The 115,343-nt window shown below is 73.5% G+C and carries 92 protein-coding genes, 4 tRNA genes and 1 pseudogene (2 of these 97 cut by a window edge); 55 read left to right on the forward strand and 42 right to left on the reverse strand.

Features of this window, described 5'->3' with window-relative positions; translation table 11 throughout:
• The 4 genes from AC559T_RS20425 to AC559T_RS20440 form a co-directional block, all read right to left on the reverse strand.
• Nucleotides 1-126, reverse strand: partial view of a DUF1707 SHOCT-like domain-containing protein gene (locus tag AC559T_RS20425; RefSeq protein ID WP_498869758.1) — the 5' portion only. Its footprint begins 627 nt before the window's first position; only the first 126 of its 753 coding nucleotides appear in the window; the start codon lies at nt 124-126; its stop codon lies beyond the left edge, outside the window.
• Nucleotides 127-202: 76 nt separating this feature from the next.
• On the reverse strand, nt 203-1,015 hold the full coding sequence (locus AC559T_RS20430; RefSeq protein WP_071061612.1) for a polysaccharide deacetylase family protein: 813 nt from the start codon (nt 1,013-1,015) through the stop codon (nt 203-205).
• Between the two features lie 365 nt (nt 1,016-1,380).
• A complete protein-coding gene (locus tag AC559T_RS20435) occupies nt 1,381-2,997 on the reverse strand; it encodes an LCP family protein (RefSeq protein ID WP_498869759.1) in 1,617 nt (538 codons plus the stop codon).
• 310 nt (nt 2,998-3,307) lie between these two features.
• Entirely contained in the window at nt 3,308-4,213 is a 906-nt protein-coding gene (locus tag AC559T_RS20440; RefSeq protein WP_498869760.1) for a class I SAM-dependent methyltransferase, read from the reverse strand.
• Between the two features lie 377 nt (nt 4,214-4,590).
• Here AC559T_RS20440 and AC559T_RS20445 point away from each other — a divergent pair, with 377 nt between their 5' ends.
• Together AC559T_RS20445 and wecB are read left to right on the forward strand one after the other, a co-directional pair.
• Nucleotides 4,591-5,187, forward strand: coding sequence for an NAD-dependent epimerase/dehydratase family protein (locus tag AC559T_RS20445; RefSeq protein ID WP_498869761.1), 597 nt, complete (start codon nt 4,591-4,593; stop codon nt 5,185-5,187).
• A 13-nt stretch (nt 5,188-5,200) separates the two neighbouring features.
• Nucleotides 5,201-7,225 (forward strand): non-hydrolyzing UDP-N-acetylglucosamine 2-epimerase, encoded by a 2,025-nt coding sequence (wecB, locus tag AC559T_RS20450; protein ID WP_498869762.1) that lies wholly within the window; start codon nt 5,201-5,203, stop codon nt 7,223-7,225.
• A 92-nt stretch (nt 7,226-7,317) separates the two neighbouring features.
• Here the strand turns inward: wecB and AC559T_RS20455 are convergent, their stop codons facing one another.
• On the reverse strand, nt 7,318-8,232 hold the full coding sequence (locus tag AC559T_RS20455) for an inositol monophosphatase family protein (RefSeq protein WP_112108824.1): 915 nt from the start codon (nt 8,230-8,232) through the stop codon (nt 7,318-7,320).
• Nucleotides 8,233-8,328: 96 nt separating this feature from the next.
• Between AC559T_RS20455 and valS the strand changes: the two genes are divergently transcribed.
• The 4 genes from valS to AC559T_RS20475 all read left to right on the forward strand — a co-directional run bounded on the left by valS (nt 8,329) and on the right by AC559T_RS20475 (nt 12,642).
• Nucleotides 8,329-10,959: a valine--tRNA ligase gene (gene valS / locus AC559T_RS20460; RefSeq protein ID WP_498869763.1), complete on the forward strand. Its 2,631-nt coding sequence runs from the start codon at nt 8,329-8,331 to the stop codon at nt 10,957-10,959.
• 28 nt (nt 10,960-10,987) lie between these two features.
• Nucleotides 10,988-11,488 (forward strand): sigma factor, encoded by a 501-nt coding sequence (locus AC559T_RS20465; RefSeq protein WP_498869764.1) that lies wholly within the window; start codon nt 10,988-10,990, stop codon nt 11,486-11,488.
• Nucleotides 11,401-12,036 carry a sigma factor-like helix-turn-helix DNA-binding protein gene (locus tag AC559T_RS20470; RefSeq protein ID WP_498869765.1) on the forward strand — a complete coding sequence of 212 codons (636 nt, stop codon included), beginning with the start codon at nt 11,401-11,403 and terminating at the stop codon, nt 12,034-12,036. The genes AC559T_RS20465 and AC559T_RS20470 overlap by 88 nt, the downstream gene beginning before the upstream one ends.
• Nucleotides 12,037-12,123: 87 nt before the next feature.
• Nucleotides 12,124-12,642 carry a gamma carbonic anhydrase family protein gene (locus AC559T_RS20475; RefSeq protein ID WP_235014496.1) on the forward strand — a complete coding sequence of 173 codons (519 nt, stop codon included), beginning with the start codon at nt 12,124-12,126 and terminating at the stop codon, nt 12,640-12,642.
• A gap of 111 nt (nt 12,643-12,753) precedes the next feature.
• Here the strand turns inward: AC559T_RS20475 and AC559T_RS20480 are convergent, their stop codons facing one another.
• Nucleotides 12,754-13,062: a DUF4235 domain-containing protein gene (locus tag AC559T_RS20480; protein ID WP_112108141.1), complete on the reverse strand. Its 309-nt coding sequence runs from the start codon at nt 13,060-13,062 to the stop codon at nt 12,754-12,756.
• Nucleotides 13,063-13,266: 204 nt separating this feature from the next.
• Here AC559T_RS20480 and dut point away from each other — a divergent pair, with 204 nt between their 5' ends.
• The 4 genes from dut to AC559T_RS20500 all read left to right on the forward strand — a co-directional run bounded on the left by dut (nt 13,267) and on the right by AC559T_RS20500 (nt 16,221).
• Nucleotides 13,267-13,962 carry a dUTP diphosphatase gene (dut, locus tag AC559T_RS20485; protein ID WP_498869766.1) on the forward strand — a complete coding sequence of 232 codons (696 nt, stop codon included), beginning with the start codon at nt 13,267-13,269 and terminating at the stop codon, nt 13,960-13,962.
• Nucleotides 13,943-14,632 (forward strand): DUF3710 domain-containing protein, encoded by a 690-nt coding sequence (locus tag AC559T_RS20490; RefSeq protein ID WP_071061629.1) that lies wholly within the window; start codon nt 13,943-13,945, stop codon nt 14,630-14,632. The genes dut and AC559T_RS20490 overlap by 20 nt, the downstream gene beginning before the upstream one ends.
• Nucleotides 14,633-14,913: 281 nt before the next feature.
• Nucleotides 14,914-15,300: an OB-fold nucleic acid binding domain-containing protein gene (locus AC559T_RS20495; RefSeq protein WP_071061631.1), complete on the forward strand. Its 387-nt coding sequence runs from the start codon at nt 14,914-14,916 to the stop codon at nt 15,298-15,300.
• Between the two features lie 105 nt (nt 15,301-15,405).
• On the forward strand, nt 15,406-16,221 hold the full coding sequence (locus tag AC559T_RS20500) for a DUF3159 domain-containing protein (RefSeq protein ID WP_112108148.1): 816 nt from the start codon (nt 15,406-15,408) through the stop codon (nt 16,219-16,221).
• 39 nt (nt 16,222-16,260) lie between these two features.
• Here the strand turns inward: AC559T_RS20500 and AC559T_RS20505 are convergent, their stop codons facing one another.
• On the reverse strand, nt 16,261-17,040 hold the full coding sequence (locus tag AC559T_RS20505; RefSeq protein ID WP_235014493.1) for a potassium channel family protein: 780 nt from the start codon (nt 17,038-17,040) through the stop codon (nt 16,261-16,263).
• 58 nt (nt 17,041-17,098) lie between these two features.
• A complete protein-coding gene (locus AC559T_RS20510) occupies nt 17,099-17,761 on the reverse strand; it encodes a potassium channel family protein (RefSeq protein WP_498869767.1) in 663 nt (220 codons plus the stop codon).
• A 155-nt stretch (nt 17,762-17,916) separates the two neighbouring features.
• On the opposite strand from AC559T_RS20510, the gene AC559T_RS20515 reads away from it, so the two are divergent.
• From AC559T_RS20515 to AC559T_RS20550, 8 genes are all read left to right on the forward strand, one after another.
• Entirely contained in the window at nt 17,917-20,112 is a 2,196-nt protein-coding gene (locus AC559T_RS20515; protein ID WP_498869768.1) for an APC family permease, read from the forward strand.
• Entirely contained in the window at nt 20,109-21,788 is a 1,680-nt protein-coding gene (locus AC559T_RS20520) for a class I SAM-dependent RNA methyltransferase (protein ID WP_498869769.1), read from the forward strand. Before AC559T_RS20515 ends, AC559T_RS20520 begins: the two co-directional genes overlap by 4 nt.
• Before the next feature lie 41 nt (nt 21,789-21,829).
• Nucleotides 21,830-22,990: an ROK family transcriptional regulator gene (locus AC559T_RS20525; protein ID WP_112108145.1), complete on the forward strand. Its 1,161-nt coding sequence runs from the start codon at nt 21,830-21,832 to the stop codon at nt 22,988-22,990.
• 289 nt (nt 22,991-23,279) lie between these two features.
• Complete coding sequence (locus AC559T_RS20530; protein ID WP_083390861.1) at nt 23,280-24,437, forward strand: sugar ABC transporter substrate-binding protein; 1,158 nt, start codon at nt 23,280-23,282, stop codon at nt 24,435-24,437.
• A 95-nt stretch (nt 24,438-24,532) separates the two neighbouring features.
• Nucleotides 24,533-25,315, forward strand: coding sequence for an ATP-binding cassette domain-containing protein (locus tag AC559T_RS20535; RefSeq protein WP_071061785.1), 783 nt, complete (start codon nt 24,533-24,535; stop codon nt 25,313-25,315).
• Nucleotides 25,312-26,685, forward strand: a complete 1,374-nt coding sequence (locus tag AC559T_RS20540; RefSeq protein ID WP_498869770.1) for a sugar ABC transporter permease — start codon at nt 25,312-25,314, stop codon at nt 26,683-26,685. The genes AC559T_RS20535 and AC559T_RS20540 overlap by 4 nt, the downstream gene beginning before the upstream one ends.
• Nucleotides 26,686-27,114: 429 nt before the next feature.
• Complete coding sequence (dxs, locus tag AC559T_RS20545; RefSeq protein ID WP_112108136.1) at nt 27,115-29,067, forward strand: 1-deoxy-D-xylulose-5-phosphate synthase; 1,953 nt, start codon at nt 27,115-27,117, stop codon at nt 29,065-29,067.
• Between the two features lie 201 nt (nt 29,068-29,268).
• On the forward strand, nt 29,269-30,351 hold the full coding sequence (locus AC559T_RS20550) for a lysylphosphatidylglycerol synthase domain-containing protein (protein ID WP_112108144.1): 1,083 nt from the start codon (nt 29,269-29,271) through the stop codon (nt 30,349-30,351).
• Nucleotides 30,352-30,744: 393 nt separating this feature from the next.
• On the opposite strand, the gene AC559T_RS20555 is transcribed toward AC559T_RS20550, so the two are convergent.
• The 8 genes from AC559T_RS20555 to AC559T_RS20590 all read right to left on the reverse strand — a co-directional run bounded on the left by AC559T_RS20555 (nt 30,745) and on the right by AC559T_RS20590 (nt 40,187).
• Nucleotides 30,745-32,229, reverse strand: coding sequence for a DHA2 family efflux MFS transporter permease subunit (locus tag AC559T_RS20555; RefSeq protein WP_498869771.1), 1,485 nt, complete (start codon nt 32,227-32,229; stop codon nt 30,745-30,747).
• 150 nt (nt 32,230-32,379) lie between these two features.
• The gene (locus tag AC559T_RS20560) at nt 32,380-32,928 is read right to left on the reverse strand and encodes a TetR/AcrR family transcriptional regulator (protein ID WP_241831397.1); all 549 of its coding nucleotides are present in this window, start codon (nt 32,926-32,928) and stop codon (nt 32,380-32,382) included.
• 133 nt (nt 32,929-33,061) lie between these two features.
• A complete protein-coding gene (locus AC559T_RS20565) occupies nt 33,062-35,230 on the reverse strand; it encodes a 3-hydroxyacyl-CoA dehydrogenase NAD-binding domain-containing protein (protein WP_498869772.1) in 2,169 nt (722 codons plus the stop codon).
• Nucleotides 35,227-36,444, reverse strand: coding sequence for a thiolase family protein (locus AC559T_RS20570; RefSeq protein ID WP_112108133.1), 1,218 nt, complete (start codon nt 36,442-36,444; stop codon nt 35,227-35,229). The genes AC559T_RS20565 and AC559T_RS20570 overlap by 4 nt, the downstream gene beginning before the upstream one ends.
• A 165-nt stretch (nt 36,445-36,609) precedes the next feature.
• The gene (locus AC559T_RS20575; protein WP_498869773.1) at nt 36,610-38,070 is read right to left on the reverse strand and encodes an HRDC domain-containing protein; all 1,461 of its coding nucleotides are present in this window, start codon (nt 38,068-38,070) and stop codon (nt 36,610-36,612) included.
• Between the two features lie 165 nt (nt 38,071-38,235).
• Nucleotides 38,236-38,898, reverse strand: a complete 663-nt coding sequence (locus AC559T_RS20580; RefSeq protein WP_498869774.1) for a DUF3000 domain-containing protein — start codon at nt 38,896-38,898, stop codon at nt 38,236-38,238.
• Nucleotides 38,899-39,131: 233 nt separating this feature from the next.
• Nucleotides 39,132-39,401, reverse strand: a complete 270-nt coding sequence (locus tag AC559T_RS20585) for a hypothetical protein (RefSeq protein ID WP_071061661.1) — start codon at nt 39,399-39,401, stop codon at nt 39,132-39,134.
• 378 nt (nt 39,402-39,779) lie between these two features.
• Complete coding sequence (locus tag AC559T_RS20590; RefSeq protein WP_112108143.1) at nt 39,780-40,187, reverse strand: DUF3817 domain-containing protein; 408 nt, start codon at nt 40,185-40,187, stop codon at nt 39,780-39,782.
• Between the two features lie 150 nt (nt 40,188-40,337).
• On the opposite strand from AC559T_RS20590, the gene hemE reads away from it, so the two are divergent.
• The 4 genes from hemE to AC559T_RS20610 all read left to right on the forward strand — a co-directional run bounded on the left by hemE (nt 40,338) and on the right by AC559T_RS20610 (nt 46,850).
• On the forward strand, nt 40,338-41,420 hold the full coding sequence (gene hemE / locus AC559T_RS20595) for a uroporphyrinogen decarboxylase (protein WP_112108130.1): 1,083 nt from the start codon (nt 40,338-40,340) through the stop codon (nt 41,418-41,420).
• Between the two features lie 226 nt (nt 41,421-41,646).
• Nucleotides 41,647-43,059 carry a protoporphyrinogen oxidase gene (hemG, locus tag AC559T_RS20600; RefSeq protein WP_131625961.1) on the forward strand — a complete coding sequence of 471 codons (1,413 nt, stop codon included), beginning with the start codon at nt 41,647-41,649 and terminating at the stop codon, nt 43,057-43,059.
• 110 nt (nt 43,060-43,169) lie between these two features.
• Nucleotides 43,170-44,024 carry a hydrogen peroxide-dependent heme synthase gene (gene hemQ / locus AC559T_RS20605; RefSeq protein WP_498869775.1) on the forward strand — a complete coding sequence of 285 codons (855 nt, stop codon included), beginning with the start codon at nt 43,170-43,172 and terminating at the stop codon, nt 44,022-44,024.
• Between the two features lie 1,317 nt (nt 44,025-45,341).
• Nucleotides 45,342-46,850 carry a sugar transferase gene (locus AC559T_RS20610; protein WP_071061797.1) on the forward strand — a complete coding sequence of 503 codons (1,509 nt, stop codon included), beginning with the start codon at nt 45,342-45,344 and terminating at the stop codon, nt 46,848-46,850.
• 48 nt (nt 46,851-46,898) lie between these two features.
• Here AC559T_RS20610 and cysC read toward each other — a convergent pair whose 3' ends face one another.
• Entirely contained in the window at nt 46,899-48,719 is a 1,821-nt protein-coding gene (cysC, locus tag AC559T_RS20615) for an adenylyl-sulfate kinase (protein ID WP_498869776.1), read from the reverse strand.
• 35 nt (nt 48,720-48,754) lie between these two features.
• On the opposite strand from cysC, the gene AC559T_RS20620 reads away from it, so the two are divergent.
• Nucleotides 48,755-49,657: a 3'(2'),5'-bisphosphate nucleotidase CysQ gene (locus AC559T_RS20620; protein ID WP_498869777.1), complete on the forward strand. Its 903-nt coding sequence runs from the start codon at nt 48,755-48,757 to the stop codon at nt 49,655-49,657.
• A 50-nt stretch (nt 49,658-49,707) separates the two neighbouring features.
• On the forward strand, nt 49,708-50,916 hold the full coding sequence (locus AC559T_RS20625; RefSeq protein WP_498869778.1) for an ATP-dependent DNA ligase: 1,209 nt from the start codon (nt 49,708-49,710) through the stop codon (nt 50,914-50,916).
• 64 nt (nt 50,917-50,980) lie between these two features.
• Here AC559T_RS20625 and AC559T_RS20630 read toward each other — a convergent pair whose 3' ends face one another.
• The 6 genes from AC559T_RS20630 to glgX all read right to left on the reverse strand — a co-directional run bounded on the left by AC559T_RS20630 (nt 50,981) and on the right by glgX (nt 61,412).
• Nucleotides 50,981-53,092 (reverse strand): hypothetical protein, encoded by a 2,112-nt coding sequence (locus AC559T_RS20630; protein WP_498869779.1) that lies wholly within the window; start codon nt 53,090-53,092, stop codon nt 50,981-50,983.
• Nucleotides 53,093-53,104: 12 nt separating this feature from the next.
• On the reverse strand, nt 53,105-53,440 hold the full coding sequence (locus AC559T_RS20635) for a hypothetical protein (RefSeq protein ID WP_112107774.1): 336 nt from the start codon (nt 53,438-53,440) through the stop codon (nt 53,105-53,107).
• Between the two features lie 243 nt (nt 53,441-53,683).
• Complete coding sequence (locus AC559T_RS20640; RefSeq protein WP_498869780.1) at nt 53,684-54,490, reverse strand: pyrimidine reductase family protein; 807 nt, start codon at nt 54,488-54,490, stop codon at nt 53,684-53,686.
• A 213-nt stretch (nt 54,491-54,703) separates the two neighbouring features.
• Entirely contained in the window at nt 54,704-56,536 is a 1,833-nt protein-coding gene (gene treZ, locus AC559T_RS20645; RefSeq protein WP_112107776.1) for a malto-oligosyltrehalose trehalohydrolase, read from the reverse strand.
• A 102-nt stretch (nt 56,537-56,638) separates the two neighbouring features.
• Nucleotides 56,639-59,215 (reverse strand): malto-oligosyltrehalose synthase, encoded by a 2,577-nt coding sequence (gene treY, locus AC559T_RS20650; RefSeq protein ID WP_112107777.1) that lies wholly within the window; start codon nt 59,213-59,215, stop codon nt 56,639-56,641.
• Nucleotides 59,205-61,412 carry a glycogen debranching protein GlgX gene (gene glgX, locus AC559T_RS20655; protein ID WP_498869781.1) on the reverse strand — a complete coding sequence of 736 codons (2,208 nt, stop codon included), beginning with the start codon at nt 61,410-61,412 and terminating at the stop codon, nt 59,205-59,207. Before glgX ends, treY begins: the two co-directional genes overlap by 11 nt.
• A 127-nt stretch (nt 61,413-61,539) precedes the next feature.
• Here glgX and AC559T_RS20660 point away from each other — a divergent pair, with 127 nt between their 5' ends.
• From AC559T_RS20660 to AC559T_RS20675, 4 genes are all read left to right on the forward strand, one after another.
• Nucleotides 61,540-61,989 carry an NfeD family protein gene (locus AC559T_RS20660; protein ID WP_071061800.1) on the forward strand — a complete coding sequence of 150 codons (450 nt, stop codon included), beginning with the start codon at nt 61,540-61,542 and terminating at the stop codon, nt 61,987-61,989.
• A 40-nt stretch (nt 61,990-62,029) separates the two neighbouring features.
• Entirely contained in the window at nt 62,030-62,956 is a 927-nt protein-coding gene (locus AC559T_RS20665; protein ID WP_498869782.1) for an SPFH domain-containing protein, read from the forward strand.
• Nucleotides 62,957-63,217: 261 nt separating this feature from the next.
• Entirely contained in the window at nt 63,218-63,751 is a 534-nt protein-coding gene (locus AC559T_RS20670; protein ID WP_041254795.1) for a DUF3145 domain-containing protein, read from the forward strand.
• A gap of 192 nt (nt 63,752-63,943) precedes the next feature.
• Nucleotides 63,944-64,237, forward strand: coding sequence for a DUF4193 domain-containing protein (locus AC559T_RS20675; protein WP_018500123.1), 294 nt, complete (start codon nt 63,944-63,946; stop codon nt 64,235-64,237).
• A gap of 77 nt (nt 64,238-64,314) precedes the next feature.
• Here the strand turns inward: AC559T_RS20675 and AC559T_RS20680 are convergent, their stop codons facing one another.
• Nucleotides 64,315-64,926: an isochorismatase family protein gene (locus AC559T_RS20680; protein WP_498869783.1), complete on the reverse strand. Its 612-nt coding sequence runs from the start codon at nt 64,924-64,926 to the stop codon at nt 64,315-64,317.
• 171 nt (nt 64,927-65,097) lie between these two features.
• On the opposite strand from AC559T_RS20680, the gene AC559T_RS20685 reads away from it, so the two are divergent.
• Both AC559T_RS20685 and AC559T_RS20690 read left to right on the forward strand, forming a co-directional pair.
• Complete coding sequence (locus AC559T_RS20685; protein WP_020462633.1) at nt 65,098-65,913, forward strand: DUF3097 domain-containing protein; 816 nt, start codon at nt 65,098-65,100, stop codon at nt 65,911-65,913.
• 226 nt (nt 65,914-66,139) lie between these two features.
• Nucleotides 66,140-67,003 (forward strand): N-acetylmuramoyl-L-alanine amidase, encoded by an 864-nt coding sequence (locus AC559T_RS20690; RefSeq protein ID WP_498869784.1) that lies wholly within the window; start codon nt 66,140-66,142, stop codon nt 67,001-67,003.
• Between the two features lie 184 nt (nt 67,004-67,187).
• Here the strand turns inward: AC559T_RS20690 and AC559T_RS20695 are convergent.
• The 3 genes from AC559T_RS20695 to AC559T_RS20705 form a co-directional block, all read right to left on the reverse strand.
• Nucleotides 67,188-67,262, reverse strand: a tRNA-Val gene (locus AC559T_RS20695).
• 13 nt (nt 67,263-67,275) lie between these two features.
• Nucleotides 67,276-67,347 (reverse strand) — tRNA-Cys (locus AC559T_RS20700).
• A gap of 43 nt (nt 67,348-67,390) precedes the next feature.
• A tRNA-Gly gene (locus AC559T_RS20705) sits at nt 67,391-67,462 on the reverse strand.
• Nucleotides 67,463-68,111: 649 nt separating this feature from the next.
• On the opposite strand from AC559T_RS20705, the gene AC559T_RS20710 reads away from it, so the two are divergent.
• The gene (locus AC559T_RS20710; RefSeq protein ID WP_498869785.1) at nt 68,112-69,248 is read left to right on the forward strand and encodes a chorismate-binding protein; all 1,137 of its coding nucleotides are present in this window, start codon (nt 68,112-68,114) and stop codon (nt 69,246-69,248) included.
• Nucleotides 69,249-69,373: 125 nt separating this feature from the next.
• On the opposite strand, the gene AC559T_RS20715 is transcribed toward AC559T_RS20710, so the two are convergent.
• Nucleotides 69,374-69,805 carry an SsgA family sporulation/cell division regulator gene (locus tag AC559T_RS20715; RefSeq protein ID WP_018500117.1) on the reverse strand — a complete coding sequence of 144 codons (432 nt, stop codon included), beginning with the start codon at nt 69,803-69,805 and terminating at the stop codon, nt 69,374-69,376.
• A 540-nt stretch (nt 69,806-70,345) separates the two neighbouring features.
• On the opposite strand from AC559T_RS20715, the gene AC559T_RS20720 reads away from it, so the two are divergent.
• A tRNA-Val gene (locus AC559T_RS20720) sits at nt 70,346-70,417 on the forward strand.
• A gap of 196 nt (nt 70,418-70,613) precedes the next feature.
• Here AC559T_RS20720 and AC559T_RS20725 read toward each other — a convergent pair.
• The gene (locus tag AC559T_RS20725; protein WP_498869786.1) at nt 70,614-72,047 is read right to left on the reverse strand and encodes a cytochrome P450; all 1,434 of its coding nucleotides are present in this window, start codon (nt 72,045-72,047) and stop codon (nt 70,614-70,616) included.
• Nucleotides 72,048-72,348: 301 nt separating this feature from the next.
• Here AC559T_RS20725 and AC559T_RS20730 point away from each other — a divergent pair, with 301 nt between their 5' ends.
• On the forward strand, nt 72,349-72,918 hold the full coding sequence (locus tag AC559T_RS20730; RefSeq protein ID WP_112107092.1) for an HIT family protein: 570 nt from the start codon (nt 72,349-72,351) through the stop codon (nt 72,916-72,918).
• A gap of 128 nt (nt 72,919-73,046) precedes the next feature.
• Here the strand turns inward: AC559T_RS20730 and AC559T_RS20735 are convergent, their stop codons facing one another.
• Complete coding sequence (locus tag AC559T_RS20735) at nt 73,047-75,347, reverse strand: elongation factor G-like protein EF-G2 (protein WP_498869787.1); 2,301 nt, start codon at nt 75,345-75,347, stop codon at nt 73,047-73,049.
• 328 nt (nt 75,348-75,675) lie between these two features.
• Between AC559T_RS20735 and pgsA the strand changes: the two genes are divergently transcribed.
• The 4 genes from pgsA (at nt 75,676) to AC559T_RS20755 (ending at nt 79,268) form a co-directional block, all read left to right on the forward strand.
• Nucleotides 75,676-76,539: a phosphatidylinositol phosphate synthase gene (gene pgsA / locus AC559T_RS20740; protein WP_498869788.1), complete on the forward strand. Its 864-nt coding sequence runs from the start codon at nt 75,676-75,678 to the stop codon at nt 76,537-76,539.
• A 25-nt stretch (nt 76,540-76,564) separates the two neighbouring features.
• Entirely contained in the window at nt 76,565-77,425 is an 861-nt protein-coding gene (locus tag AC559T_RS20745; RefSeq protein ID WP_071061699.1) for a phosphatidylinositol mannoside acyltransferase, read from the forward strand.
• Nucleotides 77,426-77,438: 13 nt separating this feature from the next.
• The gene (locus AC559T_RS20750) at nt 77,439-78,572 is read left to right on the forward strand and encodes a glycosyltransferase family 4 protein (protein WP_071061701.1); all 1,134 of its coding nucleotides are present in this window, start codon (nt 77,439-77,441) and stop codon (nt 78,570-78,572) included.
• Nucleotides 78,573-78,704: 132 nt separating this feature from the next.
• The gene (locus tag AC559T_RS20755) at nt 78,705-79,268 is read left to right on the forward strand and encodes a hypothetical protein (protein WP_112107089.1); all 564 of its coding nucleotides are present in this window, start codon (nt 78,705-78,707) and stop codon (nt 79,266-79,268) included.
• Here the strand turns inward: AC559T_RS20755 and AC559T_RS20760 are convergent.
• Nucleotides 79,181-79,900, reverse strand: a complete 720-nt coding sequence (locus AC559T_RS20760) for an LppU/SCO3897 family protein (RefSeq protein WP_112107088.1) — start codon at nt 79,898-79,900, stop codon at nt 79,181-79,183. The two genes, AC559T_RS20755 and AC559T_RS20760, sit on opposite strands and share 88 nt — an antisense overlap.
• A gap of 923 nt (nt 79,901-80,823) precedes the next feature.
• Between AC559T_RS20760 and pdxS the strand changes: the two genes are divergently transcribed.
• From pdxS to cutA, 13 genes are all read left to right on the forward strand, one after another.
• Entirely contained in the window at nt 80,824-81,789 is a 966-nt protein-coding gene (gene pdxS / locus AC559T_RS20765; RefSeq protein WP_020462622.1) for a pyridoxal 5'-phosphate synthase lyase subunit PdxS, read from the forward strand.
• Nucleotides 81,786-82,397, forward strand: coding sequence for a pyridoxal 5'-phosphate synthase glutaminase subunit PdxT (gene pdxT / locus AC559T_RS20770; RefSeq protein WP_071061708.1), 612 nt, complete (start codon nt 81,786-81,788; stop codon nt 82,395-82,397). Before pdxS ends, pdxT begins: the two co-directional genes overlap by 4 nt.
• Nucleotides 82,394-83,149 (forward strand): YebC/PmpR family DNA-binding transcriptional regulator, encoded by a 756-nt coding sequence (locus AC559T_RS20775; protein ID WP_071061710.1) that lies wholly within the window; start codon nt 82,394-82,396, stop codon nt 83,147-83,149. Before pdxT ends, AC559T_RS20775 begins: the two co-directional genes overlap by 4 nt.
• A gap of 115 nt (nt 83,150-83,264) precedes the next feature.
• The gene (ruvC, locus tag AC559T_RS20780) at nt 83,265-83,801 is read left to right on the forward strand and encodes a crossover junction endodeoxyribonuclease RuvC (protein ID WP_498869789.1); all 537 of its coding nucleotides are present in this window, start codon (nt 83,265-83,267) and stop codon (nt 83,799-83,801) included.
• The gene (gene ruvA / locus AC559T_RS20785) at nt 83,798-84,502 is read left to right on the forward strand and encodes a Holliday junction branch migration protein RuvA (protein WP_112109209.1); all 705 of its coding nucleotides are present in this window, start codon (nt 83,798-83,800) and stop codon (nt 84,500-84,502) included. Before ruvC ends, ruvA begins: the two co-directional genes overlap by 4 nt.
• A gap of 31 nt (nt 84,503-84,533) precedes the next feature.
• Nucleotides 84,534-85,595 carry a Holliday junction branch migration DNA helicase RuvB gene (gene ruvB, locus AC559T_RS20790; protein ID WP_112109208.1) on the forward strand — a complete coding sequence of 354 codons (1,062 nt, stop codon included), beginning with the start codon at nt 84,534-84,536 and terminating at the stop codon, nt 85,593-85,595.
• A gap of 112 nt (nt 85,596-85,707) precedes the next feature.
• Nucleotides 85,708-86,238, forward strand: coding sequence for a preprotein translocase subunit YajC (gene yajC / locus AC559T_RS20795; RefSeq protein WP_498869790.1), 531 nt, complete (start codon nt 85,708-85,710; stop codon nt 86,236-86,238).
• A 236-nt stretch (nt 86,239-86,474) separates the two neighbouring features.
• Nucleotides 86,475-88,475 carry a protein translocase subunit SecD gene (secD, locus tag AC559T_RS20800; RefSeq protein WP_498869811.1) on the forward strand — a complete coding sequence of 667 codons (2,001 nt, stop codon included), beginning with the start codon at nt 86,475-86,477 and terminating at the stop codon, nt 88,473-88,475.
• Between the two features lies 1 nt (nt 88,476).
• Nucleotides 88,477-89,730, forward strand: coding sequence for a protein translocase subunit SecF (secF, locus tag AC559T_RS20805; protein WP_112109194.1), 1,254 nt, complete (start codon nt 88,477-88,479; stop codon nt 89,728-89,730).
• Between the two features lie 124 nt (nt 89,731-89,854).
• A complete protein-coding gene (locus AC559T_RS20810; RefSeq protein ID WP_071061720.1) occupies nt 89,855-90,409 on the forward strand; it encodes an adenine phosphoribosyltransferase in 555 nt (184 codons plus the stop codon).
• Between the two features lie 202 nt (nt 90,410-90,611).
• Nucleotides 90,612-93,203 carry a RelA/SpoT family protein gene (locus AC559T_RS20815; RefSeq protein ID WP_112109195.1) on the forward strand — a complete coding sequence of 864 codons (2,592 nt, stop codon included), beginning with the start codon at nt 90,612-90,614 and terminating at the stop codon, nt 93,201-93,203.
• 17 nt (nt 93,204-93,220) lie between these two features.
• Nucleotides 93,221-95,971, forward strand: a complete 2,751-nt coding sequence (locus AC559T_RS20820) for a RelA/SpoT family protein (protein ID WP_498869791.1) — start codon at nt 93,221-93,223, stop codon at nt 95,969-95,971.
• 194 nt (nt 95,972-96,165) lie between these two features.
• Nucleotides 96,166-96,495, forward strand: a complete 330-nt coding sequence (gene cutA, locus AC559T_RS20825) for a divalent-cation tolerance protein CutA (RefSeq protein WP_020462610.1) — start codon at nt 96,166-96,168, stop codon at nt 96,493-96,495.
• A gap of 104 nt (nt 96,496-96,599) precedes the next feature.
• Here the strand turns inward: cutA and AC559T_RS20830 are convergent, their stop codons facing one another.
• The gene (locus tag AC559T_RS20830; RefSeq protein ID WP_071061728.1) at nt 96,600-98,066 is read right to left on the reverse strand and encodes a helix-turn-helix domain-containing protein; all 1,467 of its coding nucleotides are present in this window, start codon (nt 98,064-98,066) and stop codon (nt 96,600-96,602) included.
• A gap of 200 nt (nt 98,067-98,266) precedes the next feature.
• Here AC559T_RS20830 and AC559T_RS20835 point away from each other — a divergent pair, with 200 nt between their 5' ends.
• The gene (locus tag AC559T_RS20835) at nt 98,267-100,075 is read left to right on the forward strand and encodes a DEAD/DEAH box helicase (protein ID WP_498869792.1); all 1,809 of its coding nucleotides are present in this window, start codon (nt 98,267-98,269) and stop codon (nt 100,073-100,075) included.
• A gap of 150 nt (nt 100,076-100,225) precedes the next feature.
• Here AC559T_RS20835 and AC559T_RS20840 read toward each other — a convergent pair whose 3' ends face one another.
• Entirely contained in the window at nt 100,226-101,086 is an 861-nt protein-coding gene (locus AC559T_RS20840; protein ID WP_071061730.1) for a peptidylprolyl isomerase, read from the reverse strand.
• 373 nt (nt 101,087-101,459) lie between these two features.
• Between AC559T_RS20840 and serS the strand changes: the two genes are divergently transcribed.
• Entirely contained in the window at nt 101,460-102,722 is a 1,263-nt protein-coding gene (serS, locus tag AC559T_RS20845) for a serine--tRNA ligase (protein ID WP_498869793.1), read from the forward strand.
• 49 nt (nt 102,723-102,771) lie between these two features.
• Here the strand turns inward: serS and AC559T_RS20850 are convergent, their stop codons facing one another.
• The 5 genes from AC559T_RS20850 to crtI all read right to left on the reverse strand — a co-directional run bounded on the left by AC559T_RS20850 (nt 102,772) and on the right by crtI (nt 108,768).
• Nucleotides 102,772-103,746 (reverse strand): phytoene/squalene synthase family protein, encoded by a 975-nt coding sequence (locus AC559T_RS20850; protein WP_498869794.1) that lies wholly within the window; start codon nt 103,744-103,746, stop codon nt 102,772-102,774.
• Nucleotides 103,747-103,819: 73 nt separating this feature from the next.
• Nucleotides 103,820-104,779, reverse strand: a complete 960-nt coding sequence (locus tag AC559T_RS20855; RefSeq protein ID WP_112109198.1) for a VWA domain-containing protein — start codon at nt 104,777-104,779, stop codon at nt 103,820-103,822.
• On the reverse strand, nt 104,776-105,876 hold the full coding sequence (locus AC559T_RS20860; RefSeq protein WP_498869795.1) for a DUF58 domain-containing protein: 1,101 nt from the start codon (nt 105,874-105,876) through the stop codon (nt 104,776-104,778). The genes AC559T_RS20855 and AC559T_RS20860 overlap by 4 nt, the downstream gene beginning before the upstream one ends.
• Nucleotides 105,873-107,075, reverse strand: a complete 1,203-nt coding sequence (locus AC559T_RS20865; RefSeq protein ID WP_368955026.1) for an AAA family ATPase — start codon at nt 107,073-107,075, stop codon at nt 105,873-105,875. The genes AC559T_RS20860 and AC559T_RS20865 overlap by 4 nt, the downstream gene beginning before the upstream one ends.
• 172 nt (nt 107,076-107,247) lie before the next feature.
• On the reverse strand, nt 107,248-108,768 hold the full coding sequence (gene crtI, locus AC559T_RS20870) for a phytoene desaturase family protein (RefSeq protein WP_112109200.1): 1,521 nt from the start codon (nt 108,766-108,768) through the stop codon (nt 107,248-107,250).
• Nucleotides 108,769-109,122: 354 nt separating this feature from the next.
• Here crtI and AC559T_RS20875 point away from each other — a divergent pair, with 354 nt between their 5' ends.
• Nucleotides 109,123-109,809, forward strand: coding sequence for a DUF4097 family beta strand repeat-containing protein (locus tag AC559T_RS20875; protein ID WP_083390869.1), 687 nt, complete (start codon nt 109,123-109,125; stop codon nt 109,807-109,809).
• Between the two features lie 101 nt (nt 109,810-109,910).
• A complete protein-coding gene (gene metF, locus AC559T_RS20880) occupies nt 109,911-110,813 on the forward strand; it encodes a methylenetetrahydrofolate reductase [NAD(P)H] (RefSeq protein WP_498869796.1) in 903 nt (300 codons plus the stop codon).
• Nucleotides 110,814-110,945: 132 nt separating this feature from the next.
• Here the strand turns inward: metF and AC559T_RS20885 are convergent, their stop codons facing one another.
• On the reverse strand, nt 110,946-111,197 hold the full coding sequence (locus tag AC559T_RS20885) for a hypothetical protein (RefSeq protein WP_041254788.1): 252 nt from the start codon (nt 111,195-111,197) through the stop codon (nt 110,946-110,948).
• Between AC559T_RS20885 and AC559T_RS20890 the strand changes: the two genes are divergently transcribed.
• Nucleotides 111,160-111,927 (forward strand): CDP-alcohol phosphatidyltransferase family protein, encoded by a 768-nt coding sequence (locus AC559T_RS20890; protein ID WP_498869797.1) that lies wholly within the window; start codon nt 111,160-111,162, stop codon nt 111,925-111,927. The genes AC559T_RS20885 and AC559T_RS20890 overlap by 38 nt on opposite strands.
• Here the strand turns inward: AC559T_RS20890 and AC559T_RS20895 are convergent.
• From AC559T_RS20895 to AC559T_RS20905, 3 genes and pseudogenes are all read right to left on the reverse strand, one after another.
• On the reverse strand, nt 111,911-113,446 hold the full coding sequence (locus AC559T_RS20895; protein ID WP_235015025.1) for a phytoene desaturase family protein: 1,536 nt from the start codon (nt 113,444-113,446) through the stop codon (nt 111,911-111,913). The genes AC559T_RS20890 and AC559T_RS20895 overlap by 17 nt on opposite strands.
• A gap of 455 nt (nt 113,447-113,901) precedes the next feature.
• Nucleotides 113,902-114,645 (reverse strand): annotated as a pseudogene (locus AC559T_RS20900) (glycosyltransferase family 2 protein); the annotation flags it as partial.
• On the reverse strand, nt 114,597-115,343 hold the 3' portion of the coding sequence (locus AC559T_RS20905) for a carotenoid biosynthesis protein (RefSeq protein ID WP_498869812.1). It continues 72 nt past the right edge of the window; only the last 747 of its 819 coding nucleotides appear in the window; the start codon falls outside the window, past its right edge; it ends in the stop codon at nt 114,597-114,599. The gene AC559T_RS20905 and the pseudogene AC559T_RS20900, both read right to left, overlap by 49 nt.

The raw sequence follows: 115,343 nt of genomic DNA on the forward strand, positions 1-115,343 counted from the left end.
CCCGGGAGCGGGGCCGGTGCTGCCGGCGGGGCCGGCCTCTGCCGGACTGCCGGCCTGGCTCGGACGGACCGGCGCGGCGTCGTCGCCGGTCGCGGGAGCCGGGCCGGGATCGGGTGAGTCGGGCATGTCCCGACCGTAGCGGCCCACCCACCCGGCGCGAAGCCCGCCTCGGACCCGGCGACGGACCGGCCGGGAACCGGTCTCACAGGGAGGTGAAGGTAAAGCTCCGGCCCCTGGCCCGCAGCGCCGGCAGGACCTGGCGAAGCGCCTCGACGGTCTGCGATCGATCGCCGCCGCCGTCGTGACACAGCAGGATGTCGCCCGCCCGGGCGCCGGTCAGCGTCCGCACGATCGAGGCCACCCCGGGCCGGGTCCAGTCGCGCGGGTCGACGCTCCAGCCGACCGGTGTCAGGTGCTGCGCGGCCGCGGCGGCGAGGACGGCCGGCGACCAGTCCCCGCCGGGCGACCGGAAGTACCGGGGAGCGACCCCACCGGCCGCGGTGATGATCGCCTGGGCCGCGGAGATCTCCCGGGCGACGGTCGCGGCGGAGCCGGCGCCGAACGGCGTCGGATGGTCGAGCGAGTGGTTGCCGACCGTGTGCCCCTCGGCGAGGACGCGCCGGACCAGCTCCGGGTGGGCTTTCGCCTGGACCCCGATGACGAAGAAGGTCGCGCGGACACCGTTGCCACGCAGCACCTCCAGGATCCGCGGCGTCCAGACCGGGTGCGGTCCGTCGTCGATGGTCAGCGCGATCGCGTTCGCCGGCGCCGCGGGCCGCGCGCCGCGGACCCGGCTCACCGCGCCCGACCGCCTGCCCGCCGCGGGGGCGGCCAGGGCCGGGTCGAGCGCGCCGAGTGCCGTGAGGCCGGCCGCTCCCGCGATCGACCACCCCAGCAGCCGTCGCCGGGACGGCCCGCCCGCCCGGCCGCCGCCGGCCTCACCGCCCGCTTCGCCCCCGGCCTCGAAACCGCCCCTGGCCCCGAAACCGTCCCCGGACGAGGGCCGCACGCTCATGGCGAGACCTCACCGTTGCGACTGGAGCGGACGCGGCACGTACGGCTGACCTTCATCCCGTTGTCCCTTCACTGTTCCGAACACCGGGTCTCACGGCGCCCGGCGCCGGTAGACCATACGTCGTATGTGCCGGTACAAAGCGGGCATAAATTGCGGCTGGAAATGTCAACGGCGGGGATGAAAAAAGAGGTTGCGGACGGTGGCCGGTCTGGCCCGGAGCCGAGTGGTACCAGTGCCGGAAAAGGGCCTGACGGGAGTAAAGCGTCCAGTTGTTGCCGGAAAGGTGCGGCCGGGTCGGATGGGAGTGCTCACCCGCTGGCGGCCACCGGCACCGAGCCTGCCCTACAACGACCCGGTAGGTCCCATTAGTAGATGCAGGCGGCGGCGGCGGTCACCGGCGGCTCGGTCGTCGCGGACGATCCCACCGACGGCCCCACCGGCAGTGTGGCGGACGGCCCCGGCGTGCCCGGGGTGGTGCCGGCCGTGGCATCCTGCCCGGTCCCGGCGATCGGCCGGGCCAGGATGTCGACGCCGGCGCCGACACTGACACCGGTCGGCGCCGTGGCCGTGGGCATCGCCGTGGGCGGGGGTGTGGGGGTGGCTGTTGGCTGTTCGGCCGGGGAGGCGGGCGTCGATGCCACGTCGGGTACCTGAGGCGTCACCGTGGGGGTGGCGCTCTCGGTGGGTGGGGGGGCGACTGCCGCGGTGGGGGCGGCCGGTGCGCCGATCGAGGGTTCCGGGGTGAAGGCGCCGCCGAGCGGGATGGGGTCTCCGGAGCCGGTGGGCTCGGGCAGGGACTCGCCGCCGGTGATGTTCCGGAAGAACCGCCGCATCTGGTCGGGGTCGTACAGGAAGTAGAAGGCCGGTTCGGCGATCTGGCCCGTGATCGGGACGGTGGAGAACGTGACGGCGCCGGTCGTCATCCCGCGCATCCGCTCGGCCAGCGCGCGCAGCTCGGTGAAGCCGGTCTCGTCGTCCAGCACCACCGACCGCGTCACCGCGCCCAGAAACGCGGCGAGCTTGGTCGGGCGCAGGAGGACGTCGCTGCTGCTGACCTTTCGGAACATCGCCGCGAGAAACGCCTGCTGGCGGCGGATCCGGGAGAGGTCACCGTCAGCGAAACCATGTCGTTGCCGAACAAAGGCAAGCGCATTGCCGCCGATCAGATGATTGTTTCCCGGCTGCCCGAGGAAACCGGAGCTGGGGTCGTTCAGGTTCATCGACCGCACCCGCCGGCCGTTCTCCAGTGTGTGCGGCTCGACGTAGCTCGATGCCTGCAGACACACGTCGATGCCACCGATCGCGGACGTCATCTGCTGGAAGCCGTTGAAGTCGAGTTCGGCGTAGTGGTTGATGCGCAGTCCCGCCACCTGCTCGAGGGTGGCGACGAGGAGCGCGGGGCCACCGCTGCCGAACGCTGCGTTGATCCTGTCTCGGCGGGCCCGGTGGTGGGTGCCGCCGTCGTCGGTCCAGGCCGGGATGGGCACCCTCAGGTCACGGGGGACCGACACGATGTTCGTCCGCCCGTCCGAGGCCAGGTGGGCGATCATCATAGTGTCGGATCGCGCGCCGCTGACCGCCGCGGCGTCCGAGCCGGTGCGCACGTCGGAGCCGACGAGGAGCCAGGTCTCGGTGCCGACCGGCGCGGGTGGTGGGCGGGTCACCGTGATGTCGGCAGGCGGCGCGATGGTCTCGCGATCGATCCTGCGGTCGTAGAAGGTGATGACGAACCAGCCGGTGGTGGTTACCACCACCACGGCGACCGACAGCAGGGCGGTCAGGACGAGCAGAACCCGGCGTACCGGGCCGCGCCGCGCGGCGCCGGCCGCCGCGTCGCTCCCGTCACCCGGCGGGTCGGCCTCGCTGCCGTCTTCGGCCTCGCCGTCGATGTCGCGTTCGCGGGTGTCGTGCTCACCGTCCACGGTCTCTGCCGGCGTCACTTCGGGGGCGTCGCACGACTGCCGTGCGCGCGTGTCCCGCATGCCGCCGCCCCCCGCCGCGCCTCATACCGGCGCGTGCCTGCCGGCAGAAACAAAGGTAAGTCAACGAAAGATAAGTCAGCCAATAGTGATGTTGCGGGCCCGCAAGTCGGATGTGACAACCGACGCGGGACGAATCGGGGCACACCGCATCATCTGTCAGATGAGGGTGCTGCTGCCGCGCGGACGCCGCCGGACGGCCCGAACGTGCCCCGCCCGGCCGGTCGGGCGCGGCCGGTCAGACAACGGCCGCTCAGACAACGGCAGGTCGGGCGCGGCCGGTCAGCCGCGGCCGGTCAGCCGAGGCCGGCCATTAGGCGCGGACGGCCACCAGGTGCAACGAGCCGGGGTCCTCCCGGTACACCGGCGAGCTCGGGGACGTCCCAGAGGCAGACGTCCCGGAGGCGATCTTGAAGCCGGCGCCGACGAGCCGGCGCTCGGCCGTGTGCGCGTCGTAGTGCCACCGGTTCACCGGACTGGTCGGGTGCCGCGCGTTCCCGCGCCGGGGCAGGCCGAGGCGCCCCGCGCCCCGCTCCTCCCCGGGCGAGCGCAGGCGCTGCCACGCCACCAGCTCGTCGGCGTCGATCTCGCCGCGGACGTACCGGTCGACCGCGTACCGCAGGTCAGGTAGCACGACGTGCAGCGTCCCGCCCGGGCGCAGGACGCGGGCGTACTCCTCCAGCGCCCGCCGCATCGCCGGCGGCGGCAGCTCCTGCAGGACGTGCGCGCAGAGGAGGTGATCGACCGAGTCGTCGTCCAGTGGCAGCGCGGCCCGCGGGTCGTGCCGCGCGACGACGGCCACCTCCCGGGCCTCCCACTGTTCGCGGATCGTCCAGCCCCGTCCGCCCCGCGGCCCCGCCGGTAGGTCGCGCGGGCGTGGACGCGGACGTGGGCTGGGACGGGGGCGGGGGGCGAGCCGGGCGACGACCGCGGCCAGCCGCGGCCGGCGCGCCGATCGCCAGCCGGCCGCGCACCCCCTGCGCAGCAGGCGCAGCGTGCGGGACGCCCGCAGCAGCCGGGTGAGGTCGGACGTCCGCCGCAGCGCGGGGTAGGCGGCGACGAGGCCGGGGGAGAACGCGGGGTCGAGGTTGACGTAGTCCGGCAGGACCAGGTGGGACGAGGTGACGTTCACCCACAGCTCGCCCCGGCTGTTGCGGTGGTACCGCAGGCGCCGTGCCCGGCCTGGTGGCGCCGGGAGCCGTGCCGTCCGGTGCGTCATCCCCGTCTCGTGCCCCATTCGTCCGTTGCCCGTGGGCGATCCGTCCCGGCGTCCGCGCCTCCGACCAGCCGTCGGTGACCCGCCCGAGGCCTGGGCGCGCCTTTTAGTCGTCGCTTAGGCACAGAGAGTAGATCGATCCGGGCTGATGTCCGGCATCTCTGCTCGGCGCGTCCCCGGGTGTTCCCGCTGTGGTGCGGTCTCCGTCCACGCCGTCGCCGCCCGGCGCGTCATCGCTTCAGGTAGCGATCATTTCAATACAGAGAGTCATACTTGCTTCGGTGTCAGCGGCCAGGCGCCGGACACCCGGGCATCACGAGGCCGGGCATCACGAGCGGACGGCCCACCCCGACCGGACCCCGGTCTCGAAGGAGCGCTAGATGCGTGTACTGGTCCTCGGTGGCGACGGCTTGCTCGGCGGTGAGCTGGTCCGCCGGCTCGTCCGCGACCATGACGTCACCGTCGCCGTCAGGGCCACCGCACCGTCCTGCCCGCCACCCGCCGACCGGGTGCTCACCGGCGTGGACGTCCGCCGCCGCGACACCATGGTCGACGCGTTCGCCGCGGTGCGGCCGGACGCCGTCGTGAACTCCGTCGGCCTGGTCGGGCGGCGCGCGGAGGGACGTGAGGAGGGCGTGCCCGACCCGGTGGACGTCCACGGGATGACCAAGCTGCTCGGCGAGGTGCGCAACCGGGCGCTGTCCGCGCGCCGGCTGCGGTCGGTAACCGGCTCCGGTCGCCCGGGTGGCCGGCGATGGTCGACGAGCTGGCGACCGCGATCGAACGGCGTGACATCGAAGGCTCCCCCCGGCGCCGCCCGGCGCCTCGTCCCGGCGCGATCGGAAGCCCCCGCGCCGCCCTCACCTCCCCGAACGGAGTGCACGCCTATGCCTGACAGGAACCTCGACGAACACGGCTCCGGTAACCGGCCGCCGCATCAGCCCTGGTCGGCCGAGCCGGTCGATCCGCTCCGGTAGAAGGGACAGCGGCGTGTCGAGAACGAGAGGCGACAGAGACGACCACACCGGCGCCCGGCAACACGGGGACGACGCCGAGCTCACGCGGACGGGCTTCTTCCGGAGCTGGTTCTCCGGCGGGGGATCCCACCGCCAGCGCGGTCCGGACGCCCAGCGCGGCGCGGACGCCCAGCGCGGCGCGGGGGACCGACGCGGCGCGGGGGACCGACGCGGCGGGGACGTCCGGCGTGATTCCGACGTACGGCGTGACCCGGATGCCCGACGTGACCCGGATGCCCGGCGTGATGCGGACGTCCGGCGTGATCCTGGTGTCGCCGGGGAGCCCGACATGGGGGTGTCCCACCGGATACCGGCGGCCAGGCCCAGGCCACAGACCGGCCACACCGCGACCTCTCCCAACACGACCGGGCTGGACGGCGGCGGTGCCGGCGGTCAGACCGTGCCCGGTCAGGGCGCCAGGGGCCAGAGCATTCCCGGCCAGGGCGCCGGCGGGCCGGGCGTCGGGGCCCAGGGCGTCGGTGGTCAGGGCGCCGAGGAACAGAGCGTCGCGGACCAGGGTGCCGCGGGAGAGAGCACCGTCGGGCGGGGGCCGGCGGAACGAGGAGGAATGACCGCAATGACCGGGACGGCGGGAACGACCGCACGAACAGGTCCCTCTGTGCCGACCGCGCCGTCCACGCCGATCGCCCCTACCGGGCCGACCGTTCCCACGGTCCCGAACCGGCGTCTCCCCCCGGACCGCCAGGGCGCGGCCGGCCGGATGACCATGCCCGACCGGGTGACGCGCACGGAGATCATGGGAGTCCCCGCGCCGGTGCCGCGCGGCCGACCCGGGCCGGCCGAGCACCGGGCCCGGGTCATGGTCCTGGTCGGCACCCGTCCGGAGATCGTGAAGCTGAGCCGAATCATCGCGGCGCTCGAGCGGGCCGTGGACGTCTGCCTGGTCCACTCGGGCCAGCACTATGACTACGAGCTGAACCAGGTGTTCTTCGACGAGCTCGGTATCCGCAAACCGGACCACTTCCTCGACGCCGTCGGCGCGAGCGCCGCCGAGACCATCGGCCGGGTGATCGCCCGCTCCGACGCGGTGTTCGTCGACGAGTCCCCGGACGCGCTGCTGCTCTACGGGGACACGAACACCACGCTCGCGGTCATCGCGGCCCGGCGGCGGCACATCCCGGTGTTCCACCTGGAGGCCGGGAACCGCTGTTTCGACGACCGGGTCCCGGAGGAGATCAACCGCCGGCTGGTCGACCACCTCAGCGACATCAACCTCCCGCTCACCGAGCACGCGCGGCGCCACCTGCTGGCCGAGGGTCTGCCGGCGCAGCGGATCTTCGTCACGGGCTCGCCGATGAAGGAGGTCCTCGACCACTACGCGCCGCTCGTCGACGCCTCACCGGTGCTCACGAACCTCGGTGTCACCGCGGGCCACTTCCTGGTGGTCAGCGCGCACCGGGAGGAGAACGTCGACGCGCCGGAGCTGCTCATCGGCCTGCTGGAGACACTCAACGCGCTGGCCGCCCGCTACCGGGTGCCGATCATCGTCTCCACCCACCCGCGTACCCGGGATCGTCTCGACGCCCTTGAGGCGTCCGGCCGCGCCCCGGCGACCGACGGCCTCGTCCGTTTCTGCCGGCCCTTCGGGTTCGCGGACTACATCGCGTTGCAGCGGGCGGCGCAGTGCGTGATCTCGGACAGCGGCTCGCTGACCGAGGAGGCCTCGCTGCTCGGGTTCCCCGCGGTGATGATCCGGGAGGCGCACGAGCGCCCCGAGGGCGTCGACCACGGAGTGGCGGTCTCCTGCCTGCCCCGGCCGGACCGGGTCCTCGCCGCGGTCGACCTGGTCGTCGACGCGGCGCAGGGGGACCGGGCACCGCGGATCGTCCCCGATTACGACGTGGACGACGTCTCCCGCCGCGTCGTACGGATCATCGTCAGCCACATCGACTACGTCCGCCGCACCGTCTGGTTCGAGCGCCCACCAGCCGGGACCAGCGAACCAACGCCCGGAGGCACCTCCCTGACCCTCCCATAGCCCAGCCCCAGCCCCAGCCCCTGGCCCGGCTGGGCCGGGGCCGCATCGCGGAGCCCGGAAGCGGGGCCGGACCGCCGGGCTGGTGGTGGCCGCTAGTCGGTGTCGGCGCGGGGGTGTTCGGCCAGCAGGGCGGTGAGGTTGGCGAACAGGGAGGGGGGAGCGGCTATGACGAGGTCCTCGCTGGCTTCCCGGCCGTCCAGGCCGCCGACCCGCAGGCCCGCCTCGGCGGCGATCAGTGCGCCCGCCGCGTGGTCCCAGGGGTGTAGTCCGCGTTCGTAGTAGGCGTCGACGATGCCCGCCGCGGCGGCGCAGAGGTCGAGGGAGGCCGCGCCCATCCGGCGGATGTCGCGGACCCTGGGCACGACCCGGGTCAGCACCGCGGCCTGGGTCGTCCGGCGGCGCTCGGTGTATCCGAAGCCGGTGGCGACGAGTGCGCCGCCCAGCTCGGTCACCGCCGAACCGGTCAGCTTCGTCGGCTCCCCGGCCGTCGGCCCGAGCGACGCGCCCGCGCCGGTGCCAGCGCCCAGGTCGCCCCCGCGATCCGTGCCCACCGGTGTCTCCCAGCGGAAGGCGCCGCCGCCGCGGACAGCGGTGTATGTGACTCCCATCGCGGGCGCGTGCACCACGCCCGCCACGATCTCGCCGTCCAGCTCGGCCGCGATCGACACCGCCCAGTTGGGCAGGCGGTAGAGGAAGTTGACCGTCCCGTCGAGGGGGTCGACGATCCAGCGGACGCCGCTGGTGCCCGCTGTGTCGGAGCCCTCCTCGCCGAGCAGGCCGTCGTCCGGGCGGGCTTCGCGCAGGCGGCGGGCGACGAGGGCCTCCGACGCCCGGTCCAGCGCGGTGACGACGTCGGTCGGCGAGGATTTCGTCGCCTCGGCGGCGACCGTGCCGGCGCGGCCGGTGACGAGCAGGGCCCCGGCCTCGCGGGCGACGTCCAGGCCGAGGTCGAGCAGGGCGGCCGGGGCCGGGCGGAGGGTGCTGGGGGGCGCGTCCACGGTGCTCATCCTGCCAAGGCTGGCCGGCGGCGGGAGCGGCGAGGGGCCCGCGGCCCGCACTCCCGCCGCGAGGGCGACGATCGCGTGCCCCGTAGGATTGTGCGCGTGGTGGCAACGGACAGTACGGAACGGCCGACCCGCGCGGTGCCCGCCAAGCCGAGCTTGGACGGGATCGAGACCCGCTGGTCCGAGCAGTGGCACGAGCGCGGGACCTATGAGTTCGACCGGTCGGCGCCGCGGGAGCGGGTCTACTCGGTCGACACCCCGCCACCGACCGTGAGTGGCTCGCTGCACGTAGGCCACGTGTTCTCGTACACCCACACAGACCTGATCGCCCGCTTCCAGCGGATGCGCGGGCGCGAGGTCTTCTACCCCATGGGGTTCGACGACAACGGGCTGCCGACCGAGCGGCGGGTGCAGAACTACTACGGCGTGCGGTGCGACCCGTCGCTGCCCTACGACCCGGATTTCACCCCGCCGGAGAAGCCGGGCAAGGACCAGCTCCCGATCTCCCGGCGCAACTTCGTCGAGCTCTGCGAGACGCTGACGATCGAGGACGAGAAGGGCTTCGAGGAGCTCTGGCGCCGTCTCGGGCTCTCCGTCGACTGGTCGCACACCTACGCGACCATCGACACCCGGTCCCGCGCGGTGGCGCAGCGGGCCTTCCTGCGTAACCTCGCCCGCGGCCAGGCCTACCTGGCCGAGGCCCCGACTCTGTGGGACGTCACGTTCCGCACCGCGGTCGCCCAGGCCGAGCTGGAGGACAGGGAGCGCCCCGGCGCGTACCACACGCTCGCGTTCGGGCGGCCCGGCGGCGACCCGGTGGTGATCGAGACGACCCGTCCGGAGCTGCTGCCGGCCTGCGTGGCACTCGTGGCGCATCCCGACGACGCGCGCTACCAGCCGCTGTTCGGGCAGACGGTGCGCACGCCGCTGTTCGACGTCGAGGTGCCGGTGGTGGCGCACCGGCTGGCTGATCCGGAGAAGGGCTCCGGCATCGCCATGATCTGCACCTTCGGTGACCTCACCGACGTCATCTGGTGGCGTGAGCTGCGGCTGCCCGCCCGCGCGGTGATCGGCCGGGACGGCCGCCTGATCGCCGAGGCCCCCGAGGCGATCTCGTCGCCGGCCGGCCGGGAGCACTACGCCCAGCTCGGCGGGAAGACGATCGCCGCCGCGCGGACGGCGATCGTGGCGGCCCTGCAGGAGTCCGGCGCGCTGCTCGGTGAGCCGCGGGCGATCAATCACCCGGTCAAGTTCTACGAGAAGGGCGACCGGCCGCTCGAGATCGTCACCACCCGCCAGTGGTACATCCGCAACGGCGGCCGGGACGAGCAGTTGCGTGAGCAGCTGCGCCAGCGTGGCAGCGAGCTGCGCTGGCACCCCGAGTACATGCGGGTGCGCTACGAGAACTGGGTGGACGGCCTCAACGGCGACTGGCTGATCAGCCGGCAGCGTTTCTTCGGTGTGCCCTTCCCGGTCTGGTACCCGCTCGACGCGGACGGCCAGCCCCGCCACGACGCCCCGATCGTCGCGGCCGAGGCCACCCTGCCCGTGGACCCGTCCAGTGACGTCCCCCCGGGCTACACGGCCGAGCAGCGGGGCGTGCCCGGCGGCTTCATGGCCGACCCCGACGTCATGGACACCTGGGCCACCTCCTCGCTGACGCCGCTGATCGCCAGTGGCTGGGAGAGCGACCCGGCGCTGTTCGCGCAGGTGTTCCCGATGAACCTGCGCCCCCAGGCGCACGAGATCATCCGGACCTGGCTGTTCTCGACCGTGCTGCGCAGCCACGACGAGTTCGGCACGCTGCCCTGGACGGACGCGGCGATCTCGGGTTGGATCCTCGACCCGGACCGCAAGAAGATGTCGAAGTCCAAGGGCAACGTGGTCACGCCCATGGGCCTGCTCGAGCAGCACGGCTCGGACGCCGTCCGCTACTGGGCGGCCTCGGGCCGTCCGGGCACCGACACGGCCTTCGACGTCGGCCAGATGAAGACCGGCCGCCGGCTCGCCATCAAGATCCTCAACGCGAGCCGGTTCGTGCTGGGCCTCGCCGAGGCGGGCGAGGGCGAGGTCTTCGAGAGCGGCGCGGCCCTCGCGGCCGACGCCGCACCCGGCCCGGCCGCGATCACCGAACCGCTGGACAGAGCACTGCTCGCCGAGCTCGCCCGGGTCGTCGACACGGCCACCGGCGCGTTCGAGGGCTACGACTACACCCGGGCGCTCGAGGTCACCGAGACCTTCTTCTGGCGGTTCTGCGACGACTACGTCGAGCTGGTCAAGGGCCGGGCGTACGGCGGGCACGGGGAGGCCGGCGCCGCCTCCGCCCGGGCGACGCTGTCGATCGCGCTGTCGACGCTGCTCACCCTGTTCGCGCCGTTCCTGCCGTTCGTCACCGAGGAGGTCTGGTCCTGGTGGCGGGCGGGCTCGGTGCACCGGGCCCGCTGGCCGGAGGCCGCCGAGGTCCGCGAGGCCGCCGGAGACGGCCGTCCCGAGCTGCTGGACGCGGTCGGCGCCGCGCTCTCCGCGGTGCGCCGGGCCAAGTCCGAGGCGAAGGTGTCGATGAAGGCCGAGGTCGCCACCGCCCGGGTCAGCGGTGACGCCGACGTCGTCGCGCTGGTCGGGCAGGCTGCCGTGGACCTGCGCAGCGCCGGCGGGATCTGGGAGCTGAGCCTGGTCGGCACCGGCGGCGAGCTGGCTGTCGACGTGGTGCTCGTCCCGCCGGCCGGCTGATCGTCACCGTCCGCGACGGGGGAGCGGTGTGACCGACAGGCCCGACGCGGGCGGCCCCGGTGCGCTGGCCGAGGCGTTCGAGGCGGAGCGCGGGTACCTGCGCGCCGTGGCCTACCGCATCCTCGGCTCGGTCACCGACACCGAGGACATCGTCCAGGACGCCTGGCTGCGTCTCGCCCGGACCGACCCGGCCGCCATCGAGGACCTGCGCGGATGGTTGACCGTGGTCGTCGGCCGGCTCTGCCTCGACCATCTCCGCTCGGCCCGGGTCCGGCGGGAGACCTACGTCGGGCCGTGGCTGCCCGAGCCGCTGGTCGCCCGTCCGGTCCGGGCGGGTCGGGTGGGTCGGCGGTGGCCGGCGTCGCGGCCCACCCCGGCAGGGGTCGGCCGGGCCCGGCCGGTGGGGGCGGCGCGACCGGCCCGGTCGGCGAGGTCACGGCCGTGGCCGCCGAGCGGGCCGACCCGGCGGACCGGGTCACCCTCGCCGAGTCGGTCAGCATGGCCATGCTGGTCGTCCTGGAGTCACTGAGCCCGGCCGAGCGGACCGCGCTGATCCTGCACGACGTCTTCGGCTTCGGCTTCGAGGAGGTCGCCGAGGTGACCGGCCGCAGCCCGGCCGCCAGCCGGCAGCTCGCCAGCCGCGCCCGGCGGCACGTGCGGGAGCGGGCCGTCCGCTTCGATCCCGACCCGGCCCAGCGGCGCGGTGTCGCCGATGCGTTCCTGGCGGCCGCCGCGGGCGGTGACCTGGCCGCGCTGCTGCGCGTCCTCGACCCGGACGTCGTGCTGCGCTCGGACGGCGGCGGTGTGGTGCGCGCCGCGCTGCGCCCGATCGACGGGGCGGACAAGGTGGCGCGGTTCCTGCACGGCCTGATTGAGAAGGGCCGTCGGCAGTACGGGACCGCGGTGCGCTTCGTCCCGGTAGAGGTCAACGGGGGAGCGGGTATCGCCACGTACGCCGGTCCGCGGCTGGTGAACGTCGTTGCGCTCACGGTGTGGCGCGGGCTGGTCACGGAGATCGACGTCGTGGTCAACCCGGCGAAGCTGCGCCATCTCACGCAACCGCCACACGGCGGCTGAGTACGTCGCCACCCGCCCGGACGGGCGCCGCGACCAGCGGAAACCATGAGTGCCACGGGTGGCGGCACGATACGGCAGGATGGAAACGTGGCCATCTACGCGTTGGGGGACCTCGAACCCTCGATCGATCCGTCCGCGTACGTTCATCCCGACGCGACGGTGATCGGGAACGTCACGATCGGCCCGGAGTCGACGGTCTGGCCCGGCGTCGTGCTCCGCGGCGACCATGGGCGCATCGTGATCGGCGCGCGGACGTCCATCCAGGACGGCACGGTGATCCACACGACCGCGCAGTTCCCCACGATCGTCGGGGACGACTGCGTGATCGGGCACATCGTGCACCTCGAGGGCTGCGTGGTCGAGGACGGCTCCCTGGTCGGCTCCGGGTCGATCGTCCTGCACCAGGCCCGGGTGGCACGCGGCGCCCTGGTCGCCGCCGGCGCCGTGGTCGGCAACCGGATGGTGGTTCCCGAGCGGGCGATGGCGTTGGGCATCCCGGCGAAGATCCGCGAGGGCGCCGCCTCGCAGGAGCTCATCACCATGGCGGCCGCCCACTACGTCGAGAATGGACGCCGCTTCCGCAAGGACCTGCGCCGCCTGGACTGACCGAGGCCCGCGGCCGAGGCCGCTGCCCGGCGTTCGGTGATCCGTGGCGGTTGAGCGAGTCGTGGATGTCACTCAACCGCCACAGTTGTACGCAGCGGTGCCGCCGTCGGCCTAGTTCTCCGAGGTCGAGATCTCCGGGCGCAGCATGCCGGGGGGCGGGGAGCCCGTCGCCCGGGCCCAGCCGCGCGCGGCGACCCGCTCGGCGGCCAGCCGGCCGAGACCGATGGCCAGGCCGGAGAGCGCGGCCCAGGCGATCGCCTCCGCCCAGGAGGTCTCCGGGTCCGCCGGGTTCACCGGCGGGTCGGACTTGCGTATCTTCCGGTAGGCCGCGGTGACGCCCCTGCTCGCCGCGGTGCCGGCGAGCGCGGTCGCCGCGCCGCCCACGATCTTCCATCCCATCTTCGAAGCCGGTCCGGCCACCCCACACCTCTCGTCCGTGCGCCCCGACTCGCCGGGGCGCAGCTGGTATCGCTCTTCTGCCCTACCCCGCGGCGCGCGGTTTCCTCCTCGCGACCGCCGGAGGTCGGGTCGTCCTCGTGTCGCCGGCATGTGCCGGCCGTCTCGTCACGGGGAGTCGTTAGTGTCGCGGACAGCCCGCCCGGGTGAGGACGACCCAGGAGAATCATGACCGCGACCACCCCCACGCCACCCGGCGCCCTGCTTCCTGCCGGCGCCCTGCGCGCCTACGTTCCACCAGCCGACGCCGTGCCCGGTGATGGCGTGGCCGGCGACATCGTCCCCGGCGCGCAGCGCCCCGAGCCGCCGACCCGCCAGCCGACCGGTGATTCGGTGCCGCCGACCGGCCAGCCGACCGTCGGCGCGGGCACGCTGGAGGTGCTGGTCCGCCGTCTGGACCCGGATCTCCCGCTGCCCGCCTACGCCCAGCCCTCGGACGCCGGCGCCGACCTGGTGACCGCGCAGGACGTCACGCTGGCGCCCGGTGAACGGGCCATCGTCGGAACCGGCCTCTCCGTCGCGCTGCCCGAGGGTTATGCGGCTTTCGTGCATCCCCGCAGCGGACTGGCCGCGCGACACGGCCTGTCCGTGGTCAACGCCCCCGGAACCGTCGATGCCGGTTACCGTGGAGAAGTCAAGGTGATACTTATAAACACCGATCGAAGTGAAGTCATCGCTCTCCGTCGTGGGGATCGGGTGGCTCAGCTCGTGGTCCAGCGGGTGGAGCACGCGGTCTTCCGCGAGGTCGACCTGCTCCCGGATTCCGTCCGGGGTGCGGGCGGCTTCGGGTCGACGGGCGGTTTCGGGCGGTCCTCCGACGGTGGACCGCGAAGGGAGGGCCACGGTGTTCGGTCGGGGTCGTAGGTCGTCGGCCGTCATGGCGGCCGACCCGAGGGCGGAGGAGCCGGACGACGTCGATCTGGTCGGCCCCTTCGACCTCGAGGAGGCGCCCGACGACGACGTGCACAGGCTCGACCTCGGGGCGCTGCGGGTGCCGGCGCTGCGCGGCGTCCAGGTGCAGTTCCAGGTGGAGGAGTCGACCGGCAAGCCGCTCACCGTCGTCGTGACGGACGGGCGCAGCGCCATGGAGCTCGCGGTGTTCGCCGCGCCGAAGACCAGCCCGCTGTGGGACGACGTCCGCACGGAGATCCTGGAGACCGTGCGGGACACCGGCGGCAGCGAGGTCGAGGGCCCGTACGGGCTGGAGCTGCGGCTGCGGTTGCCCACGAGCCAGCCGGGGGAGACCGTGCCCGGGCGGATGATCGGCGTCGACGGGCCCCGCTGGTTCCTGCGGGCCGTCGTGACCGGCGCGGCGGGGCAGGACCCGTCGGCCGGGCCGCTGCTCGACGAGACGCTCGGTGGGATCATCGTGGTCCGCGGCGACTCGGCGATGCCCGTGCGGGATCCGCTGCCGCTGCGGCTGCCGAAGGAGATCTCCGAGCATCCGGACGGTCCCGGCGCGGAAGCCGAGCAGCGCTCGGATTCCAGGCCCGCGATCCCGGTTCCCGGCGTTCGGATCAGCGAGACCCGCTGACCCTTTCCCGGCCCGTCGGGCCGCCGCGCCGAGGCCGGTGACCGGAGGCGGAACGGCGCCGAAACAGTACGGGAACGAGTCCGTGGCGCGCGGCGGGCCCTCGCCGGCTGTCCCATCATGGGCGCGATCGGTGGTGGCGGGTGGTCCGTCCACCTCATAATCCCGGTTCAGGGCGCCGATGCGTGGGCTCGTGGTGGGATTCCCACCCGCCGGTCCGGTGACGTCCCAGGTTTCGGATTCCGTCGCCCGGCTTCGGGAGCGGTTCGATGATCGGAGGAGCCGTGGGCGAGGGGCGCGGCTGGTTGGGACGACGGTTCCACCGGCTGACAGCGGACAACCAGGAACTTGAGGACGAGGAGCTGCGGCAGGCGTCGGTCGCCGTCGGCGCGGACCCGATGCACGCCTGTAGGGACCGCGAGGAGGCGTGCGTCGCCGGATCCATACGTTCGGTAACCGTCCGGGCGCGTTCGGGGGCACCGAGTCTGGAGGTCGACCTCTATGATGGAAGCGGCACCGTGACTCTCGTGTTCCTCGGCCGCAAGCACATCGCGGGCATAGAGGCCGGTCGATCGGTCAAGGCATCCGGTCGGGTCGTCGTGCGCGACGAGCGGACCACGATGTTCAATCCCCGCTACGAGCTGCTGCCAGCCTCCTCGACCAGCGCCTGAGTGGCGCCCGGCGACAGGACTACACCGCCCATGCCACCAGCGTCTCCGCAGGATCCGTCAGTGCCGAACCCGGCGACGGGTCCGGGCGACCCCGGCGGAGCGGCCGTGACCCCGGTCGACGGCGTCGCGGTACCGGGGGCGGGCCCTGGCCTCCCGGCCGGGCACGACGACGCCGGTGGCCGGGCCGGTGGGATCGCCAGCCGGGCCGGTGGGTTCGGTGGCCGGTCCGGTGGGTCCGGCGGCCGCGGCACCGGTGGTGAGCCACCGGTCACGCTGGCAGAGGCGGTGGGCGGCCCGCGCGGAATCATCGACAGCGCCATTCCGACGGTGGCGTTCGTCACCGTCAACGCCGAGGCCGGCCTGACGGCGGGGATCGTCGTCGCGATCGCGGCGGCGGCCGGGCTCGTGGTCCTGCGGGTGGTGCGACACGAGCCCGTCCAGCAGGCGTTCTCCGGGCTCTTCGCGGTCGGGTTCGCCGCCTTCATAGCCTCCCGGACGGGCAGCGCCGAGGGCTTCTTCCTGCCCTCGATAGCGAAGAACGCCGTCTGCGCCGTCGTCGGCCTCGGCTCGGTCCTCGTCGGGCGTCCCGTCGGCGGCTACGTGATGGCCGGCTTCGACCAGCGGTACTCCAACTGGCGGGAGACGCCGTCCGTCCGGCGGGCGGCGGTCTGGGCCACCTTCGTCTGGATCGCGGTGTTCGCGGCGCGGTTCGCGATCCAGGGCGTGCTCTACCTCGCGGGGGAGTCCGGCTGGCTCGCGGCGGCGAACATCGTGCTGGGTCTGCCGTTGTTCGGCGCGGCCGTGCTGGCCACCTTCGCGATCGTCCGGCGCCTCGCCCCGCTGGCGGAGGACGAGCCGTCCGGGGAGGACGGTCAGACCGGCGAACCCGGCCAGCTCGCCGCGGGCATCCCGAACGACTGACAGACCGCGCCGCGCCCCCGGCGCGACGACCGGGATCGGCTAGAGCACCCCGGAGACGCGCTGGTTCCGGCTGGCGTCGGCGGGGACGGCGCCGAGCAGCGCCGCGAGGCTCTCCTCGGCCTCGCTCGTGGTCGCGACGGCCAGCACCTCGTCGCCCGGCTCGAGTGTGCTGTCCGGTGACGGGACCACAGCGTTGCCGTCCCGCAGGATCACGACGACGGCGGAGTCCGGTGGGAGGTCGACGTCGCCCAGCCGCCGGCCCACGACGGGCGCGTCCGCGGTCAGGGTGAGCTCGACGAGGGAGGCGTCGCCCTGGCGGAACTTCATCAGGCGCACCAGGTCACCGACGCTCACCGCCTCCTCGACCAGCGCGGTCAGCATGCGCGGCGCGGACACCGCCACGTCGACGCCCCAGGACTCGGTGAACAGCCACTCGTTCTTGGGATGGTTGACCCGCGCGACCACCCTGGGCACGCCGAACTCGGTCTTCGCCAACAGCGAGACCACGAGGTTGACCTTGTCGTCGCCGGTGGCGGCGACCATCACCGCGCAGCAGTCCAGGCCGGCGCCGTCGAGGGAGGACAGCTCGCAGGCGTCGGCGAGCAGCCAGTCCGCCGCGGGCAGCGCGTCCCGGCGGATCTTGTTCGGGTCGCGCTCGATGATGAGCACCTCGGAGCCGTTCTCCAGCAGTTCCGCGGCGATCGAGCGGCCGACCTTGCCGGCGCCCGCGATCGCCACCCGCCGGTTCGCCGTCCCGCTCCGCTCGGCGGCCCCGTCCTGTTCGGTGCCCCCGGTACGCGCGTCCGGATCCGCGGTCATCGCAGGTCCTCGTCTCTCGTCGTCAGTCGTGCCGGCGTCGCCAGTGGTGCCCGCGTCGTCAGTCGTGGTCGGGGCCGGTGCGGATGATCGCGTCCGCCTCGGTGGCCCGCGCCTTGGCGACCGCGATGTGCAGGACGTCGCCGTCCTGCACCATGGTCCGCCCGTCGGGGAGCAGGCCGTCGCCGAACCGGGTCACGCACGCCACCCTGACCTCGGCCCGGGCCTCCAGCTCGGCGAGCCGCCGTCCCACCCAGCCGCGCGCCGGCGTGACCGCCGTGAGCAGCACCGAGCCGGACGTGTCCGTCCACTCGGGGGTGACGGCGTCCGGGACGAGACGACCGAGGATCTGGTCGCGCGTCCAGCGCACCGTGGCGACGGTGGGGATGCCGAGGCGTTCGTAGACCTCGGCCCGCCGGGGGTCGTAGATGCGGGCCACCACCCGCTCCACGCCGAACATCTCCCGGGCGACCCGGGCGGAGATGATGTTCGAGTTGTCCCCGCTGGAGACCGCGGCGAACGCGGCCGCCCCGGCGATGCCGGCCTCGACGAGGGTGTCCCGGTCGAAGCCCATGCCGGTCACCGCCCGTCCGCCGAAGCCGGCCGACAGGCGATTGAACGCGGCCGGGTTCTGGTCGATGACGGCCACCGAGTGGCCGAGCCGCTCGACGGCACCAGCCAGGGATGAGCCGACACGGCCGCAGCCGAGGATCACGACGTGCACGGGAGGTGAGCGTAGTCCGATCGGGGTTGCCCGGTCGATGTCTGTCGGCCACCCGTCCTGGCAGCTCATCGGGCACGTGTGTCGCTATGGCCGGGTTGGAGTGCGCCACGTCACACACACTGGGGAGGTGGGATCGGGGTCGGTAGCATCGCCGCGTGGCGCTCACAGACCGACTGAAGCGCGGATTCGTCGGTCGCCCCATCGGCTCGGACCGACTCGGTGAGACATTGCTGCCCAAGCGGGTCGCGCTCCCCGTGTTCGCCAGCGACGCGCTCTCATCGGTCTCCTACGCGTCGGAGGAGATCCTTCTCGTCCTCGCGCTCGGCGGACTCACGCTGCTGCACTACACGCCGTGGATCGCGGGCGCGGTCGTGATCCTCATGCTGACCGTGGTGGCGTCGTACCGGCAGAACGTGCACGCCTACCCCAGCGGCGGCGGCGACTATGAGGTGGCCTCGGTCAACCTCGGCCCCCGCGCCGGCCTGATGGTCGGCAGCGCCCTGCTGGTGGACTACGTGCTCACCGTCGCCGTGTCGGTGTCCGCGGGTGTCGCGAACCTGACATCGGCGGCGACGGGGCTCGCCGAGCACAAGGTGCTCATCGCCAGCCTCCTGGTCGTGCTGCTCACGCTGGTCAACCTGCGCGGTGTGCGTGAGTCCGGGTCGGCGTTCGCCGCGCCGTCCTACGCGTTCATCCTCGGCATCCTCGTGATGATCGTGACGGGGCTGGTGCAGACCGTCTTCGGGGACGCACCGCGGGCCGAGAGCGCCGGTTATGAGGTCCACGCGGAGCAGAACTTCGCCGGCCTGGCCCTGCTCTTCCTGGTTCTGCGCGCCTTCGCGTCGGGCTGCACGGCGCTGACGGGTGTCGAGGCGATCAGCAACGGCGTGCCCGCCTTCCGCCGGCCGAAGAGCCGCAACGCCGCCACCACGCTGCTGATGATGGGCGTCATCGCCGTCACCATGTTCGTCGGCGTGACGGCGCTGGCCCTCATCTCGGACGTCCACATCGCCGAGAACCCGGCGGACCTCATCGGGGCGCACGGCGAGCAGCGGACCGTCGTCGCCCAGATCGCGGCCGCGGTGTTCGGGGACGGCTCGGTGGGCTTCATCTACGTGGCCGCGGTGACCACGCTCATCCTCATTCTGGCGGCCAACACCGCCTTCAACGGCTTCCCGGTGCTCGGCTCGATCCTCGCGCGCGACGGCTACCTGCCCCGCCAGCTGCACACCCGCGGCGACCGGCTCGCCTACTCCAACGGGATCGTGCTGCTGGCCGGGTTCGCGATCCTGCTCATCGTCGTGTTCGACGCGCAGGTCACGGCGCTGATCCAGCTCTACATCCTCGGTGTGTTCATCTCGTTCACCCTCAGCCAGACCGGGATGGTCCGGCACTGGGCGCGCCTGCTGCGCGAATCCGACCTGGCCGCCCCCGACGGCTCCGCCCCGCTGGTGGCGGGCGGCGGGCGGAGGGCCGAGCACGGTGGCGAGCGGAATGGTGACCCGCTGGCCGGCGGCGTGCCGCTGGACGCGAGCATGCGCCGCAGGATCCGCCGCTACCAGGCCATCAGCTTCCTCGGGGCGTGCCTGACCGGGGCCGTGCTCATCCTCGTGCTGCTCACCAAGTTCACCCGCGGGGCCTGGATCGTCTGCATCGCGATCCCGGTGATCTACCTGGGCATGCAGGCCATCCACCGGCACTACGACCGGGTCGCCACCGAGCTGACGCCCGAGCCCGGGCCGCCGACCCTGCCGTCCCGGGTGCACGGGGTGGTCCTGGTCAGCAAGATGCACGCGCCGACCCTGCGCGCGCTGGCCTACGCGAAGGCCACGAAGCCGCACACGCTGGTCGCCGTCACCGTGGCCGTCGACCCGGCCGAGACGGAACGGCTGCGCCAGGCCTGGGAGGAACGCGGTATCAAGATCGATCTCGTTGTACTGGCGTCGCCGTACCGGGAGGTGACCCGCCCGGTCCTCGACTACGTCGCCCGCATCCGGCGGGAGAGCCCGCGCGACGTGACCGCGGTGTTCGTCCCGGAGTACGTCGTCGGGCGCTGGTGGGAGCACCTGCTACACAACCAGAGCGCGCTGCGGCTCAAGGCCCGGCTGCTCTTCCAGCCCGGGGTGATGATGATCAGTGTCCCGTGGCAGCTCGCGTCCAGCTCGCACGCGCAGACCAGGCAGGAGTCGGTCGGCGCGGGCGCGGTCAGACGGGGCAGCGCGGCCCCGCCCGGGCACTTCCGGCCCGGGCGCCGGGGGCCGGGGCCGGGGAGCGCTGGTGGCGGTGACGCCGCCGTGACCGCGAACCCGCCGGCCAGTTCAAACGCGGCGCCGCCCGGGGATGCCCCGTGAGCGGGCGCCCGGCGCGGCCGTCCAGCGGGACCAGGCGACACCCCGCGGCACCGGACGGCACGGCGGAGCGGACCGGACGGCCGGTCCGGCACCGCGCCGGCGACGCCGCCCGGGACCGCGCCGGCGATACCAGCCGGGACCGGCCGGAGCGGGCCGATCGGGACCGGACCGACAGGGTGGGCGGGGTGACGCGCCCCGTCCCCGTCCCGCCCGGCGAACTGGTGGAGCTTGACGTCGGCCCGGTCGCGCACCGTGGGCTCTGTGTGGCCCGCGCCGGCGGTCGGGTCGTGTTCGTGCGTCACGCGCTGCCCGGCGAGCGGGTACGGGTCCGGATCACCGACGTCTCCCACGACCGTTACTGGCGCGCCGACGCCGTCGAGATCCTCGTCGCCTCCCCGGACCGGGTGGCGCCCCCCTGCCCGCACGCGCGTCCCGGCGGGTGCGGAGGGTGCGACTGGCAGCACGCCACGCCCGCCGCGCAGCGCCGGCTCAAGGCACGGGTGGTCGAGGACGCGCTGCGGCGGCTGGCCGGCCTCGAGCGCGCCGTGCTGGTCGAGGCGTTGCCGTCGGAGGGGCCCGACGGGCTGGGCTGGCGCACCAGGATGCGCTTCTCGCGGACGCCCGACGGCGGCGTCGGGCTGCGCGCGCACCGCTCCCACGAGGTGGTGCCCACTCCCGACTGCAAGATCGCTCATCCGCTGCTCGCCCGGGTGATCGCCGACCCGGTCTTCCTGACCGGCGACGGCTCGCCCGAGGTGACCGGCCAGGCGGTGGAGCTTGTGGCGATGCCCGGCGACGCCGTGGCGTACTCGACGCGGTCCGGCGGGTGGCGCGTCACCGAGACCGGCCTCGCCGCCGACGCCGAGGGCCCCGGTCCTGACCGCGGCGAGCCGGCGCCGGTCGAGGTGGTCGAGACGGTCGAAGGCCGCGAGTTCCGGCTGGAGCCGGGGGTCTTCTGGCAGGTCCACCCGGCCGCCGCGGCGACGCTGGTCGCCGCGGTGCGCGAGGCGGCCGCGGCCGCGGCGGGGGACACGGCCCTCGACCTGTACTGCGGGGCGGGGCTGTTCGCCGCGTTTCTCGCCGAGGCGGTCGGACCGACCGGGCGGGTCATCGCGCTGGAATCCGACGAGGCCGCCGTCCGCTCCGCCGCGCGGAGCCTGGCGGATCTGCCCTGGGTGTCGCTGCGTTCCCTGCGGGTGACCCCGGCGACGGTCCGCGGCCTCGTCGGCGCGGCGGACCAGCCGGCCGCGCCCGCCGACGGCCTCCCGGCCGGCGGCGCCACGCCCGGCCCGGCCCGGCGGGCGGTGGACGTCGCGGTGCTCGACCCGCCGCGGACCGGCGCGGGTCGTGAGGTCATGACCGAGCTTCTCGCGCACCGGCCGCGCCGGGTCGTCTACGTGGCCTGCGACCCCGCCGCGCTCGCGCGGGACGTGGCGGTCGCGGCGGGCGAGGGGTATCGGCTCACCGAGCTCCGCGCGTTCGACCTGTTCCCGATGACCTCGCACGTGGAGTGCGTGGCGACCTTGGAGCCCGCGCCCGCGGGCGCGACCGGTGCCGCGGGCGCGACCGGTGCCGCGGGCGCGACCGGTGCCGCGGGCGCGACCGGCTCCGAGGACGCGACCGGCTCCGTGGAGCCGGCCCGGCCAGGCACGGGCAGCACGGCGCTACCGCGATGACCGTTGACGGCCACGTGGCCGCGCCGCAAGGCTTTGTGTTCATGCCCCGAACGCCGCCCGGCTCCCAGTCGTCGCTGCGCGCCGCCAACCGGGACCGGGTCCTGGGCGTGCTGCGGCGGGAGGGCAGCCTCGCCCAGGCGGAGATCGCGCGGCTGACCGGGCTGTCCCCGGCGACCGTCTCCAACATCGTCGGTGAGCTCCGCGAGAGTGGGGACGTCGACGCGCGCCCCGCGGTGAGCGGCGGGCGGCGGGCGGTCCGGGTGTCGCTGTCGCGGCGGTCCGGAGTCGTGATCGGGCTCGACTTCGGCCACCGCCACCTGCGGGTCGCCATCGGCGACCTCGCGCACGAGGTGCTGGCCGAGGACGTCGTCGACATCGACGTCGATCACCAGGCCCAGGAGGGCATCGCGACGGCCGGCCGGCTGGTCGACGACCTACTCGGGCGGCTCACCGTCGACCGGGCGGACGTGGTCGGCGTGGGCATGGGCCTGCCCGGCCCGATCGACGCGGTCACCGGCGCCGTCGGATCCTCGGCGATCCTGCCCGGATGGGTCGGCGTGCCCGCCGCCGCGCAGATGTCGGAGCGGCTCGGGCTGCCCGTCCGGGTCGACAACGACGCCAACCTCGGTGCCCTCGCCGAACTGCACTGGGGCGCCGGCCAGGGCGTCCGCGACCTCGCCTACCTCAAGGCCTCCACCGGCGTCGGCTCCGGCCTGGTCATCGACGGGCGCGTCCACCGCGGCGGAGCGGGAACCGCGGGCGAGATCGGGCATACCACGCTGGACGAGAACGGCTCGGTCTGCCGCTGCGGAAACCGCGGCTGCCTGGAGACGATCGTCGGAACGTCGGTGCTGCTCGAGTCGCTGCGCACGAGCCACGGGCCGGACCTCACCGTGCGCGGGATGATCGACCGCGCGGTCGCCGGTGACGCGGGATGCGCCCGCGTGGTCTCGGACGCCGGCCGGGCCATCGGGAACGCGGCCGCGAACCTGTGCAACCTGCTGAACCCCCAGATGATCGTCGTGGGCGGCGACCTCGCGGCGGCGGGGGAGACCCTGTTGGAACCGATGCGCCAGGTGGTGCACCGCTTCGCCGTTCCGGCGGCCGTCCCGACAATCGTGGCCGGCGTGCTCGGCGAGCGTGCGGAGGTCCTCGGCGCCCTCGCGCTGGTGCTGCGCGAGGGCGAGCCGATCCCGCGCTGACCGGGCGCCAATCCTGACCGGCGCCGCGCTGACCCCTCCGGCCTGACGGGCGCGTCCGCGCAGGCCCAGCTCCGGAGTACCAGCTCAGGGCGTGTTCCGGCCCCACCGCCGCGACCCTGAGTCGCCGATCTGTTCCTTCGGGTCGTGATGCCATCGGAACATGAATGAGAAACTTTGCGGACCTAATCCTTGTATTCAAGTCTTGACGGCAAAGTCATCCTCTCCGCAGACTGCCACCAGAGCGTGACCGGTTCGCTCCGGCACGCAGCAGCGAACTCGGGAGGGGCGCGTGGCAGACAACTCGCTCGACGACGGGGTACCTCGGCGCGGTCGGATGCGCGGCCATGCGGGGAGACGGCGAGGTCGCCTTTTCGCGGCCGCGTCGGTGGCGGTCATGGTCGTGCTGGCCGCCGTGGGATGCACGTCGGACTCGTCCGATGACGAGGCGCCCCAGGGAGGATCCGAGAGCGGAACCATCGCGCTCCTGTTACCCGAGACCCAGACGACCCGCTACGAATCGGCCGACCGCCCCTACTTCGAGGCGCGGATGGCGAAGATCTGCCCCGACTGCAAGGTGCTGTACTCGAACGCCGACCAGGACTCGGCCGCCCAGCAGAACCAGGCCGAGCAGGCCATGACCAACGGCGCCAAGGTCCTCGTCCTGGACCCGGTGGACGGCGAGGCCGCGGCGGTGATCGCCCGCAACGCGCGAGACCGTGGCGTGCGCGTGGTCTCCTACGACCGGCTCATCCAGAAGGCGCCCGTCGACGCCTACGTCTCCTTCGACAACGAGAAGGTCGGCCAGTTGCAGGGCCAGTCGCTCCTCGACGCGATCGGCGACCGGGCCGGCGCCGGCAAGGTCATCATGATCAACGGCTCGCAGGACGACCCGAACGCCCAGCAGTTCAAGGACGGCGCGCTGTCGGTCCTGGAGGGCAAGGTGACGATCGGCTTCGACACGTTCACCCCCGACTGGTCTCCCGACACCGCCGGTCGGGAGATGGACCAGGCGATCACCACCGTCGGCCGGGAGAACATCGTCGGGGTCTACGCCGCGAACGACGGCATGGCCGGCGCCGTGGTCGCCGCGCTGCGCCGGGCGAACGTGACGCCGCTGCCGCCCGTCACCGGCCAGGACGCCGAACTCGCCGGGGTACAGCGCGTACTCGCCGGAGATCAGCACATGACCGTCTACAAGGCCATCCGCCCCGAGGCGGAGCAGGCGGCCGACCTGGCGCTCGCGCTGCTGCGCGGTGAGCCCGTCGACACGATCGCGACCGGGCGCGTCGACAACGGCAACGGTCAGGTTCCCTCCGTCCTGCTGGAACCGGTCGCGGTCACCCGGGACACCGTCGCCGAGACGGTGGTGAAGGACGGCTTCCTCGCCAAGGCCGACCTGTGTGCCGGCACGTACGCGACGGCCTGCGCGTCCGCCGGCATCTCCTGACCTCGCGTCCCGTCCCCGGGATCCGCGGTGAGCTGCTTTGCCGGCGGCTCACCGCGGATCCCCTCGTGGCTGTTCCTGGAAGGCACGGGCCCGTCATGTCCGATCTGGTGTTGTCCCTACGTGGGATCTCCAAGCGTTTCGGCGCGGTGCAGGCGCTCACCGACGTCGACCTGGACCTGCGCGCCGGGGAGGCGCTCGCCCTCGTCGGCGACAACGGCGCCGGCAAGTCCACGCTGGTCAAGTGCATCTCCGGCGTCTCGCCGCCGACCGGCGGGGAGATCTGGTTCGCCGGCCGCCCGGCACGCCTCGAGCGCCCGCAGGACGCGGTGGCTCTCGGGATCGCGACCGTCTACCAGGATCTCGCGCTCTGCGACAACCTCGACGTCGTCAACAACCTCTTCCTCGGCCGCGAGCGGCGCCGCCGGCTGGGCCGGTTCGCCGGCGCGCTCGACGAGATCGGCATGGAGCGCAGCGCGCTGGACCTCCTGCGCACCCTGGCGGTGAGCATCCCGAGCGTGCGCATCCCGGTGGCGTCGCTGTCCGGCGGCCAGCGGCAGTCCGTCGCGATCGCGCGCTCGCTGCTCGGTGATCCGGCGGTGGTCCTGCTCGACGAGCCGACCGCCGCGCTGGGCGTGGCGCAGACCGAGCAGGTGCTCGACCTCATCGTCCGGCTGCGCGAGCGCGGCCTGGCCGTACTCGTGATCAGCCACAACCTCGCGGACGTCTTCGCCGTGTGCGACCGCGTCGCAGTGCTCCGGCTCGGCCGCAACGCCGGCACGTTCGACATCGGCTCCGCCTCCCGGGAGGACGTCGTGGCCGCGATCACCGGCGCCGACACGGCCCACGGGACGGGCCGGGCGGAGGTGCGTTCGCGATGAGTGAGCTCGCGCCCGGCGCCGCCGAGCCCGCAGCCGGCTCCGCCCAGTCGGACCCCGTCCAGTCGAACCCCGCCCACCCGAACCCCGCCCACCCGAACCCCGCCCAGCCGGTTCCCGCCGCGGGGGCGGTCGGTGTCGTCGCGCCCGGGCGGGGTGACGCGGCGGTCGACCCGCGCCTGCTCTTCGCCGGCCCGGGCCTGCGCGGCCTGGCGGACTCGGCGCTGCGCCACGTGCGCGCGGGCGAGCTCGGCTCGCTACCGGTCATCGTCGGGCTCGTCGTGATCTGGACGATCTTCCAGTTCCAGAACTCGAACTTCCTCACCTCCTACAACCTCACGAACCTCGCACTGCAGGTCGCCGCGACCGGGACGATCGCCACCGGCGTCTTCCTCGTCCTGCTGCTCGGCGAGATCGACCTGTCGGTCGGCTGGGTCAGTGGGCTGTGCGCGTCGGTCATGGCGGTGCTGTCGGTGCGCCACGGGTGGGCGCCGGTTCTGGCGATCGTGGCCGCGCTGGTCGTCGGCGCCGCCGTAGGTGCCCTGCAGGGCAGCCTGTTCGCCGTGTTCGGCGTCCCGTCCTTCGTCGTGACGCTGGCGGGCTTCATCGCCTGGCAGGGCGTGCAGCTCAAGGTGCTCGGCCGGGACGGATCGCTCAACCTGCCGGACAGCGAGATCACGAAGCTGACGTCCACCTTCTTCACCGACGCCACCGGATGGGTGATCGCCGGGATCGCCGTGGCCGGGTATGCCGGTGCCCAGCTCGCCGAGGTCCGCGGCCGCCGTCGGGCCGGGCTGCGGCCCCGCCCGATCGCGGAGGTCGCGGTGCGGGTGGTCGTCGTGGGCGGCGCGCTCATCGCGGCGGTGGCGATCCTCAACGACGACCGCGGGCTGCCGCTGGCGCTGCTGATCTTCGGCTGCCTGGTGCTGCTGGTGGACCTGGTTTCGCGGCGCACCAGCTACGGCCGCCACCTGTACGCCGTCGGCGGCAACGTCGAAGCGGCGCGCCGGGCCGGCATCAACGTGCGCGCGCTGCGCGTCTCGGCGTTCGCCGCCGCGTCCTGCCTGGCCGGCGTCGGCGGTGTCCTCGCCGCCGCGCGGCTGACGAGCGTCACGCAGGCCTCCGGCGGCAGCGACACGCTGCTCAACGCGATCGCCGCGGCGGTGATCGGCGGGACGAGCCTGTTCGGCGGGCGCGGTCGAGCCTGGTCGGCGCTGCTCGGCATCCTGGTGATCGGTTCGATCGCCAACGGGATGGACCTGCTCGGTCTCGACCAGTCGGTCAAGTTCATCATCACCGGGTCGGTCCTGCTCGCCGCGGTGCTTCTGGACGCGGCCGCGCGCCGGGGGAGGCAGGCGAGTGGCCGCGGGTGAGCCGCCCGAGTCCCCAACGGCGCTGACCGTGTGTAATCGCGAGCGAGCCGATCAGGGGTGCCCATAACGGCCGTTCACATGTGACGGCGACGTGACAACAAGATGACAGACCCAGCAGCGTTCGTGCGAAGGGCCCGCCGGCCCGGGAAAAAAGCCCCGCCGGCGGGCCCTTGTGGCGTCGGGAGCGGCCCGGCGTGGGGCCGCACGCCAGGCCCTCCGACGCGTCATGCCTGGTTCCCGGGCTCTCTTCACCGACTACTCGTCGCACATTACCGACAAGGGGGAGGTGGATTCTACCGCGACCCGGCGAAATATCTGACGCTCTTCGGGCAGCTCACATGTCGGGAGCCTGTCTGCGGAGCCCGGGGTGCCCTGCGTAGACTTTGCCGGACCCGGACCGATCCCCTTTCGGGGGAGGGAGAGCACGCCGTGTCGCTTCTGTCGACGATCGACAGCCCGCAGGACGTCAAGCGCCTCGACCATGAGGAGCTGGTGACGCTCGCGGCTGAGATCCGTGATTTCCTCATCCACGCGGTTGCCCGCACAGGCGGCCACCTAGGGCCGAATCTGGGCGCTGTAGAACTGACTCTCGCAATCCACCGAGTGTTCGATTCACCATTCGACCGTGTCCTCTGGGACACGGGCCACCAGTCCTATGTTCACAAGATTCTGACCGGCCGCCGGGAGCAGTTCGACCGCCTCCGTCAGCGCGGCGGGCTCTCCGGCTACCCGAGCCAGGCCGAGTCCGAGCACGACATCATCGAGAACTCGCACGCCTCCACGGCGCTGTCGTACGCCGACGGGCTGTCCCGCGCCTACGAGCTGCGCGGGGAGAACCGGGCCGTCGTCGCGGTCGTCGGCGACGGGGCGCTGACCGGCGGAATGTGCTGGGAGGCGCTGAACAACATCGCCGCCAGCGACCGGCAGGTCGTCATCGTCGTCAACGACAACGGCCGGTCCTACTCACCCACCATCGGCGGCCTCGCCGACCACCTCGCGTCGCTGCGCCTGGCGCCCGAGTACGAGCAGGTCCTGGACGTCGTCAAGCAGGTGCTGGGCCGCACCCCGCTCGTCGGCGCGCCGCTGTTCGACGCCCTGCACGGCATCAAGAAGGGCATCAAGGACGTCGTCACCCCGCAGGGCATGTTCGAGGACCTCGGGCTGAAGTACGTCGGCCCGGTCGACGGCCACGACGTGGTCGCCATGGAGTCGGCGCTGCGCCGGGCCAAGGACTTCGGTGGCCCGGTGATCGTCCACGCCATGACCCGCAAGGGCTTCGGGTACCCGGCGGCCGAGCAGGACGACGCCGACAACTTCCACGCCGTCGGCGTCATCGACCCGCTGACCGGTAAGCCGAAGTCGGCAGCCAAGGGCGCCACCTGGACCTCGATCTTCTCCGAGGAGATCGTCCGGATCGGTTCCGAGCGGCCCGACGTGGTCACCATGACCGCGGCGATGCTCCAGCCGGTCGGCCTGAAGTCGTTCGCCAAGGCCTTCCCGGACCGGGTCTTCGACGTCGGCATCGCCGAGCAGCACGCGGTCACCTCGGCCGCCGGCCTGGCCATGGGCGGTCTCAAGCCCGTCGTGTGTATCTACGCGACGTTCCTGAACCGCGCCTTCGACCAGGTCCTCATGGACGTCGCCATGCACCGCCAGCCGGTGACCTTCGTGCTCGACCGCGCCGGGATCACCGGCGAGGACGGCGCGTCCCACAACGGCATGTGGGACATGTCCTTCCTGCAGGTCGTGCCGGGTCTGGCGATCGCCGCCCCGCGTGACGCCGCGACCCTGCGCGCCGAGCTCGACGAGGCGGTCTCCAACACCGACGGCCCGACGGTCGTGCGTTACCCCAAGGGCAAGGTCGCCGCGGACTCCCCGGCGATCGACCAGGTCGGCGGGGTCGACGTCCTCTACCGGGCGCCGGCGGCCGCGCGGCACCGCGAGGTGCTGCTCGTCTCGATCGGCGCGATGGCCCCGACCTGTCTGGACGTCGCCGAGCGTGTCGCCAGCCAGGGCATCGGCATCACCGTGGTCGACCCGCGGTGGGTCAAGCCGCTCGACCCGGCGCTGGTCGACCTCGCCCGTGACCACGACCTCGTCGTCACCGTCGAGGACAACGGGCGGGTCGGTGGCGTCGGTGCCTGCGTCGCGCAGCTGCTGCGGGACGCCGACGTCGACGTCCCGGTGCGTGAGTTCGGGGTCGCCCAGCGCTTCCTCGACCACGGCAAGCGCGACGACGTGCTGGCCGAGGTCGGCCTCGCCCCGCAGGACCTGGCCCGCAAGGTGATCGAGGCGGTCGCCAAGCGCCAGCACGCCCTCATGGGCGACGAGGTCGGCGCGGACGAGTCCAACCAGACCCCCGCCGGCGGCGGTCAGGCCTGACCGGCCGGGCCTGACCGGCAGGGCCCGCTCGGCCGGTCACGACCGGCCGGGCCTGGACCGGCCAGGCCTGACCGGCGCGGGGCCGGGTCGCGCCCGTGTGCGCCCGGCGCGGGTGCCGTCCGGTGGACGCCTTAGGCTGACCCGGTGAGTCGGCGTCCCGCGCACCGCGAATCCCCGTCCGCCATGGCTGGCGGGGACGTCGTGCGTGGGCCCGCCGTCGCACCGGCGGCGGGCCCCGACGAGGCCCGCCCGGCGGAGGAACCGGCTGCCCCCGCCGCCCGTCGGGGCGTGCGGTGGTGGGTGGTCCGCGCAGCCCTGGTGCTCGCCGCCGCGCTTCTGGTCGTGGCGCTGGTCGGCCAGTGGAACGACGTCCGGGACTCGCTGGGCGACCTGACCGTTCTCGGTGTCGTCGGCTCCGGCGTGGCGACGACGCTCGCGGTCGGCGCCACCGTCCTGTCCTGGCGTGCCGTGCTCGCCGGGCTCGGTGCGCTGCTGCCGCTGCGCGCCGCCGTCCGGATCTTCTGCGTCGGCCAGATCGGTAAGTACATTCCGGGCAGTGTGTGGCCCGTCCTCGCCCAGATGGAGCTCTCCCGCGACTACGGGGTCTCCCGGCCGAAGTCGGCCCTGGCGAGTCTTGTGGTGCTCGCGCTGGCGGTGCCCTGCGGCGGTCTGGCTGCGGCCGTCACCCTGCCCTTCTCCTCCCGCGACGCGCTCGCCGACTACTGGTGGGCGCTGGCGGTGGTGCCCGTCTTCGCGGTGGTGCTCTACCCTCCGGTGCTCGCCAGACTGCTGGCGGTCGCGTTCCGGTTGCTACGCCGCCCGCCGCTGACCGAGCCGCTGACCGCCCGCCCCATCGCCGTCGGCGCCGGCTGGCTGCTGGGCAGCTTCGCCTGCTACGGCGTGGGGACCTGGCTGCTGGTCCGTGACCTGCAGCCGGAGGTCGGCGGCGCCCGGCTGGTGGCGCTGTGCGTCGGCGCCTACGCCCTGGCCTGGACCGCGGGCTTCCTGGTGCTCGTCCTGCCCGCGGGCGCGGGCGTGCGCGAGGCCGTACTGGTGCTTGCCCTGGCCCCGGCGCTGCCGAGTGGCCCGTCGACGCTGATCGCTCTTGTCGCGCGCCTGCTCGCCACGGTCGCCGACATCGTCTGGGCGCTGGTCGGGGTGGCGCTGCGCCCGCGTGGCGAGGCGGTCGCCAGTAGGCCGGAGGACCTCGCCGGGTCGGGCCAGGCCGGCCCACGGGCCGGGGGCGCCGCGGCCGTCGCCCAGCCGGCGCCGAGTAACCGCTGACCCGCGCACCGGCGTGGGAATGTCGCCGTTCCGCACCGTCAATGATCGGAAGCGTGACCGGTGAGGTGCCCAGAGCGATGTCCTCCGTATTCGGATCATCGATCGGGTGTCCTTACGGGCGGAGTTCAGGAAACTGTGGCGCCCCAGCTTTTTCGCCGGAGGTGACGCTCAGCGTTGAAGCGGCCGGTGATGCTTTTGTCCTGGGGGGCTTCGGCGGCCTGATGCGCCGGGTGGGTTTTTGTCGGTGGCCTGTTCCGACTGATGCCGCGAACCGGGGCGAATCGGTGGGATCCAGCTACTGATCGCGCCGCCGAGTATCGATTCTCCGCAGGCGGGCGCAAACGACGTCCGGGTACGGATCACCGTGGTCGGTGATCCGTACCCGGACCCGCTTCAGACGGACGACGGCCGGCCGACCACGGGCAGGGCCCGGGGTGCCGCGGGCGTGGCGGGTGCCGCAGGCGTCGCGGATGCTGCCGTCCTCGCGGGCGCTGCCGTCCTCGTGGGCGACGGCAGCAGCGTGGCCACTGCCGCGGCGGTGAGCAGGACGGCCGCCCCCACCCACAGCGCGGGCCGGGTGCCGTCCACGAACGCCCCCGGGCTCCCGTAGCCGCCGTTCGCGGCGAAGACCGAGGCCAGCACCGCGACCCCCAGGACGCCGCCGAGCTCGCGCATCGCGTTGTTCGTGCCGGAGGCGAGACCCTCCTGCTCCGCCGGGACCGAACCGAGGGCCACCGACGCGACCGGAACGAAGAACAGCGCCATGCCCACACCGGCCAGGACGAAGGGCGGGACGAGCCCGGCGTAGTCGGCCCCGGTGTCCAGGATCGTCGCGAGCCAGGCCAGGCTCACGGCCTCGATCGCCATACCGGCCACGATCAGCGGGCGCCCGCCGATCCGATCCGAGAGCGGTCCGGCGATCGGGGCGATCAGCAGGGGCATCGCGGTCCAGGGCAGCGTGCGGATGCCGGCCTCGAGGGGCGAGTAGTCGAAGACGTTCTGCAGGGCCTGCGCCAACAGGAAGATCGACCCGAACATGCCGACCGAGAACAGCAGCGACACGGCGTTCACCGCCGCGAACCCGCGGCGGCGGAACAGGGCCATCGGCAGCATGGGGCTCCCGCCGCGCCGGGCCACGCGCCGCTCCCAGGCGATGAAGGCGCCGACCCCGGCCGCGCCGGCCAGCAGTGACGTCAGGACGGCCGGGCTCGTCCACCCGTGGCTCTCACCGCGGACCAGCCCGAGTGTGACGCCGAGCAGCCCGGCGGAGATGATCGCGACCCCCGGCAGGTCCAGCCGTCCGGCCGGCCCGCGGGACTCCGTGAGCCTGCGCAGCGCGAGCGGGACCGTCACCAGGCCGATCGGCACGTTCAGCCAGAAGATCCACTGCCAGCTCGCCCCCTCGGTGATCGCGCCACCGACCAGGGGCCCGACGGCCACGGCAAGCCCGGACATCGCCCCCCACACGCCGAGCGCGGCGCCCCGGCGCTCGGGTGGGACCGCCGCCGACAGCAGCGTCAGGCTCAGTGGCAGGACCAGCGCCGCGCCGACGCCCTGCATGGCCCGGGCGGCGATGAGCGCCTCGATGGACGGGGCGAGCGCCGCGCCGAGGCTGCCCAGGGTGAACACCCCGAGCCCGGTGGCGAACACGGCCCGCCGCCCGAGCCGGTCGCCGAGCGCGGCGCCGGTCAGCAGCAACACCGCGAACGGCAGCGTGTAGGCGTTCACCACCCATTCCAGGCCCTCCAGGCCCGCCCCGAGGTCGTCGCGGATCTGGGGAAGTGCGGTGGTGACCACCAGGTTGTCCAGGGCCACCATGAACGCCGTTATGGACGTCACGACGAACGTCCAGACGGTGGCGGATCGCTTGTCGGTCACGAGTTCCCTCCAAGGTCTTGAGTGCTCACTACCTTCGTTGGATAGTGATTGGTCACTAGATTCGTGGTGTGGACGAGGGTGCGGACAGGTGGAACGGGTGCGAGGGAGGCGAACGCGGGTCTGGAACGGCGTGGGCCGACCCAGGCCGGTCTAGCTGCAGATCTCCCGGGCCCAGCGGTCGCCGATCTCCTGCAGGTTCATCGCGGCCACGACGTTGAGCAGCATGCCGTGCCCGAAGAACGTGCGCAGTTCCTCGTCGTCGCATCCGCTGACGCGTTCGACGGTCTGCCACAGGTCCCGGAAACCCTGCCGGGTGACCTCCTGGATGTCCGGGTCACCGCAGGAGGCGTAGCTCTGCATCTGCATGAGCAGGTAGGTGCGGTCGGTGAGCAGCTCGTCGTAGGCGGACCCGATCGCCGTCAGGGCGTCGGCGCCGACCAGGTCGCCCGCCGCGGTCTCGAAGCGTTCGCGAGTCAGGGTGAAGGTGGCCCGGACGGCCGCCAGGAACAGTTCCTTCTTGGTGGGGAAGAGTCGGAACAGATAGGGCTGGGAGATGCCGGCACGGCTGGCGATCGCCTCGGTGGACGTGCCGGTCAGGCCGCCCAGGGCGAACTCCTCGACGGCCGCCGCGAGCACCACCGCGCGTCGTTGCTCCGCGCTCATCCGGGTGCCGGTGCCGCCGGTTGTCCTTGGGGCCACAACCTCAAGGTAGTGGTCACTCAATAACCAAGTCAAGGAGAATGTCGACCCGGAGCGCGGCGGATCCGAACGGCGGCCTCGGGCGGGCACTCCGGGCGGGCAGTGCCGGTGTCCGCCCGGAGTGCCCGCCCGATCAGGCGACGGTGGCGACGCCCGGAGGGTTGAAACGGCGACCGGTCACGCGTTCGCTGATGCCGGTGCGGTCCAGGTACGGGGTGATGCCGCCGAGGTGGAAGGGCCAGCCGGCGCCGAGGATCATGCACAGGTCGACGTCCGTCGCCTCGGCCACGACGGCCTCGTCCAGCAGGAGCCTTATCTCCTGGGCCAGCGCCGAGAGCGCCGCCTCACGGACCTGCTCGGGCGTCATCGCCGCGCCCTCCCGAGCGGTCGGCGCGGTGCCGTCGTCCATGCTCCGGACGAGATCGGCGACCTCCGGGTCGACGATCTGCTCGCCGCCCGGTCCGGCCGTGTAGAAGCTGCTCTTCCCGGCGGCCACGACCCGCGCCAGGCCGTCCGGCGTGCGGAACCGGTCGGGCGTGGCCTGGTGCAGGGTCCGGGCCACGTGCAGTGCGACCGGCGGGCCGACCAGCGAGAGCAGGACCAGCGGCGACATCGGCAGTCCGAGCGGGTCGAGCGCGCCGTCGGCCTGTTCGATCGGGGTTCCGGTCTCGGTGGCCGCGAGCACCTCGCCCATGAACCGGGTGAGGAGGCGGTTCACCACGAAGGCCGGCGCGTCCGCGACCAGCACCGCGTTCTTCTTCAGCTGCTTCGCGACCTGCAGCGTGGTCGCGATCGCGGCGTCGTCGGTCCGCGGGGTGCGGACGACCTCGACCAGGGGCAGCACCGCCACCGGGTTGAAGAAGTGCAGCCCGGCGACCCGCTCCGGATGGGTCAGGTCGGCGGCCATCTCGGTCACCGAGAGGGCCGAGGTGTTGGTGAGCAGCAGCGTCTCCGGCTTCACCACGGACTCGAGCTCGGCGAGCACCGCCTTCTTGACCGACATGTCCTCGAAGACGGCCTCGATGATCAGGTCGGCGTCGGCGAACGCGTCCTTGGTCAGTGAGCCGGTCACGGAGGCCTTGAGCCGGTTCGCGCGGTCGTGGGAGATCCGCCCGCGCAGCAGCAGGTTGTCGATCTCGCTGTGGACGTGTGCGACTCCCGCGTCGAGACGCGCCTGGTCGAGGTCGGTGAGGACGACCGGCACCTCCAGCCGCTGGGCGAACAGCAGCCCGAGTTGGCTGGCCATCAGCCCCGCGCCGACCACGCCGACCTTGGTCACCGCCCGGGCCAGCGAGCGGTCGGGCCCGCCGACCGGCCGCTTGGCGCGCCGGTTCACCAGGTCGAAGGAGTAGAGCCCGGCGACGAGCTCCTCGCTGGACCCGAGATCGGCCAGCGCCGCCGTCTCGGCGGCGTACCCCGTGTCGGCGTCCGCGGTCTCCGCCAGGGCCATCAACTCGAGGGCGCGGTAGGCGGCCGGGGCCGCGCCGTGCAGCCGGGCGTCCGCGAGGACGCGGCCGCGCTCCAGCGCCGCGGCCCAGGCGGCACCCCGCTCGACGGGACGGCGGCCCTTGGCCGGGTCCACCTCGCCCCGCAGCACCTGGCCGACCCAGTGCAGCGCCTCCTCGAGGAAGTCCGCGGCATCCAGCAGGACGTCACCGAGGCCGAGCGCGAACGCCTTGGGGCCGCGCAGCGTCCGGTTCTGGCTGAGCGCGTTGTCGATCATGATGGTGACCGCGTTCTCCGGGCCGACCAGGCTCGGCAGCAGCTGGGTGCCGCCCCAGGCCGGCACCAGACCGAGGAAGACCTCGGGCAGCGCGATCGGCGCGGCACCGGCGGAGATCGCCCGGTAGTCGCAGTGCAGCGCCAGCTCCAGGCCGCCGCCCATCGCGGCGCCGTTGACCAGCGCGAAGGTGGGGACCCGCCGGTCGCCCAGCCGGCCCTCGCCGACCCGGCGCAGCGCGGTGTGCCCAAGCTCGCCGAGCGCGGTGAGCTTGGGCCGGACCTCGGCCGGGTCGGTCAGCGACGACCGGTAGGAGAGGTCCGCGCCGGCGCAGAAGATGAACGGCTTGCCGGTCACCGCCACCGCCGCCACCGGCGGGTCGTGGGCCTCGATCTCCTCGACGGCGGTGAGTAGCGACCGCAGCCCGCCCGGGCCGAAGGTGCTCGGGCGGGTGTGGTCCTGCCCGTTGTCCAGGGTGATGAGCGCGACCGGGCCGCTCACGCCGGGCAGTTGTGCGTACCGGACATGGGCCTGCGTGACGACCTCGTCCGGGTGTTCCAGGGTCATCGCGGCGCTGCTCATGCTCCTTCTCCCGTTCGGCCGAAGTGCGGGTTCTCCCAGATCGTCGTCGCTCCCATGCCGAAGCCCACGCACATCGCGGTCATCCCGTAGCGGACCTCGGGATGCTCCTCGAACTGGCGGGCCAGCTGGGTCATCAGCCGCACTCCGCTGGAGGCGAGCGGGTGCCCGTACGCGATGGCGCCGCCGTAGGGGTTGACCCGCGGGTCGTCGTCGGCGAGGCCGAAGTGTTCCAGGAAGGCGATCACCTGCACGGCGAAGGCCTCGTTCAGCTCGAACAGGCCGATGTCGTCGATGCTCAGGCCGGTGCGGGCCAGCGCCTTCTCCGTGGACGGGATCGGCCCGACCCCCATGACCTCGGGCGCCACACCGGCGAACCCGAACCCGACCAGCGACATCTTCCGGGTCAGGCCGAGCTCGGCGGCGACGTCCGCGGCGGCGAGCACGCAGCCGGTGGCGCCGTCGTTGATGCCCGCGGCGTTGCCCGCGGTGACCCGCCCGTGCGGCCGGAACGGTGTCCGCAGCCCGGCGAGGCCCTCGACGGTGGTGCCGGGCCGGGGCGGCTCGTCCGCGGTGACCAGCTCCCAGCCGCTGTCGACGTGCCGCGCGGCGACGGGGACGAGGTCGGGCTGAATCCTGCCGTCCGCGTACGCCTTGGCGGCCTTCGCCTGCGACGCGGCGGCGTACGCGTCCGCCCGGGCCCGGGTGATCCCCGGGAACCGGTCGTGCACGTTCTCCGCGGTCATGCCCATGACCAGCGCGGAGGAATCGACGAGACGCTCGGAGACGAACCGCGGGTTCGGGTCCACGCCCTCGCCCATCGGATGGCGCCCCATGTGCTCGACGCCGCCGGCGATGGCGATGTCGTAGGCGCCGACGGCGATCGCGGACGCGGTGGTGGTCACCGCCGTCACCGCGCCCGCGCACATCCGGTCGATGGCGTAGCCGGGCACCGACTCGGGCAGCCCGGCCAGGATGCCGGCGACCCGGCCGATGGTCAGGCCCTGATCGCCTATCTGGGTCGTCGCCGCGATCGCGACCTCGTCGACCCGCTCGGGCGGCAGCGCGGGATTGCGCCGCATCAGCTCGCGGATGACCCGGACCACCAGGTCGTCGGCCCGGGTCTCGGCGTAGACGCCCTTGGCCTTGCCGAAGGGAGTGCGTACACCGTCGACGAACACCACGTCACGGATCGAACCCTGCGCGCTGACGAACACCACCGGCCTCCTCGACGCCTCACCCGTGGGCGGCACGTGCGCGGCCCGCGGCAGACGGTGTCGGGCCGGCTGCCCGCAGTGGCGCCGGACCGCGACGGGAACAGCCTACGGCAGGAGTTACCCATGGGTAGGTAAGGGTCGGTACGTACCGCGCGTGCGGCCGGATCAGGACGCGGCGGGTTCCCCACCGGACGGCGGACGGCCGCCGGTCCGCCGCGTTCTCGCCCGCGCGGACCCGCCGCCCGCCGCGGCACCGGTGCCGGCCGTCCCGGAACCGGTGCCGCCCGCTCCGCCGCCGGCGGTCTCGCCGCCGGTGGCTCCGGGCGCGGCGGCGGTGCCCGCGGGCGGGTCCACCAGGGCCGCGGCCACCGCGGCCGCCGTCAGCTCGACCTGCCAGGGGCGGGCGCCACCCGTGGTCAGCGCGGCGGTCACCGTCTCGGTGTCCCGCGTGGCCGGGGGAGCCCAGGTGACCCGGCGGGCGAGTGCCGGCTCCAGCAGGTTCTCCACCGGCATGCCCTGATCCTCGGCGATCGCGTTCAGCGCCGCGCGCACACGGGCCAGCCGCGCCGCCGCCACGGGGTCACGTTCCGCCCAGCGGTTCTGCGGGGGGAGGCCGTCGCCGCCCGGGCCCGCGGTGCTCGGCAGCTGGTTCTCGGGCATCTCGGCGGCGGCGCGCAGGGCATCCATCCAGGTGGTCGCCGAGCGCCGCATCCGCTGCCCGGAGAAGATCGGCAGCCGGGTCAGCGCGGCGGCGTCCTCGGGGACCTTCAGTACCGCGTCCATGATCGCGCTGTCGGGCAGCACCCGGCCCGGCGCGATGTCGCGGGCGCGGGCGACCCGGTCTCGGGCCTGCCACATCGACCGGACGGCGGCGAGCTGGCGGCGGCTGCGCGCGCGGTGGATCCCGCTCGTGCGCCGCCACGGCTCGGCCCGCGGCTCCCGCGGCGGAGCGGCGGCGATCGCGCCGAACTCCTGCCGGGCGAACGCCATCTTGTTCTGCGCGACCAGCTCGCTCTCGAGCTGGTCGCGCAGCTCCACCAGCAGCTCCACGTCGAGAGCGGCGTAGCGCAGCCACGGTTCGGGCAGCGGGCGGGTCGACCAGTCGGCGGCGGAGTGCCCCTTCTCCAGCCCGAAGCCGAGCACCCGCTCGACCATGGCGCCCAGCCCCACCCGTTCGTAGCCCAGCAGACGGCCGGCGAGCTCGGTGTCGAACAGCGTCTTCGGGCGCAGGCCCAGCTCGGCCAGGCAGGGCAGGTCCTGGCTGGCGGCGTGCAGCACCCATTCCGTGTCGCCGACGGCGTCCTGCACGCCGCTCAGGTCGGGCAGTGCGATCGGGTCGATGAGCAGGGTGCCCGCGCCGGCCCGCCTGATCTGGACGAGGTAGGCGCGCTGGCTGTACCGGTAACCGGAGGCGCGCTCGGCGTCGAAGGCGACCGGGCCGGTGCCGGCGGCCAGCCGCTCGGTGGCGCGGGTGAGGTCCTGCGGGTCGTCGAGGACGGGCGGGACGCCACCGGCCGGCTCCAGCAGCGGGATGGGTACGGTTGCCGACTCTTCGACAGCGGCGGCAGCATCGATCGCCGCACCCTCACTGACCTGGTGCGTTGAGTCAGGAACCGTCGACGTCACGATCGGCGATGGTACGTGTGAATGACCGGCCTGGCAGCCCAGTCGGCCGAGCAATCGCACTAATTATACGCTTCGTGTTCGATGGTGGCTCCAAGGTAGTCGTCGCGGATGCGCTCCGTTGACATTCCCGGCGCGCAGTGTTCGGACGGGGAGGTTCGGATCTGCTCAGGCGCGGCGGGCAGGTAGCGGTACGACCCCGGAGAGACGCGGCGGCAGCCCCGCCATCGCGGCCAACAGGTCGGCGAAGGAGTGCAGGTGCGCGGCAGCGTCCGCCGGGTCCCACGGCGCCGCCCCGTCGGCCCCGCTGTGCGGCGGCTCCGGCACCGTCGGGTCCTCGGCTTCCTCCACCGATCCTGCCCAGCGTGGTGACCAGGAACACCGGAGCTCGACGTCGAAGTTGTCGCCGTCGGTGGCGAGCACCCCGAAGCGCCGGGACGAGGTGGTGGTGACCGTCCCGCCGAGGGCGCCGAGCTCGGCGCCGTGCGACTGCAACGACTCCCGCAGCCACGACCAGGCGACCCCGGGCAGCAGCGGGTCGTCGGCGACCTCCGGGTCCACCGAGGCGCGCGCATAGCAGACGATCCGGGTGGTGCCCTCCCAGGCGTCCTGCCCATCGGGGTCGAACAGCAGCACGAACCGGCCGGAGGCCGCCTCGTCGTCACCGGTGAGGCCCCCGGCGAGCGCGAACGCGTAGGGAGCGATCCGGGCGGGCGCGGGGATCTCGCGGACGGCGACGTCCGGCCGCAGCTCCTCCAACGCCGCCCGCAGCGCCTCGGTGGCGGCCGCGAAGAGCGCCGGAGCGTCGCTCGGTGCCCGCGTGCCCCCCATGGCGGCAACGTTAGGGCGTGCACCTTGGTCGCGCTGGCCGGACGTCGGAGAGTGCCGCTTAGCGCCCTCCGGGTGGGAACGGGCGCTTCGGGTCAGCGGGGCGAGCCGTGCCGGCACGGCCTGCTCGGGCGGCTGCGCCGACGCCGGGCGCGTCCCGCCGAGCGCCGCCGGCCGGCCGGCCGGGACGAACGGGTCGCCCGGGAGGCCTGGATGTGGTGCGGGACTGTGCAGGCTCACGCCACGGCCCTGGAATCGGATCGGCCGGCGCCGCGGCGCGCGGTAACGGTCACGACGGTCACGGGCCGGTCGGCCCCGGCACCCGCCGGTGGCACCGCGGCGGGCGCGGCGCCGACGAGAATCGCGTGGCCGCACACGACACAGGCACGTTCCGGGCAGTCGGCGCTGTGGCCGTCCTCGCACGGCGGTTGCTCGAACTGTTGCTGTCGCGCGCATCCCGCGCAGTAGCGGATGTGATCGTCGGCGCTCACCAGGACCTGGTCCACTCGCGTATCACTCCCCGGGCACGGCTGCGTCGTTCGCGTGGTAGCTGCGTCGTTCGCGTGGTGTCAGCCTGCGGGCGGGTGTGGCGTGAACCTGACCGCGGCGCAGCCCCCCGCGGGCCGCGTCAGCGCGCCGTCCAGCCGCCGTCGGCCGGTCGGTCAGGAGGCTGAACGCGGGACATCGCGGATTGTTGCCGCCTATTCCGACCGGTCTGACGGTGCCACGGGTAGGGCGGTTCTCCGCGCATTCTCACCGGCGTGTCGCGTGCGGCCGGCTGTGCGCGGTGCGGGGCCGACGTTCCCTCGGGGGTGGAAGGAGGTGGTTCGTCGCCGCCGGGCGGGTGACCTCGGCGTACGGGTGACCGCAGAGCGCCGGCGAGCTCAGCTCGCGGGCGCGGAGCTGGCGCGCCCCGGGGAGCCGCCGTGCCCGGACGTGCCGTGCCCGGCCGCGCCGTCGGATGCCGGGGCCGGCTCCCGTAGCCAGTGCCGCTCCACGAAGAACGGCGCTACCGGCAGGACGGACGCCCCGAGCGCGAGCAGAGTCCGCTTCACCGGCCACCGCCGCAGCGACCCCACGTACAGGACGAGCAGGCAGTACGCGATGAACAGCCCACCGTGGACCGGCCCGAGGATCTTCACGCCGATCTCGTGGTCGGCCCCGTGCTTGACCGCGGTCGCTATCAGGAGCAGGAGGAAGGAGGTCGCCTCGGCCAGGGACACCGCGCGGGCGGCGCCCATCGGCCACGCGCCGTCCCGGGTGGAGCCGTCCTGAATGGAAGGGTCGGTCATCGGACACTCCTCGACGTCGCTTGCGGCCTCGCCGTGCTCTGACATCGCCGGACGCGTTCTCCAGCCTGACTTCTACTGCGAGTAGAAGATATCGCACACAGTCGTGTGCCCTGCGCGGCATCTGTCCGCCGGGCGTGCAACGATCGGGCCATGTCCCTCGGAAGTACCGCCGTTGCGCCGCCTCGCCCCGGGGTCTCGCCCCGACGTCCAGGTCTCGCCGCGACTTCGCCGTTCCTGCGCGCCGCCGCCGGGGACCGCCCCGACAGCGTGCCCGTGTGGTTCATGCGGCAGGCCGGCCGGGTGCTTCCCGAGTACCGCGCCCTGCGCGCCACCACCGCCATGCTCGATTCCTGCCGCAACGCCGACATGGTCACCGAGATCACCCTGCAGCCGGTGCGCCGTTTCCGGCCCGACGCCGCGATCTTCTTCTCGGACATCGTCCTGCCGCTCGCGGCCGTCGGGGTGGACGTCGACATCGTCGCCGGGGTCGGGCCCGTGGTGGCCCATCCCGTCCGGGCGCCGTCCGACCTGGACGTGCTGCGCCCGCTGGAGCCCGGTGACGTGCCCTACGTGAGTGAGGCGGTGGCCTCCCTGGTCCGCGAGCTCGGGCAGACGCCGCTGATCGGTTTCGCCGGTGCGCCGTTCACCCTGGCCAGCTACCTGATCGAAGGCGGGCCGAGCCGCAGCCACACCCGCACGAAGGCGCTCATGTACGCCGAGCCGGTGCTGTGGCACGACCTGCTCGGCCGGCTCGCCGACATCACGGCCGCCTTCCTGCGGGTGCAGGTCGACGCCGGCGCCGACGCCATCCAGCTGTTCGACTCGTGGGCGGGCGCGCTCAGCGAGGACGACTACCTGCGCTACGTGGCTCCGCACAGCACCCGGGTCCTCGCGGCGTTCGCCGACGACGGCATCCCGCGCATCCACTTCGGGGTGAACACCGGGGAGCTGCTCGGCGCGATGGGCGCGGCCGGCGCGGACGTCGTCGGGGTCGACTGGCGCGTCCCGCTGGACGAGGCCGCCCGCCGGGTCGGCCCCGGCCGTGCCGTGCAGGGCAACCTCGACCCGGCCGCGGTCTTCGCCCCGTCCGACGTCCTCGCGGCGAAGGTCCGCGACGTCTGCCGCCGGGGTGCGGCCGCTCCCGGGCACATCTTCAACTTCGGGCACGGCGTGCTTCCGGAGAGTGATCCGGGCGTGCTGGCGCACATCGTGGACCTCGTCCACCAGTTCTGACAGCGGGGCGGCAGCCACCGACTCGCCAGGCCCGCGCACGGGGCCGTAGGCCGGTCCGGGGCCGCTCGGCGGTGCCCGCCACCGGCGTGGCACGGCCGCGGGCGAGACTGGAGCCGGCCGCGGGACTCGGGCCGGCCCGGCCAGGTGAGGTCGGTGGAGCCGTGGGCCCAGGGCCCCGATCCGGGGGCGGCCACACGGGGACGGCGTGAAGGGGCTGGGAGAAGACGTGCGGGTTGTGATCATTGGAGCGGGTATCGCGGGGCTGTCCGCCGCGAGCGCGCTGGCGGGCAGGGCCGAGGTCACCGTGGTCGAGGCCGGTGACCGCATCGGCGGCAAGCTGCGCACCACCCCGATCGAGGGGCTGGCGGTGGAGGAGGGCGCGGAGGCCTTCCTCGTCCGCGTGCCGGAGGCGCTCCGGCTGGCCCGGCACATCGGGCTCGGGCACGACATCGTGCATCCGACGACGACCAAGGCCTCGCTGTGGGTGGGCGGGCGGCGCCGTCCCATCCCGCCCAACACGATGCTGGGGGTCCCCACCGACGTGCTCGGCCTGGTGCGCTCCCGGGTGCTCTCGCCCTTCGGGCTGCTGCGCGCCGCGGCCGACCTGGTGCTCCCGCGCACGACCCTGCCGACGGACCCGACGGTCGGCGGGTACGTCGGCGCCCGCGTCGGGCGGGAGATCGTGGACCGGCTGGTGGACCCGCTGCTCGGCGGCGTCTACGCCGGGCGGGCTGACGCGCTCTCGCTGCAGGCGACCGTCCCCCAGCTCACCCCGATCGCGACCGAGGACCGCTCGCTGCTGCTCGGCGCGCACCGCGTCCGGGCCCGGACCGGACCGGCCCCGGCGCAGACGCCCGTGTTCGCCTCGCTGCGCGGCGGCCTGGGCTCGTTCGCGGAGAAGGTGGCCAGCACCAGCGGTGCCACGGTGCGGACCGGGCTGATGGCCCGGGAGCTGCGCCGGGTCGAGGGCGGCTGGCAGGTGCGCTGTGACCCGGTGGGCGGCGGTGAGGTGCCCCCGCCCCTGGTCGCCGACGCGGTGATCCTCGCGGTTCCCGCCGGCGCCGCGCGTGATCTCCTCTCCCCGATCGCCCCGCACGCGGCCGCGCCCCTCGCGGGGGTGCCGTACGCGTCGGTGGGCCTGGTCACACTGCTCTACCGGGGAGCTGTACCGCCGCCCGGCAGCGGCCTGCTCATCCCCGCGCGGGCCGGCCTGTCGATCAAGGCGGTGACCTACCTGTCGGTGAAATGGCCGCACATCGCCCGCGGCGGCGACCTGACGGTCGTGCGGGCCAGCGTGGGCCGCGCCGGCGCCGACGACGACCTGCGGCGCGGCGATGTCGAGCTCGCCGGCGTCGCCGCCGCCGAGGTCGCCCAGGTCACCGGGATCAGCGCCCGTCCGATCGCCAACCGGGTCAGCCGCTGGGGCGGGGCGCTCCCGCAGTACCTGCCGGGGCACCTGGGCCGGATCGCGGCCGTCCGGCGCGCGCTGCCGGCGGGCATCGCGCTCGCCGGCGCCGGCTACGACGGTGTGGGCATCCCGGCGTGCATTCGTTCCGGCGAGGCGGCCGCGGCGTCGGTGGTGGGCCAGCTGCGGCCGGACGGGACGCAGGCGGCGGAGTCCGAGCCGGCGGGTGCCTGACCCGCGGGAGCCTGGGGCGGAGGGCGCACCGCGGTGGTGGGCGCCCCCGCACCCCGCGACGGTGGGCCTGGCTCGCTCGCCGACCCGCGGCCAGGGTGGACAATGGTGGCATGTCAACTGGCGATGACGTCCAGCGCAGCGGCACCACCTCGGCGTCCGCGTCCTCCGTTCCGGGTGGGCGGCCTCCGGCCACCGTGCCCACCAACAGCGCCCCCCCCACCACCACCGTCCCCACCGGTGCCCCCGCCTCCGGCGCTCCCGGACCTGCCGACGGGGAGTCCACGAAGTCGGCCCGTGAGCTGAACGACGAGCTGCTCTACACGGGCTGGTTCGTGTTCGCCGCCCGGCAGCCGCTGCCCGCCGATCGCGCGGGCATCACGGCGGAGGCCGGCGAGCTGCTTGACGGCGCACTGGCGAAGGACGTCTACACCCGTGGTATCTACGAGGTCTCCGGCTACCGGGCCGACGCCGACGTGATGATCTGGTGGACCTCACCCAACCCGGACCTGCTGCAGCAGACCTACCAGCGTTTCCGGCAGACCGGCCTGGGGCGGTGCCTGGAGCCGGTGTGGTCCGCGGTGGGTCTGCACCGTCCGGCGGAGTTCAACCGGAACCACATCCCGGCCTACGTGCGCCGGGAGGACCCGCGGGACTACATCTGCGTGTATCCGTTCAACCGGTCGTTCGAGTGGTACCTGCTGCCCGACTATGAGCGCCGCGGCCTGCTCGCCGAGCACGGGATGATGGGCCGGGAGTACGAGGACGTGCGGGCCAACACCGTGGCCGCGTTCGGCCTGGGTGACTACGAGTGGCTCCTGGCGTTCGAGGCCGACGAGCTCCACCGGATCGTCGACTGCATCCGCCACCTGCGGGCGAGCGCGACGCGCCGCCACACCCGGCTGGAGACGCCGTTCTACAGCGGCGCCCGCAAGCCGCTGCCGGACGTCGTCGCCGCCCTGCCGTAACCCCGGGTCCCGGCCTTCCGGTTCCGGTCTCGCCTCCGCGAGCTGAGCCCCGGTCTCGCCTCCGCGAGAAGAGGTCGGCGCCTGCCCGGGCGCCCCCACCCGTCCGGCAGGCGCCGACCGCCCCATTGCTGCCCTCACGGCCGGGCGGCGGATGTCGACCCGGGCGGGCAGAAACCACCGGCATCCATCGGTCCGCAGGACCCGGGCGCTCGGTGGTCGGCGGCCGGACGCTCCCCGGCCCGGCCATGACTGACAGTAGCATCGCCGCTCGGTTCTGTCTGCTACTCGACAATGGAATGCACTGAACGTAACCGCAAATCGCCTCAATTCGGTTGATTCGGTTTCTGTGTGACGGTGAGCAACTGAAGGGTCTCGGTTGTTTTAACTACTCCTAGTCATCGGCGGGGCGGCCATACCCGACGCGGAGCTGTCGGAAACACGGCTTCGGCCCCGGGCGGGGCGCTGGTCGGCGGCGGTGGTCGTGCCGGTAACGTTGCCGCCTGACCATCGAGCGCCGCATGTCGGGGCCTGGGCGGACCGCGGCGGTCCGCGTCGGCGTCCCGGGTCGCGTCGGTTGCCCACACCGCGCGGAGGTGTTCCCCGGGCCGATTCGGGGCTGCCCGGGTCCGTACACGATCGCTGGAGGTCGGAGTCGGTGAAGCCGCGAGCGATGAAGCCACGGGGGAGTGAACCTGCGATGAACGCCTCGGTGCGAGGCGTCAACGTGCCTGGGCCCCGGGTCCGACCTTGTGTCCGCGTCGGCGATCTGCCCCACGAGCCGGTTGGTTCTGATCGACAATGGCTGCGGCGGGGAGATGCGCGGGGGGCGGTCTCCACCCGTCCAGCTCGCCGATCGGAACTGATGTACCGAGGTCCTGGGGGGGTCCTGCTGTGACGGAGACTGTGTCCGGAGGAACGAGACCATTCGGGGGGGCGAGATCGTCCGGGGGGGCGGTGCCCCCCGGCGGCCCGCGTTCGTCCGGCGGAGCCATGCCGCCCGGTGGGGCGAGGCCGGCGGGAGGGGCGAGGTCCGTGGGTGGAACGAGGCCGGCTGGTGGATCCTGGCCGCCCGCCGGCGGCCCGGGTGTCGTGCCGCAGTCCCGCGGCTACTTCGAACCGGGCCAGCCGACCCCTCCGGGGCCGCCCGTGCGGCCAGGCTGGCCGGGGCCGCCCGAGGAGTCCGACTGGCTGGAGCCGGAGCCGCCGGCAGAGGCTGACTGGTCGGAGCCGCCGGCGGGAACCGGCTGGCCCGAGCCGCCGGCCGCGCCCGGCTGGCCGGGGCCGCCCGCGCAACCGGCCGCCGGCCGGCACCATCGTGTGCCCGCTGGCACGCAGTTCGACTTCGCCCACGTCGAGACCTCGCCCGACGCGACCAGCTACCGGGCCCAGGTCGGCTGGGAGCGGCGCTACGTCCGGCTGCTGGTGCTCTTCGACGCGATCGCCTGTGTGATCTCCGCGGGCCTGGCCTACTTCGTCCGTTTCGGGGACGTCGTCGACTTCGACACCAAGCCGCCCTCCTCGAAGCCGTACATCATCATGACGGTCCTGCTGCCGCTGGCCTGGGTGCTGGCGATGTCGCTCAACCGCGCCTACGAGAGCCGCTTCCTCGGCGGCGGCTCGGAGGAGTTCCGGCGGGTCGTCAACGCCGCCGCCCGGCTCACCGCGCTGGTCGCCGTCGCCTCTTACGCGACAAAGGCCGAGATCGCCCGTAGCTACGTGCTCATCGCCTTCCCGGCCGCCACGCTGCTGTCGGTGGCCGGCCGCTCCGCCGGGCGCGGCATCCTGCACCGCATGCGGCGGCAGGGGCGTTGCCTGCACCGTGTCCTCGTCGTGGGGGCCGGCGAGTCCGCGGCCACCCTCGTCCGGCTCGCCCAGCGCGACCCGACCACCGGCTGGTCCGTCGTCGGTGTCTGCCTGGACCGCCTGCCCGGCCGGCACAGCCACGACCGCCCCGAGCGCAGCGGGTTCGACCTGCTCGGTGTGCCGATCGTCGGCACCTCGGAGAACCTGCACACCGCCATCCAGGCGACCCACGCGACAACCGTCGCGATCGGCCCGCAGATGGACGGCGAGACACTGCGCCGGGTCCTGTGGGCCCTCGAGGGCAGCGACGTGGACGTCCTGGTCAGCTCGGCGCTGACGGACGTGACCGGGCCGCGGATCTCGATCCGGCCGGTGGCCGGCCTGCCGCTGCTCCACATCGAGGAGCCCGAGCTCAGCGGCACGCGCCGGCTGATGAAGATGGCCTTCGACCGGATCGTCGCCGGCACCGCGATCCTGCTGTTCGCTCCGCTGCTGATCGGGCTCGGCCTGGCGGTGCGGTTCACCAGCCGCGGTCCGGCGATCTTCAAACAGATCCGGGTCGGGCGCGGCGGCAGCGAGTTCCGGATGTACAAGTTCCGTTCGATGTATGTAGACGCCGAGCAGCGCAAGGCCGAGCTCGAGTCGAGCAACGAGCGCGCCGAGGGCCTGTTGTTCAAGATGCGGGACGACCCTCGGATCACCAAGGTGGGCAAGTTCCTCCGGAAGTGGTCGCTCGACGAGCTGCCCCAGCTGTTCAACGTGGTCAACGGCAGCATGTCGCTGGTCGGCCCGCGCCCGCCGCTGCCCTCGGAGGTCGCGCGCTACGAGGACGACGTCTACCGCAGGCTGATGGTCAAGCCCGGCCTCACCGGGCTGTGGCAGATCAGCGGGCGCAGCGACCTGGAGTGGAACGAGTCCGTCCGGCTCGACCTGCGCTATGTCGAGAACTGGTCGCTGGCCATGGACTTCGTCATCCTGTGGCGCACGCTGTTCGCCGTGCTGCGCCGCGAGGGCGCCTACTGACAGCGGGTCCCTCCTGCTGCCAGCGGGCTGGCGGGTGCCCACTGGGGCCTACTGGCCGCGGGCGCCCTCGACCCAGCCGGCCTCGACCAGGTGCGCGAGCACCCGGTCGACGGCCTGCTCGGTCGGCAGGCCCGCCGTGTCGACCACCACGTCGGCGTCGGCCGGCTCCTCGTACGGGTCGGAGACGCCGGTGAAGGCGGGGATCACCCCCGCCCGGGCCTTGGCGTAGAGGCCCTTGCGGTCCCGTGCCTCGCACACCTCCAGCGGGGTCGACACGTACACGAGCACGAAGCCGCCGCCGCGGGCGGTGGTCATCGCCCGCACCTGGGCGCGGACGTCAGCGTAGGGCGCGATCGGCGCGCACACGGCGATCCCGCCGGCGCCCGCGACCTCCGCGGCGACGAAGCCGATGCGGCGCACGTTCGTGTCCCGGTCGGCGCGGGAGAAGCCCAGGCCCTGGGAGAGATGCGTCCGCACGATGTCGCCGTCGAGCAGGGTGACCCGCCGGCCCCGTTCGAGCAGCCGGCACACCAACAGGCCCGCCAGGGTCGACTTGCCCGAGCCGGACAGCCCGGTGAACAGGATCGTCAGGCCGCGCTGGCGGCGCGGGGGAACCGCGCGGGTCAGCTCGGCCGCCACCGCGGGCGGGGTGAGCTCGGCGGGCAGCGGCACACCCGCGTCGAGCAGGGTCGTGAGATCGTCGGCGCCCGGCGCGCCGATCGCCGGCCCGGTCAGGCTGCCGGCACAGCCGTAGACCTCGGCGAGATGGGCCCGCAGGGCGGTGAGCTCGGCGATCTCGTCCAACGCCGGCTCGCTCGCCGCCTCGTCGGCCAGGCCGCCCGGGGCGGTCGCGCTCATCGCCGGCTCACGGGGCGCGGCGAGCCGCTCCGACGGGACGACCGGGACCAGTACGAGCATGCTGCGGTGTTGGCGGGACTCCGGCGCGAGCGCCGCGGTGTGGGCCGGCTCCGGCGGGCTGGCCGGATGCGTCCGGCCGTCGTCCCGCGACACCGCGTCGGAGGCGACCGGCTCGTGGGCCAGCGTCGCCTCGGCCGGGCGGGGCGGTGCGTCGATCGCGTCCAGCGCGGCGAGCAGGCAGCGCACCCGCAGGTGGTGCGCGGCGTCGGCCGGGTCCGCCCCGCCGACCGGGGCCAGGATCACGCAGTGCTTGCCCTGCCGGGTCAGCGCGCGGATGCGCCCGACGTCGGCGGTGTACAGCAGGCCGTCGGCCCACACCGCCCACGGGGCCGCGCCCGCCCCGGTCGCCCAGCCCCGGGCGGCGAACTCGGCGCGCAGCCCTTCCGGGGTCAGCCGTAGCCGCGGGTAGTCCGGATGGCTGGGCAGCTCCAGGCCCTCCACCGTGCCGACCAGGCGCACCGGGCCCGCTCCGGTGGCAGTCGCCGGCGTTCCGGAGGCCTCCGCCGGTATCGCGGTGGCGGGCGTCGGTGAGTCGTCCGCGGTGGGCTCCAGACCGAGCAGGTGCAGGGCCGCGATCATCACGCCCTCGCGGTCGCGCAGCGCGACGTCCATGCCCGGGCCCAGCGCGGCCGCTGTCTCACCGGGGACGGTCAGGCTCGGCACCGGCGGCCCGGCGGGCTGGCGGGCCCGGCCCGGGTAGCTCGGCGCCGGGCCGAACGCGCCGAGCAGCATCAGCTCCAGGTCGGTGAGCTGGCGCGTGTCGAGCACGACCGACGGCCAGGCCACCGAGGCGGCCCGCAGCTCGCGGGCGCGGTCGGCAGCGACGACGGCAAGCGGACAGACGCCGTTCGCGCCGCGCTGCTCACCAGCGCCCGGTATGTCGGGCGGACCAGCCGTGGCATGCGGATCCGGGGCGGACGAGCCGACGGCGGTGTCGGAGGTGGCGCTCACACCCGCGACGGTAGCGGGTGGAAGACTCCCACCCGATGAGCACCGACGACATCCGCCGGCCGGACGGGTTCGCCACGGTTCCGGTCGACATCGCCACGGATGAGCTCAGCGATGCCACGCTGGCCGTCCGGCTGGCCACTGACGCGGGCAAGCTGCTCCTGCGGATCAGGGCCGAACTGGGATTCGCCGAACCGGCGACCCTGCGCGAGACCGGCGACGCCCGGTCGCACCGGCTGCTGGCCCGCGCCCTCGGCCGTCACCGGCCGGGCGACGCGGTGCTCTCGGAGGAGGCGGCGGACGATCCGGTGCGGCTGGGCGCGGACCGGGTGTGGATCGTCGACCCGCTCGACGGCACCCGTGAGTTCGCCGAGCCGGGGCGGACCGACTGGGCCGTGCACGTCGCGCTGTGGGAACGGGGCGAACTGACCGTCGGGGTCGTGGCGCTGCCCGCGCTGGGCGTGACGCTCTCGAGCGAGGGCCCGCTCCCCGCCCGGGCGCTCCCGGCGGCACGCGGGGCCGGCGCGGTGGCCGCAGGCCCCGCGGGCCCCGCGGGGAACCGGGGGATCCCGGCCGGCCCGGTGGCCCCGGCGGGCGCCGACGCCGCGGTGCCGCGCATCGTCGCGAGCCGGACGCGGGCGCCGCGGGTCGTCACCGACGTGGCCGAGAAGCTGGGCGCGACCGTGCTGCCGATGGGGTCCGCCGGGGCTAAGGTGGCCGCGGTCATCCGCGGCGACGCCGACATCTACGTCCACGACGGCGGGCAGTACGAGTGGGACTCCGCGGCGCCGGTGGCCGTCGCGCGGGCGGCCGGCCTGCACACCAGCCGGCTCGACGGGTCGGAGTTGCGTTACAACCAGCCCGACCCGCTGTTGCCCGACCTGGTCGTGTGCGATCCCGCCCACGCCGAGCAGGTGTTGGCCGTGACCCGCGCGCGCTGACCCGCCTGCCGTGCTCGCGATGCGCCGGCCCGATGCGCGAGGATCGGCGGGTGGACCTGCCTGTGACACCGCCGGTGAAGCCGATGCTCGCCCGCGCGGCGCCGCAGATCCCCCCGGACATGCTGTATGAGCCGAAGTGGGACGGCTTCCGCGCCCTGGTCTTCCGTGACGGGGCCGAGCTGGAGATCACCTCGCGCAGCACCCGGCCGATGACCCGCTACTTCCCCGAGCTGGTCGAGGTGCTGCTCGCGGCACTGCCCGACCGCTGCGTGCTTGACGGCGAGATCGTCGTCGTCGGCCCGGACGGACTGGACTTCGAGGAGCTGTCGCAACGGGTGCATCCGGCGACCAGCCGGGTGGCGAAGCTCGCGCTGGAGACCCCGGTCTCGTTCGTCGCGTTCGACCTGCTGGCACTCGGTGACGAGGCGTTCACGGACCAGCCGTTCGCCCGGCGGCGCGCCGTGCTCGAGGAGGTTCTCGCCGGCCACGCCGGCCCGGCTGCGCCCGGATCGGCACCGGTCCGGCGAGTCCCGAGCGGGGTCTACCTCACGCCCTCGACCGGCGAGCTCGACATGGCCCGGCAGTGGTTCGAGCGCTACGAAGGCGCGGGGCTCGACGGGCTGGTCGCCAAGCCGCCGGACGGGGCGTACCAGCCGGACAAGCGCGTAATGTTCAAGATCAAACATGACCGCACCGCCGACTGCGTCGTGGCCGGCTACCGGCCGCACAAGAACGATCCGGAGGCGGTCGGGTCGCTGCTGCTCGGGCTCTACGCCGACCCCGCGGACGAGGCCGACTCCGAGGACGCGACGGACCCGGCCCGGGAAAGCCCGCTGCTGTCCGTCGGGGTCACCTCGGCCTTCCCGATGGCGCGCCGGCGGGAGCTCGTCCGCGAGCTGGCCCATCTCGTGGTGCCGATCGACTCCCACCCCTGGGCCCGCCAGGGCCCGGAGAACGCCGCGCAGCCGGGCGGCGACGCGGGCGAGGAACCGACAGCGGCCGCGGGGCAGCCGGCGCGCACGCCCTGGGACGCCGAGGAGAGCCGGTGGGCCCGTGGCCGTGACCTCTCGTTCGTCCCGCTGCGGCCCGAGCTGGTCGTCGAGGTGCGCTACGACCACATGGAGGGACCGCGCTTCCGGCACACCACGCAGTTCGTCCGTTTCCGGCCTGACCGTGACCCCGGCGGGTGTACCTACGCCCAGCTCGAGCGCCCGGTGCGGTTCGACATCGCCGACGTCCTGCGCATCCCGCCGGACTGACCGGCCAACCTCAGGTTCGGGCGCGCGGCCGCGGCGGTGCCCGGGCGGCGGGTGCGGTGGGGGATCATCCCGGCGGCACCTTGCCCGCGGGCGCAGACCGGGCCCAGCCCGGGGCCCACCCGGGCACCACGTCCGCGGGTGGCGCCGTGAGCACCGCCGGCAGCCGGTCGTTGTTCGCCACGATCGCGGGGCTGGCCAGCCAGGCGGCGTACGCCGTCCGCTGCTCCCGGTTCATCCGGGCGACGTCCATCGGCTCGCCGCCCGGACCGGTGAAGTCGTTCGCCGGCCCGGTGACGAACCCGTCGGCGCGCGGGTCGCCGGTGTAGTGGCGGGTACCGCCACCGGGGAGCTGGACGACGACCGGCCGCAGGGGGTCGCCGTCCCGGTGCCGCCACATGTCCGCCACCGAGGCGCGGTAGCGGGACTGCCACCCCGGAATGGCCCGTAACCCGGCGCGCAGGTCGGCCAGGACGGCCTGGGAGCCCGCGGTGGGCAGGTGGGCGGTGGCCCGGCGGACCCGGTCCTCGACGATCTCGACCGTCAGACCCCGGGCGGCGTTGGTGAGGGTCCGGACCACGCTGGTGAAGTCGATGGACTTCGCCACCTCGGCCAGGATGTCGATCATGACTGCGGTGCGCAGCCGGTGCTCCTCCTGCCTCGTGGCGTGCTCGCGCAGCACCCGCTCGGCCGTCTCGCTCAACGCCGTCCCGAAGAACGTGGTCACCTCGTTCGCCTGGTGGTAGGCCAGGGCCCGCGGGCTCGCCGGGTAGTGCGCCGCGCCGGGACCGTTGTAGCCCCGGGTCTGCTCCCAGGCCCGCTGATCGATGCCCGCCCCGACGGCCACCGCGTCCGCCGCGAGCAGCGGGGCGCTGGCGCCGCCGCGCAGGCTCTCACGCAGCAGCGCGGCCCACTGCCGGGGCTCCCGCCCGAGCCCGGGCGCGTCGAGCGCGGCGGGGTCGGGCGGCAGCGGCGAGACGACCGCGGCGTAGAGGTCGTCGCGCCAGGCGTGCAGGACCTCGCCGTAGGCCGCTCGCATCCGCGGGGAGACCTCGCTCGGGCCGGCCCCTGCCACCACGTCCACCAGTTGTGCGACGAACTGCCGGGCGGCGCCCGGGCGCGCCAGCCGAGCCTCCGCGCCGCCGGCCGCCGCGACGAGCTCCGTGCGCGCCGTCTCGAGTTCCGGGGCGCGCCAGCCTCCGGCTGGGCGCAGGCCGGCCGGCACGTCGGCGCTCTGCGCCCTGGAGGCGTGCAGGAGCTGGGGGAGGTGCCTGGTGCTGAAGGTGGGCGCGAGCTCGGGGTCGGCGGCTATCGCGCGCAGCAGCGCGGAGCCGAACGCCTCCCGGCTTAGCCGGTCACCGCCCGCATCCCCGGCGCCGCCCGCGCCTCTGATGCCGGCCGCGCCCCTGGCGGCGGGCCCGCCCGGCCCCGCCTGGAGGCCGACGTCGCGCAGCGAGCCGTCGCCCGTCCCGAAGAGCAGTTCGCCGAGGCGCGCCAGCAGCGCGGAGGCGAAGCGGCCGTGCCGCAGCAGCGGCCCGAGCAGCGAGGTCTCGACCTGGTCGTCCCGGCGCCGGCTGTTGAACCGGCCGAGCCAGGAGGCGTCGAGGCGGCGCAGCCGGCTGTAGCTCGCCAGGGTGCGACCGATGATCTCCTCGCCGTGCCGGGCGGCGCCCGGCTCCCGGGCCCCGAGGACCTGGTGCAGAAGACCGGCCAGAGCGGAGGGGCCGAGGCGGTCGTAGAAGCCGGTCACGAAGTCGGGGTCCGCGGCCCGCCCGGACAGCGTCGCCGCCAGGTCGGCCAGCCTGCTCCGGTCGCGGCGGTCGGGATCCGGGCGGAGCAGGCGGTCGGCGAGCGAGCGCCCCGCGGCCCGGGCCTGTTCGGCGGTGTCGTACAGGTCGGGAACGCCGCGCAGGGCGGCCGGGGGCAGCGGGCCCGTGGTCCCGGGATCGGCGGCCTCGGCGAGTGCCAGCCGCCGGCGCAGCATCGTGATGTCCTGATCGGCCCAGGCGTGGGCCGCCCGCAGCCTGGCCGGCGTGTCACCGGCGATCCGGGTGGCGTCGACGTGGGCCGACAGCAGCCGGGCCTGGGCCTGCGCCGTCTCCCGCAGGTCGGCCATCGCGGTGATCAGTCTCCGCAGCGAGTGGGGATCGACAACGACTCGGTTGGCGGGTGCGGGCATGGCTCGGCGCGGTCACCGGCCGCCGGCCGGCAGGGCCGGCCCGGGGTGCCGGGCACGGGGATCGTCGGCGGGCACCCACTCGGGCTGTCCGGCCAGTGACCGGCGGCAGGCGTCGGCGAACGCGTCGACGGTGCCGAGGGTCGCCGTGCGCGCCTGCTCGGCCTGGCGCCGCCAGTCGCTCGCCGCGCGGCCCTGCCAGCCGCCCTCGTCCGCGACGGCGAACAGCCGGTGGAAGGCGTCGGCGAGCCTGACCCGCCCGTCGGCAGCCGCCGCGAGCGCGGCCTCGACCGCCTCGCGGTGGCGGTTCGGGCGTGCAGCCTCGCCGGTGGGCGCGCCCGGCCCGGTCATCGGCCGTCCGCACGCCCGGGTGCGGACGGCGAGGCCGCAACCACCCGTCGATGCGCCGGAGCAGGTCGTTCGGAACTCATGAAGGCCACCGTTCGCCGAAGCCGCCGGGGAGACCGCCGGCCGGGCCCACCGTCTCCCGTCGGAGGCCGGCACCGGAGGTCGCTGTCGACGCTATTCACGCGGATCGCCGCCGCACCCGGCGTCAGCCAGGCTGTGGACGAAACGAAACCGTGCACAGGGCGGTCAGCGGAGGTAGCGCAGGAACAGCGCCCCGTCCTCCTCCAGGACCTGGCCGAGCCGCAGCCCGACGGGCGCCGGCCACGTCGGGCCCTGCATCAGTCCGAGGCGCCCCGGCCCGGCGAGGAGCGGGGCGAGGGTCAGGCACAGCTCGTCGAGCAGGCCGGCCTGGGCGAACTGGGCGTGCAGGCGCGGGCCGCCCTCGGTCAGCACGCGCAGCAGCCCGCGCTCGGCGAGTGCGTCGAGCGCGGCGCGCGGCTCGACGGTCTTATCCCCGCAGACCACGATCTCCGCCACAGGCTCGAGCGCACGGCGCCGCTGCGGTGGGGCGGCGTCGCAGGTCAGCAGCAGCGGCCGGACGGCCGCGGTGAACAGGCGGGCGCCCGGGTCGAGCTCGAGCCGCCCGCTGACGACCGCGACGGGGGGGACGGGAGCGAGCCCGGCGGCGGCCCGCCGCTCCCGCCGCTCGGCCGGCACGAGGACCGGGCCGTAGTCCTCAGTCCGCGCGGTGCCGGCGCCGACCAGGACCACGTCGCTGAGCCAGCGCAGCGTCCGGAACACCCGCAGGTCGGCGGGGCCGCCCAGGTCCGCGGAGCGTCCGTCGAGCTCGATGGCGCCGTCCGCGGACGCCACGAAGTTGGAGCGGACGTGCGGGACCCCCGGAGTCGGCTCCGGCAGCGCGTAGGCGAGGTCGAGGTCGACGTCGTGGTCGGCATCGTCCGGTTCGTCCGCGGCACGCGCAGCCTCCGGGCCGTCCTGGGGAGCCGCGCCGTCGAGAGGAACTGGGGCGCCACCGGACAGAAGAATGCGCATCGGCCCGACTGTAACCGGCGCCGCCGCGAGCGGTGGTGCCGCTGCTGCCAGGATGGAAACGTGAACACGTACGTGGTCCTGTTGATCGGTGTACTGATCGTGAGCCTGGTCGGGCTCGGCCTGCTCTACTACGCGCTCTCCCGCTCGGCGGCCCGCCGGCGGTGAGCGGGCCGGGGCCGCCGACCCGCGAGCCGGCGGTCAGCGAGCCGGCGGTCAGCGAGCCGGCAGCAGCCGCACGATGACGACCGACTCGCCGGCGAGCTCGACGCGGCCCGGCATGTAGGTGAACCCGGGGCGGGACGCGGCCGGCGCGTCGAACGGCACCCCCTCGACCGGGACGGCCTGCCGCTCGGGCGAGAGGTTGCACACGACCGCCACGTCACCCGCCCGGGAGAGCCGGCGCAGCACGAACCAGTTCGCCGCGGCGTCGTAGGAGCAGCGCACCGACGCCAGCGACGGGTCACTGAGCTGCGGCAGCCGGCGGCGCAGCGAGATCAGCCGGCGGTGCCAGTCGAGCAGGGCGGCGTGCTCCGGGCGTTCGGGCTCGCGCCAGTCCAGCCGGGAGCGCTCGAACGTCGCCGGGTCCTGCGGGTCCGGGACCTCCTCGGGCCCCCAGCCGTGCGCGGTGAACTCACCGCGGCGGCCCTCGCGGACGGCGTCCGCCAGCCGCGGGTCGGTGTGGTCGGTGAAGTACTGCCAGGGCGTGGTGGCGCCCCATTCCTCGCCCATGAACAGCATCGGCGTGAACGGGGCGGTCAGCAGCAGCGCGGCCCCGATCCGCAGCCGGCCGTCGCTGAGCGTGGCCGACGCCCGGTCGCCGGTCGCCCGGTTGCCGATCTGGTCATGGTTCTGCAGGAACGTGACGAAACGGTAGGCCGGCGTCCGCGGCGGCACCGGCCGCCCGTGGGAGCGGCCGCGGAACGCCGAGTAGCCGCCGTCGTGCACGAAGGCGGAGCCCAGCGCCTTCTCCAGCGTCTCGAACGAGCCGAAGTCGCCGTAGTAGCCCTGCCGCTCGCCGGACAGCGCGGCCCAGAGCGCGTGGTGGACGTCGTCGCACCACTGGCCGTCCAGTCCGTGCCCGCCCGCCTCGGGGGCAACGACCATCCGCGGGTCGTTCAGGTCGGATTCGGCGACCGCGAACAGTGGGCGGCGCTGCTGGGTGCCGAGCCGGTGCACCTCGTCGGCGATCTCCTCCAGCAGGTGGCGTGCCCGGTTGTCGGCGAACGCGTGGACGGCGTCCAGGCGCAGACCATCGCAGTGGTAGTCCCGCAGCCAGGCCAGCGCGCTGTCGATGACGAACGCGCGGACCTCGTCCGAGCCGGGGGTGTCCAGGTTCACCGCCGGGCCCCACGGGGTGCTGTAGCGGTCGGTGAAGTAGGGCCCGAACCGGCTCAGGTAGTTCCCGTCCGGGCCCAGGTGGTTGTAGACCACGTCCATGATCACGCCGAGCCCGCGGTGGTGCGCGGCGTCGACGAAGCGCTTGAGGCCCTCCGGCCCCCCGTACGGCTCGTGCACGGCGAACAGCCCGACGCCGTCGTACCCCCAGCCGTGCCGGCCGGGGAACGCGTTCACGGGCAGCAGCTCGACGAGGTCGACGCCGAGGTCCACCAGGTGGTCGAGGCGCTCGATCGCCGCGTCGAAGGTGCCGCCCGGCGTGAACGTGCCGACATGCAGCTCGTAGACCACGCTGCCGGACAGCGGCACCCCGTGCCAGTGGCCGTCCGTCCACGGGAAGCGGGCGTGGTCGACGAGCCTGGAGCGGCCGTGCACGCCGTGCGGCTGCCAGCCCGACCGCGGGTCGGGCAGTTCCTGCTCACCGCCGTCGAGGAGGTAGGCGTAGTCCGCTCCGTGGTGGGCGGAGGGAACGTCGACGGTCCACCAGCCGCCGGCGGCGGCGGACATCTCGTGCACGGTGTCCCGCCGGCCGCCGGCGCCGCCGCCCGTGCCGCCCGCCTCAGCCGCGGCGTCGCCGTCCGCGCCGCCGCCGTCCGCGATGACCACACTGACCGTCTTCGCGTCTGGTGCCCACACCCGGAAGGAACTCATGACTCCTGTCTACCGGTCCGACGTCCCCTCGGTGGCGGTTCCGGGGGGCGGGATCCGCCGAGCCGTGGATCCGGCACGACCCGGGCCGGGCGGGGCCACACTTCAGGGCGTGCGGATCAGCAGGCTGACCGGGAAGTCGCGCAGCAGGCGCAGCACGTAGGCCGTGCCACCGTCGTGCCGCCGGCCGGTGAGGACGTCCGCCCAGCGGCCCTCGGGCAGGGTCACGGTGGTGTCGCGCCACCCGCCCCCGCGGCGCAGCCCGAGCACGAGGCGGGGGACCACGGTCACCACCGACTCGGAGCGGCTGAACGCGACCACGTGCTCCGCCGCGGACCCCGACGCCCACAGCGGCCGGTACGTCCCCTCCTCCCCGAACCACTCGGGGTGCTCCCGGCGGATGCGCAGCGAGCGCGCCACCACCAGCAGCTTCGCCGCCCCGGAGTCGTCGATCACGGGCGGGCGCCGCGGCGCCGCGAGCTCGGAGCCCGGTTCGACGCCCAGCTCGGTGAGCATCTTCGTCCGCTCGCCGAAGTTGACCGGACGGCGGTTGTCCGGGTCCACCAACGAGTGGTCCCACAGCTCCTGGCCCTGGTAGACGTCCGGGACGCCGGGCATCGTGAGCTGGAGCAGCTTCTGCGCCAGGCTGTTCTGCCGGCCGAGCTCGACCAGGGTGGAGACGTAGGTGTCCAGCGCGGCGACGAACTCCTCGTCCTCGAGGGCGGCCTCGACGTAGTTCGTCAGCGCGGCCTCGTACGACGGGTCGGTGTCCGTCCACGTCGTGAACAGCTTGGCCTCCCGCACCGCCTTGACCATGTACTGGGTGACCCGGTCGGCCGAGATCGGCCAGGCGCCGACGAGCGTCTGTACCAGCAGGTACATCGTCACCGGATCGGGCCAGCCGGCCTCCGGGTCGGCGTGCCGCTCGCCGAGGCGGGCCAGCCGCCGCACGATGTCGGCCCAGCCCCGGGGGTCCTCCGAGAGCACGGCGAGCCGGGCGCGGACGTCCTCGGACCGCTTGGTGTCGTGCGTGGAGAGCGTGGTCATCGTCAGCGGCCACGTCCGCTGCGTGGTGATGTTCGCCTCGTGGAACTCGTTGACGGCGCTGCGCGGATGCCCCGTCGGGTAGGCCGGGAGATCCCCGGGCGCCCCACCCACCTCGTTGAGCGCGACCATCGGGACGTACCGGTAGAAGGCGGTGTCCTCGATCCCCTTGGCCATCACCGGGCCGCAGGTCTGCTGGAAGCGCACCACGAACTCGCTCGGCCCGCCGAGCGCGAGGTCCTCGATGAGGTCGATCTCGCTGGCCCGGCCGGGCAGCGCCACCCGCGCCTGCTCGCAGGCCCGCACGATGTGGCCGCGCGCCTCCAGGCTGGGCGTGCCGTCGGGGCGGATGTAGGCGCGGTAGACCTCGAAGGCGGCGAGCACCTCACGCAACGCCTCGCGCAGGCCGGCCCGGGTGAGATCGGCGCGGTCGCGGCGGGCCTCGGCGAGGGCGAGCCCGGTGAGCCGGTCGACCTCCGGCCGCAGGACGCTCGTGAGCACGTCCATCTTGGCCTCGCGCGCCACCGGCGCGAAGTCCGGTGAGCGCCCCGTGATCTCCGTGTACAGCGTGGACATCGCGCGCGCGGACACCGGATCGAGGAAGAGCCTGGTGAGCCGGTTGAGCGTCTCGTACCCGGTGGTCCCGTCGCAGGCCCAGCCCTCGGGCAGCGCCTCGTCCCGCTCGACGATCTTCTCGACGACCGTCCAGACCCCGCCGGTGGCCTCGGCGAGCTGGCGCAGGTAGTCCTCGGGGTCGGCCAGGCCGTCGGGGTGGTCGATCCGCAGGCCCTCCAGGTTGCCCGAGCGCACCTGCTCGATCAGCAGCCGGTGGGTGGCGGCGAAGACGTCCGGCTCCTCCTGGCGCAGGCCGGCCAGCGAGGGGATGTCGAAGAAGCGCCGGTAGTTCAGCTCCGTCCCGCCGACCCGCCACCAGCACAGGCGGTAGTACTGGGCGTCCAGGGTGGCGGCGACGTCGGAGGGGTCGGCGGTGCCGGCGGCGACCGGCAGCACGTGGTCGTAGTAGACGACGATCCACTCGCCGTCCTCGTCCTGCTCGACGGCGATCTCGTCGGCGGCGAGGCTGTCCGCCAGCGACTGGCCGAGCAGCGGCAGCAGGACCCGGCCGGGGTTGTCGGGGGAGTCCCAGTCGATGTCGAACCACGAGGCGTAGGGGGAGTCCGGGCCCTCGCGCAGCACCGACCACCACGCCGTGTTCGTGGTGCCGGGCGTGAGCACCGCCATGTGGTTGGGCACGACGTCCGCGATGATGCCGAGCCCCGCGCGGCGCGCGGCGGCGACCAGCCGGCGCAGCCCGCCGAGCCCGCCCAGCTCGGGGCTGATCTGGCTGTGGTCGACCACGTCGTAGCCGTGGGTCGACCCCGGCGCGGCCTCCAGGACCGGTGACAGGTACAGGTGCGAGACTCCGAGCCCGGCGAGATAAGGAATGATCACCGCGGCGTCGGTGAACGAGAACTCCATGTGCAGTTGCAGCCGGTAGGTACCGGTCGGGACGACGCGGCCCTCGCCCTCCCCGCGCTGGTTCTCCCGCGCTCCGGCGCCCTCGCGGCGGCGGTCGGACGCGGAGTGCCGATCGGCGGGCCCGTGCCGGTCGGGTCCGCCGGGCCGGTCAGTTGACACGGCAGAGCACAAGCGTGGCGCGGGCGTCCACCTCGAGCGGGTCCTCGGCCTTGACCACCCGGTCGACGTCGACCGGATCGAGATCGGTGCCACCGAGCACCGCCGAGATCTCGGCGGTGGACGAGCGCGTGTCCACGATGATCTCCCAGGTGGTGCCGAAGTCGACCGGTGGAACCCGGAACTGGATCGGCTCGTGGTGGGCGTTGAAGAACAGCAGGAAGGAGTCGTCGATGATCGCCTCGCCGAGCGCGTTGGGATCCGGGATGCCGTGCCCGTTCAGGAAACAGCCGAGCGAGCGCGCCGTTCCGGACTCCCAGTCGGTGTCGGACATCTCGCTACCGTCGGGTCGAAGCCAGACTATGTCCTTGGCGGCCAGGTCGACGGCGGCCGCGCCGTCGGGTCGCCCGCCGGCGCCGTCCTCACCACCCGCCGAGCCGCGGATCGACTCGCCCTGGAAGAACCGCCGCCGCCGGAAGACCGGATGGGTCCGCCGGAGATGCGAGAGCTGGGCGGTGAAATCGATGAGACCGGCGTTGCGCTCGGCGTCGGACCAGTCCAGCCAGGAGATCGGGCTGTCCTGACAGTAGGCGTTGTTGTTCCCCTGTTGGCTTCGGCCCATCTCGTCGCCGGCTACCAGCATGGGCACCCCCTGCGAGAGCAGCAGGGTGGTGAGCAGGTTGCGGGTCTGCGCGTCACGCAGCCGGTTGACCGAGACGTCGTCGGTCGGGCCCTCCACACCGCAGTTCCAGGACCGGTTGTCGTCGGAGCCGTCCCGGTTCTCCTCGCCGTTGGCCTCGTTGTGCTTGTCGTTGTAGGAGACCAGGTCGTGCAGGGTGAAGCCGTCGTGGGCGGTGACGAAGTTGATCGAGGCCCAGGGGCGCCGGCCGCTGTCCTCGTAGAGGTCGGACGAGCCGGTGAGCCGGGAGGCGAACTCGGCGATGCCGTGGTCCTGCCCGCGCCAGAAGTCGCGGACGGTGTCGCGGTACTTCCCGTTCCACTCCGTCCACAGCGGGGGGAAGTTGCCCACCTGGTAGCCGCCCTCACCCAGGTCCCACGGCTCGGCTATCAGCTTGACCTGGGAGACGACCGGGTCCTGCTGGACGAGGTCGAAGAACGACGACAGCCGGTCGACGTCGTAGAACTCCCGGGCCAGGGTCGCCGCCAGGTCGAAGCGGAAGCCGTCCACGTGCATCTCGGTGACCCAGTAGCGCAGCGAGTCCATGATCAGCTGAAGCACGTGTGGATGGCGGACCCGCATGCTGTTGCCGGTGCCGGTGTAGTCCATGTAGTACTGCGGGTCGTCGTCGACCAGCCGGTAGTAGGCCGCGTTGTCGATGCCTCGGAAGCACAGCATGGGGCCCATGTGGTTGCCCTCGGCGGTGTGGTTGTAGACCACGTCGAGGATCACCTCGATGCCCGCCTCGTGCAGGTTGCGGACCATCCCCTTGAACTCCTGCACCTGCCGGCCGTCGCCGCCCGCGGAGGAGTAGCCGTTGTGCGGCGCCAGGAAGGCGATGGAGTTGTAGCCCCAGTAGTTGCGCAGCCCACGACTGACCAGGTGCTCGTCGTGGACGAACTGGTGCACTGGTAGAAGCTCGATCGCCGTCACGCCGAGACGGCGGTAGTGCTCGATCATCACCGGGTGGGCCACGCCCGCGTAGGTGCCGCGGTACTCCTCGGGCAGGCCCTCGTGCCGCATGGTCAGGCCGCGCACGTGCGCCTCGTAGATCACGGTCTCGTTGTAGGGGCGGCGCGGCGGCCGGTCACCGTTCCAGTCGAAGAACGGGCTGATCACCACGGACTTCATCATGTGCGGCGCGGAGTCGGTCGTGTTCACGCTGTCGGGATCGCCGAAGTTGTAGCCGAAGACGGCCTGGTTCCAGTCGACCTCGCCGTCCACCGCCTTGGCGTACGGGTCGAGCAGCAGTTTGTTGGGGTTGCACCGGTGGCCACGCGCGGGATCATGGGGACCGTGGACCCGGTATCCGTACCGCTGGCCCGGCAGGACCGTCGGCAGGTAGGCGTGCCACACGAACGCGTCGCGCTCCCGCAGCTCGATCCTCCGCTCGGCGCCCACGGCGTCGAACAGACAGAGCTCGACACGCTCGGCGACCTCCGAGAAGATCGCGAAGTTCGTCCCCGATCCGTCAAAGGTGGCACCGAGGGGATAAGGGCTGCCAGGCCAGACCTGCGACATACGCACGAAGCCTACGGCTCACTCCCCGTCGGTGACTTGGGGGCGCGCGAACCCCGACCGGTTCGCCCACTGCCGCCATTGAGGTTTCGTTGATCGCAAGATAATTGATCTTATTAAGGTGATGGTCATGGCGGACGAGGTCGTGTGGATCGTCGTCGCCGGCGCGCTCCTCGTCGGCGAGCTGCTCACGCTCGACCTGGTCCTGGTCATGTTCGCGCTCGCGGCGCTGGTGGGGGCGGGACTCGCCGTCCTGGGGGCCGATCTGATCGTGCAGCTCGTGGGGTTCGCGGTCGCCGCGGCCGGGCTCACGTTCGGCCTGCGGCCCGTCGCCCGCCGCCACCTCACCAGCGGCCCCGTGCTGCGCACCGGGACCGACGCCCTGGTCGGAGTGCCGGCCGTCGTCCTGGAGCGGGTCGACGGTTCGACCGGCCGGGTCCGGCTCGCCGGTGAGGTCTGGTCCGCGCGGTCGTACCCGGCGACGGACGAGTTCGAGGTCGGGGCCACCGTGCGGGTGCTGCGCGTCGACGGTGCCCACGTGATCGTGCACGCGGACGCCGTGCGCCGGGAGCTGGATTAGAGCGCGGCGACACTGCGCGCCGGGAGCTTGAGGAGTGAACATGGGCGGAGTCATCGCCGCCGCGGTCGCGGCACTGGTGGTCCTGATCTTCCTGGCGCGGACCGTGCGGATCGTGCCGCAGGCCCGGGCGATGGTGGTCGAGCGCCTCGGGCGCTACCACCGCACGCTGACGCCGGGCCTGGCGATCGTGCTGCCGATCGTCGACCGGATCCGGGAGCGCATCGACCTGCGGGAACAGGTGGTCAGCTTCCCGCCCCAGCCGGTCATCACCGAGGACAACCTCGTCGTCGGGATCGACACCGTCATCTACTTCCAGGTCACCGACCCGCGCGCGGCCACCTACGAGATCGCCGACTTCATCCGCGCCATCGAGCAGCTCACCGTGACCACGCTGCGCAACGTGATCGGCGGGATGAACCTCGAGGGCACGCTCACCTCGCGCGACCAGATCAACGGGCAGCTGCGCGGGGTGCTCGACGACGCGACCGGCCGGTGGGGCATCCGGGTCAACAGGGTGGAGCTCAAGGCCATCGACCCGCCCCGCTCCATCCAGGACTCGATGGAGAAGCAGATGCGGGCCGAGCGCGACCGGCGGGCCGCGATCCTGACCGCCGAGGGTGTCAAGGCGAGCGAGATCCTGCGGGCCGAGGGCGAGAAGCAGGCCGCGATCCTGCGGGCGGAAGGCCACCGGGAGGCCCAGATCCTCACCGCCGAGGGCGAGGCGAAGGCCATCGGCACCGTCTTCGGCGCCATCCACGAGGGCGACGCGGACCAGAAGCTCCTCGCCTACCAGTACCTGCAGATGCTCCCGCGACTGGCAGAGGGCCAGGCCAGCAAGCTGTGGATCGTCCCCAGCGAGCTCACCGCCGCCCTAGGCGGCCTGGCCGGGCCGGGCGGCCTGTTCGACGTCGGTGGCCGGGCAGCCGGCCCGGCCAGCCCGTCCGGTCCGGGGCCGGACCGCGACTGACGGGCCGGGTCGAACGGGGCGGGCCGGACGGGCCGGAGTCGGACCTGTCCATCGCCTGTCCGCGGCCGGGCCGGTGGGCCCGCGCGGCCTGCGGACCAGCCCATCTGTCGGGGTGGGGGTCACCACATGTGGCACCAGGGGAGGGGGTGGGTCTAGTCCTCGAACGCCGGTCATGGCACGATCGACTGGTATTCGAGGGGTCCGGCGTGACGAGACGCAGGGGAAGGCGTTCCTCGTCGACGGAGGTCCCGCGTGGTGGCAATGTCCTCGACAGCTCGTGAGCTGTCTTCCGGCTCGTCGTCCTTCGCCGTGCCGGGCAAGTTGGCGGTGCTCGCATGTCCGCCGGCACTGTGCCCGCACCTGGAGTTCGCCGTGTCCGGTGCCCTGTCCGCCCCGGTCTCCCTGACCTGGACGGCGCAGCCGGGCCGGCCCGGTTTCCTGTACGCCGGTCTGGAATGGCGGGCGAGCCCGGGAACCGCCGGGCGGCTCGCCGCCGTCCTGCGCCGGCTGGGTCATGTCACGTTCGAGGCCGTCGAGGGGCCCTCGCCCGGCTGCGACGCGGAGCGCTACTCCTTCACTCCCGATCTCGGCCTGCACCGGGCCGCGATCGCCGCCAACGGGGACGTCGTCGTCGGCGAGGGGGCGCTGCTGGCGCTGATGGAGCGCGGCGAGGCGCGGGAGACCCTCTCGCGGGGCCTGCACCGGCTGCTGGGAACCGCCTGGGACGACGTCCTCGAGCCGCTGCGCCGTGGGGCGCACGGAGCTCCGGTCACCTGGCTGCGTCGTACCGGGTGACGTCCGCCGACGACATTCCGTGCCCGGGGAGATTGCCCCGTTAGAAGCCTGTGTGTGTCCTTGTGAGCCCGCGCTCACCTCCCTGTGGCCAAGCCCACATCGTGTTCGCGTGGGCCTGACGGGCACATACCCCCGGGGTCGTGCGTTGTGGGTTGCGCACGACGAGCGCACAACCTTTCTGGGAGTACTTCAGTGGCCACCGATTACGACACCCCCCGCACAGCCGATATCGAGGAAACCTCGGAGCAGAGCCTCGAGGCGCTCAAGGCCCGGCGGGCGGACGCGGCGGCCGACCTCGGTGACGATGTCGATCCGTTCGAGACCGAGCTCGGCCTGCCCGGCGCCGACCTGTCCGGAGAGGAGCTGACCGTCCGCGTCCTGCCTCGGCAGGCAGATGAGTTCACCTGCACCAGTTGCTACCTTGTCCACCACCGCAGCCAGCTCTACGACGCCCGGCGGATGGTGTGCCGGGACTGCGCCGCCTGACAGCGGCTTCACACCGACAGCGGCACCGCCGCGGGAGCCCGCGGCAGCGCCGCGGCGGGTGACCCGGCGGGGCGGCGTCAGCCCCCTCCCCGGGCGGTCAGGCCCTCCACCCGCACGCCCGCCCCGACCATCCGGGCGATCGCGCGTTCGCGATCACCCTCCGCCAGCTCGACGAACCGGGTCAGCTCCAGCGGGAGCGTCACCTCCAGACCCAGCGCACGGGCGTCGAGCGCCGTCTCCAGCACGCAGTAGTCACCAGCCAGGCCCACCACCACGACCGTGCGGACGGAGCCGGCGGCAAGCCGCTCGCCGAGCACGGTCGCCGACCGCTCGCCCGAACGTGGGTCACGGACGGAGAAGCCCGAGTACCCGTCGTGGCCGTCCACGCCCTTGCGGATCACCTCACCGGCCACCGTCAGGTCGGGGCACAGGCGCGCCCCGGGCGTGCCTCGCACGCAGTGCGGCGGCCAGATCCCGCCCTCGGTGACGAAGTGCGGCGTGGACGGCGGATGCCAGTCCTGGGTGTAGAAGACCGGGGAGCCCGCGCTCGTCGCCGCCGCGATCTCCCGGTTCACCCCGGCGACGATGTCCTCGCCACCGGCGACGTAGAGGCTGCCCCCGGGCACGGCGAAGTCGTTCTGCAGGTCGAGGACGACCAGCGCCACGCCGGGCCCGTACCGCGTTGCCATCGCGTCACCTCGATCCCGATCCGGCGGCGCCTCGCCCGGGCCCCGGACGCCCCTCGCCCGCGCCGCTCGGCAGACCGCCCCGCGCCCCGCCCGCGGGTTCCGCCCCGCCTGTGGGTGGAGGGCGGCGTGTCGCCGGGAATGCCCGCGCCTGTCCCACTGTAAGTTGCGGGCGTGCGCAGTCGCGACTACGGACACGACGTCCTGGCCCAGCCCGAACGCCGGGCGCCCAGGAAGCCCCGGACGGTCGAGATCGAGCCGGACCTGGTGGTCGAGGACGCCGACTCGGGCTACTGCGGGGCGGTCGTCGGCGTGGAGGCCGGCGGCGTGATGCTCGAGGACCGCCGCGGGCGCCGTCGGGTCTTCCCCCTCGGCGAGGGCGCCTTCCTCCTCGACGGCGAGCGGGTGACCCTGGCCCGCCCCCGTCCGGCCGCGCCCGCCCGGCCCAGCCGTACCGCCTCGGGATCGATCGCCGTCCCCGGCCTGCCGGCGCGGGTGGCCCGCGCCAGCCGCATCTACGTCGAGGGCCTGCATGACGCCGCGCTGGTCGAGCGGGTGTGGGGCGACGACCTGCGGATCGAGGGCGTCGTCGTCGAGCCGCTGGACGGCGTGGACGACCTGCCGTCGATCGTCGCGAGCTTCCAGCCGGCGGCCGGGCGCCGGCTGGGTGTCCTCGTCGACCATCTCGTGGCGGGGTCGAAGGAGAGCCGCATCGCCGCGTCGGTCGCGGGCGCGCACGTGCTCGTCACCGGGCACCCCTACATCGACATCTGGCAGGCGGTGAAGCCCTCCTCGGTCGGGATCGAAGCCTGGCCGCGGGTGCCGCGCGGGCAGCAGTGGAAGGAAGGCGTCTGCCGGGCGCTGGGGGTCGCCGAGCCGGCCGACATGTGGCGCCGGGTGCTGGGCGCCGTCGACTCGTACGCCGACCTCGAACCGGGCCTGCTCGGGGCCGTCGAGCGGCTGATCGACTTCGTCACCGAGCAACCCTGACGAGATCGTGCCCGGCCGCCGCTGGCCGAGACCGCTGGATGCCTCGGCCAGGACCACGCCGCGCCCCGGTCGAGGCCGGTCCCGATGAGTCGGCGAGGCGGTCGGTCGCGTACGGTCGGTTCGGACTTTCCGGTCTTCCGGCCCAGCCCTGTCGATCTCGCTCCAGTCAACGCCGGACGCTGGACGGGCCGTGTCCAGGAGGGGGCGGACAGAATCGGGGGCTGACATGCCCGGGTACACGCCAAGGAGAGTTTCGCCCTACGTGCTGCTCGGCGTGGCATCCCTGGTCGCCATCGCTGTCGCGCTGGCCGGGATGGCCTTCTGGCCCGGGTCGTCGGATCCACCCCGGTCGCCCCAGGCGGCATCCACGGCGGTGCCCCTGCGTGATCCCCATGCGCTGACCGGGCGGACGATCGTGCTCGACCCGGGCCACAACGGCGGGAACGGTGCCGCGGGATCGGCCATCAACCGCCTCGTCGACGCCGGCGGGTTCCAGAAGGAATGCGACACCGCCGGCGCGGAGACCGACGCCGGATATCCGGAGCACGCATTCACCTTCGACGTGGCGACCCGGGCCGCGGGCCTGCTGCGCTCGCGCGGGGCGACGGTGATACTCACCCGCAATGACGACACGGGCGTCGGTCCCTGCGTCGACGAACGGGCCCGGATCGGAAATGCGGCCGGCGCGGAGGCTGTGGTCTCCATTCACGCCGACGGCGGGCCGCCCGAAGGCAGCGGATTTCACGTCATCGCGCCTGCGGCCAGTCCGGACGGTGGAAACGGGGGCATTCTCACCGCCTCGGCGCGGCTGGCGGATCTGCTGCGCGGCTCCTTCGGCGCGGCGACCGGCCAGCGTCGGGCGGACTATCTGGGAGACGACGGGATCACGGTCCGCTCGGATCTGGGCGGGCTCAATCTCTCCCGTGTTCCCAAGGTTTTCCTCGAGTGCGGAAACATGCACAACCCGGGCGACGCCGGGCGGATCAGCGACGCCGCCTGGCGGCAGCGGGCGGCCGAGGGCATCGTCGACGGCCTCGCGGCCTTCCTGGTCAGCGCCCCGACCGGCGTGGCCGGGCCGGCCACGGGCTAGCCGGCCCCGAGGGTCGGCGGGCTGGCCGGCTTCGGGCTGTCGCGGTGGGCGCGCCGATGGTCCGGGCTGTGCGCCTCGGCCGCGTGTCGCAAGTGAATCATGATGTTCGCCTGGTGCACGCAGGGGCCCGGGAAACCAGAAAGGCCATCCCCTGAGGGATGGCCGTTTGCGCTGATAGCGCGGGTGGTGGGCGATACTGGGATTGAACCAGTGACCTCTACCGTGTCAAGGTAGCGCTCTCCCACTGAGCTAATCGCCCGGAACCTGATCAGAGGCGGAGGCGGGAATCGAACCCGCGTACAGGGCTTTGCAGGCCCTTGCCTAAACCACTCGGCCACTCCGCCGTGAAAGGCCGTGATGGCTTTACTTCTGACCACACCGCTTCCGAGCGGACGACGGGATTCGAACCCGCGACCCTCACCTTGGCAAGGTGATGCTCTACCACTGAGCCACGTCCGCATGCTCCGCTGCTGCTTCTGCTACGAGGAGGAATTTACCACGAGCAGGTGGGGCGCCGATCTGGCTGGCGTCCCGCTTGGCGGTGCAGGTAGCACTCTAGCGGACGATCGGGGCGGTCGTCGAATGTGGGTGCCACCGTGCCGGGATGTCGCCCGGATGTCGCCCTGGTATCGATGAGATGTTGCGTTGGAGCACGATCTTGGTGTCACCGGTGTGTCGCCCGGCCGCGCGGGCCCGGCGTGCGGTGGGCGGGGGCCGGGCCCGCCGTGGGTAAGGGTCAGGACCAGGGCGGGCGGCAGCCCCGGAACTCGGGCGGGCGAAGGTCTGGGACCTGGGAGGGAGAGCGGGGCCGGGGCGGGAGAGCGGGGCGGGAGCCGTCCGGCCGGGGACTGGCCGGACGGACCGTGGGGCCGGGCGTGGGGGGGCGGACTTGGTGAGGGACGGCGCACAACGGGGGTAGGCAGAACAGGGGTGGTGGGGCGGAGGCGCGTACACAGGGGCACAGGGCAAAACCTCCGCCGTCTCCGGGCGCCACGCGCACGGTGACCTGGGCGTGGGGTACGGCGACCACGGCGATACGGTGATCAGGATGACTGGGGCGAATGGGGGCACAACGCGCGGGGGCTCGACGGACAGGAGTGGCACAAAGGTGCGTCTACGAGCGACCGGCGGGCCCGTCGCGGCGCGGGTTCGCGGCCGGGAGTCCTATCTGCTGGCGGGCGGCAGGCTCGCCACCGGGGTCGTGGAAGTGCACGACGACCTCCGGGTGCTCGACCGCGGTGGCTTCTGGGGAGTCGTCGTCGACTTCGAGGGTCGTACCCGCTGCGTCCGGTTCAGGCACGTGCGCCCGGCGCCTGACGTCACGGCGCTCGCGGCCGGGCCGTGGCGCGGCCCCGCCCGGACGGACTGGGCGACGAGCATGGACGCCGCGGCCTACATCGCCGGCGTCCACGCGATCCGGTCCGAGATCGCCGCCGGCGAGGTCTACCAGGTGAACCTGTGCCGGCTGCTGTCCGCGCCCACCGTCCCCGGCCCCGCCGGCACGGACCTCGCCGCGCTGGCGACCGTCCTGGCCGCGGGCAACCCGGCCCCCTACTCGGTGGTGCTCGACGCCCCCGAGGCCGGCGTACGCATCGTCGGGGCCTCACCGGAGCTGTTCCTGTCGCGGGAGGGTGACCTCGTACGGTCCGGCCCGATCAAGGGCACCGGGCGCACGGTCGCCGACCTGCGGGACAAGGACGTCGCGGAGAACGTCATGATCGTCGACCTCGTTCGCAACGACCTGGGACGGGTCGCCCGGCCCGGCAGCGTCACGGTGCCCGCGCTGTGCGCGGTGGAACGGCATCCCGGCCTGGTTCACCTCGTGTCGACCGTGCAGGCCACGCTGGCGCCGGGTGTGGGGTGGGCCGAGCTGCTGGCCGCGACCTGCCCACCCGGCTCGGTGTCGGGAGCGCCCAAGTCGAGCGCGCTGCGGATCATCCGGGAGCTGGAGCCGGTGGCGCGCGGCCACTACTGCGGCGGCATCGGCTGGGTGGACGCCGACAGCGGACACGGCTGGCTGTCGGTGGGAATCCGCACGTTCTGGCTCGCCGACGAGCGGATCTGGTTCGGGACAGGCGCCGGCATCACCTGGGGCAGCGACCCGGAGGCCGAATGGCGCGAGACCGAGCTGAAGGCGCACCGGCTGCTCGCCCTGGCCTCGTCACCAGGGCGGGACGGCCGGACCGGTCCCTCCATGCCGCCACGCGAGGCGGCCCGGACCCGGCGGATCGCGGCGGCCCGCTGACCGCGGACAGCAAAACGCCTGGTGGGGAAGTTCTCCCCACCAGGCGAATGATCGTGCGCCTGATCTGTGCCGGAAGTGCCCGCACCGGTTTGCCGGGGTCGGACACGGTGCCGACCCCGGTGAGATCACCGCTCGGGGCCGCCCCAGATCAGTAGGGCGAGTTCGGCATCCAGGTCGATGACGTCGCTCTCCCCGCCGAGCGGTACAGCGGAGTACGTGCGGCGGAGGAAGGCCAGCACCTCCGCGCGCGGCATCTCGAACAGAGCGTGACCGGATGGACTGGACAACGACAGGCAGACGATCCGCCCGCCCGACTGCGCGGCGGGCCAGACCTGGACATCGCCGTCGCCGGCTGGCCGGCGCACGCCGTCGCTCAGCAGCTGCCGGGCGAATGTCCATTCGACGACCTCGTCGGCGCCGGTACGGAAGCCGATGCTGACCGCATAAGGGTCAGCAGGCTCGTATCGGACGGTGGCGGCGACCGGAACCGGGGCGCCGCCGGGAACGACGAGCCGAAGGGCGAGTTCTGCGGTGATCGAATCGTGACGAATAGTCATCGGGCGGCCTCTCATGGTGCGTGGTGCGGGCGAGCACCCGTGTAACGAGATAGTTCCCTCTCTGAGTCCCGTTGGAAACAAGGTTATGCCAAGACAACATCCGTTACGGCGATTCGGGCGAGTTGCCCTACCCAGGAAGCCCGACCGAAGTCCTCCGAGAAGACCCGGCCGGCGCGGTATGCGCGGCCGTCGGCCTTACGTGGCCGGACGATCGCTGTCCGCGTTCGACTGAGGGTTCCCCCGAGCACAATGGCCGTTCTGCCGAGGCCGTGCCACTCACAGCCTTCCCTGTCCGGACCCGTCTCAACCACGGCGAGTCCCGGTCAACCCGGCGCTGTCCGGCCATCGGCCGGAGGGTTGACATGCCCGCATCCGTCCGGCGGCCACCCCCCGTCCGACGCTCGGTCCCGTCCGTGTAAGCTGAGTCCAACCTCGGCGAGGACGCAACACATCCCAGCCGAGGGGCGGTTCCGGAAGGCCGTCCAGGCCTCGGAGCACCCACACGGGTGCACCCGACCAGGCGTCCAACCAGGCCAAATCGGGCGTATAGCTCAGTGGTAGAGCGCTGCCTTCACACGGCAGAGGTCCGTGGTTCGAAACCACGTACGCCCACGCGATCGGGCGCGGTCTGGTCGATCCCCCTTGGGGGATCTTCCTGGGCTCCCGCGCGATGTCTTTCGGGGGGCCCAGCCCCCCGAACCCCCCAGGTGATGTGTCTGGGGGGTTCTTTGTTGTTTGGGGTGGCACTTTGGTGGGGGTTGCTCTCTGTGCGGCTGGTGGGTGGCGGGGGTCTGGTGGGTGGAGGGGGTTAAGTGCCGCTGCGAGGCTGGTGGGTGGAGGGCGTGGGGTGAGGTGTGCGGGGGTGGGCGGTCATCTGTAGGGGCTGGGGGCGCAGGGTTACGCGGGGGATGGGGGTTACCGGGCGGCCTGGGGTGGGGGTCAGGGTTCGGATGGAGCTGATCGCGGCCAGGGCCAGTGCTCCTTCCATCTCGGCGAAGGTGTTGCCGATGCACTGGCGGGTTCCGCCGCCGAAGGGGAAGTAGGCGTACTTCGGGCGGGTGGGGTCGGGGGTCAGCCAGCGCTGGGGGCGGAACTCCTCGGGGACGGGCCACCAGGTGGGGTCCCGGTGGATCACCCACTGGCTCAGCAGGACGTTCGTGTCCGCGGGCAGGTGGTACCCGGCGAGGGTGACGTCCCTCGTCGTGCGGCGCAGGAGGATCCACGCGGGTGGGTACAGGCGCAGGGTCTCGCTGAACACGGCCCGGGTGAAGGGCAGCTCGGCCAGGTCCGCGGTGGTCGGTTTCCGGCCGTTGAGGACGTCGTCGAGTTCGGTGTGCATCCGGTCGCGGGCCTGCGGGTTGGTGGCGAGCAGGTGGTAGGCCCAGGTCATCGCATTCGCGGTGGTCTCGTGACCGGCCAGCAGGATGGTCAGCGCCTCGTCGCGGATCGAGGTGTCGTCCAGGGGGGCGCCGGTGTCGGCGTCGCGGGTGGCCAGCAGGGTGGACAGCAGGTCGGAGCCGGCGGCGTCGAGTGATCTGCGCTGCTCGATCATCTCCATGACCACGGCGGTGAGATCGTCCCGCGCGTCGCGCGCCGCTCGCAGCGGGCCGATCGGCAGGTGCTGCTGCAGGCGCATGGCTCCCGGGAGAACGGCCAGCTGGGACAGTCGCATGTTCGCGGCGACGGCGCGGCGCACCCGCCGGACCACCTCGCTGTCGACGTCGACGCCGAACACGGTGCGGGCGACGACCGCGAGGGTCAGCTCGCTCATGTCGGTGTGGACCTCGCGGCGGGAGCCGTCCGCCCAGCCCAGCGCGGTGGCGCGGGACAGCTCGGAGATCGCGGTGCCGTAGCCGGCGATCCGCTCGCGGTGGAACATCGGCTGGATCAGCCGGCGGCGGGTCCGGTGGAGGTCTCCGCCGCTGGTGAGCAGGCCCGAACCGAGCAGCAGGGACAGCGGCTGGATTCCCTCGCCCGGCGGCATGGTGCGCCGGCGCAGGCCCTTCGCGTAGGCACGCTGCTCGCCCACCAGGACCTGCTCGACCGCGTCGGGGCCGCACACGAGGTGGAAGCCGCCGCGCCCGACCGGCACCCGGACGATCGGGCCGTAACTGGTGCGCAGCCGGGTGAACAGGCGGAGCGGGTCGGCGAGCAGCTCGCGCAGGAACGCCGGGGTGGCCCGGCCCGGCCCCGGTGCCTGCGCCCCGGTGTGCCCCGCGGTGGGGAGGCGGTCGATCGACATGCGCGGCTCCAGGAGGCGCTCCGGGGACAGCGGCCCCGTACCGCGCCCTCGGGATTCATCCTGGACCCCGGGTCGGGTGGCCGACCGTCTCGCCGGCCGCGGGCGGGCCTGTACTGGCCGCCCGTGCGCGGTCCGCGGGTGGGTACCGTGGTGTCTCGGACGGGTACCGGCGGGCCGGCTGGTGATCGGCGGCGGCGGGACGGGGCTCGCGGGGCGCGGGAGGCGGCAGCGTGGTGAGGGTGGCGCAGGTCGGAGGGCGGTGCTGGCGGGAGCCGATCCCGTCGGCGGCGGGGCCGGGCAGGTGAGCGCGACCGCGGCGCCGGACGGCACGCCCGTCGACGAGCAGGCTGGTGTCGGCCACCCGGACGCCTTCCAACGTCTCTACACGCCGCATCGCATGGCGTACATCAAGGGGGCGGGGCGGTCCCCCGACGACGAGTGCCCCTTCTGCGCCATCGTGGCGATGACGGACGAGGACGGCCTTGTGGTCGCCCGGGGAAAGTCCGTATACGCCGTACTTAATTTGTATCCATACAACGCGGGTCATTTGATGGTGGTGCCGTACCGCCATGTCGCCGACTACGCCGAGATGGACTACGACGAGACGGTGGAGATGTCGTTGTTCGTCCAGCACGCGTTGCGCGCGTTGCGGATGGCCAGTGGCGCGCATGGCTTCAACACCGGTATGAACCTCGGTTCGGTGGCCGGCGCCGGAATCGCCGCCCATGTGCACCAGCATGTTGTTCCGCGCTGGGGCGGTGACACGAACTTCATGCCCGTCGTCGGCGCGACCCGGGTGTTGCCGGCGCTGCTCGGCCAGACGCGGGAGCTGCTTGCGCAGGCGTGGCGGCGCACCGGGCAGACGGCCTGACCCACCCGCGCGGGGTGGGCCGGCGGCCGTCCGCGGTGACCCGCTGTCACCCGGGAGGGTCGGGCCCGGCGCCGTCCGGCACAGCCGCGCCCGCGCGGGTCATGCCGGCGCGGGGCGGCCGTGCGGGGTCACGACTTCTCGGTGAACCTGGCCGTCAGATGGTCGGGAACCGGCTCGTAACCGAGGGGGCGGCGGCTGAAGACGCCCGTCCCGTGGCTCACGGAGCGTAGGTCGACGGCGTAGCGGGTCATCTCGGCCGCGGGGATCTCCGCGTGGATGGCGGTGCGCGCCGGGACCTCCGGGCCGCCGTTGCCGACCGGCGCCATCCCCACGACCCGGCCGCGCCGCGCGGAGACGTCGCTCATCACCGCGCCGACGTGCTCGTCAGGCACGGTGACGTGCACCTCCAGGACGGGTTCGAGCAGCACCACGCCGGCCGCGCGCGCGGCCTCCCGCAGTGCCAGGCCGCCGGCCGCCTGGAAGGCCATGTCGGACGAGTCGACGCTGTGCGCCTTCCCGTCGACCAGGCGCACCCGCAGGTCGACGGCGGGGAACCCGGCCTCCAACCCCCGCTCCAGCTGGGCCCGCACTCCCTTCTCCACCGAGGGAATGAACTGGCGGGGGACCGCGCCGCCGACGACCTCGTCCACGAACTCGAAGCCGCTGCCGGCGGGCAGCGGCTCGACCTTGAGGCGGCAGATCGCGTACTGCCCGTGGCCGCCCGACTGCTTCACCAGCCGCCCGACGCCCTCGGCCGGCCCGCGCAGCGTCTCCCGCATGGGAACCCGCAGCGGGATCTTCTCGAGGGTGACGCCGAACCGCTCCCGCAGGCGGTCCAGGACGACGTCGCAGTGGGCCTCGCCCATGGACCACAGGACGAGCTGGCCGGTCTCGGCGTCCTGCGTGACGGTCAGGGTGGGGTCCTCGGCGCAGACGCGGCCCAGCGCCGCGGACAGCTTGCTCTCGTCGGAGCGGGCCGGGGCGCGCACGGCTACGGGCAGCAGCGGCTCCGGCATCGTCCAGGCGGGCAGGTGGCGCGGGTCCGCCGGGTCGGAGAGGGTGTCCCCGGTCTCGGCGGTGGACAGCCGGGTGATGACGCAGATCCCGCCGGCGGCGCACTCGTCGACCGAGTGCAGCGCGATGCCGACGGCCTGCGAGAGCGCCCCGACCCGTTCGTCGTCGTCGTGGTCGGGATGTCCGGCGGCCGCTCGTCCGTGGCCTGAGACGTGTACGGCCGCGTCGGGGCGCAGGACGCCGGAGAAGACCCGGACGAGGGACATCCGGCCGATGTACGGGTCGGTGGTGGTGCGGACGATCTCGGCGACCAGGGGCCCGGCCGGGTCGCCGACCGCCGGTGGGCACGGTGAACCGTCCGGGCGGGTGAGGCTGGGCAGCGGGTGCTCGCGCGGGGACGGGAAGGCGTGTGCGAACAGGTCGAGCAGCTCCACGGTGCCCAGGCCGGGCGGCACGCCACGAGCTCCGGCCGCGGCGCGTGACGGTACCGCGAGCGGCAGGACTGGGTAGAATGACCCGCGCGCCACCGCGGTCTCCAGGTCGTCGAGCAGCATCTTGGGGTCGAGCTCCTCGCCGCCGAGGTACCGCTCGAGCAGGCTCTCGTCCTCGCTCTCGGCGATGATCCCCTCGACCAGGGCACCGCGCGCCGCCCCCGCGGCGCCGGTCAGCTCGGCCGGGGGCTCCTGCTCGCGGCGGGTCCCGGCCGAGTACTCGATCACCCGTCCGGTGAGCAGGGCGACGAGCCGGGACGGCTCCGCGCCGCCGGGTTCGGGCAGGTAGACGGGCAGGACTCCGGCGCCGAAAGTCTCCTGGCAGGCGAGCAGGGTCGCGTCGAAGTCGGCCCGGGGATGGTCCAGCCGGGTGATGGCGATCGCGCGGGGCATGCCGACCGCCGCGCACTCCTCCCAGAGCATCCTGGTCGACCCGTCGATGTCCTCGAGGGCGCTGATGACGAACAGGGCGGCGTCCGCCGCGCGCAGGCCCGCTCGCAGCTCCCCGACGAAGTCCGGGTATCCGGGGGTGTCCAGCAGGTTCACGGCCAGGCCACGGTGGCACAGCGAGGCCAGGACGAGCGAGATGCTCCGCTGGGCCGGTTCTCCGCCGGGGGATGCGCCCGCGCCGCCCCCGGCGGCACCCACCCCGGGCGCGCCCCCGTCGGCCCCGGCGCGGGCCTGGCCGCCGGCGCCTCTGCCGTTGGCGTTGGCGCGGCCGTTGCCACCCTTCCTGCCGCTGCCGCTGCCGCTGCCGCTGCCGCTGCCGTTGCCGTTGCCGTTGCCGGCGGCTGGCATGGTGGCGGCGGGCTGCCCGTCGAGGAACTCGGCCACCTGGAGGAGATGCCGCAGCAGGGTCGTCTTGCCGGCACCGGTGTGCCCGACGAGGACCACGTTGCGCACATCACGCGGAGTTGCTGACATTCCGGCCTCCCAACAGGGTGCGGCGGAGCCGGTGCGCCGGCGCGACTCCGCCGGCGCGGATCCGCCTGGCTCGCGGTGCCCGCGGCCGGCCGAGGGGCCGTACCCCGCGGGCGTGCTGTGTTCTGCGTGGCAGGTCTTGCGTGGCAGGTCCTGCGCGCCGTGTCTGTCGTGTGTCCGCCGCGGGCACTGGTACGTACCCCGAAGAGTCCTCCGATGTGACGTGGGGAACAACCCCAGCCCCGATCGTGATCGGATATGAGCGGATCGTGACGGCGGTACTGTGAGACCGCCCCAACCCGGGCGGTACGCCAGAGACGACGGGACGGACATGCTCGCAAGCAAGGCGCGACCCCAGATCCAGAAGGTGCTCGATCCGTTGAGCCAGTGGGCCGCGCGCTCGTCGGTGTCACCCGACATGGTGACGGTGATCGGCACGATCGGGGTGGCCGGCGGGGCCCTCGGCTTCTTCACCCGCGGAGTGTTCTTCGTCGGAACGCTCGTCATCACCCTGTTCGTCTTCTCGGACCTGATGGACGGGGTGATCGCCCGGGCCCGCGGCATCTCCTCCAAGTGGGGCGCGTTCCTGGACTCGACCTCCGACCGGGTCGGCGACGGCGCGATCTTCGGGTCACTGGTGATCTGGTACGCGGGCGACGGCGACTCGCTGCCGCTGGCGGGCGCCGCCCTGCTCTGCCTGGTCGCCGGCTCCGTGACCTCGTATGTCAAGGCCCGCGCCGAGGGCCTGGGGTTCAGCTGTGACGTCGGGTTCGCCGAGCGCGGCGAGCGTCTGCTGATCCTGCTCGTGGCCGCCGGCCTGTACGGCCTGGGCGTGCCCTATTTGCTGCCCGCGGCGCTGTGGTTCCTGGTCGGGGCTACCCTGCTCACCGTGAGCCAGCGGGTGGTGCACGTGCACCGCCAGTTCGTCCGGTCCGGGCGGCCCACGCTCGCCCCGCCGGCCGGCTCGCCGGCACCCGACCCGGCTGTCGAGCAGCCCGGCTCGCCGGGCGGCGACCCGTCCGGTGCCGCGTCGGTCATGAGCGCGGGCGGCGGCATGGACGGCGCGCCCACCCCGGCCGGGGTGGGCGGCGCGCAGCAGCCGGCGGTGCCGGCACAGCAGCCGCAGCAGGCCGTGCTGGCACAGCAGCCGCAGCCGCCGGTGCCCGCGGTGCCGCGGATCGCTCCGGGCCACTGACCGCGCGAATCGGAACCGACCGTCGATGACGTCCGCGGGGCGGGTGACGCTGCTCGGCTACGTGCTGGGGTGGCGTCTCGTCCGGCTGCTGCCCGAGCGCGTCGCCGCCTGGTGTTTCGCCCGCGCCGCGGATCTCGCCCACCGCCGTGGCGGGCGCGGGACGGCGCGGCTGCGCGCCAACCTGGCCCGGGTCGTGCCGCCGGGCACCGACCTCGACGCGCTGACCCGGTCCGCGCTGCGCTCCTACGCGCGGTACTGGATGGAGGTCTTCCGTCTCCAGGACATGCCGACCCGCCGGCTGATCGGCGCCATGCGGGTGCTCGACGAGGACCGGCTGCGCCGCGCGCACGCGACCGGCCGGGGCGTCATCCTGGCCCTGCCGCACATGGGGAACTGGGAACAGGCCGGGGCGTGGCTGGTGGCCACCGGCATCCCGTTCACGACGGTGGCCGAGCGGCTGCGCCCCGAGGAGCTCTTCGAGCGGTTCGTCCGGTTCCGCACCGCGCTCGGCATGGAGGTCATCCCGCTGACCGGCGGCACGCAACCGCCGTCGGACCTGCTGGCCGAGCGGCTGCGCGCCGGCGGCGCCCTGTGCCTGCTGGCGGACCGCGACCTCAGCTCCGCCGGGGTTGCCGTCACCTTCTTCGGGGCGACGGCGACCATGCCGCCGGGGCCGGCCGCGCTCGCGCTGCGCACCGGGGCGGTCCTGCTGCCGGTCACGCTGTGGTTCGACGACGACGGCTGGAGCGCGCGGATCCATCCCGAGGTCGAGCACACCGACATCCCGGCCATGACCCAGCGGCTCGCGGACGAGTTCGCCTCCGGCATCGCCGCCCATCCGTCCGACTGGCACATGCTCCAGCGGATCTGGCCCGACCGGTCATGAGGAGCAGCCGGCGGTGAGAATCGGACTCGCCTGCCCCTACACCTGGGACGTGCCCGGGGGCGTCCAGGCGCACGTGCGTGACCTCGCCGAGACGCTGCTCGACGCCGGGCACGAGGTCTCGGTGATCACCCCGGTGGACGACGAGTCCACGCTGCCGGCGTACGCCGTGGACGCCGGCCGCGCGGTGCCGGTGCCCTACAACGGCTCGGTGGCCCGGCTGCTCATGGGGCCGGTCTCGGCCGCCCGGGTGCGTCGGTGGCTGCGCGAGCACGACTTCGACGTGCTGCACGCGCACGAGCCGACCGCGCCCAGTGTCAGCCTGCTGGCCTGCATGCTCGCGGACGGTCCGCTGGTGGCGACCTTCCACACCGCCAACCCCAGGTCAAGGATCCTCACCGCGGGGCACCGCGCGCTGCGGCCGTCGCTGGAGAAGCTGCGGGCACGGATCGCCGTGTCCGAGGCGGCACGGCGCACGCTCGTGGAGCACCTCGGCACCGGCGCGATCCTCATCCCGAACGGAGTGGCCGTGCGGGCCTTCGAGGGCGCCCGCCCACTGCCCGGCTACGGCACCGCGCCGACGGTGGCGTTCCTCGGCCGGATCGACGAGCCGCGCAAGGGCCTGGACGTGCTGATGGCCGCGTTCCCGAGGCTCGTCGAGAAGGTGCCGGACGTCCGCCTGCTGGTCGCGGGCCCCGGCGACACCGAGGCGGTGCGCTCCCGCATCGACCCCGCGCTGCTCGGACGGGTCGACCTGGTAGGGCTCGTCCCGGAGGCCGACAAGGCCGCGGTGTTCGCCTCCGGCAGCGTGTACTGTGCCCCGAACACGGGGCAGGAGAGCTTCGGGATCGTGCTGCTCGAGGCGATGGCGGCCGGGACGCCGGTCGTCGCGAGCGACATCGACGCGTTCCGGCGGGTGCTCGACAACGGGCGGGCCGGGCGGTTGTTCGGGGTGGGGGAGCCGGCGGAGCTGGCGGCGAACCTGGCCGAGCTGATCGAGGACCCGGCCGAGCGAGCCCGGCTGGCCGAGCGCGGCCGCGCCGTCGTCGCCCGGTACGACTGGCGGGTGATCGCCCAGAGCATCGTCGGCGTGTACGAGATGGTCTCCGGTGACCGCCCGGTGTCGGTCGCCGCCCCCGAGGAGAGCTGAGCCGGCCGGCCGGTATCCCGCGGCGGCCGGATCGCGGCGCCGGCCGGTGTCCTGTGCCCGGCGATATCCCGCGCCGGCCGATATCACCGACCGGCCGTGACCTGTTCACCGGGGTTGACTACGCTGCGCGAGATGACAGTCGTGGTGGTCGTGGTGGTGGCCGTAGTGGTGATCGCCACCTACCTGACCTGGCTGGCGAGTCGGCTCGACCGGCTGGCCGGCCGGGTCGACGCGGCGCGCGCCGGCCTCGTGGTCCAGCTCATGGCCCGGGCCGACGCGGCGCACGAGCTCGCCCGCCGCCGTGACCTCGCCGAACTCGCCGACATGGCCGAGCGTGCCCGGGCCGGCCATGTCGCCCTGCTCGCCGGCGCCGGTCTGGGCACCACCGCGGAGGACGCGGAGAACGCGCTGAGCCGGGCGCTGCGCGCCCCGGCCGTCGTCGCCGTGGGGCAGCGCGCCCCGGAGGAGGTGCGCGCCGTCGACTCGGCGGCGGCCCGGGTGGCCCTGGCCCGCCAGTTCCACAACGACGCGGTCGGCGACGTCCGCTCGCTCGCCGGCCGGCGCCTGGTGCGGGTCCTGCACCTGTCGGGGCGCCGGCCGCTGCCCGCCTACTTCGAGATCGACGACGCGCTGCCCGCCCGGGAGGAGGACCCCCCGCCCCGTTCGGACGACCCGGCCGGGATCCCCGGAGCCTGAGCGCTCGCGTTGCGCGTCGTCCCCTGCTGGTCCGGCACGGCGCTCTGGTCGGGCTGCCCCGCGCCCGCGCCGGGCACCGGCCCGAGACACAGGACGAAGTCAGGCCCCGGCCCGGTCTGCGTGTAGCTCGCGGTCGTCTCCGTCCAGAGGTCGCACCGGGCGTCGGAGTCGCCGTCCAGCCTGGTCAGGACGACGTACTGGGCCTGCGGTGACGCGCAGTCGACGATCGAGATCCGCTGGCCGTCCCGGCGGACGCAGTCGCCGGAGCGGGCCCCCGCCTCACTCGGGTCGCTCGTCGCGATCGCCGCCACGACCAGCGCGAGCGCGAGGAGCGGGACCAACAGGCCGAGGGCCTCGGGCCGGCGGAACAGCGGGCGTCCCGGCCGCAGCGGCGGGGCGAGGGCGGGCCCCGGCGGGGGCAGCTTGCCGATCTTCGAGTGCTCGGTGAAGTTCAGCAGCAGGATCACCGGGGTGATGAACAGCGACGCGATGCCCCACCAGCCCTGCCAGAGCGTTCGCGCGTTCATGGCGCGCAGCGTCGCGGTGCCGCAGGTGCGGCAGAACGGTCCGTGCTCGGCGCGGAACCGCATGAAGATGATGAAGCCCTGGTGCCCGCGGATCGTCGCGGGCACGGCCGGGGCCGCACCGCAGATCCGGCACCGCGTCCCCCCGGGCCATCCGGCGGGCCCCGGCCGCGCCCACGGCTGGGGCCCCGCGGGCCCCGGCGCCGTGTACGGCCCGCCTGGCGCCGTGTACGGCCCGCCTGGCGCCGCGTACGGCCCGCCTGGCGGAGGCCCGGTCGGCGGCGGGGGGCCGGGGAAGGGCGGCGGGCCACCACCCGGCCGGCCCGGATACGGCCCGCTGGGTGCCGGCCCGGGGTAGGGCCCGGCGCCGGGCGGGGGCCCGTAGCCGCCGGGCGCGCCGCCACCCCACGGCGGCTGTCCAGGAGCAGGTTGCCCAGGTCCAGGCTGCGGGCCAGGCGGTCCACCGCCGTAGGGACTTGTCATGACTCTCCTGGAAGGTTCCGCGTCGTGGCACGGCAGGATACTGCGCTGGTCACCGGGCGGATATCGGTACGGACACCCGGTGTGCCCTCCGGTGCGCCGCCTGGTGCGGGGCCCCGGTGTGGAGATCGCCACCGTCGGTGGTGATCTCCACGATGCCGAAGATGGGGTAGGGCATGCGCGTCTCGGCCGTACCATGGAGCCGAATCCATGTCCGTCCGGGTCCGTCCGGCCCGGAACGACCACCGAACAGCCTGGTCCCCGCGTGGCCCGTGCCGGTCGGCCGGTCACCGGTCTCCCGGCCTCCGGCCGGGGCTCCCCGCACCGGGCCGCCGCCGTCGGTGCGCCGGCGCGGTGCCGCCGGCGCACCGGCGGCACCCGAACCGGCGGCGGACGCCACCGTCGGGCCGCCACCACCGGACGGGTCGGCACCACCGGACGGCTCAGCACCACTGGACGACGGGGTACCGCCGGCGGGTCCGCACCACCGCGGATCCCGTCCGGAGATCCCGTCCGAAGTACTTGTCCGAACTACCCGAAAGAGACGACACATGATGTCCGACGGCCTGACCGCCCCCGCCCCCGCCCCGGGCGCTTCGCCATCCGGCCCCGTCGCGCCGGCGGACGGCGCGGAGCGGCACGCCGGCACCGCCCGGGTCAAGCGCGGCATGGCGGAGATGCTCAAGGGCGGCGTCATCATGGACGTCGTCACCCCCGAGCAGGCCCGCATCGCCGAGGAGGCGGGCGCCGTCGCGGTCATGGCGCTGGAGCGGGTGCCCGCGGACATCCGGGCGCAGGGCGGCGTGGCGCGGATGAGCGACCCCGACATGATCTCCGGGATCATCGAGGCGGTCTCGATCCCGGTCATGGCCAAGGCCCGCATCGGGCACTTCGTCGAGGCGCAGATCATCCAGGCGCTGGGTGTGGACTACGTCGACGAGTCCGAGGTCCTCACCCCGGCGGACCCGAACCACCACATCGACAAGTGGGGCTTCACGGTTCCCTTCGTCTGCGGAGCGACGAACCTGGGCGAGGCGCTGCGGCGGATCTCCGAGGGTGCCGCGATGATCCGCTCGAAGGGCGAGGCGGGCACCGGCGAGGTCTCCAACGCCGTGGTGCACATGCGCACGATCCGGTCGGAGATCGCGCGGCTGTCGGGGCTGCCGTCCGAGGAGCTCTACGCCGCGGCCAAGGAGCTGCGTGCGCCGGTGGAGCTGGTCACCGAGGTCGCGCGGCTGGGCCGGCTGCCGGTCGTGCTGTTCACCGCGGGCGGCATCGCCACCCCGGCCGACGCGGCGCTGATGATGCAGCTCGGCGCGGACGGCGTGTTCGTCGGCTCCGGCATCTTCAAGTCCGGCGACCCGGCGCGGCGCGCCCGGGCGATCGTCGAGGCCACGACCATGTACAACGACCCCGGCGTGCTGGCGAAGGTGTCGCGCGGCCTCGGTGAGGCCATGGTCGGCATCAACGTCGGCGAGCTCCCGCCCGAGGCGCGCTTCGCCGCCCGCGGCTGGTGAGCGTCCCGCGGATCGGCGTCCTGGCGCTGCAGGGCGATGTGCGCGAGCACGTCCGCGCCCTGCGCGAGGCCGGAGCCGACGCCGGTGAGGTGCGCCGGGCCGGTGAGCTCGCCGAGCTGGACGGCCTGGTCCTGCCCGGTGGCGAGTCCACTACGATCGGGCGGTTGCTGCGCGTGTTCGACCTGCTCGAACCGCTGCGGGCCGCCGTGGCCGGTGGTCTGCCGGTGTTCGGCTCGTGCGCGGGCATGATCCTGCTCGCGCAGGACGTGATCGACGGCCGCCCGGGCCAGCCGCTCATCGGTGGGCTCGACGTGGTCGTCCGGCGCAACGCATTCGGCCGCCAGGTGGAGTCGTTCGAGACCGACCTGGTGGTGGACGGCGTCGACGGGCCGGCGGTGCACGCCGTCTTCATCCGGGCACCGTGGGTAGAAAAGGCGGGGGACGGCGTCGAGGTACTGGCCCGGGTCGCCGACCGGCCGGTCGCGGTCCGGCAGGGGCCGCTGCTGGCCACGTCGTTCCATCCTGAACTGACGGGGGACATCCGGGTGCACCGGCTGTTCGTGGAGATCGTCCGATCCGAGCTCGGGCTCAAGAGGGGCAGGTCATGAGCGGTCACTCCAAGTGGGCGACCACCAAGCACAAGAAGGCGGTCGTCGACGCACGCCGGGGCAAGCTGTTCGCCAAGCTGGTCAAGACCGTCGAGGTCGCGGCCAAGACGGGCGGCGGCGACCCGGCCGGCAACCCGACGCTGGCGGACGCGATCGCCAAGGCGAAGTCCCAGTCGGTGCCGAACGACAACATCGACCGGGCCATCAAGCGGGGCTCCGGCGAACTCGCCGGCGGGGTGAGCTACGAGTCGGTCACCTACGAGGCCTACGGGCCGAGCGGGGTCGCCGTGCTCGTCGAGTGCCTCACCGACAACCGCAACCGGGCCGCCTCCGACGTCCGGGTCGCGATCACCCGCAACGGCGGCACCCCGGCCGACCCGGGCTCGGTGTCGTACCTGTTCAACCGCAAGGGCGTCATCCTGATCGACAAGACGCCCGACCTCACCGAGGACGACATCCTCCTGGCCGTGCTGGACGCCGGGGCGGAGGAGGTCAACGACGTCGGGGAGGCGTTCGAGGTCGTCTCCGAGGCCACCGACCTGCACGCCGTGCGGGTGGCGGCGGCGGAGGCCGACCTGACGGTCGCCTCGGCGGACATCTCCTGGCTGCCCTCGGTGAGCGTCCCGCTCGACGCGGAGCCGGCCCGGAAGGTCCTCAAGCTGGTCGAGGCGCTCGAGGATCTCGACGACGTCCAGAACGTCTGGTTCAACGCGGACATCTCCGACGACGTGATGGAGCTCGTCTCCAGCTGAGCCCGCGCCGTCCGGGTACTGCCGGGCGGTCGCCTGTTCGGCGTGTCGTGGATGTCGGTGTTGCCCCGGCCACTAGGATCGAACGGATGTTCGTCAGTGTGGTCGGGAGGGCTCGGTGCGTGTACTCGGAGTCGACCCGGGGCTGACCCGCTGCGGCCTCGGGGTGGTCGACGGCGGCCCCGGCCGCCGGGCCAGCCTGGTCGAGGTCGGCGTGGTGCGCACGCCTGCCTCGGACGAGGTGGCCGACCGGCTGCGGGCCGTCTTCGAGGGCGTGGACGAGTGGCTGGACCGGGTCCGCCCGGACGCGGTCGCGGTCGAGAAGGTTTTCAGCCAGGCCAACGTGCGCACGGTGATGGGCACCGCGCAGGCCGGCGCGGTGGCCATCGTCGCCGCGGCCCGGCGCGGGCTGCCGATCGGTCTGTACACGCCGAGCGAGGTCAAGGCCGCCGTCACCGGCAGCGGGCGCGCGGACAAGGCCCAGGTGGGGTTCATGGTGACGAAGCTGCTGGATCTTCCGGAGGCGCCGCGCCCGGCGGACGCCGCCGACGCGCTCGCCCTGGCCCTGTGCCATCTGTGGCGCGGGCCGGCACTGGCCCGGATGCGCGCCGCGACCCCCGCGCGGAGCCCGGGCGTGCCGGGTGGCCGGCGATGATCGCGTCGGTCAGCGGCACGGTGGAGGTGCTCTCGCCCGGCTCGGCGGTCGTCGACGTCGGCGGCGTCGGCGTCCTGGTGTGGTGCACGCCGTCGACGCTGGCCCGGCTGCGGGTCGGCGAGCGCGCGCGGTTGGCGACGACCCTCGTCGTCCGGGAGACCGAGCTGACGCTGTACGGGTTCCGCGACGCCGACGAGCGGGACGTCTTCGAGATCCTGCAGGGCGCGGCCGGGGTGGGGCCCAGGCTCGCCCAGGCTGTCCTCGGCGTGCACAGCCCGGACGTCATCCGTCGGGCTGTCGCGGAGGAGGACCTGGCCACGCTCACCAAGGTGCCGGGCATCGGCCGCAAGAGCGCCCAGCGCATCGTGCTCGACCTGCGGGACAGGCTCGGCCCGCCGTCATCCCCGGTCCCGCCGCCGCGCGCCGCGGCGCCGCCGCCGGCCGCCGCGGATCCGCGTCTCGGCGCCGCGGGCGAGCAGGTCCGGGACGCGCTGGTCGGCCTCGGTTACTCCGCGAAGGAGGCGCTGGACGCGGTGGTTGCGGCTCGGACGGCGCTGCACGGCCCCGGCGACGGTGCGGCCGTGACCGACGGCGGTGACGGCGTGACGGGTGACGGCGCGGCGGGCGGCGCGGACCCCGCCGGTCCGGTCGACCCCGCGGCGCTGCTGCGGGCGAGCCTCGCCGTGCTGCGGCCGCGATGACGCCCCGGATGACGACGCCCTGGAGGTCGCCGTGAGCGGCGAGGGCCTGGTCTCGGCGGCGGCGGCCCCCGAGGAGCAGGCGTTCGAGGCCGGCCTGCGCCCGAAGAACCTGGACGAGTTCGTCGGCCAGCGCAAGGTGCGGGAGCAGCTTTCGATCATGCTCGAGGGGGCGCGCGGCCGCGGCCGCCCGCCTGACCACGTGCTCCTGTCCGGTCCACCCGGGCTGGGTAAGACAAGCCTGGCGATGATCATCGCCGAGGAGCTCGGCGTGCCGCTGCGGATGACCAGCGGCCCGGCGATCGAGCGGGCCGGTGACCTGGTGGCGATCCTGACCGCGCTCACGCCCGGCGAGGTGCTCTTCCTCGACGAGATCCACCGCATCGCCCGTCCCGCCGAGGAGCTGCTGTACGCGGCGATGGAGGACTTCCGCGTCGACGTGGTCCTCGGCAAGGGCCCGGGCGCGACGGCGATCCCGCTCGACCTGGCGCCGTTCACGCTGGTCGGCGCCACGACCCGCTCCGGCCTGCTGACCGGCCCGCTGCGGGACAGGTTCGGCTTCACCGGCCACATGGACTTCTACGACGCCGCCGAGCTCGCGCTGGTGCTGACGCGCTCGGCCCGGCTGCTCGGCGTCCAGCTGACCGAGGGCGGCGCGGTCGAGGTGGCGGGCCGCTCCCGGGGCACCCCGCGGATCGCGAACCGGCTGCTGCGCCGGGTTCGCGACTACGCGGAGGTCCGTGCCGACGGTGTGGTCTCCCGTGAGGTCGCCCGCGCCGCCCTGCGGATCTACGACGTGGACGCTCTCGGTCTGGACCGGCTCGACCGGGCGGTGCTCGACGCGCTGGTCCGCCGGTTCGGCGGCGGGCCGGTGGGGCTGAGCACCCTTGCCGTGGCGGTGGGCGAGGAGGCCGACACGGTCGAGGACGTCTCGGAACCGTTCCTGCTCCGGGCCGGCCTGCTGATCCGCACGGCCCGGGGGAGGGTGGCGACCCCGGCCGCGTTCACCCACCTGGGCCTCGAGCCCCAGTCGGACCAACTCGGCAGGTCACAGGCACCGGCGGCCCTGTTCGGGGAGGACCCGCCGGCGTCCTGAACCGCCGTCCGGGTGGGTCGGCCGGTGCCTTCGGGGAACACACCACCGGCCTGCCCGCTGTGGGTGTGGCGCGGATACGTACGATCAGCCGCGACACCCAGGAGGGCGGGACGTGCAGGTAATCGCGGCCGTGACAAGCGCGGCGGACAACAACGGCGGCAGCTCCATCAGTGGGCTGATCTTCCCAATACTGATCGTCCTTCTGATCGTCTACTTCTTCTCGACCCAGCGGCGCCGTGCGCGTGCGCAGCAGCAGCAGCTTTCCCAGATCGTCCCCGGCACGCTGGTCCTGACCACCGCCGGCCTCTACGCGACCGTCGTCGAGATGGACGGCGCCGACGTCCTGCTGGAGATCGCGCCGGACGTCGTCTGCCGGTTCGGCCGCAGCGCGATCGCCCGGGTGATCAGCACGCCCGGCCAGGACGGCGACACGGACGAGGACACCGACGGCCATCCGGACACCGACGGTCACCCGGACACGGACGGACCCGGCCCGGACGCGACCGGGAAGTCCCTCGGTGGCGACTCCGGCACGGGGAGCGGGGACGCCGGCACCGGTGCCGGCGGAGCGACCGGCGGCGGGGCCGGCCGCGGTGCCGAGAGCACGGACGACGCCGCGCGGCCGCCGCGCAAGGAACTGTAGGGCGCGCCGTGGCTGTAGGGCGTTTCGCGCCCCCTTGCGCCCGGTTCAGGGGGCGCGCGGGCGGCCGCTAGGGGTCTGTGGTGCGGCCGTGGTGCCTGCCGTCGCTGACCGTCACGCGCCTGTCGGCAGCCGGTGGTGTCACAGCCGGGCCGTCGGAACGTACCCTCGGTGACACTCGTTCGGAATCGTTGAGCGCCGCCGGGATCGGTGACGGTGTGTGAGGAAGGGACTTGGCGTTGGCACGTCGCTCGGCACGAGCCTCCGGAGGCGTCTCCGTCGGCGCCCGGCTCGGAGTACTCGGTGCTCTGCTCGCCGTCCTCTATGGCCTGATGGCCGTCACCGGGGTCTGGACGCCCAAGCTCGGCCTGGACCTCCAGGGCGGGACAAGCGTCATCCTCACCCCGCGTTCGATCACCGGCGGATCGGTCGACAACGGGGCTCTCAACAAGGCCGTGGACATCATCCGTGAGCGGGTGGACGGCCTCGGCGTGGCCGAGGCCGAGGTCCGCCGCGCGGGTAACACCATCGAGATCTCCGTGCCGGGCCGCGGCCGCAACGACGTCGTCGACCTGGTGGGCCAGACCGCTGAGCTGCGCTTCCGCGAGGTCTACCGGGCCGACGTCGCGCAGTCGGCTCCCGCGCCGGCCGCGACACCCGCCCCGGGTGCGACGCCGACGCCGGGCGCCACACCCGCTCCGGCCGACATCGCGCCGGCGCCGACGGCCACCGCGCCCGCCTCGCAGCGGCCCGCCGCGCTCGGGCCCGCCCCGGGCATCGGCGAGCAGCCCGGCCTGGTGGCCCAGCCCGCCAGCTTCACGAGCGGGTCCGGGAGCTCCGGGCCCCGCATCGAGCTCGCGGCCGCGACCAACCAGTCCGCCTCGCCCGCGCCGGCCGCCGCTCCCACGGCCAGCGCGCCCGCCGCCACACAGCCGGCCGCGACCGACCCGGCCGCGACCAGTCCGGCCGTGACCGATCCGAACGCGGCGGTCGACCCGAACGCGCCGACGCCGCCCGCCGACGTCGCGGACAAGTTCGCCAACCTCACCTGCTCGGCCACCGGCGTGCGGAGCACCTCGGTGAGCCTGGACCGCCCCGAGGACTGGATCGCCGCCTGCGACCGCAACGGGACGACCAAGTACCTGCTCCAGCCCGCGGCCCTCGTGGGTACCGACGTGTCCACCGCCTCGGCGGGCCTGCTCAGCAGCGGTGGCGGGAGCACGAGCGTCACCACCGGCCAGTGGGTCGTCAACGTCGACTTCACCGGCTCCGGCCAGACCAAGTTCACGAACCTGACCGAGAAGACGATCGGCAAGCAGGTCGCGATCGTGCTCGACGGCATCGTCCAGTCGGCGCCGCAGACGAACGAGCGGATCGCCGGCTCAGCGCAGATCTCGGGGAGCTTCTCCCAGTCCGACGCCGAGGACCTCGCGAACGTCCTGCGCTTCGGCGCGCTGCCGCTGGCCTTCGAGCGCTCGCAGGCCGAGTCGGTCTCCCCGACCCTGGGCCGCGAGTCACTGCACGGCGGGCTGCTGGCCGGCGCCATCGGGCTCGGCCTGGTGATCATCTACTCGTTCCTGTACTACCGGGCGCTGGGCATCGTCGTGATCGCCTCGCTGGGGGTCAGCGCGGCGCTCATCTACGCCTCGGTCGTCCTGCTCGGCGACGCGATCGGGTTCACCCTGACGCTCGCCGGCATCGCCGGACTGATCGTGTCGATCGGTGTGACAGCCGACTCGTTCGTCGTCTACTTCGAACGGATCAAGGACGAGGTCCGGGCCGGCCGCAGCGTACGGACCTCCGTCGAACGGGCCTGGCCGGCGGCCCGGCGCACCATGCTGTCCGCGGACACCGTGTCCTTCCTCGCCGCGGCGGTGCTCTACGTCCTGTCGGTCGGGTCGGTCCGGGGCTTCGCCTTCACCCTCGGCCTGTCGACGCTCATCGACGTCCTGATCATGTTCATCTTCACCCGTCCGCTGGTCACCGCGCTGGTCCGGCGGCCGTTGTTCAGTACCAGCCGTTTCTCCGGCCTGATGGTGCGGTCGACCGGCGGTGCCGCCGCGGCGGACCGGCCGCGACTGACCCGGCGCGCGGACGCGGGCGCTCCCGGCGCCGAGGACGGCGGCCCACGGGCCGCCGGTGACCTTGACCCGCCGGATCCAGGACCCCGGCTCGAGAAGCCGGGCACGGGGCCGCGGGTGGCGGGCCGACGTACGGCCGGACAGAGGCGGGAGCACTGACATGTCGTTGATAGGTCGGCTCTACCGCAGCGAGTTCAGCGTCGACTTCGTCGGCCGTCGCCGTGTCTGGTACATCGTGTCCGGCGTGCTGATCACGATCTGCGCCCTCAGCATGATCTTCCGGGGATTCTCCCTCGGTATCGAGTTCTCCGGCGGCGCCGTCTTCCAGTTCCCGTCGAACGGCGGGACGGTCGAGCAGGTCGACAGCCTTCTGAGCAAGAACGGGATCGACACGTCCGACAGCGTCGTCCAGCAGCTCGAGACGTCCCGCCAGTTCCGGGTGCAGACGCCCACGCTGACCGACCAGCAGACCGAGGCGCTGCAGAAGGACTTCGCGACGAACTTCCACGTCGCCAACCCGGACGAGGACATCGCCGTCTCGACCGTCGGGTCGTCCTGGGGATCGACGATCACGAGCAAGGCGATCCAGGGCCTGATCGTGTTCCTCGTCCTGGTGATGATCTATCTGTCGATCCGGTTCGAGTGGAAGATGGCGGCGGCGGCGATGGCCGCGCTCATCCATGACCTCATCGTCACGATGGGTGTCTACTCGCTCGTCGGCTTCGAGGTCACCCCGTCCACGGTCATCGCCGTCCTGACCATCCTCGGCTTCTCGCTGTACGACACGGTGGTCGTCTTCGACCGGGTCCGCGAGAACACGGCGGGGATGGCGACGTCCTCGCGGCGCACCTACGCCGAGGCGACCAACGACGCGCTCAACGAGACGCTGGTCCGCTCGCTGAACACATCCCTGATCGCGCTCATCCCGGTGGCCTCGCTGCTGTTCGTCGGCGCCGGCCTGCTGGGCGCCGGCACGCTCAAGGACCTCGCCCTCGCCCAGTTCGTCGGCATCGCCTCGGGCACCTACTCCTCGCTGTTCTTCGCCACCCCGCTGCTGGTCGACCTCAAGCGAGGTGAGCCGGCGGTGAAGGCACTCGACGCCCGGGTGCTGCGGGCGCGGGCGAGCGCCGCCCGCGCGGCCAAGACGACCGAGTCCGGAGGCGGCGGCCGGCCGGCGGCGCGCCGCGGCGCGGATCCGGAGACGGCCGTCCCACTGGCCGACCCGGACTCGGACCGGCGCGACGACGGCCGGGATCCGGCGGACACTGTCGGCATCGCCACCGGGATGCGCGCGGCCCCGGCCGGGGCCGCCAGCGGCGCGGCCGGGCGTGGTGGCATGCCGTCGGCCCAGCGCCGCGCCCCGAACCGCAAACCGTCCCAGCGCGGCCGCCCGAGCGGCAAGAAGCGACGCTAGGGGCGGCCCGCCGCGACGGAGTAACAGAGGCAGAACCACGACCGGCAGAACCACGACCGGCACGACATCGGCGCGAACCGCCGCCCGCGGGGCGGCGACAACGAAGATCGGAGAGGTCACCACGATGACAAGCGTCGACAGCCAGCCGGACCTGAGCGCGGCCGAGGCCGTGCTGGGCGCCCACGTGCGCGACGTCATGGACTTCCCCAAGCCGGGAGTCGTCTTCAAGGACATCACCCCGCTGCTCTCGACTCCGGCCGCCTTCGGAGTGGTCGTCGGTGCGCTGGCGGACCTCGCCCGCGGGCTGGGCGCCACCACGATCGCCGGCATCGAGGCGCGTGGCTTCCTGCTGGCCGCCCCGGTCGCCGACCGGGTCGGCGCCGGCATCGTCCCGATCCGCAAGCAGGGCAAGCTGCCCGGCCGGACCCGCAGCGAGGCGTACGCGCTGGAGTACGGGACGGCCGTCCTGGAGATCCACGAGGACGCCGTCCCGACGGGTGAGCGGGTCCTGATCGTCGACGACGTGCTCGCCACCGGCGGCACCGCGGCCGCCGCGCACACCCTGCTGCGCGGGTGCGGCGCCGACGTGGTGGGGCTGGCGGTGCTGATGGAGCTGACCTTCCTCTCCGGGCGCGACCGGACCGGCACGCTCGACATCACCTCGATCATGAAGATCTGACCGTGTCCGGCGCGTCGCCCGTGTCCGGTCACGGTTCGTGACCGGCGCTCGGCATTGACGCGAACGGCCTGCCCGCCGGCCTCCGGCGCGGCCCTGGCCGGGCGGGGTTGCGGAAGGCCCGGCGCCCCCGCAGCGTTAACCTCGACGTCAGGAGCCCTTCGCACATCCGTGCCACGGCTGAAGTGCTAAGCAGGAGCGGCCTGTGCCTGAGGCGCCGGTGACCACCGGATCCGTGCCGACGGCCGCGTCATCCGCCGGGGATACGCGGCCGGTCCAGGCTGCCCTGTCCGCGACCGACCGCACGCCGTCCACCGCCGACCGCACGCCGCTCGCGGGCGGCCAGCTCCCGCGCACCGGGCCGTCCGCCGCGCACGGCGGCCGCGACGGCGCCGAGGGCGGGTCGGGGTCCTCGCCCGTCCCGGACGCCACCGGAGAGGACGCCGAGAGCGGCTCGCCGGTGGTGCCGCGGCTGGGCCACGAGTCGCCTCCGCTGCCTCGCCGGGTCCGCCGCTTCTCCCGGCTGGGGGCGCACCGCGCCACGCCGCCCTCGTCGCTGGATCCGGTGCTGCGGGGGCTGGTCGCGAACCACCCGCGGATGGACATCGGGCCGGTGCAGCGGGCGTTCGAGGTGGCCGACGCGGCCCACGCCGGGCAGGTCCGTTTCTCCGGGCACCCGTACATCACCCATCCGATCGCGGTCGCCAGCATCCTGGCCGATCTCGGCATGGACATCCCGACGCTGTGCGCCGCGCTGCTGCACGACACCCTGGAGGAGACCGACCTCCCGCCGGAGACGATCGAGGCCGAGTTCGGCCCGCAGGTGCTGCAGATCGTCGACGCCGTCAGCAAGCTCAACCGGGTCAAGGTCGGCGAGGCCGCGCAGACCGAGACCATCCGCCGGATGGTCGTCGCCATGGCGCGCGACCCGCGGGCCCTGGTGGTCAAGCTCGCTGACCGCCTGCACAACATGCGGACGCTGCGCTTCCTGCCCGAGCACAAGCAGGAACGCAAGGCGCGCGAGACGCTGGAGATCTACGCGCCGCTGGCCCACCGCCTCGGGATGAACTCCCTCAAGTGGGAGCTGGAGGACCTGGCCTTCGCGGCGCTGTTCCCGAAGCGCTACGACGAGATCGTCCGCCTTGTGGCCGACCGGGCGCCCAGCCGCGACGTCTACCTCACCGAGACGTCCACGCAGGTGCAGACGCAGCTGGCCGAGGCGAGGATCAAGGCCGTGGTGACCGGCCGGCCGAAGCACTACTACTCGATCTACCAGAAGATGGTCGTCCGCGGCCGGTCCTTCGAGGACATCTACGACCTCGTCGGCATCCGGGTCCTGGTCGACTCGGTGCGGGACTGCTACGCGGCGCTGGGCACCGTCCACGCGAACTGGAAGCCGATCCCGGGCCGGTTCAAGGACTACATCGCGATGCCCAAGTACAACATGTACCAGTCGCTGCACACGACGGTCATCGGGCCCGAGGGCAAGCCGGTCGAGCTGCAGATCCGCACGCACTCGATGCACAACCGGGCCGAGTACGGCATCGCGGCGCACTGGAAGTACAAGGAGGACGGCTCCGGCGCGGGCTCCCGGTCCGGCGGCTCCCGCTCGTCGGGCTCGTCGGCGTCGCGGCGGGCCGCCGCGAACAGCGGCGCCGGGGGCACCGACCCGAACCTGCGCAACTGGCTGCGCCAGATCCTGGACTGGCAGCGCGAGACGGCCGACCCGGGGGAGTTCCTCGACAGCCTGCGCTTCGACATGGCCGACGACGAGGTCTTCGTCTTCACGCCGAAGGGCGACGTCATCCCGCTGCCGGTCGGGTCGACGCCGATCGACTTCGCCTACGCCGTACACACCGACATCGGCCACCAGTGCGTCGGCGCCCGGGTCAACGGCCGGCTCGCGGCGCTCGACACCGCGCTGGAGAACGGCGACACGGTCGAGGTCTTCACCTCGCGGGCCCACTCGGCCGGCCCGAGCGAGGACTGGCTGACCTTCGTCCACTCGTCCCGCGCCCGGACGAAGATCCGCCAGTGGCACGCCCGGGAGCGCCGCGAGGACGCGATCGTCGCCGGCCGGGACGCGATCGGCCGGGCGATGCGCCGCCACGGCCTCCCGCTGGCCCGCCTGATGACCGGCGACGCGCTGCTGACCCTGGCGAAGGACATGCGCTACGCCGACGTCGCTGCGCTGTACGCGGCGGTCGGAGAGAAGAACATCAGCGCGCAGGCGGTGGTGAACCGGCTGCTACAGGGGCTCGGCGGTCCCGAGGGCGCCGAGGAGGACGCGGCCGAGATCGAGCTGCCGATCCGGGCCCTGCGCCGGGCCACCGGTGACGCCGGCGTGCTCGTCACCGGTTCCCCGGACGTGTGGGCCAAGCTGGCCCGCTGCTGCACGCCGATGCCCGGCGACGCCATCGCCGGCTTCGTCACCCGGGGCAAGGGCGTGTCGGTGCACCGTGCCGACTGCGTCAACCTCGCCGGCCTGCGGGGCGGCCCGCACGACCGGACGGTCGAGGTGGAGTGGGCGCCGTCATCGGGCTCGGTCTTCCTGGTGGTGATCCAGGTGGAGGCGCTGGACCGGACCCGGCTGCTCTCCGATGTGACCAGGGTGCTGTCCGACCACCACGTCAACATCCTCTCCGCGTCGGTCACCACGACGCGCGAGCAGGTGGCGGTCAGCCGGTTCACCTTCGAGATGGGCGACGCCAAGCATCTCGGTCACATCCTCGACGCCGTCAGATCCACCGACGGTGTGTACGACTGTTTCCGAGTCACCTCGGACGCACAGAGCTGACTGCGAGGGGGCACGCCGTGAATGCTGAGGCCGCGGGAGCGGGTCTGCCGGCGGGCGGCGGCTTCTCGCCCGCACTGCCCGCACTGTCCAGGGCGGACGGTGACGCGGACTCCCGGACGATCGCCGCGGCCCGCCAGGCCAGCATGCGCCTGGCGCACCTGGCCCGCCGGATGGCCGCGCCGCGCACCCCGCAGGTGCCCCCCGAGCTGCGCGATCTCGTCGAGGCGCACCGGGACTTCCATCCCAGGGCCGACATCAGCGCGGTGATCCGCGCCTACTCGGTGGCGGACGGCCTGCACGCCGGCCAGACCCGGCGCAGCGGCGACCCGTACATCAGCCATCCGCTGGCCGTCGCCGAGGTGCTCGCCGAGCTCGGTGTCGACACGACGACCCTGATCGCCGCGCTGCTGCACGACACGGTCGAGGACACCGGCTACACCCTCGAGTCGGTCGCCGCAGAGTTCGGCGGGGAGGTCGCCAACCTCGTCGACGGTGTCACCAAGCTCGACAAGATGCGTTTCGGTGAGGCCGCCGAGGCCGAGACGCTGCGCAAGCTGATCGTCGCGCTCGCCCGCGACTACCGCGTCCTGGTCATCAAGATCGCCGACCGGCTGCACAACATGCGGACCCTCGGCTTCATGTCACCGGCCAAGCAGCAGAAGATCTCCCGGGTCACGCTCGAGGTCCTCGCTCCGTTGGCGCACCGCCTCGGGGTGAGCGTGATCAAACGGGAGCTCGAGGACCGCGCGTTCGCGGTGCTCGACCCCGAGGAGCACCGCCGGATCTCCACCGTCGTCGACGACTTCACCACCGCCGAGCGGGCGAGCGGTGTGCTCGCCGCGATGGTCACGCGGATGCGCGCCGGCCTCGCCGAGGCCCGGGTGGACGGCGCGGTGTCCATCCGGACCAGCCACATCTTCTCGATCTACAAGCGCGGCCAGGAACGCGGCCGCCAACCGCGCGACTACAACGACATCGTCCGGGTGCTCGTGCTCGTCGACGACATCACGGACTGCTACGCCTCGCTGGGTGTCATCCACGGGATCTGGCGACCGGTGCCCGGGCGGCTGCGCGACTTCGTGGCGACCCCCAAGTTCAACATGTACCAGAGCCTGCACACCAGCGTGATGGACGAGACCGGGCGCACGATCGACATCCAGATCCGGACCCCGTCCATGCACCGCCTGGCCGAGACCGGGATCGTCGCGAAGCCCGTCGGCCCCGGCGCGGACGGCGCCCGCCTCGAAGGGCTCTCCTGGCTGCACAGCCTGCTCGACTGGCAGGTCGACACCGTCGACCCGGGGGAGTTCCTGGAGTCGCTGTCGTCCGACCTGAACTCCGACGAGGTGCTCACCTTCACCCCCAAGGGCAAGATGATCGCCCTGCCGGCGCGCTCGTCGCCGGTCGACGTGGCCTACGCGGTCCACACCGACGTCGGCCACCGGGCCATCGGAGCCCGGGTGAACGGCCGGCTCGTGCCGCTGCACACCCGGCTGCGCAACGGCGACGTCGTCGAGATCCTCACCTCGAACCTGCCCGGCGCCGGCCCGAGCGAGGACTGGCTCGAGTTCGTGCGGACGTCCCGCGCCCGGGTCCGGATCCGCAAGCGGCTGGCCCGGCAGCGACGCGACGCGCAGGCCCGGGCCACCCAGGCGGCCGCGGACCGGTCGCTGGTGGTGACCGAGCGTGCGGCCTCCGACGCCCGCGCCGCGGGCGCGCCGTGGACAGCCCGGGGAGCGGGCGCGGGGGGCGGCGGGCGGGTCACCCGGCTGCGCCCGTCCGCGCAGCCCGCCCGGGTGGCGGACACGGTCGACCCGAATGGTCCCCGGGGCGGCGTCGACGGGACCGCGGGCTCGTCGCGCGCCCATTCCGGTGGTTCGACAATGCGCGCCGGTTCTCCACGTACCGGCGGCGCGGCTTCCCTGGGCGGTTCGATTATCTCGGGCGAACCCGCCGGATTGAACGGTTCCGCCGGGCTGAACGGCGCGGCCGCATTGAATGGCACGGCCGGTCCGCAGGAATCCGTGAGATCGGGTGACAGCGCCACTTCGGGCGACAGTGCCTCTTTGGACGCCGCAGCCGGCCCGGGAGGGTCTGGTGGTCAGGGCCGAGACGCCCGTTCCGGTGGCTCCAGGGGCTCAGGGGAGGACAGCGCGCTGTCCCGGGGCGCGCGGCGTACGCGGCGTTCCACCGCGGCACAGCGTGGTGATCGCCCGGGTGGCCCGGACGGGCCCGGCACGGGGAGTTCCCAGGGCTGGGAATCCGCCTCGTCCGCGGGGGGTGACGGTTCCGCGCGCCGGGGAACACAGAACTGGGCGGGCTTCGCCGAGATCGACGGCGCGGATGTGCCGGTGCGGCTCGCGCGATGTTGTCTTCCGCTCCCGGGCGACACGGTCGTCGGCTTCACCACGCACAGCAGCTCGGTCTCTCTTCACCGGCAGGAATGCGCGAACGTCGCCGCTTCGGCGTCCTCGCGCGAGCAGGTGACCGTCAAGGGGTGGACCGCTCCGGAGAGTCAGACCTTCCCCGCAGAAATCGCCGTGGAGGCGTTCGACCGCTACGGATTGCTGGCGGATATCACCGAGGTCCTCTCGGACACCTCCGCCTCGGTGCGGGCGGCGTCCACGTCGACATCCGAGGACAGGGTGGCGCGCGCTCGCTTCACCATCGAGGTCACCGGCCCGGACCAGCTCGACCGCGTGCTGGCGGCCGTGCGCGGGGTAGGCGGCGTGTACGACTGTTACCGGGCATGTCAAACAACGGTATGACGCCGCGTGGCCGCGCGGGAGATTTATGCTCTCCGTGTCGCTATGACCCCGGAAGTCGCGTTTCCCCGCATTCCGGGCAGCGGTGGAGATCGCGTCGAATGTGCCTGTCGCCGCCGTCGCGGAAAATCGACGGTGGCGCGGGAGATACGATGTAGAGTATCCCGTGTAGCCATCGGTGATGGGTGGGAGTACGCGTGGGATACCTTCAGGTCATCACGAGCATCGACTCACCGGACGCCGCGGATCGTATCGGCAGGGCTCTCGTCGAGCGGCGCCTCGCCGCCTGTTTCCAGGTGGTCGGGCCGATTCGGAGCACTTATCGCTGGAACGGCGAGATCGAACAGTCCGAGGAATGGCTGTGTCTCGCCAAAACAACTACCGACCGGGTGACCGAGCTGATCACGGAGCTCTCCGCCGCGCATCCCTACGAGACGCCGGAGATCATTGCGACTCCGATCGTGCATGGGCATACGGACTATCTCGACTGGATCTCGGCGGAGACCGAACCGACGGTCCACAACTGAGACATCCCGGCGCTGAGACATCCCGACATCCCGACATCCGGGCCGCCCGGTTGCCGGGATGTGCCCGGCAGCCGGCCTCCGGTGGGCGCCGGCCGCGGGGGCGCTCAGGTGAGCGCGCGGAGCTGCTCGTCGAGGTCGCGGACGGCCTGCGTCTGCTGCCAGGGCCGCAGATGCTCCCGGACGCGGCGGACCCTGGTCAGCCCGAGGGAGAAGTCGGTCGCCGCGACGATGGCGAGCGACTCGGTCGCGTACTGGGTGGCGGCCTCGATCTCCCGGCGCTGGATGTGGACCTCGGCGATGTCACCGAGCAGCAGGGACCGCTTCTTGGTGCCGCTGTGCGGGGTGGTGGCGCGCAGTGCCTCGGTCGCCGCCGCGTGGGCCGCGGCCGGGCGCCGCAGCCGGGTGTAGGTCGTGACCTTGATGCCGTCCAGACGGCCGCGGTCGAAGAACTGTGTCCAGACCCGGTCGCCGTCGTCGGCGCGGTCGAACGCGTCCTGGGCGCGGTCGAGGGCGGCCAGCGCGGCCCGCCCCTCACCGCGGGCCGCCTGCTCCTCGGCCTCCCGCCCGGCCAGCCAGGCCTTCGTCATGACGGTGCTGCCCGTCGCGGCGCGGCGCTGCGCCTCGGCCAGCAGTGCGCAGGCCTGGTCGTGACGGCCGATGCCCGCGCTGTGATAGCTCTCGTAGCCCAGCACGCAGGCCCACAGCGCGCTGTCGTCGGCCTCCCGCGCAGCCTCGATGGCGACCCGGTAGTAGGCCAGGGCCGAGGGGACGTCGTTCATGTCGAAGGCGAGCCAACCGGCCAGGGCGGCGGTCTCGCCGGCCGTGGAGGCGAGGTCCCGGCGGACCGGCGAGCGGCCGCTGGACTCCAGGAGCTGCGTGAGCGTCCCCAGATGCCCGGTGACCCGGGGGAACAGGGCCCGGGCCGGAACCCGCTCCTCGAGGCCGTACAGGCCCGCGGTGCAGCGGCTCAGCTCGTCCGCGAGCTCGGGGGTGACCGTGGTGCGCCGGCGCAGCGCGGCGGACAGCCGCTCCCAGGGCGCGTCGTCGCCACCCATGCCCAGCGGGACGACCGCGACACCGCCGGCCGCCGCGAACAGCCGCAGAAACCCGCGCCGCTCCACCGGGAGAGCGTTGTGCAGGCCGGCGTCGGCCTCGGCGGCCTGCAGGAGCAGCGTGCCGGCCGGCACGATCTCCCGGGAGGCCTTGTCCGCGCCGGACGCGTGCGCCGGAAGCCCCGTGTTGGGGTCGTCGTCCACGAAGCCGAGCTCCGCCGACGACCGCTCGAACAGGGCCCGCAGGAGCCGCTGGTAACGAAGGCTGGGCTTTTTATCGCCCTTCTCCCATTTGCAGATCATATTTCCCGTCACGCCGGCCTCACGGCCCTCGTGTATGACGGAAAAACGCCGGATCTCACTGGCCAGTCGTTCCTGCGACCAACCGCGTTCCTCCCGGCAGGTACGCAACCGCACGTTCGGAGTGCGGGTGATCCCGGCCGATGCCGGCCTGTGGTCGTTCGCCTGCGCAGTCCTCGGCGTGGCGCGACCAGCCGACGGTCCTGTCGAGCGCTGCATCGGGACCTCCGAGTCAAGCGGTTGACTTCAGGAGCTTAACCCTGAGTTAGCAAAGACGGTGATACCCCCTGTGTGGTCCTTCGGTGACAAGAAAGCGACAAATCATGGCACCGGTTGAGCTGCCCACAGGGAGTGGCCGGGTGGCGCCGCGGTGCGCGGCGTCGTCGTCCGGCTGGCGCACCACCATAGAGTCTGATGTCGTGAGAGTCGGACCCCTGCCTCAGAGCTCCAGCGGGCAAGGCCCCGGCGGGCGAGGCCCCCGCGCGCGCGGCGAGGCCCGGCCCCTGCGGGCATGGCAACGCGCAGCCCTGGAGACCTACCGGTCGCGCAGCGCGTCCGGCGGCCGCGACTTCCTGGCCGTCGCGACCCCGGGCGCCGGCAAGACGACGTTCGCGCTGGAGATCGCCGCCGACCTGTTGGCCGCGGGCGAGGTGCGTTCGGTGACCGTGGTCGCCCCGACCGAGCACCTCAAGCGGCAGTGGGCCAACGCCGCCTCCGCGGTCGGGATCGACCTGGACCCGACCTTCCGCAACTCGGCCGGCGCCACCGCGTCGGACTACACCGGGGTCGCGGTCACCTACGCCCAGGTCGCCGCGCACCCCGCCCTGCACCGCATGCGCACGGCCGCGCGCCGCACGCTGGTGATCCTCGACGAGATCCACCACGCGGGCGACGCCCTGTCCTGGGGCGAGGCGGTCCGGGAGGCGTTCGAGCCGGCCGCCCGCCGGCTCGCGCTCACCGGAACCCCGTTCCGGTCCGACGTCAACCCGATCCCGTTCGTGACCTACCTGCCCGACGCCGAGGGCGTGACGCGCAGCGTCGCGGACTCCTCCTACGGCTACGCCGAGGCGCTGCGTGACGGTGTGGTCCGTCCCGTGCTCTTCCTCGCCTACTCGGGTGAGATGTCCTGGCGCACCAGCGCCGGCGCGGAGCTCAGCGCCCGGCTCGGCGAGCCGCTGAACAGCGAGCAGACCGCGGCAGCGTGGCGCACGGCCCTCGACCCCCGCGGAGACTGGATGCCCGCGGTCCTGGCCGCCGCCGACACCCGGCTCTCCCAGGTGCGCCGGGGCGGGATGCCGGATGCCGGAGGCCTGGTCATCGCGACCGACCACACCAACGCCCGCGCCTACGCCGGCCTGCTGCGGCGGATCACCGGCGTGTCTCCCGTGATCGTCCTCTCCGACGACCCGACCGCCAGCACGAAGATCGCCACGTTCCGTGAGTCGACGGACCGGTGGATGGTCGCCGTCCGCATGGTCAGTGAGGGCGTGGACGTCCCCCGCCTGGCGGTCGGCGTGTACGCCACCTCGGCCTCGACGCCGCTGTACTTCGCCCAGGCCGTCGGCCGGTTCGTCCGTGGCCGCGGACGCTCGGAGACGGCGTCGGTGTTCCTGCCCAGCGTCCCGTCGCTGCTGGCACTCGCCGGCGAGATGGAGGTCCAGCGCGACCACGCGCTCGACAAACCGCAGCGTGAGCCGGACGCGTTCGACGACGACGCGCTGCGCGAGGCCAACCGCCGCCGCGACACCCCCGAAAAGCCCGACACCCTGTTCACCGCGCTCGGCTCCTCCGCCCAGCTCGACCGGGTGATCTTCGACGGCGGCGAGTTCGGCACGCCGGCCGCCTCCGGCTCCCTCGAGGAGGAGGACTTCCTGGGTCTGCCGGGCCTGCTCGAGCCCGACCAGGTCGCGACCCTGCTGCGCCAGCGCCAGGCGGCGCAGCAGGCCGCCGCGGCGAAGGCGCGGCCCGCGGCCGGCGAACCCGTGGTGCCGGCCGCGCGGCAGGGGGAGGCGGGCACCGACCCGGCCGACCGGCCCGTCCACGAGCAGATCGGCGACCTGCGGCGCGAGCTGAACAAGCTTGTCGCCGCGCACTACCATCGCACCGGAAAGCCGCACGGGATGATCCACGCCGAGCTGCGCCGCTCCTGCGGCGGCCCGCCGAGCGCCCAGGCCAGCACGGCCCAGCTTCAGGCCCGGATCGACACGATGCGCCGCTGGGCCGGCTGAGCCGCCCCGCCGACCCCGGTCAGACCCAGCCCGGCGACCCTCCGTCGGCCTCGTCCAGCGCGCCGGTCCTCGTCCGTCCAGGTTGTTCCGCCGCCCCGTCCCGGGCGGTCAGTCCGGGGCGGGGCGGCGGGGCGATGGGGCGGATCGAGGTCAGGGCCCCTGGGTGATCTCGATCGACTTGATCTGCGGCTTGCTGGCCGGCGCGCCGTCCGACCCGCCGCCCTCGACACCCGGGGACGTCAGCTTGTCCAGGACGTCGAGGCCCTCGGTGATGTGGCCGAAGACGGTGTAGCCGCCGGCGAGCGCCGCGGCGCCCTGCTGGCTCGGGTCGGCGTAGTTGATGAAGAACTGGCTGCCGTTGCTGTCCGGCTGGCTGCTGTGCGCCATGGCCAGGACACCCCGGTTGTAGTTCACGCCCTCGGTGTTCTCGTTGGCGTAGCCGAAGCCCGGGCCGCCCATCCCACTGCCGGTCGGATCCCCGCACTGCAGCACGTTGATGCCGGCGTCGGCGCCACCCGTCTGCCGGTGGCAGGCGGTGTCGTTGTAGAAGCCCGCCTCGGCGAGCGTGCGCAGCGCGTTCACCGTGCAGGGAGCCTTGTCCGCGTCGAGCGCGGCCGTCATCGTGCCCTGGTCGGTGGTGATGACCATGGTGGCGGGGGCCTTGTTCACCGTGGCGGCGGCCGTCGGGAGCCCCACCGGGCGGGACGGCGACTCGCCGCTCGAGGTGTAGACGCAGTCACCGACCTTGCTCGTCTGCCCGGCCGGCACCGCCGGTGCCGCCGACGCCGACGGGTTGGCCGCGGGATCGGTCGCGCTGAGATTGTCGTTGTCCCCGCCGCCGCTGAGCAGGACCGCGGCGATCACCGAGCCGACGATGGCCACCACGGCCACCGCCGCGACGATCGTCAGGCGGCGTTGCCGTCGCTGGTACGCCTGGCGGCGGCGCTGCGCCTGGCGCGCCGCCCGCGCGGCGGCTATCTCGCGCTGCCGCCGTTCCTTCGTGCTCGACACCCTCGCCGGCCTCCCGCTCCTCGTCAGCGTGACTACCGGATGGTCATCAGGTCGTCACCAGGTCATCCGTCCATCAGGTGATCGGCCCCGGCCGGCAATCCTCGTCAGCGTGCCGGCACCGGTCCGCCACGAGTGTGCGCATCCGGACCTGTGCGCGACCTGTGAGCCGCGCGTAGTCCGTCCGGGGCGTCGGTGCGACACGGAACCCGAGGGCGTGACCGGGCGCACCGCCGTCACACAGGGTACGCGGGGGGAATGCCGTGGAAACCGGTGTGCCGAGCCGGGCGCCGGCGGGCCCTTACGGCAGGGGGTCCGGGGAGGCGACTGATAGCGTCTGCGCACAGGGAACCGATACGAAGGCTGACACGAATTCATGCTCGACAAGCGCTTCATCCGGGAAAATCCCGACGCCGTGAAGGAGGCTGTCCGCCTCAAGGGCGTCGACCTCGACGTCGACGAACTGCTCCAGCTCGACCAGGAGAACCGCAAGCTGCAGTTCGAGGTCGACGAGGCCCAGGCCCGGCGCAAGTCCTTCGCCAAGCAGTTCGCCAAGGCTGACGAGGCGCGCCGCGCCGAGCTGCGTGCCGAGCACGCCGAGTTCGACCGGCAGCTCCGTGACCTGCGCGAGCAGCTCATCCGGACGAGCACGCGGATGTCCGAGCTGATGCTGCTCACCCCGGGCATCCCCTGGGAGGGCGCCCCGGTCGGCCCGGACGAGTCCGCGAACGTGGTGGTCCGCACCGTGGGCACCCGCCCGGAGTTCGACTTCACCCCGATCGACCACACCGAGCTCGCCGAGAAGCGCGGCTGGGCCGAGTTCGCCCGGGCCCGCAGGGTCGCCGGTGAGCGGGCGTACGCCCTGGTCGGCGACATGGTCATGCTCGAGCGGGCGGTCCACTCCTACGCCCTCGACCTGCTGCGCGAGCGGGACTTCACCCCGGTGTCGGTCCCCGCGCTGGTCAAGGAGGGCCCGCTCGTCGGCACGGGCATGCTCCCGAAGGCCCGCGAGGAGATCTACGAGATCCCCGCCGACGACGCGTTCCTCGCCGGGACGGCGGAGGTGGCCCTGGTCGGCCTGCACGCCGGGGAGATCCTCGACGCCAGGCGCCTGCCGATCCGCTACGCCGGCATCTCGCCGTGCTTCCGGCGCGAGATCGGCAGCGCCAGCCGGGACGTCCGCGGGCTACTGCGGGTACACCAGTTCGAGAAGGTCGAGCAGTTCGTCCTGTGCGTGAACGACCCGGCGGAGTCAGCCCGCTGGCACGCGGAGCTGCTGGCTACGGCCGAGCACATCCTGGCCGACCTGGGCCTGCACTACGAGGTCGTCGAGTGCTCGACCGGGGACATGGGCCTGGGCAAGTTCCGGATGAACGACATCAACACGTGGTTCCCCACCCTCGACCTGTTCCGGGAGACCCACAGCTGCTCGACGCTGCACGACTGGCAGGCCCGCCGGGCGAACCTGCGCTACCGCGACGCGGACGGCAACGTACGTTTCGCGCACACCCTCAACAACACCGCGGTGGCCACGCCCCGCCTGCTGGCCGCGATCCTGGAGAACTTCCAGACCGCCGACCACCGGGTCAGGGTGCCCGAGGTGCTGCGCCCCTACCTCGGCGGCCGCGACCTGCTCTGAGCCGGGACCTGCTCTGAGCCAGCCGTGATGTGGGGGCTGGTGGGGCGGCTTAGCTCGTCGAGGGATGGCGGCGGGAGCGGGTGGCGCGGATCAGGGCCGGCGTGGCGACGGTGAGGCGGCGGCCCAGGCCGACGGATACCCGTCGGTCGAGGATCTGGTAGTCGGCGCGTTCGATCTCGTCCAGGATGTCGCCGTAGAGGTGGAACGCGGTCCAGAGGCAGTCGCGGGACGTCGGGTGCAGCAGCCGGATGCCCGGTCGGGCCGAGCGGAACAGCTCCCGCGCACGGGCGATCTCGTGGGTCAGCAGCCGGCGCACGGGGCCGTCGACCACCCCGGTGGCGAGGCGCTCCCTGGTGACTCCGAACAGGTCCAGGGACGTCTGCGGAAGGTAGACGCGGCCGCGGCGCAGGTCCTCCCCGACGTCGCGGAGGAAGTTCGCGAGTTGGAAGGCGGCGCCGAGGTCGCGGGCGTACGGTTCCGCCGAGGCGTCGACGGGCTCGAGGATGGGCAGCATCTGCAGGCCGATCACCACCGCCGAGCCGTGGACGTAGACCATGAGGTCGTCCCAGGTGGCGTAGCCGGTGACGGTCAGGTCCATCGCCATCGAGGTCAGGAAGGCCTCGAAGTACGCGACCGGCAGGTCGAAACGCCGAATCGTGTGCAGGACGGCTGGCAGCACCCCGGCATCCCCGGCACCGACGGAGCCTGCCCCGCTCCCGTCGACCCCGACCCCGACCGAGCCGGTGGCGAGTGCGGTGAGGAAGCGGTTGCCCCACTGTCGCAGCCACTGTGCCTTTGCCTCGTCGGTCAGCGTCGAGTCGAGGTCGTCCACGATCTCGTCGGCGTACCGCGCGAAGCCGTACAGGGCGTGGACGTGCGGGCGCTTCCACCGTGGCAGCAGGAGGGTGGCCAGGTAGTAGGTGCGCCCGTGGACGGCGTTCAGCTCGCGGGCGGCGCGGTAGGAGCTCCGCAGGCGCGGATCGGTGATGCCGGCCGCGTCCAGCTCGCTGCGCAGGCCGCTCACAACAGCCAGCGTAGCCGGCGGATCAGCACAACCGGCAGATCAGGGCACCCGGCGGATCAGCGTTGCCGGCGGATCAGGGCAGCCGGGAGGACAGCGCGAGTGAGAGCGCGGCGGCGGCCAGCCCGAGCCCGAGGGAGAGGCCGACGAACCAGGTCGTGATCTCCCGGTACTCCGTGCGGTAACCGATGGAGCTGCCCAGGCCCCGGTAGACGGACTGCAGCTCGTCACCGGAGGTCGCCCGGTGGTACGAGCCGCCTGTCTGGTCGGCCAGCTCACGCAGGGCTTCCTCGTTGACCGGTACGGGGATCTGCTGGCCGCCGACGTCGAGGGTGCCGTCCGAGGTGCCGTAGGCGATGGTGTCGACGGGGATCTCGGCGTCGCGCGCGGCCGTCGCCGCCTGCGCGTTCGGGCGCCCTCGTGTGGTCTCACCGTCCGAGAGCAGGACGATCGCGGCGGGCGGTGGTGGCTGCCCCTCGTCGGAGAGCCGCTGCCCGGCGGTGGCGATCGCCTGCAGGGAGGCGTAGATGCCCTCACCGACGGCGGTCGCCGGGCCGAGCTGCAGCCCGCGGATTCCCGAGCGCACCGACTCCCGGTCGGTCGAGGCGGGGACGAGGACGGCCGCCGAGCCCGCGAACGACACCAGCCCGAGGTTGATCCGCGGCGGGAGCTGGTCGACGAAGGCCTGGGCGCCCTGCTTGGCCGCCTCGAGCCGGGTCGGTGTGATGTCGGTGGCGGCCATCGAGTTCGACACGTCGATGGCCAGGATGATCGTCGCTCGTTCGCGTGGCACCCGTTCGGCCCGGGCGGGGCGGGCCATCGAGATGACCAGGCCGGCCAGGGCGAGCAGCAGCAGTGCCGCCGGGACGTGGCGGCGCCACCACTGCGGGCGGCGCGGCAGGACGCTGGAGAGCAGGGCGGTCGACGACAGCCGCGCGGCGTAGACCCGGCGGCGCAGCGACACCACGACGTAAGCCGCCGTCAGCGCGCCGACGGCGAGGAAGAGCCACAACCAGTGACCGGCCAGGAAGCTCACGGCGCCGCCGCCCGCCTGCCCCGACGGCCGCCTGCCCCGGCCACAGCTGCTGTCCCGGGTCGACCCCGGCCGGTGGCCGGCGGGAGCGATCGCGGGTGGCCCGGTAGCCGGGTCGAGTCCACGGGTGGGCGTCGTGCCGCGCCGCGGCTCGTCCGGCTCGCCGAGACGAAGCGGACGATGTCGATCAGCCAGTCGGAGTCGGTGCGCAGCACCAGGTGCCCGGCGCCCGCCCGGCGCAGCGCGAGGGCGACCTGGGAGCGGTGCTCGGCCGCGGCCAGGCGGTAGCGCTCACGCAGTCGCCGTGAGGACGTCGGAACCTCCACCAGCTCGCCGGTCTCCGCGTCCACGACCGGAAGCAGGCCCACGGCGGGCAGCGTCAGCTCGGCCGGGTCGAGGACCTCGACCGCGAGGAGCTGGTGGCGCGCCGCGAGGACGCGCATCGGCCGTTCCCAGTCGAGGTCGGTGGAGAGGAAGTCGCTGACGACCACCGCGAGGCCACGGCGCCGGCGCGGGCGGTCCAGGGCGGCGATCGCGGCGGCGAGATCGGTGGCGGCCGCCGGGTCGGGCCGGCGCAGCGGCCGGTCGTGCGCCCCCTCGGGGACCGTCAGCAGGGTCCGCAGCAGCGTTCGCAGGCCCTGGCGGCCGGGCCGGGCGGGGATGACCCGTGGCCCGGCCGGGGTGAGGGCCACGGCTCCCATCCGGTTGCCCGTGCGGGCGGTGAGGAAGCCGATCGCCGCCACCGCGGCGATCGCCAGATCACGCTTGCGGACCGAGGTGGTGCCGAACTCCTGGCTGGCCGTCAGGTCGACCAGCGCCCACGTCTCCAGCTCCCGGTCGGCGATCAGGTCGTGCACGTGCGGGACGGTCGTCCGCGCGGTGACCGCCCAGTCCATCCGGCGGACGTCGTCGCCGACGTTGTACTCCCGGCTCTCGGCCTTCTCGGTGCCCTGGCCGGGCAGCAGGCCGAGATGATCGCCGAGCAGCATGCCGTCCAGCCGGCGGGTCACGGTGAGCTCGAGGCTGCGCAGCGTCCGCTCGACCGACGGCGACGTCGCCGCGGGCTGGGGCGCGGCCGGATCCGCGCGGGGAACGGTCACCGGGACGACCCGCCATCGAAGTACTCGGGGAAGCCGGTGCGTGGGTCGGTGCGCCAGCGCCCGGAGTGCGTGACCGGTGGGGGGATGCGCCCGTTGCGCCCGTGGTCGGCGCCGGCCTGCTGGCGGGGCGCGACCTGGGGGTGCGGCAGCGCGTCGAGGACGCGGCCGGCGATCTCCTCGGCGGTGAGCCCCTCGGCCAGCGCCTCGTAGGAGAGGACCAGGCGGTGCGGCAGGACGTCGAGCGCGACCGCGGACACGTCGTCGGGGACCACGTAATCCCGGCCGCGCAGCAGGGCGAGCGCCCGGGCCGCGGCGATGAGGCCGAGCGAGGCCCGGGGGGACGCGCCGTACGCGAGGTGCCCGGCCAGTTCGGGGAGGTCGACGTCGGCGGGGGAGCGGGTCGCGAGCACCAGGCGGACGGCGTACTCGGTGATCGCGTGGTGGACGAACACGTCGTCCGCGCGGTTCTGCAGCCTGATGAGGGACTCCGGCTCGAGGACGCCCTCGGCGGTGGGTGGCCGCACGCCCATCCGCCGGACGATCTCCAGCTCCTCGGCCGCGGTCGGGTACGGAACGTTGACCTTCATCAGGAAGCGGTCGCGCTGCGCCTCGGGTAGCGGGTAGACGCCCTCCGACTCGATCGGGTTCTGCGTCGCCAGCACAAGGAAGGGCCGCGGCAGCGGGTGAGTGACCCCGCCGAGGGATACCTGCCGTTCCGACATCACCTCGAGCAGCGCCGACTGCACCTTCGCGGGCGCGCGGTTGATCTCGTCCGCGAGAACGAAGTTCGCGAAGACCGGGCCGAGTTCGATGTCGAACGTCTCCCGGCTGCTGCGGAAGATCCTCGTTCCGATGATGTCCGAGGGGACGAGGTCGCTGGTGAACTGGATCCGCACGAAGGAGCCGCCGACGACCGTCGCCAGCGTCTGCACGGCCAGCGTCTTGGCGACGCCGGGCACGCCCTCCAACAGGCAGTGCCCCCGGGCCAGCAGCGCGACGAGCATGCGCTCGACCATGTGATCCTGGCCGACGATGACCTTCTTGACCTCGAACAACGCCCGCTCGAGCAGGGCCGCGTCGTCGGCCGCCTCGATCGCGGAGGGCTCGGCCGGACGGCTGGCCGCCGAACCCGAGCCGGCGGGCGCCCGGACCTCCGCGCCGGGTGCCGCCACGCCGGGATCGGTCGTCCACTCGTTCATGGCGCCATCCTCCCAGACGCTGTGCGGAATCGAGTGCCAACGGACTCGGGACAGTGTGGCCGGAAGCCTCTTCTAAGGTGCCCTTCAGGAAGTTCTCACCTAATACCGCGCCGAAACTCCGGGGACACGAAACCCGGGTGACGCCCCGAACGCCCAATGACACATTACGGCGTCAGGGAATAGCCCTCAGTGTCCGCGTGCGGTAGCCACGATCACGGCCGAGAACCCGCTCGGCGGCCAGCCGGCCCGATATCAGCACCATCGGAACTCCCACCCCCGGCCGGGTCCCGCTGCCGGTGAACACCACGTTGGCCAGTCCCGGCGCCAGGTTGGACGGCCGGAACGGGCCGGTCTGGCGGAAGGTGTGCGCCGCCGCGAACGGCGCGCCGGCGGCCATCCCGCGGGCCCGCCAGTCCGCCGGGGTGGTCACCTGCTCGACGTCGATCGACGTTCCGAACCCGGGGTAGCCGGCACGCTCCAGTGTGGCGACGACCTCGTCGCGGTACCGCGGGCCGAGGACCGACCAGTCCAGCGGCGCGGTCAGGTTCGGGGTGGGGAACAGGACGTAGTAGCTGTGCCCGCCCGCCGGCGCGGCCGCCGGCTCGGTGACCGACGGCGTGCTCACCAGGAACGACGGGTCGCTCATCAGCTCCCCGCGCCGGATGATCTCGTCGAAGGTGCGCCGCCACGCGCCCCCGAAGTGGATCGTGTGGTGCGTCCCGGACGGGTGGGCACCCTGGGCGCCGGCGAGCAGCAGGAAGCAGGACGGCGAGTACCGCAGGCGGTCCAGCCGCGCCGGGGCGGCGGAGGCGGGCAGCAGGTCGCGGTAGGCCACCGGGAGGTCCGGGTTGAGGATCACGACGTCCGCCGCCACCCGCTCGCCGGCGGTGGTGTGCACGGCGACCGCCCGCCCGCCGCGGACCTCCACCCGGTTCACCTCGGTGCCGTAGCGGAAGGTGGCCCCGTGCCGGGCCGCGGCCCCGGCCATGGCCGCGGCGACCGCGTGCGGGCCGCCGTCGGCGTGGAAGACGCCGGCCACCGAGTCCATGTAGGCGATCACGGCGTACAGCCCGAGCGCCTCGTGCGGGTCGAGCCCGGCGTACATCGCCTGGAAGGAGAACAGCCGCCGGGTCCGCGGGTCGCGAAGGTACCGTCCGACCACGGTGTCCAGGCGGCGGAACCCGCCGAGCGCCGCCACCCGGGCCAGCGAGGGCCGCATCAGGGCCAGCGGCGAGTCGACCTGGGCGTCGATGAAGTCGCGCATCTGCGCCTGGAACATGCGGGTCGCGAACCGGGTGAAGTCACGGAACCCGGCTGCCTCGGCCGGCCCGCACAGCTCCCGCACCCCCTGCTCGGTGTGCTCCGGGTCGGCGCGGACGTCCAGCACGGACCCGTCCGCGAAGCGGGCCCGGTACATCGGGTCGAGGCGGCGCAGCGGCAGCCACCGGCCGAGGTCCTCGCCCACGCAGTCGAGCGCGTCCGCCACCAGGTCCGGCATGGTGAGCACGGTCGGCCCGGTGTCGAACCGGTAGCCGCCCAGCCGTAGCGACCCCGCGCGCCCACCGGGGGTGTCGTCACGTTCCAGGACGGTGACCCGCCGGCCCGCGCCGGTCAGCCGGAGCGCGGCCGAAAGTCCGCCCAGCCCGGCTCCGACGATGACGACGTGGTCCGTCGGCCCGGTCACTGTTCGCATCGGAGGTCCTCTCTGCACCCGCCCGGCCGTCCACCGCTCGGGTGGGTACGGTCTCACCGGGCCCGAGCGGGCCTCCGCTCCGCCCGCCGCAGGTGGCCCCGCCGCCGCGGCCCCGTCGGTGGGGCCACCTCGGTGGGACGGCCCGGCGCCCACCCGGTGACCGCCGCGCGGCGGGAGCCCTGGACCGCCGCCCGGGGCGGGCCAGGGGCGGCCGTGCGCCGAACATCTCACCGCGGACGGGACCTCGGGCCGGCGCCCGGTGCCGGCGGTAGCGGGTAGCGTTCGACCGTCCTGATCGGCGACCCGGTGGGGTCGCCGCGTCCAGAGGTCGTCCAGAGGTCGTGCGGAGGTGTCGTGTCTGATCTCGTCGTCGTCGCGCTCGGCGTCGCGCTGCTGGTGGTGACCGGCAGCGCTCTCATCCTGCTCCGGATGCCGCCGGAACGGCTCGAGCGCACGGTCGACGAGGTGACGTCCGTGGAGGTCCGGCTCGCCGCCGGCCGGGTCGAGATCGGCGAGTACGACCGGTCGGACGTCGCCGTCGAGATCCTCGCGCGCCGCCGACCCGGGCGGGCGAGGCCGACCATGACCCGCTCGGGCGGTGTGCTGCGGATCGACGGGCGGACGAGCGAGGCGCTGGCCCGGCTGAAGCTGCCGCGCGGGACGAAGGCCCGGGCCGAGGTCCGGATGGGGGAGATCACCCTCTGGGGCTCCGCCGGTGACCTGGTGCTGGTCACCGAGGGCGGCGGCATCACCGGGCGGGAGCTCTCCGGTGCGCGGGTCAGTGCCCGTAGCCGGACCGGCGACGTCAACCTGCACTTCGACGGCCCGCCGGACGACCTGTCCGCGGTCAGCGAGGACGGCATGGTGACCCTCGTGTTGCCCGAGGATGAGTACGGGGTCGAGGCGGAGGCCGGGAACCCGCAGTCCGCGGTCGTCGACCTGCCGAGCGTGCCGGGGGCCGCGCGCCGGGTGCTGGCGCGCAGCGTGGCCGGCAGGATCAGGATCAGGCCCGCGTCACCGCGCGGCCCGGTGCGGATCTAGCGCCGACCCGGCGCCGCGGTGGCCGTCACGGGCTCGGCAGGCCCTGTCCGGGGTATGGGCTGCGGCCGGATTACTCTCTTCTGCATGACAGGGTCCCTCTCATGACGGCGGCTGGGAGCACGACGCGGATGTCGACCCCGACGGTGGCCGAGTGCCTGGCCTCCGGACGTACCTCTTTCTCCTTCGAGTTCTTCCCACCGAGGACGGCCGAGGGCGAGCGGCATCTGTGGACCGCGCTGCGTGAGATCGAGGCCCTGCACCCGACCTTCGTGTCGGTGACCTACGGAGCCGGCGGTTCCACGCGGGACGGGACCATCCGGGTCACCGAGCGCATCGCCACCGAGACCACGCTGACGCCCATCGGGCACCTGACCGCGGTGAACCACTCGGTGGGCGAGCTGCGTCAGGTCATCGGCGGCTACGCCGGCGCGGGCGTGCGCAACGTGCTGGCGCTGCGGGGCGATCCGCCGGGCGACCCGCAGGCGGAATGGGTGCGTCATCCCGACGGCCTGGGGCACGCCGACGAGCTCGTGCGGCTCGTCCGTTCCCTCGGGGATTTCTGCGTCGGCGTCGCCGCCTTCCCGGACAAACACCCGCGGTCGCGGGATCTGGAGACCGACGCGCGGTTCCTGGTGCGAAAGCTGGACGCGGGCGCCGACTTCGCCATCACCCAGTTCTTCTTCGGTGCCGACGACTATTTCCGGCTGGTCGAACGCGTACGGCGGCTCGGCTGTGACGCACCGATCATTCCGGGTGTGATGCCGGTTACCAATTTGGCCCAGATCGAGCGCATGGCGCAGCTTTCCGGCGCGGATTTCCCGGCGGATCTCGCGGCCCGTCTGCATGAGGTCGCGGACGATCCCGCCGCGGTCCGGGCGATAGGTGTCGAGGTCGCCACGGAGCTCTCCGAGCGGCTGCTCGCCGGCGGCGCGCCGGGGCTGCACTTCATCACGCTGAACCGTTCCAGCGCGACGCGTGAGATCTACCAGTCCCTGGGCCGCTGACGATCCGCCTGTGGCCTGTGGCCTGTGGCCTGTGGCCTGTGGCCTGTGGCCTGTGGCCTGTGGCCTGTGGCCGCGCGGTGCGGCGCCGCGCTCCCCGTCCGGCCGGGGCGCGCGGCGGCGGGCGGCGTGGCTTCAGTCCTGTTCCTCGTAGGCGTCGAAGACGCAGAGTAGCCATTCGTCGCGGAAAGTCTGTTCCCGCACCAGCGCGAATCCCGCGTGGTTCGCCGCGTCGATGACGGCGGTGACCAGACCGAGATCGAGAGCGTTGAAGACCGGGGTGATGCGCACGGCCAGTATCACCTGGTCACGGTGCGCGCTGAAAACGTGATCGGGGTCCAGGTCCTCGATGGACTCGACGACACCGGTCGGCTGGTCGGATACCACGACGGAACTCTACGGCGCGGGCACGATGGACGGTGTGCGCACCCCGATACCCGATCGAGACACCTACCTGGTCGAATGGGCCGCGCTACACGGCGGGTACGACCCCCGAAGCGGCGCGCGCATGATCCGGATCTGGCTCGATCTGGTGTATCGCCTGGCCAGGCCGCTGGCCGCGGCCGGCGTCAGTCCGGGCGCGGTGACGGCGGCGACGGTCGCCGCCACCACGCCGGTGATTCCCGCCGCATGGGCGGGAGGCCGTTGGGTGCTGGTCTGCCCACTCGTCGTCGTGGCCGGCGGCCTGCTGGACAATCTCGACGGCGCGGTCGCCGTGCTGCGCGCCCGGGTGACGAGCTGGGGCTACGTGCTCGACTCGGCCGCCGACCGGGTCTGCGACGCCTGCCACCTGCTCGCGCTCTGGCTGGCCGGGGCACCGGTCGCGCTGGTCGTGTCGGCGGGCGGCGCGATGATGATGCTCGAGTACGTGCGGGCCCGCGCGGCCGGTGCCGGGCACGGTGAGATCGGCACCGTGACGGTGGGGGAGCGGCCGACCAGGATCATTCTCGCGGCGGTGGGTCTCGCGCTGGCCGGGGCCGTCCCAGCACATGCGGCCGCGGTGGCCACGGTCGCCGCGGCGGCCACGCTGGTGGTGTGCGTCGTCGGGCTCGTCCAGTACCTCGTCTCGGTGCGGTCGGCGCTGTCGGCGGGCGGCGGGGTCAGGCCGGGCCGATGAGATCGGCGACGATCTTCGCGGAGAGCGTGACCAGCGGCAGCCCGCCGCCCGGATGGGCCGAGCCGCCGACCAGGAACAACCCGGGCACCGGCGAGCGGTTGCGCGGGCGTAGGAACGCCGACCGCGGCCCGTTGGAGGACACGCCGTAGATCGAGCCGCCCACGGCGCCGGTCGCGCGTGCGAGGTCGGCCGGCGAGATCGTCCGGTACCAGCGCACCCGGGCGCGGACGTCGAGCCCACGTGAGGCCAGCACCTCGAGGATGCGGCGGGCGTAGGCGTCGGCGAGCCCGGGCCGGTCCCAGTCCACACCGGGACCCCGCGGTCCGGCAGTGGCGGCAGCGGTGGCGGCGTGCGGGCTGGCGTTCACCAGGACGAACCACGCCTCGTCGCCCGGCGGTGCGGTTGCCGGGTCGTCCGGCGCGGCGATGTAGACGGTCGGATCCCAGGCCAGCCGGCCGCCGAAGACCGCGTTGAACTCGTCTTCGTAGTCGGCGGGGAACAGCACGGTGTGGTGGGCCAGGCCCGGCGTCCGCCCGCGCAGTGCCAGCAGCAGGACGAAACCGGACAGCGACGGCGCCAGCCGCCGGATCCGCCGCCGGCTGGCCGGATGGTCGACGAGCGGGCGCGGGCCGGCCCGCCCGGGCGCCGCGGGCGGTGCGCCGTCGTAGAGCCGGGCCGCGTCGACGTCGGACACGACCAGGTCGGCACCCAGCAGCGTTCCGTCGGCCAGGCGGACGCCGTCCACCCGCCCCCCCGGCGTGCGGGTGATCCGTGCGACCGGCGCGCCGGTGCGGATCACCGCGCCGCGCTCGGCCGCCCGCTCGGCGATCGCCTGCCCGAGCAGCCGCAGCCCGCCCGGGACGTACCAGCCGCCGAACCGTCGCTCCACGTGCGGGACCGTGACCAGCGCGGCCGGCGCCTGGCGCGGATCCGAGCCGGTGTAGGTCGCGTACCGGTCCAGCATCATGCGCAGCCGCGGATCGGTGAGGTGACGGCGCCCGATACCGCGCAGGGTGGTGCCGGGTGCGACGGTGGCCAGCCCCAGCGGGCGGCGCGCGGCGGTCCGCGCCAGCGCCGCGGCCGAGACCGGGCTGCGCAGGAAGGGCTGTTCGGACACCGCCCAGACCCGGCGGGCGCGCTCGTCGAGGCGCCGCCACTGGGCCCCGGCCCCGGCGCCCAGCCTCGCGTCCAGCTCCGCGTGGAACGCGGCGTCGTCGGCGTGCGCGGTCACCGCCGCCCCGTCGGCGAACCGGTAGGCGGCGATCGGGTCGAGGCGGCGCAGCGTGAGCCGCTCGCCGAGCGGCCCGCCGGTGGCGGCGAACAGCTCCTCGAACACCTCGGGCATCGTCAGCAGGGACGGGCCGGTGTCGAACCCGTAGCCGTCGCGTTCGTACCAGCCGAGCTTGCCGCCGATCCGCTCCGCCGCCTCGCAGACGGTGACCCGGTGCCCGGCGGCGGCGAGCCGAGCGGCGGCCGCGAGCCCGCCGACGCCCGCCCCGACCACGACGACCGTCGCCACGGCTCCGAGCCTATGCGCGGTCGTCCGCTCCCGGTCGGTGGCCCGTTCAGCGCGCGGCCTTTCCAACGGATGGTGCCGTGCCGGTGCCGCCACCAGGACAGCGCCGTCAGGTAGCCGAGCAGGCAGACGGAGACCGGATGGGCCGCCGCGTCCGGCCAGGCACGGCCGCCGGTGCGCCGGGCCGCGATCAGCCGGCTCACCGTGCCGGCCAGCAGGCCGACGAGCCCCGCGCGTGACCCGCGCGCCGCGGCGACCGCCGGGCCGACGAAGAGCCATCCGAGCACGGCCAGCTGACCCACGCTGGCCGCCGGGGTGCCGCCCGCGGCCCACAGCGACTTGGCGTAGCCGTCCCGCAGTGGCTGCCAGCCGTCGTACATCCAGGTGACCGCCAGCTCGGTGCCGTCGGCGACCACACCGCGCCCGCCGGAGCGCTTGACCGCGCGCAGCAGCTCGATGTCGTCCAGCACGGCGCCGCCGACCGCGCCGTGCCCGCCGGCCCGGCGGTAGGCCGCCGCGTCCACGCAGAGGAACTGGCCGTTGGCCGCGGCCAGCGACGGGCGGGCGGAGCGCTCGGCGGCGCGCAGCGGGAGCAGCGCCAGCCACGACCATTGCAACAGCGGCTGCACGAGCCGTTCGGCCGCCCCGGCGGCGACCTGCCGCGGGTAGGGCGAGACGAGGTCCAGGCCCGATCCGCGCAGCAGGCCCACGGCCCGGGCGAGGCCGTCCGGGGCGAGGGTGACGTCGGCGTCGACGAAGACCAGCACGGTGCCGGTGGCCTGGCGCGTCGCCCGGGCGCAGGCGTGGGGCTTGCCCAGCCAGCCGTCCGGCGGCTCCGGTCCGGTCAGCACCCGCAGGCGCCGGTCCCGTTCGGCGAGCCGGCGCAGGATCACGCCCGTGCCGTCCGTCGAGCCGTCGTCGTAGACGATCACCTCGAGGTCGGCGACGTCGCGGGAGCCGAGCAGAGCAGTCAGGCAGGTGCGCACCCGCGCCGCCTCGTCCCGCACGGGCAGGATCACGCTGACCCGCTCCCGCACCGGGACGGCCGGCGCCGGGACGCGCAGCAGCGCCGCGTTCACCGCCGTGTGCGCCGCGACGGCGACGGCTCCGGCCGCCCCGGAACGCACCAGCGCCGTTGCCAGTCTGCCTCCGTTCACAGCTCGGAGCGTGCCAGGTCCCGTTCGCGGGCGGTGCCGGCCCACCCGCGGGCCGCGTCGCGGCGGCCGAGCAGCACGGTAAGGCCGAGCAGCGAACCCATCGCGGCACCGCCGGCGAGCGCCACCCCGGGACGGCCGAAGAAGGCGAGGTTGGCCAGCACCGACGAGGCGCAGGTCCAGCCAAGCAGGGCCATCGGCACCCGGTCGGCGGAGGGCGCGGCGGTGGCGGTCCGGGCGGTGGCGGGCAGGGCGGCCAGCGCGCCGGTGAGCAGCGTGCCGACGAGCAGCCATCCGGCCGCGTTGCTGAGCGGGATGCCGTTGAGCGCGGGACCGCCGGAGGACCACGCCCAGTAGCCCTCGGCGACCATCTGCGGGTCGAGGAACAGATCCCAGGCGGTGAGCGTGGCGCCGCCGACCAGCGCCGTCACTGCCCGGCGCGCGGCCGGTGCCCGCACCAGCGAGCGGGCGCAGCGGCGGCCGAGCACCAGCGCCGGCAGGCCCATCATCGCCCAGGCCAGCGGCACGACGACCGGGACGCGGGCCACATCGGGGCCGAGTGCGGAGCCGTACGCGTAGTGGCCGAACGGCCAGCCGGTACGCAGGCCGACCGACTCGGCCAGCAGGCCGGTGCCGGCGGCCAGCGCCGTCGCGGCCGCGGCCCACGCGGGCCCGTGGACGGCGGCCGCATGGCTCACCGCCGCCGCGAGGAAGGCTAGGACCGACAGCACCGTCACGGCCGCCCG

The organism is Frankia sp. Hr75.2 (assembly GCF_949319125.1).
Lineage (GTDB): Bacteria > Actinomycetota > Actinomycetes > Frankiales > Frankiaceae > Parafrankia > Parafrankia soli.

Coding starts and splice junctions, on each gene's coding strand:
- AC559T_RS20430 (WP_071061612.1), bottom strand. CDS start 1,015: ATGAGCGTGCGGCCCTCGTCCGGGGACGGTTTCGGGGCCAGGGGCGGT.
- AC559T_RS20435 (WP_498869759.1), bottom strand. CDS start 2,997: ATGCGGGACACGCGCGCACGGCAGTCGTGCGACGCCCCCGAAGTGACG.
- AC559T_RS20440 (WP_498869760.1), bottom strand. CDS start 4,213: ATGACGCACCGGACGGCACGGCTCCCGGCGCCACCAGGCCGGGCACGG.
- AC559T_RS20445 (WP_498869761.1), top strand. CDS start 4,591: ATGCGTGTACTGGTCCTCGGTGGCGACGGCTTGCTCGGCGGTGAGCTG.
- AC559T_RS20455 (WP_112108824.1), bottom strand. CDS start 8,232: ATGAGCACCGTGGACGCGCCCCCCAGCACCCTCCGCCCGGCCCCGGCC.
- dut (WP_498869766.1), top strand. CDS start 13,267: ATGACCGCGACCACCCCCACGCCACCCGGCGCCCTGCTTCCTGCCGGC.
- AC559T_RS20505 (WP_235014493.1), bottom strand. CDS start 17,040: ATGACCGCGGATCCGGACGCGCGTACCGGGGGCACCGAACAGGACGGG.
- AC559T_RS20525 (WP_112108145.1), top strand. CDS start 21,830: ATGCCCCGAACGCCGCCCGGCTCCCAGTCGTCGCTGCGCGCCGCCAAC.
- AC559T_RS20535 (WP_071061785.1), top strand. CDS start 24,533: ATGTCCGATCTGGTGTTGTCCCTACGTGGGATCTCCAAGCGTTTCGGC.
- AC559T_RS20540 (WP_498869770.1), top strand. CDS start 25,312: ATGAGTGAGCTCGCGCCCGGCGCCGCCGAGCCCGCAGCCGGCTCCGCC.
- AC559T_RS20565 (WP_498869772.1), bottom strand. CDS start 35,230: ATGAGCAGCGCCGCGATGACCCTGGAACACCCGGACGAGGTCGTCACG.
- AC559T_RS20580 (WP_498869774.1), bottom strand. CDS start 38,898: ATGGGGGGCACGCGGGCACCGAGCGACGCTCCGGCGCTCTTCGCGGCC.
- AC559T_RS20590 (WP_112108143.1), bottom strand. CDS start 40,187: ATGACCGACCCTTCCATTCAGGACGGCTCCACCCGGGACGGCGCGTGG.
- hemE (WP_112108130.1), top strand. CDS start 40,338: ATGTCCCTCGGAAGTACCGCCGTTGCGCCGCCTCGCCCCGGGGTCTCG.
- hemQ (WP_498869775.1), top strand. CDS start 43,170: ATGTCAACTGGCGATGACGTCCAGCGCAGCGGCACCACCTCGGCGTCC.
- AC559T_RS20620 (WP_498869777.1), top strand. CDS start 48,755: ATGAGCACCGACGACATCCGCCGGCCGGACGGGTTCGCCACGGTTCCG.
- AC559T_RS20630 (WP_498869779.1), bottom strand. CDS start 53,092: ATGCCCGCACCCGCCAACCGAGTCGTTGTCGATCCCCACTCGCTGCGG.
- AC559T_RS20635 (WP_112107774.1), bottom strand. CDS start 53,440: ATGACCGGGCCGGGCGCGCCCACCGGCGAGGCTGCACGCCCGAACCGC.
- AC559T_RS20640 (WP_498869780.1), bottom strand. CDS start 54,490: ATGCGCATTCTTCTGTCCGGTGGCGCCCCAGTTCCTCTCGACGGCGCG.
- treZ (WP_112107776.1), bottom strand. CDS start 56,536: ATGAGTTCCTTCCGGGTGTGGGCACCAGACGCGAAGACGGTCAGTGTG.
- glgX (WP_498869781.1), bottom strand. CDS start 61,412: ATGTCGCAGGTCTGGCCTGGCAGCCCTTATCCCCTCGGTGCCACCTTT.
- AC559T_RS20660 (WP_071061800.1), top strand. CDS start 61,540: ATGGCGGACGAGGTCGTGTGGATCGTCGTCGCCGGCGCGCTCCTCGTC.
- AC559T_RS20665 (WP_498869782.1), top strand. CDS start 62,030: ATGGGCGGAGTCATCGCCGCCGCGGTCGCGGCACTGGTGGTCCTGATC.
- AC559T_RS20670 (WP_041254795.1), top strand. CDS start 63,218: ATGTCCTCGACAGCTCGTGAGCTGTCTTCCGGCTCGTCGTCCTTCGCC.
- AC559T_RS20680 (WP_498869783.1), bottom strand. CDS start 64,926: ATGGCAACGCGGTACGGGCCCGGCGTGGCGCTGGTCGTCCTCGACCTG.
- AC559T_RS20690 (WP_498869784.1), top strand. CDS start 66,140: ATGCCCGGGTACACGCCAAGGAGAGTTTCGCCCTACGTGCTGCTCGGC.
- AC559T_RS20715 (WP_018500117.1), bottom strand. CDS start 69,805: ATGACTATTCGTCACGATTCGATCACCGCAGAACTCGCCCTTCGGCTC.
- AC559T_RS20725 (WP_498869786.1), bottom strand. CDS start 72,047: ATGTCGATCGACCGCCTCCCCACCGCGGGGCACACCGGGGCGCAGGCA.
- AC559T_RS20735 (WP_498869787.1), bottom strand. CDS start 75,347: ATGTCAGCAACTCCGCGTGATGTGCGCAACGTGGTCCTCGTCGGGCAC.
- pgsA (WP_498869788.1), top strand. CDS start 75,676: ATGCTCGCAAGCAAGGCGCGACCCCAGATCCAGAAGGTGCTCGATCCG.
- AC559T_RS20745 (WP_071061699.1), top strand. CDS start 76,565: ATGACGTCCGCGGGGCGGGTGACGCTGCTCGGCTACGTGCTGGGGTGG.
- AC559T_RS20755 (WP_112107089.1), top strand. CDS start 78,705: ATGACAGTCGTGGTGGTCGTGGTGGTGGCCGTAGTGGTGATCGCCACC.
- pdxS (WP_020462622.1), top strand. CDS start 80,824: ATGATGTCCGACGGCCTGACCGCCCCCGCCCCCGCCCCGGGCGCTTCG.
- AC559T_RS20775 (WP_071061710.1), top strand. CDS start 82,394: ATGAGCGGTCACTCCAAGTGGGCGACCACCAAGCACAAGAAGGCGGTC.
- ruvA (WP_112109209.1), top strand. CDS start 83,798: ATGATCGCGTCGGTCAGCGGCACGGTGGAGGTGCTCTCGCCCGGCTCG.
- secF (WP_112109194.1), top strand. CDS start 88,477: ATGTCGTTGATAGGTCGGCTCTACCGCAGCGAGTTCAGCGTCGACTTC.
- AC559T_RS20810 (WP_071061720.1), top strand. CDS start 89,855: ATGACAAGCGTCGACAGCCAGCCGGACCTGAGCGCGGCCGAGGCCGTG.
- AC559T_RS20830 (WP_071061728.1), bottom strand. CDS start 98,066: ATGCAGCGCTCGACAGGACCGTCGGCTGGTCGCGCCACGCCGAGGACT.
- serS (WP_498869793.1), top strand. CDS start 101,460: ATGCTCGACAAGCGCTTCATCCGGGAAAATCCCGACGCCGTGAAGGAG.
- AC559T_RS20865 (WP_368955026.1), bottom strand. CDS start 107,075: ATGAACGAGTGGACGACCGATCCCGGCGTGGCGGCACCCGGCGCGGAG.
- crtI (WP_112109200.1), bottom strand. CDS start 108,768: ATGCGAACAGTGACCGGGCCGACGGACCACGTCGTCATCGTCGGAGCC.
- metF (WP_498869796.1), top strand. CDS start 109,911: ATGACGGCGGCTGGGAGCACGACGCGGATGTCGACCCCGACGGTGGCC.
- AC559T_RS20890 (WP_498869797.1), top strand. CDS start 111,160: ATGGACTCGACGACACCGGTCGGCTGGTCGGATACCACGACGGAACTC.